Origin of the sequence: Pseudomonas sp. B37(2017) (genome assembly GCF_002112885.1) — a bacterium.
GTDB lineage: Bacteria > Pseudomonadota > Gammaproteobacteria > Pseudomonadales > Pseudomonadaceae > Aquipseudomonas > Aquipseudomonas paraglycinae.
In genome coordinates this window covers 1-112254 of record NZ_NEIX01000002.1, presented here as the reverse complement: position 1 = coordinate 112254, position 112254 = coordinate 1, and the positions used below count along the sequence as shown (strand labels likewise).

Annotated in this window: 116 protein-coding genes (1 of these 116 only partly in view); 27 read left to right on the top strand and 89 right to left on the bottom strand. The window is 60.4% G+C overall.

Annotation, left to right across the window (positions count from 1 at the left end):
• Both CAF90_RS07025 and CAF90_RS07020 read right to left on the bottom strand, forming a co-directional pair.
• A protein-coding gene (locus CAF90_RS07025) for a MarR family transcriptional regulator (protein ID WP_085605319.1) crosses the window boundary here: on the bottom strand, positions 1-66 show its 5' portion. Its footprint begins 702 nt before the window's first position; only the first 66 of its 768 coding nucleotides appear in the window; its start codon is at positions 64-66; the stop codon falls past the left edge of the window.
• 323 nt (positions 67-389) lie between these two features.
• A complete protein-coding gene (locus CAF90_RS07020) occupies positions 390-2231 on the bottom strand; it encodes a potassium transporter Kup (RefSeq protein ID WP_371915879.1) in 1842 nt (613 codons plus the stop codon).
• A gap of 348 nt (positions 2232-2579) precedes the next feature.
• Between CAF90_RS07020 and rimO the strand changes: the two genes are divergently transcribed.
• From rimO to tsaA, 6 genes are all read left to right on the top strand, one after another.
• Positions 2580-3917 carry a 30S ribosomal protein S12 methylthiotransferase RimO gene (gene rimO / locus CAF90_RS07010; protein ID WP_007954955.1) on the top strand — a complete coding sequence of 446 codons (1338 nt, stop codon included), beginning with the start codon at positions 2580-2582 and terminating at the stop codon, positions 3915-3917.
• A gap of 111 nt (positions 3918-4028) precedes the next feature.
• Complete coding sequence (locus CAF90_RS07005) at positions 4029-4502, top strand: GNAT family N-acetyltransferase (protein ID WP_085605315.1); 474 nt, start codon at positions 4029-4031, stop codon at positions 4500-4502.
• A 192-nt stretch (positions 4503-4694) separates the two neighbouring features.
• A complete protein-coding gene (locus tag CAF90_RS07000) occupies positions 4695-5405 on the top strand; it encodes an rRNA pseudouridine synthase (RefSeq protein WP_085605313.1) in 711 nt (236 codons plus the stop codon).
• Positions 5406-5478: 73 nt separating this feature from the next.
• Positions 5479-5946 (top strand): DUF1456 family protein, encoded by a 468-nt coding sequence (locus CAF90_RS06995; RefSeq protein WP_007954948.1) that lies wholly within the window; start codon positions 5479-5481, stop codon positions 5944-5946.
• A 127-nt stretch (positions 5947-6073) separates the two neighbouring features.
• Positions 6074-6844 carry an SDR family oxidoreductase gene (locus CAF90_RS06990; RefSeq protein WP_007954945.1) on the top strand — a complete coding sequence of 257 codons (771 nt, stop codon included), beginning with the start codon at positions 6074-6076 and terminating at the stop codon, positions 6842-6844.
• A gap of 59 nt (positions 6845-6903) precedes the next feature.
• Complete coding sequence (tsaA, locus tag CAF90_RS06985) at positions 6904-7602, top strand: tRNA (N6-threonylcarbamoyladenosine(37)-N6)-methyltransferase TrmO (RefSeq protein ID WP_371915878.1); 699 nt, start codon at positions 6904-6906, stop codon at positions 7600-7602.
• A 70-nt stretch (positions 7603-7672) separates the two neighbouring features.
• On the opposite strand, the gene fpr is transcribed toward tsaA, so the two are convergent.
• Complete coding sequence (gene fpr, locus CAF90_RS06980; RefSeq protein WP_007908723.1) at positions 7673-8452, bottom strand: ferredoxin-NADP reductase; 780 nt, start codon at positions 8450-8452, stop codon at positions 7673-7675.
• Positions 8453-8596: 144 nt separating this feature from the next.
• On the opposite strand from fpr, the gene CAF90_RS06975 reads away from it, so the two are divergent.
• A complete protein-coding gene (locus CAF90_RS06975; protein ID WP_007954941.1) occupies positions 8597-9523 on the top strand; it encodes a LysR family transcriptional regulator in 927 nt (308 codons plus the stop codon).
• Here CAF90_RS06975 and CAF90_RS06970 read toward each other — a convergent pair.
• The 3 genes from CAF90_RS06970 to CAF90_RS06960 all read right to left on the bottom strand — a co-directional run bounded on the left by CAF90_RS06970 (position 9520) and on the right by CAF90_RS06960 (position 11576).
• Positions 9520-9882 carry a diacylglycerol kinase gene (locus CAF90_RS06970; protein WP_003222276.1) on the bottom strand — a complete coding sequence of 121 codons (363 nt, stop codon included), beginning with the start codon at positions 9880-9882 and terminating at the stop codon, positions 9520-9522. The two genes, CAF90_RS06975 and CAF90_RS06970, sit on opposite strands and share 4 nt — an antisense overlap.
• A 75-nt stretch (positions 9883-9957) precedes the next feature.
• Positions 9958-10608 carry a response regulator transcription factor ErdR gene (erdR, locus tag CAF90_RS06965; RefSeq protein WP_007954938.1) on the bottom strand — a complete coding sequence of 217 codons (651 nt, stop codon included), beginning with the start codon at positions 10606-10608 and terminating at the stop codon, positions 9958-9960.
• A 224-nt stretch (positions 10609-10832) separates the two neighbouring features.
• Positions 10833-11576, bottom strand: a complete 744-nt coding sequence (locus CAF90_RS06960; protein ID WP_085605309.1) for a tRNA-uridine aminocarboxypropyltransferase — start codon at positions 11574-11576, stop codon at positions 10833-10835.
• A 189-nt stretch (positions 11577-11765) separates the two neighbouring features.
• Here CAF90_RS06960 and CAF90_RS06955 point away from each other — a divergent pair, with 189 nt between their 5' ends.
• Positions 11766-12191: a PA3611 family quorum-sensing-regulated virulence factor gene (locus tag CAF90_RS06955; RefSeq protein ID WP_064593873.1), complete on the top strand. Its 426-nt coding sequence runs from the start codon at positions 11766-11768 to the stop codon at positions 12189-12191.
• Here the strand turns inward: CAF90_RS06955 and CAF90_RS06950 are convergent, their stop codons facing one another.
• Positions 12192-12386 (bottom strand): hypothetical protein, encoded by a 195-nt coding sequence (locus tag CAF90_RS06950; RefSeq protein ID WP_007954932.1) that lies wholly within the window; start codon positions 12384-12386, stop codon positions 12192-12194. It abuts the gene before it with no gap.
• Positions 12387-12739: 353 nt separating this feature from the next.
• Here CAF90_RS06950 and CAF90_RS06945 point away from each other — a divergent pair, with 353 nt between their 5' ends.
• Positions 12740-13858: a TIGR00730 family Rossman fold protein gene (locus CAF90_RS06945; protein ID WP_007954931.1), complete on the top strand. Its 1119-nt coding sequence runs from the start codon at positions 12740-12742 to the stop codon at positions 13856-13858.
• Between the two features lie 81 nt (positions 13859-13939).
• Here CAF90_RS06945 and recX read toward each other — a convergent pair whose 3' ends face one another.
• From recX to CAF90_RS06710, 47 genes are all read right to left on the bottom strand, one after another.
• Positions 13940-14410 (bottom strand): recombination regulator RecX, encoded by a 471-nt coding sequence (gene recX, locus CAF90_RS06940; RefSeq protein ID WP_085605307.1) that lies wholly within the window; start codon positions 14408-14410, stop codon positions 13940-13942.
• A gap of 8 nt (positions 14411-14418) precedes the next feature.
• Positions 14419-15477, bottom strand: a complete 1059-nt coding sequence (gene recA / locus CAF90_RS06935; protein ID WP_003222269.1) for a recombinase RecA — start codon at positions 15475-15477, stop codon at positions 14419-14421.
• Between the two features lie 83 nt (positions 15478-15560).
• A complete protein-coding gene (locus tag CAF90_RS06930) occupies positions 15561-16061 on the bottom strand; it encodes a CinA family protein (RefSeq protein ID WP_085605305.1) in 501 nt (166 codons plus the stop codon).
• A gap of 68 nt (positions 16062-16129) precedes the next feature.
• Positions 16130-16660, bottom strand: a complete 531-nt coding sequence (locus tag CAF90_RS06925; RefSeq protein ID WP_085605303.1) for a lysis system i-spanin subunit Rz — start codon at positions 16658-16660, stop codon at positions 16130-16132.
• Entirely contained in the window at positions 16642-17205 is a 564-nt protein-coding gene (locus tag CAF90_RS06920; protein WP_007954927.1) for a glycoside hydrolase family 19 protein, read from the bottom strand. Before CAF90_RS06920 ends, CAF90_RS06925 begins: the two co-directional genes overlap by 19 nt.
• 56 nt (positions 17206-17261) lie before the next feature.
• Positions 17262-17498, bottom strand: coding sequence for a hypothetical protein (locus CAF90_RS06915; protein WP_085605301.1), 237 nt, complete (start codon positions 17496-17498; stop codon positions 17262-17264).
• 11 nt (positions 17499-17509) lie between these two features.
• The gene (locus tag CAF90_RS06910) at positions 17510-18712 is read right to left on the bottom strand and encodes a carbohydrate binding domain-containing protein (protein WP_085605299.1); all 1203 of its coding nucleotides are present in this window, start codon (positions 18710-18712) and stop codon (positions 17510-17512) included.
• An 18-nt stretch (positions 18713-18730) separates the two neighbouring features.
• The gene (locus CAF90_RS06905) at positions 18731-19177 is read right to left on the bottom strand and encodes a phage tail assembly chaperone (RefSeq protein WP_085605297.1); all 447 of its coding nucleotides are present in this window, start codon (positions 19175-19177) and stop codon (positions 18731-18733) included.
• Positions 19178-20077, bottom strand: a complete 900-nt coding sequence (locus CAF90_RS06900; protein WP_085605295.1) for a phage tail protein — start codon at positions 20075-20077, stop codon at positions 19178-19180.
• A gap of 22 nt (positions 20078-20099) precedes the next feature.
• Positions 20100-20666, bottom strand: a complete 567-nt coding sequence (locus tag CAF90_RS06895) for a tail fiber assembly protein (RefSeq protein ID WP_085605293.1) — start codon at positions 20664-20666, stop codon at positions 20100-20102.
• A gap of 7 nt (positions 20667-20673) precedes the next feature.
• Complete coding sequence (locus CAF90_RS06890) at positions 20674-21768, bottom strand: phage tail protein (RefSeq protein WP_085605291.1); 1095 nt, start codon at positions 21766-21768, stop codon at positions 20674-20676.
• A 55-nt stretch (positions 21769-21823) separates the two neighbouring features.
• A complete protein-coding gene (locus tag CAF90_RS06885) occupies positions 21824-22249 on the bottom strand; it encodes a phage tail assembly chaperone (RefSeq protein ID WP_085605289.1) in 426 nt (141 codons plus the stop codon).
• Between the two features lies 1 nt (position 22250).
• On the bottom strand, positions 22251-22982 hold the full coding sequence (locus tag CAF90_RS29845; RefSeq protein ID WP_085605287.1) for a hypothetical protein: 732 nt from the start codon (positions 22980-22982) through the stop codon (positions 22251-22253).
• A 70-nt stretch (positions 22983-23052) separates the two neighbouring features.
• Positions 23053-23472 carry a tail fiber assembly protein gene (locus tag CAF90_RS06875; RefSeq protein ID WP_085605284.1) on the bottom strand — a complete coding sequence of 140 codons (420 nt, stop codon included), beginning with the start codon at positions 23470-23472 and terminating at the stop codon, positions 23053-23055.
• A 17-nt stretch (positions 23473-23489) separates the two neighbouring features.
• A complete protein-coding gene (locus tag CAF90_RS06870) occupies positions 23490-24368 on the bottom strand; it encodes a hypothetical protein (RefSeq protein ID WP_085605282.1) in 879 nt (292 codons plus the stop codon).
• A gap of 11 nt (positions 24369-24379) precedes the next feature.
• Entirely contained in the window at positions 24380-24979 is a 600-nt protein-coding gene (locus tag CAF90_RS06865) for a YmfQ family protein (RefSeq protein WP_085605280.1), read from the bottom strand.
• Positions 24967-26013, bottom strand: a complete 1047-nt coding sequence (locus CAF90_RS06860; RefSeq protein ID WP_007954907.1) for a baseplate J/gp47 family protein — start codon at positions 26011-26013, stop codon at positions 24967-24969. Before CAF90_RS06860 ends, CAF90_RS06865 begins: the two co-directional genes overlap by 13 nt.
• Positions 26003-26401: a phage GP46 family protein gene (locus CAF90_RS06855; protein ID WP_007954906.1), complete on the bottom strand. Its 399-nt coding sequence runs from the start codon at positions 26399-26401 to the stop codon at positions 26003-26005. The genes CAF90_RS06860 and CAF90_RS06855 overlap by 11 nt, the downstream gene beginning before the upstream one ends.
• Positions 26401-26910 (bottom strand): phage baseplate assembly protein V, encoded by a 510-nt coding sequence (locus tag CAF90_RS06850; RefSeq protein ID WP_011332728.1) that lies wholly within the window; start codon positions 26908-26910, stop codon positions 26401-26403. The genes CAF90_RS06855 and CAF90_RS06850 overlap by 1 nt, the downstream gene beginning before the upstream one ends.
• A 27-nt stretch (positions 26911-26937) precedes the next feature.
• On the bottom strand, positions 26938-27981 hold the full coding sequence (locus CAF90_RS06845; RefSeq protein ID WP_007954902.1) for a phage baseplate assembly protein: 1044 nt from the start codon (positions 27979-27981) through the stop codon (positions 26938-26940).
• A 3-nt stretch (positions 27982-27984) separates the two neighbouring features.
• Positions 27985-29220, bottom strand: a complete 1236-nt coding sequence (locus tag CAF90_RS06840; protein WP_085605278.1) for a DNA circularization protein — start codon at positions 29218-29220, stop codon at positions 27985-27987.
• Positions 29207-31315, bottom strand: coding sequence for a hypothetical protein (locus CAF90_RS06835; protein ID WP_085605276.1), 2109 nt, complete (start codon positions 31313-31315; stop codon positions 29207-29209). The genes CAF90_RS06840 and CAF90_RS06835 overlap by 14 nt, the downstream gene beginning before the upstream one ends.
• Before the next feature lie 130 nt (positions 31316-31445).
• Positions 31446-31742, bottom strand: coding sequence for a phage tail assembly protein (locus tag CAF90_RS06830; protein ID WP_085605274.1), 297 nt, complete (start codon positions 31740-31742; stop codon positions 31446-31448).
• Entirely contained in the window at positions 31739-32086 is a 348-nt protein-coding gene (locus tag CAF90_RS06825; protein ID WP_007908779.1) for a phage tail tube protein, read from the bottom strand. Before CAF90_RS06825 ends, CAF90_RS06830 begins: the two co-directional genes overlap by 4 nt.
• A gap of 67 nt (positions 32087-32153) precedes the next feature.
• Complete coding sequence (locus CAF90_RS06820; RefSeq protein ID WP_007954896.1) at positions 32154-33650, bottom strand: phage tail sheath subtilisin-like domain-containing protein; 1497 nt, start codon at positions 33648-33650, stop codon at positions 32154-32156.
• A complete protein-coding gene (locus tag CAF90_RS06815) occupies positions 33650-33829 on the bottom strand; it encodes a DUF2635 domain-containing protein (RefSeq protein ID WP_007954893.1) in 180 nt (59 codons plus the stop codon). Before CAF90_RS06815 ends, CAF90_RS06820 begins: the two co-directional genes overlap by 1 nt.
• Positions 33826-34410, bottom strand: a complete 585-nt coding sequence (locus CAF90_RS06810) for a hypothetical protein (protein ID WP_085605272.1) — start codon at positions 34408-34410, stop codon at positions 33826-33828. Before CAF90_RS06810 ends, CAF90_RS06815 begins: the two co-directional genes overlap by 4 nt.
• A gap of 62 nt (positions 34411-34472) precedes the next feature.
• Positions 34473-35501 carry a phage tail protein gene (locus CAF90_RS06805; RefSeq protein WP_085605270.1) on the bottom strand — a complete coding sequence of 343 codons (1029 nt, stop codon included), beginning with the start codon at positions 35499-35501 and terminating at the stop codon, positions 34473-34475.
• A gap of 9 nt (positions 35502-35510) precedes the next feature.
• Entirely contained in the window at positions 35511-35723 is a 213-nt protein-coding gene (locus CAF90_RS06800) for a tail protein X (protein ID WP_085605268.1), read from the bottom strand.
• Positions 35716-36099, bottom strand: a complete 384-nt coding sequence (locus tag CAF90_RS06795; protein WP_085605266.1) for a phage tail protein — start codon at positions 36097-36099, stop codon at positions 35716-35718. The genes CAF90_RS06800 and CAF90_RS06795 overlap by 8 nt, the downstream gene beginning before the upstream one ends.
• Entirely contained in the window at positions 36096-38324 is a 2229-nt protein-coding gene (locus tag CAF90_RS06790) for a phage tail tape measure protein (protein WP_085605264.1), read from the bottom strand. The genes CAF90_RS06795 and CAF90_RS06790 overlap by 4 nt, the downstream gene beginning before the upstream one ends.
• A 128-nt stretch (positions 38325-38452) precedes the next feature.
• Complete coding sequence (locus tag CAF90_RS06785; protein WP_085605261.1) at positions 38453-39034, bottom strand: phage tail assembly protein; 582 nt, start codon at positions 39032-39034, stop codon at positions 38453-38455.
• Between the two features lie 99 nt (positions 39035-39133).
• Positions 39134-39640 (bottom strand): phage major tail tube protein, encoded by a 507-nt coding sequence (locus CAF90_RS06780; protein WP_007954868.1) that lies wholly within the window; start codon positions 39638-39640, stop codon positions 39134-39136.
• Entirely contained in the window at positions 39640-40806 is a 1167-nt protein-coding gene (locus CAF90_RS06775; RefSeq protein ID WP_085605259.1) for a phage tail protein, read from the bottom strand. The genes CAF90_RS06780 and CAF90_RS06775 overlap by 1 nt, the downstream gene beginning before the upstream one ends.
• A 2-nt stretch (positions 40807-40808) precedes the next feature.
• Entirely contained in the window at positions 40809-40994 is a 186-nt protein-coding gene (locus CAF90_RS06770; RefSeq protein WP_039771239.1) for a hypothetical protein, read from the bottom strand.
• Between the two features lie 101 nt (positions 40995-41095).
• Positions 41096-41641: a DUF4376 domain-containing protein gene (locus CAF90_RS06765; protein ID WP_085605257.1), complete on the bottom strand. Its 546-nt coding sequence runs from the start codon at positions 41639-41641 to the stop codon at positions 41096-41098.
• A 9-nt stretch (positions 41642-41650) separates the two neighbouring features.
• On the bottom strand, positions 41651-44527 hold the full coding sequence (locus CAF90_RS06760; RefSeq protein ID WP_085666538.1) for a phage tail protein: 2877 nt from the start codon (positions 44525-44527) through the stop codon (positions 41651-41653).
• Positions 44528-45163 carry a phage tail protein I gene (locus CAF90_RS06755; RefSeq protein WP_085605255.1) on the bottom strand — a complete coding sequence of 212 codons (636 nt, stop codon included), beginning with the start codon at positions 45161-45163 and terminating at the stop codon, positions 44528-44530.
• Complete coding sequence (locus CAF90_RS06750) at positions 45160-46155, bottom strand: baseplate J/gp47 family protein (protein ID WP_085605253.1); 996 nt, start codon at positions 46153-46155, stop codon at positions 45160-45162. The genes CAF90_RS06755 and CAF90_RS06750 overlap by 4 nt, the downstream gene beginning before the upstream one ends.
• A complete protein-coding gene (locus tag CAF90_RS06745; protein WP_007954853.1) occupies positions 46152-46484 on the bottom strand; it encodes a hypothetical protein in 333 nt (110 codons plus the stop codon). Before CAF90_RS06745 ends, CAF90_RS06750 begins: the two co-directional genes overlap by 4 nt.
• Before the next feature lie 14 nt (positions 46485-46498).
• Positions 46499-47107 (bottom strand): phage baseplate assembly protein V, encoded by a 609-nt coding sequence (locus CAF90_RS06740; protein ID WP_085605243.1) that lies wholly within the window; start codon positions 47105-47107, stop codon positions 46499-46501.
• A 3-nt stretch (positions 47108-47110) separates the two neighbouring features.
• Positions 47111-47632, bottom strand: coding sequence for a hypothetical protein (locus tag CAF90_RS06735; RefSeq protein WP_085605241.1), 522 nt, complete (start codon positions 47630-47632; stop codon positions 47111-47113).
• A 73-nt stretch (positions 47633-47705) separates the two neighbouring features.
• Entirely contained in the window at positions 47706-48044 is a 339-nt protein-coding gene (locus tag CAF90_RS06730; protein ID WP_085605239.1) for a phage holin family protein, read from the bottom strand.
• Positions 48045-48221: 177 nt separating this feature from the next.
• On the bottom strand, positions 48222-48626 hold the full coding sequence (locus CAF90_RS06725) for a tail fiber assembly protein (protein ID WP_085605237.1): 405 nt from the start codon (positions 48624-48626) through the stop codon (positions 48222-48224).
• Positions 48627-48761: 135 nt separating this feature from the next.
• Positions 48762-49178 carry a tail fiber assembly protein gene (locus CAF90_RS06720; protein WP_085605860.1) on the bottom strand — a complete coding sequence of 139 codons (417 nt, stop codon included), beginning with the start codon at positions 49176-49178 and terminating at the stop codon, positions 48762-48764.
• 133 nt (positions 49179-49311) lie between these two features.
• On the bottom strand, positions 49312-49734 hold the full coding sequence (locus tag CAF90_RS06715) for a tail fiber assembly protein (RefSeq protein WP_085605235.1): 423 nt from the start codon (positions 49732-49734) through the stop codon (positions 49312-49314).
• A 614-nt stretch (positions 49735-50348) separates the two neighbouring features.
• The gene (locus tag CAF90_RS06710) at positions 50349-51083 is read right to left on the bottom strand and encodes an XRE family transcriptional regulator (RefSeq protein ID WP_085605233.1); all 735 of its coding nucleotides are present in this window, start codon (positions 51081-51083) and stop codon (positions 50349-50351) included.
• 210 nt (positions 51084-51293) lie between these two features.
• Here CAF90_RS06710 and mutS point away from each other — a divergent pair, with 210 nt between their 5' ends.
• Both mutS and fdxA read left to right on the top strand, forming a co-directional pair.
• A complete protein-coding gene (gene mutS, locus CAF90_RS06705; protein WP_085605231.1) occupies positions 51294-53876 on the top strand; it encodes a DNA mismatch repair protein MutS in 2583 nt (860 codons plus the stop codon).
• Between the two features lie 163 nt (positions 53877-54039).
• Positions 54040-54363 carry a ferredoxin FdxA gene (fdxA, locus tag CAF90_RS06700; protein WP_007908827.1) on the top strand — a complete coding sequence of 108 codons (324 nt, stop codon included), beginning with the start codon at positions 54040-54042 and terminating at the stop codon, positions 54361-54363.
• A gap of 490 nt (positions 54364-54853) precedes the next feature.
• Here fdxA and rpoS read toward each other — a convergent pair whose 3' ends face one another.
• The 8 genes from rpoS to CAF90_RS06660 form a co-directional block, all read right to left on the bottom strand.
• Positions 54854-55861, bottom strand: a complete 1008-nt coding sequence (gene rpoS / locus CAF90_RS06695; protein WP_007954831.1) for an RNA polymerase sigma factor RpoS — start codon at positions 55859-55861, stop codon at positions 54854-54856.
• 106 nt (positions 55862-55967) lie between these two features.
• Complete coding sequence (locus CAF90_RS06690) at positions 55968-56849, bottom strand: peptidoglycan DD-metalloendopeptidase family protein (protein WP_085605229.1); 882 nt, start codon at positions 56847-56849, stop codon at positions 55968-55970.
• Between the two features lie 211 nt (positions 56850-57060).
• Complete coding sequence (locus tag CAF90_RS06685; protein WP_170844894.1) at positions 57061-57696, bottom strand: protein-L-isoaspartate(D-aspartate) O-methyltransferase; 636 nt, start codon at positions 57694-57696, stop codon at positions 57061-57063.
• A 41-nt stretch (positions 57697-57737) separates the two neighbouring features.
• Positions 57738-58487: a 5'/3'-nucleotidase SurE gene (gene surE / locus CAF90_RS06680; RefSeq protein ID WP_007954824.1), complete on the bottom strand. Its 750-nt coding sequence runs from the start codon at positions 58485-58487 to the stop codon at positions 57738-57740.
• Positions 58475-59533: a tRNA pseudouridine(13) synthase TruD gene (gene truD / locus CAF90_RS06675; protein ID WP_011332702.1), complete on the bottom strand. Its 1059-nt coding sequence runs from the start codon at positions 59531-59533 to the stop codon at positions 58475-58477. Before truD ends, surE begins: the two co-directional genes overlap by 13 nt.
• A complete protein-coding gene (gene ispF, locus CAF90_RS06670) occupies positions 59530-60003 on the bottom strand; it encodes a 2-C-methyl-D-erythritol 2,4-cyclodiphosphate synthase (protein WP_007954821.1) in 474 nt (157 codons plus the stop codon). The genes truD and ispF overlap by 4 nt, the downstream gene beginning before the upstream one ends.
• A 43-nt stretch (positions 60004-60046) precedes the next feature.
• Positions 60047-60892, bottom strand: a complete 846-nt coding sequence (gene fghA / locus CAF90_RS06665; RefSeq protein WP_085605227.1) for an S-formylglutathione hydrolase — start codon at positions 60890-60892, stop codon at positions 60047-60049.
• A 55-nt stretch (positions 60893-60947) separates the two neighbouring features.
• Positions 60948-62060 carry an S-(hydroxymethyl)glutathione dehydrogenase/class III alcohol dehydrogenase gene (locus tag CAF90_RS06660; protein WP_007954819.1) on the bottom strand — a complete coding sequence of 371 codons (1113 nt, stop codon included), beginning with the start codon at positions 62058-62060 and terminating at the stop codon, positions 60948-60950.
• Positions 62061-62175: 115 nt separating this feature from the next.
• Here CAF90_RS06660 and CAF90_RS06655 point away from each other — a divergent pair, with 115 nt between their 5' ends.
• Entirely contained in the window at positions 62176-63072 is an 897-nt protein-coding gene (locus tag CAF90_RS06655) for a LysR substrate-binding domain-containing protein (protein ID WP_007954817.1), read from the top strand.
• On the opposite strand, the gene ispD is transcribed toward CAF90_RS06655, so the two are convergent.
• The 23 genes from ispD to rpsB form a co-directional block, all read right to left on the bottom strand.
• A complete protein-coding gene (gene ispD, locus CAF90_RS06650) occupies positions 63069-63776 on the bottom strand; it encodes a 2-C-methyl-D-erythritol 4-phosphate cytidylyltransferase (RefSeq protein ID WP_085605225.1) in 708 nt (235 codons plus the stop codon). The genes CAF90_RS06655 and ispD overlap by 4 nt on opposite strands.
• Entirely contained in the window at positions 63773-64051 is a 279-nt protein-coding gene (gene ftsB / locus CAF90_RS06645; protein WP_003222158.1) for a cell division protein FtsB, read from the bottom strand. Before ftsB ends, ispD begins: the two co-directional genes overlap by 4 nt.
• Positions 64052-64222: 171 nt before the next feature.
• Positions 64223-65512, bottom strand: a complete 1290-nt coding sequence (gene eno / locus CAF90_RS06640; RefSeq protein WP_007954808.1) for a phosphopyruvate hydratase — start codon at positions 65510-65512, stop codon at positions 64223-64225.
• Between the two features lie 156 nt (positions 65513-65668).
• The gene (kdsA, locus tag CAF90_RS06635) at positions 65669-66514 is read right to left on the bottom strand and encodes a 3-deoxy-8-phosphooctulonate synthase (protein ID WP_007954807.1); all 846 of its coding nucleotides are present in this window, start codon (positions 66512-66514) and stop codon (positions 65669-65671) included.
• A gap of 5 nt (positions 66515-66519) precedes the next feature.
• A complete protein-coding gene (locus CAF90_RS06630) occupies positions 66520-68151 on the bottom strand; it encodes a CTP synthase (RefSeq protein ID WP_007954805.1) in 1632 nt (543 codons plus the stop codon).
• Positions 68152-68425: 274 nt separating this feature from the next.
• Complete coding sequence (tilS, locus tag CAF90_RS06625; protein WP_085605223.1) at positions 68426-69754, bottom strand: tRNA lysidine(34) synthetase TilS; 1329 nt, start codon at positions 69752-69754, stop codon at positions 68426-68428.
• 146 nt (positions 69755-69900) lie between these two features.
• Entirely contained in the window at positions 69901-70848 is a 948-nt protein-coding gene (locus tag CAF90_RS06620; protein ID WP_007954801.1) for an acetyl-CoA carboxylase carboxyltransferase subunit alpha, read from the bottom strand.
• 139 nt (positions 70849-70987) lie between these two features.
• Positions 70988-74509 carry a DNA polymerase III subunit alpha gene (gene dnaE / locus CAF90_RS06615; RefSeq protein WP_085605221.1) on the bottom strand — a complete coding sequence of 1174 codons (3522 nt, stop codon included), beginning with the start codon at positions 74507-74509 and terminating at the stop codon, positions 70988-70990.
• A 76-nt stretch (positions 74510-74585) separates the two neighbouring features.
• The gene (gene rnhB / locus CAF90_RS06610) at positions 74586-75212 is read right to left on the bottom strand and encodes a ribonuclease HII (RefSeq protein ID WP_007954798.1); all 627 of its coding nucleotides are present in this window, start codon (positions 75210-75212) and stop codon (positions 74586-74588) included.
• Positions 75213-75223: 11 nt separating this feature from the next.
• Positions 75224-76354, bottom strand: coding sequence for a lipid-A-disaccharide synthase (lpxB, locus tag CAF90_RS06605; protein ID WP_011332691.1), 1131 nt, complete (start codon positions 76352-76354; stop codon positions 75224-75226).
• A gap of 2 nt (positions 76355-76356) precedes the next feature.
• Complete coding sequence (lpxA, locus tag CAF90_RS06600) at positions 76357-77133, bottom strand: acyl-ACP--UDP-N-acetylglucosamine O-acyltransferase (RefSeq protein WP_007954792.1); 777 nt, start codon at positions 77131-77133, stop codon at positions 76357-76359.
• Positions 77130-77570, bottom strand: coding sequence for a 3-hydroxyacyl-ACP dehydratase FabZ (gene fabZ, locus CAF90_RS06595; protein ID WP_003222142.1), 441 nt, complete (start codon positions 77568-77570; stop codon positions 77130-77132). Before fabZ ends, lpxA begins: the two co-directional genes overlap by 4 nt.
• A 106-nt stretch (positions 77571-77676) precedes the next feature.
• Complete coding sequence (gene lpxD, locus CAF90_RS06590; RefSeq protein WP_085605219.1) at positions 77677-78732, bottom strand: UDP-3-O-(3-hydroxymyristoyl)glucosamine N-acyltransferase; 1056 nt, start codon at positions 78730-78732, stop codon at positions 77677-77679.
• Positions 78733-78735: 3 nt separating this feature from the next.
• Positions 78736-79239, bottom strand: coding sequence for an OmpH family outer membrane protein (locus tag CAF90_RS06585; RefSeq protein WP_003222140.1), 504 nt, complete (start codon positions 79237-79239; stop codon positions 78736-78738).
• Between the two features lie 45 nt (positions 79240-79284).
• Positions 79285-81660, bottom strand: coding sequence for an outer membrane protein assembly factor BamA (gene bamA / locus CAF90_RS06580; RefSeq protein ID WP_007954787.1), 2376 nt, complete (start codon positions 81658-81660; stop codon positions 79285-79287).
• 74 nt (positions 81661-81734) lie between these two features.
• Entirely contained in the window at positions 81735-83087 is a 1353-nt protein-coding gene (rseP, locus tag CAF90_RS06575) for a sigma E protease regulator RseP (RefSeq protein ID WP_085605217.1), read from the bottom strand.
• Between the two features lie 53 nt (positions 83088-83140).
• Positions 83141-84331 (bottom strand): 1-deoxy-D-xylulose-5-phosphate reductoisomerase, encoded by a 1191-nt coding sequence (gene ispC, locus CAF90_RS06570; protein ID WP_085605215.1) that lies wholly within the window; start codon positions 84329-84331, stop codon positions 83141-83143.
• The gene (locus CAF90_RS06565; RefSeq protein ID WP_085605213.1) at positions 84328-85134 is read right to left on the bottom strand and encodes a phosphatidate cytidylyltransferase; all 807 of its coding nucleotides are present in this window, start codon (positions 85132-85134) and stop codon (positions 84328-84330) included. The genes ispC and CAF90_RS06565 overlap by 4 nt, the downstream gene beginning before the upstream one ends.
• On the bottom strand, positions 85134-85889 hold the full coding sequence (gene uppS / locus CAF90_RS06560) for a polyprenyl diphosphate synthase (RefSeq protein WP_007954779.1): 756 nt from the start codon (positions 85887-85889) through the stop codon (positions 85134-85136). The genes CAF90_RS06565 and uppS overlap by 1 nt, the downstream gene beginning before the upstream one ends.
• A 14-nt stretch (positions 85890-85903) precedes the next feature.
• Positions 85904-86461, bottom strand: coding sequence for a ribosome recycling factor (gene frr, locus CAF90_RS06555; RefSeq protein WP_007954771.1), 558 nt, complete (start codon positions 86459-86461; stop codon positions 85904-85906).
• On the bottom strand, positions 86458-87201 hold the full coding sequence (gene pyrH, locus CAF90_RS06550) for a UMP kinase (protein WP_003222124.1): 744 nt from the start codon (positions 87199-87201) through the stop codon (positions 86458-86460). The genes frr and pyrH overlap by 4 nt, the downstream gene beginning before the upstream one ends.
• A 211-nt stretch (positions 87202-87412) precedes the next feature.
• Positions 87413-88276 carry a translation elongation factor Ts gene (gene tsf / locus CAF90_RS06545; RefSeq protein WP_011332682.1) on the bottom strand — a complete coding sequence of 288 codons (864 nt, stop codon included), beginning with the start codon at positions 88274-88276 and terminating at the stop codon, positions 87413-87415.
• Between the two features lie 190 nt (positions 88277-88466).
• Positions 88467-89204 carry a 30S ribosomal protein S2 gene (gene rpsB, locus CAF90_RS06540; protein ID WP_008052780.1) on the bottom strand — a complete coding sequence of 246 codons (738 nt, stop codon included), beginning with the start codon at positions 89202-89204 and terminating at the stop codon, positions 88467-88469.
• A gap of 374 nt (positions 89205-89578) precedes the next feature.
• On the opposite strand from rpsB, the gene map reads away from it, so the two are divergent.
• The 4 genes from map (at position 89579) to CAF90_RS06520 (ending at position 95243) form a co-directional block, all read left to right on the top strand.
• On the top strand, positions 89579-90361 hold the full coding sequence (gene map / locus CAF90_RS06535; RefSeq protein ID WP_039769663.1) for a type I methionyl aminopeptidase: 783 nt from the start codon (positions 89579-89581) through the stop codon (positions 90359-90361).
• Between the two features lie 40 nt (positions 90362-90401).
• Positions 90402-93104 carry a [protein-PII] uridylyltransferase gene (locus CAF90_RS06530; RefSeq protein WP_007954768.1) on the top strand — a complete coding sequence of 901 codons (2703 nt, stop codon included), beginning with the start codon at positions 90402-90404 and terminating at the stop codon, positions 93102-93104.
• A 43-nt stretch (positions 93105-93147) separates the two neighbouring features.
• Positions 93148-94347, top strand: coding sequence for a succinyldiaminopimelate transaminase (gene dapC, locus CAF90_RS06525; RefSeq protein WP_085605211.1), 1200 nt, complete (start codon positions 93148-93150; stop codon positions 94345-94347).
• Between the two features lie 167 nt (positions 94348-94514).
• A complete protein-coding gene (locus CAF90_RS06520) occupies positions 94515-95243 on the top strand; it encodes a peptidase M12 (protein WP_085605209.1) in 729 nt (242 codons plus the stop codon).
• An 8-nt stretch (positions 95244-95251) separates the two neighbouring features.
• Here CAF90_RS06520 and CAF90_RS06515 read toward each other — a convergent pair whose 3' ends face one another.
• Positions 95252-96883 carry a Na+/H+ antiporter gene (locus tag CAF90_RS06515; RefSeq protein WP_007954765.1) on the bottom strand — a complete coding sequence of 544 codons (1632 nt, stop codon included), beginning with the start codon at positions 96881-96883 and terminating at the stop codon, positions 95252-95254.
• A 182-nt stretch (positions 96884-97065) separates the two neighbouring features.
• On the opposite strand from CAF90_RS06515, the gene CAF90_RS06510 reads away from it, so the two are divergent.
• The 4 genes from CAF90_RS06510 (at position 97066) to CAF90_RS06495 (ending at position 100252) form a co-directional block, all read left to right on the top strand.
• Positions 97066-97428, top strand: a complete 363-nt coding sequence (locus tag CAF90_RS06510; protein ID WP_003222107.1) for an ArsC family reductase — start codon at positions 97066-97068, stop codon at positions 97426-97428.
• Positions 97429-97459: 31 nt separating this feature from the next.
• Complete coding sequence (gene dapD, locus CAF90_RS06505) at positions 97460-98494, top strand: 2,3,4,5-tetrahydropyridine-2,6-dicarboxylate N-succinyltransferase (RefSeq protein ID WP_007954762.1); 1035 nt, start codon at positions 97460-97462, stop codon at positions 98492-98494.
• Positions 98495-98642: 148 nt separating this feature from the next.
• A complete protein-coding gene (locus CAF90_RS06500) occupies positions 98643-99848 on the top strand; it encodes an aminotransferase class V-fold PLP-dependent enzyme (protein WP_085605207.1) in 1206 nt (401 codons plus the stop codon).
• A complete protein-coding gene (locus CAF90_RS06495; protein WP_085605205.1) occupies positions 99845-100252 on the top strand; it encodes a SufE family protein in 408 nt (135 codons plus the stop codon). Before CAF90_RS06500 ends, CAF90_RS06495 begins: the two co-directional genes overlap by 4 nt.
• Positions 100253-100393: 141 nt before the next feature.
• Here CAF90_RS06495 and tcdA read toward each other — a convergent pair whose 3' ends face one another.
• Positions 100394-101212, bottom strand: coding sequence for a tRNA cyclic N6-threonylcarbamoyladenosine(37) synthase TcdA (gene tcdA / locus CAF90_RS06490; protein WP_039769652.1), 819 nt, complete (start codon positions 101210-101212; stop codon positions 100394-100396).
• Between the two features lie 274 nt (positions 101213-101486).
• On the opposite strand from tcdA, the gene CAF90_RS06485 reads away from it, so the two are divergent.
• The 4 genes from CAF90_RS06485 (at position 101487) to CAF90_RS06470 (ending at position 106591) form a co-directional block, all read left to right on the top strand.
• Complete coding sequence (locus tag CAF90_RS06485) at positions 101487-104078, top strand: glycosyltransferase (RefSeq protein ID WP_085605203.1); 2592 nt, start codon at positions 101487-101489, stop codon at positions 104076-104078.
• A gap of 98 nt (positions 104079-104176) precedes the next feature.
• Entirely contained in the window at positions 104177-105328 is a 1152-nt protein-coding gene (gene dapE / locus CAF90_RS06480) for a succinyl-diaminopimelate desuccinylase (protein ID WP_085605201.1), read from the top strand.
• Positions 105328-106137 (top strand): putative RNA methyltransferase, encoded by an 810-nt coding sequence (locus CAF90_RS06475; RefSeq protein WP_085605199.1) that lies wholly within the window; start codon positions 105328-105330, stop codon positions 106135-106137. The genes dapE and CAF90_RS06475 overlap by 1 nt, the downstream gene beginning before the upstream one ends.
• Positions 106138-106213: 76 nt before the next feature.
• Positions 106214-106591, top strand: coding sequence for a hypothetical protein (locus CAF90_RS06470; RefSeq protein ID WP_085605197.1), 378 nt, complete (start codon positions 106214-106216; stop codon positions 106589-106591).
• 132 nt (positions 106592-106723) lie between these two features.
• On the opposite strand, the gene CAF90_RS06465 is transcribed toward CAF90_RS06470, so the two are convergent.
• On the bottom strand, positions 106724-106933 hold the full coding sequence (locus CAF90_RS06465) for a cold shock domain-containing protein (RefSeq protein WP_007954750.1): 210 nt from the start codon (positions 106931-106933) through the stop codon (positions 106724-106726).
• A gap of 237 nt (positions 106934-107170) precedes the next feature.
• On the opposite strand from CAF90_RS06465, the gene plsB reads away from it, so the two are divergent.
• The 3 genes from plsB to CAF90_RS06450 are packed head-to-tail and all read left to right on the top strand — an operon-like array spanning position 107171 to position 110839.
• Complete coding sequence (plsB, locus tag CAF90_RS06460; protein ID WP_085605195.1) at positions 107171-109675, top strand: glycerol-3-phosphate 1-O-acyltransferase PlsB; 2505 nt, start codon at positions 107171-107173, stop codon at positions 109673-109675.
• A gap of 51 nt (positions 109676-109726) precedes the next feature.
• Positions 109727-110125, top strand: a complete 399-nt coding sequence (locus CAF90_RS06455; protein ID WP_085605193.1) for a YbaY family lipoprotein — start codon at positions 109727-109729, stop codon at positions 110123-110125.
• Positions 110126-110149: 24 nt separating this feature from the next.
• Positions 110150-110839, top strand: a complete 690-nt coding sequence (locus CAF90_RS06450) for a DUF4197 domain-containing protein (RefSeq protein ID WP_085605191.1) — start codon at positions 110150-110152, stop codon at positions 110837-110839.
• Here the strand turns inward: CAF90_RS06450 and CAF90_RS06445 are convergent.
• On the bottom strand, positions 110836-111999 hold the full coding sequence (locus CAF90_RS06445; RefSeq protein WP_085605189.1) for a Fic family protein: 1164 nt from the start codon (positions 111997-111999) through the stop codon (positions 110836-110838). The genes CAF90_RS06450 and CAF90_RS06445 overlap by 4 nt on opposite strands.
• Positions 112000-112254 lie beyond the last annotated feature (255 nt).

Here is a 112254-nt window from a genome sequence, read left to right as displayed (position 1 = left end):
GAGGTTTTCCTCCTGAGCGTGAAGGCTGGCCATCTTGAATAAAAGCAAAATATCTTGACTCTTCATGAAGCGTAAAACTCCAAGTGTCCACATTCCATAAAACGTGGACACTTGTCTCATTCAAAATATCTGATCGTCAAGCCCTTTGTTCGGCCTCACTTGCTGTAGCGCCCGTACAAAATCCGCCGTCCCTGAAATTGCTCGTCACCTTAGTTTCGCTGACCGGTGTCGCAATATCAGATGACGTCCGCATACCTTGTAGGCAAACTCCTAATCTCGTGCTTGAGCACTTTGCCGCCCTATTACGCTGTTTTTCGACGGGATACACAGCAACGAAAAAGCCCCCGCCAGCCGTGAAGCTGACGGGGGCTTTTCAGTTGTGGCGGGACCTACATCTCCACCTGCGTCCCCAACTCAATCACCCGGTTCAGTGGGAGATTGAAGAACCGCAGGTTCCCGTTGGCATTCTTCAACATGAACGCAAACAGCGCTTCACGCCAACGGGCCATGCCTTCGAGTTTCGAGGCGATGACCGTTTCGCGGCTGAGGAAGTAGGTGGTGCGCATCGGGCTGAAGTCCAGATCATCCAGATGGCACAGCTTCAGTGCCTGCGGCACGTCCGGCTCGTCGGTAAACCCGAAGTGCAGGATCACCCGGAAGAAGCCTTCGCCGTGGGCTTCGACTTCGAAACGTCGGGATGGCGGGACGCGCGGGATGTCTTCGTAGACGACGGTCAGCAACACCACTTGCTCATGCAGAACCTGGTTGTGCAGCAGGTTGTGCAACAGCGCGTGCGGCACCGCGTCGGAACGGGCGGTGAGGAACACGGCGGTGCCCTGCACGCGGTGCGGTGGCTGGACGCGGATGCTGCTGATGAAGATCGGCAGCGGCAGTGCGCCTTCGTCGAGGCGCTCGACCAGCAGTTGCTTGCCACGTTTCCAGGTGGTCATCAGCACGAACAGCGCGATACCGGCGATCACCGGGAAGGCACCGCCCTGCACGATCTTCGGCACGTTGGCGGCGAAGTACAGGCCGTCCACCAACAGGAAGCCGAGCAGCACCGGCACCGCCAGAATCGGTGGCCATTTCCACAGCAGCAGCATCACTGCCGACACCAGGATCGTGGTCATCAACATCGTGCCAGTCACGGCCACGCCGTAGGCCGAGGCCAGCGCGCCGGAAGATTCGAAGCCGATCACCAGCAAGACCACGCCGACCATCAGCGACCAGTTCACGGCGCCGATGTAGATCTGGCCCTGCTCGTCGCTGGAGGTGTGCTGGATGTACATGCGCGGGATGTAACCGAGCTGGATCGCCTGACGGGTCAGGGAGAACGCGCCGGAAATCACCGCCTGGGAGGCGATCACCGTGGCCAGGGTCGACAGACCGACCAGCGGAATCAGCGCCCAGCTCGGGGCCAGCAGGTAGAACGGGTTGCGCGCCGCTTCCGGGTTGTCCAGCAGCAAGGCGCCCTGACCGAAGTAGTTGAGCACCAGCGCCGGCAGCACCAACAGGAACCACGCACGGGCAATCGGCTTGCGGCCGAAGTGGCCCATGTCGGCGTACAGCGCTTCGGCACCGGTCAGCGCCAGCACCACGGCGCCGAGGATCGCCACGCCCATGCCTGGATGAACGGTAAAGAACCGCACTGCCCACACAGGATTCATCGCGTGCAGCACTTCCGGGGTGTGGCTGATGCCGTAGACGCCGAGGGCGCCGAGGACCAGGAACCAGGTGACCATGATCGGCCCGAACAGAATGCCGATCCGCGCCGTGCCGTGTTTCTGGATCAGAAACAGCGCCACCAGCACCACCAGCGACAGCGGCACCACCCAATGGTCAATGCCGTCGAAGGCCAGGCCCAGACCTTCAATGGCCGAGAGCACGGAAATCGCCGGGGTGATCATGCTGTCGCCATAGAACAGCGCCGCGCCGATCAGCCCGCAGACCACCAAAAGCGTGCGCAACCGCTTGCGCCCCGCCGCTGCCCGGCGAGCCAGCGCGGTGAGCGCCATGATCCCGCCTTCGCCCTGGTTGTCGGCGCGCAGGACGAACATCATGTACTTGATTGAAACGACCCAGATCAGCGACCAGAAAATCAGCGACAGAATGCCGAGCACTCCGTCGTGATTGACGGGCACACCGTAAGCGCCGGAAAACACTTCTTTGAGGGTGTACAACGGGCTCGTGCCGATGTCGCCGTAAACTACCCCGACCGCCGCGACCAGCATGCTCAGCGGCTTGGTGGCCGAACCTTCGGCGCCCGCCGCGTGACTACTTGCCTGACCCATCCAACACTCCTGATTCCCAGACCGGCTTCTTATATGAAGCACTATGCTTTGTGTGCAGCATGCGCGTTTTTACGCCCTGTAACAGACGTTTTCTTGACTGTAAAAATTCAGTAAAGCGCAACGGCGCGAAGCATAGCGCAGCACTCGTCGTATTTCCCTGCATAAAGCTGGTCAAGAGCGCTGCTCGTCGCTAGAATTGCGCACTTTTTGATCAGAGGCGCAGTTCAAGCGCCCGTCCGTCGGCTTCTGCCATCAGGCAAGCGGCGTCACAAAACACCGAGGTTAGACATGTCCACCACTCCTGCGCCGGCCAATCCAAAGGTTGGCTTCGTTTCTCTGGGTTGCCCGAAAGCACTGGTCGACTCCGAGCGCATCCTGACCCAGCTGCGCATGGAAGGCTATGACGTGGTGTCCACCTATCAGGACGCCGACGTGGTCGTGGTCAACACCTGCGGCTTCATCGACTCGGCCAAGGCCGAATCGCTGGAAGTCATCGGCGAAGCGATCAAGGAAAACGGCAAGGTCATCGTGACCGGCTGCATGGGCGTGGAAGAAGGCAATATCCGTGACGTGCACCCGAGCGTGCTGGCCGTCACCGGTCCGCAGCAGTACGAGCAAGTGGTCAACGCGGTGCACGAAGTCGTGCCGCCGAAGCAGGATCACAACCCGCTGATCGACCTGGTGCCACCGCAAGGCATCAAGCTGACCCCGCGTCACTACGCGTACCTGAAGATTTCCGAAGGCTGCAACCACAGCTGCAGCTTCTGCATCATCCCGTCGATGCGCGGCAAACTGGTCAGCCGCCCGGTGGGCGACGTGCTCGACGAAGCCCAGCGTCTGGTCAAGTCCGGCGTGAAGGAACTGCTGGTGATTTCCCAGGACACCAGCGCCTACGGCGTTGACGTCAAATACCGCACCGGTTTCTGGAACGGCGCGCCGGTGAAAACCCGCATGACCGAACTGTGCGAAGCGCTGAGCACCCTCGGCGTCTGGGTCCGTCTGCACTACGTTTACCCGTACCCGCACGTCGACGAACTGATCCCGCTGATGGCCGCCGGCAAGATCCTGCCGTACCTGGACATCCCGTTCCAGCACGCCAGCCCGAAAGTCCTGAAGTCGATGAAACGCCCGGCGTTCGAAGACAAGACCCTGGCGCGGATCAAGAACTGGCGCGAAATCTGCCCGGACCTGATCATCCGTTCGACCTTCATCGTCGGCTTCCCCGGCGAAACCGAAGAAGACTTCCAGTACCTGCTGGACTGGCTGACCGAAGCCCAGCTCGACCGCGTCGGCTGCTTCCAGTACTCGCCGGTCGAAGGCGCACCGGCCAATGACCTGAACCTCGACATCGTTCCGGACGACGTCAAGCAGGATCGCTGGGAGCGTTTCATGGCGCACCAGCAGGCCATCAGCTCGGCGCGCCTGCAAATGCGCATCGGCCGTGAAATCGAAGTGTTGGTCGACGAAGTCGACGAGCAAGGCGCGGTCGGCCGTTGCTTCTTCGATGCCCCGGAAATCGACGGCAACGTGTTCATCGACAACGGCAGCAACCTCAAGCCGGGCGACAAGGTCTGGTGCAAGGTGACCGACGCCGACGAATACGACCTCTGGGCCGAACAGATCTAAGCGTGAAAAATACAGAAAGCCCCGCTCTCTTTTACGAGATGCGGGGCTTTTTTACGGCTATCGTTTGGGGTGGGAAGGACTCCCTCATCCATGACAAAGAGGCTATCGGGCATGCGTCACCACTCGGTCATCCACACGCCGAAACTCAGCGATTATCAGGAACTGACCCGGGTCTGGGAGGCCTCGGTCCGCGCGACTCATGATTTCCTGCCGGAATCCTACATCGAGCTGCTGAAGAATCTGGTGCTGACCCGCTACCTCGATGCGGTGATGCTGATTTGCACCCGGGACAGCCACCAGCGCATCACCGGATTTGCCGGGGTTGCGGCCGGCAAGATCGAAATGCTCTTCATCGACCCGGCCCATCGCGGTCAGGGCCTTGGCAAGAAACTGCTGAAGTACGCGATGGAACACCTGAACGCCGACGAACTGGACGTCAATGAACAGAACCCGCAGGCCCTGGGGTTTTACTTCAAGCAAGGGTTCGAAGTGATCGGCCGCTCGGAAGTCGATGGCATGGGCCAGCCGTATCCGCTGTTGCACATGCGCTTGCGGCAGAATCAGCAACGCTCGAACCATGCCTGACACACAACAAAACTACTGTGGGAGCGAGCTTGCTCGCGAATGCGGTGCAACAGCCACTGCAGAAATAGACTGAAAGGACGCCTTCGCGAGCAAGCTCGCTCCCACATTGAATTCAGCACCTGTAAATGCAATCGGGCTTAACCGGCCCCACGCAGGTACAATGCCCACCCCTTTTTTGTTACGGCCCCTGTCATGACTGACCCGATTCGCCTCTCCAAACGCCTCATCGAGCTGGTCGGTTGCTCCCGCCGGGAGGCCGAGCTGTTCATCGAGGGCGGCTGGGTCACCGTGGACGGCGAAGTCATCGACGAGCCGCAGTTCAAGGTCGGCGACCAGAAAGTCGAGCTCGACAAGGACGCCAAGGCCACCGCGCCGGAGCCGGTGACCATCCTGCTCAACGTGCCGGCGGGCATGGATGTCGACAGCGCCATGCAGTCGCTGAACGCCGACACCCTCAGCGAAGAACACCGCTACGGCAAGCGTCCGCTGCGCGGGCATTTCCTGCGCCTGACCGCCAGCGCCGACCTGCAACCCAAGGCCAGCGGCCTGCTGGTGTTCACCCAGGACTGGAAGGTGTTGCGCAAGCTCACCGCCGACGCGGCCAAGATCGAGCAGGAATACGTGGTCGAAGTCGAAGGCGACATGGTTGCCCACGGCCTGAACCGTCTGCAGCACGGACTCACTCACAAGGGCAAGGAGCTGCCGCCGGTCAAGGCCAGCTGGCAGAACGAAAACCGTCTGCGCTTCGCCATGAAAAACCCGCAGCCGGGGATCATCGCCCAGTTCTGCGAAGCGGTCGGCCTGAAGGTGATCGGCATTCGCCGCATCCGCATCGGCGGCGTGTCCATCGGCAAGGTGCCGGTCGGCCAGTGGCGCTACCTGTCCGGTAAAGAGAAATTCTAAGGCTCGCAAGCCACCCTACATTCCGGCATCGCGTCCCGCTCGGTGCCCACAGCGAACAATCAGGATTGCACACATGGTTCACAACGACGTTCTGCGCAGCGTGCGCTACATGCTCGATATCAGCGACAAGAAAGTGGTCGAGATCATCAAACTCGGCGGCCTGGACGTCACGCTTGCCGATGTCGTGACGTACCTCGACAAGAAAGAAGAAGACGAAGAAGGTTTCGTGCGCTGCCCGGACGAAGTCATCGCGCACTTCCTCGACGGTCTGGTGATCTTCAAGCGCGGCAAGGACGAAAGCCGTCCGCCGCTGCCGATCGAACTGCCGGTGACCAACAACATCATCCTGAAAAAGCTGCGCGTGGCCTTCGAGCTGAAAGAAGACGACATGCACGCGATCCTCAAGGCCGCCGAGTTCCCGGTATCCAAGCCTGAGCTGAGCGCGTTGTTCCGCAAGGTCGGCCACACCAACTACCGCCCGTGCGGCGATCAGTTGCTGCGCAATTTTCTCAAGGGCCTGACCCTGCGCGTTCGCGGTTGATCCACTTGAACACGGCGACTTCGGTCGCCGTTTTCATGCATGCCCCTCCATTCCTTGCAAAAATAGTGGCTCCGCTTTTCGCGGCCGGCGACTAGGGTGTACTGAACCCTAGCCCTCAGGATTCGCCATGCACCCGTATTTCTCCCTGCAAGGCCGCACCGCCCTGGTGACCGGCGGCACCCGTGGTATCGGCAAAATGATCGCCAAGGCCTTTGTCGAAGCCGGCGCCCGCGTGTACGTCTGCTCCCGTGACGCTGAAGCCTGTCATCAAACCGCTGAAGAACTCAGTGCTCTGGGCACGTGTCATGGCGTGGCGGCGAATCTGGCGACGGAAGAAGGCGTGAAAGAGCTGGCCGCGCGACTGGGCGAACAGATCACCCACCTGGACATTCTGGTGAATAACGCCGGCACCACCTGGGGCGCGCCGCTGGAGAGCTACCCGGTCAAGGGCTGGGAGAAAGTCATGCAGCTCAACGTGACCTCGGTGTTCAGTTGCATCCAGCAATTTCTGCCGTTGCTGCGCCAATCCGGGTCGGCGGCCAATCCGGCGCGGATCATCAACATTGGTTCGGTGGCGGGGATTTCTTCCTTTGGTGAACAGGCCTATGCCTACGGACCGAGCAAGGCTGCCCTGCATCAACTCTCACGGATTCTGGCTCGGGAACTGGTGAGCCAGCACATCAACGTCAATGTCATCGCGCCGGGGCGTTTCCCGAGCAAGATGACCCAGCACATCGGCAGCGACCAGCAGGCGCTGGCCGAAGACACTGCGCTGATCCCGATGAAACGCTGGGGTCGAGAGGAAGAGATGGCGGCGCTGGCAATCAGCCTGGCGAGTACTGCCGGGGCGTACATGACCGGGAATATCATTCCGCTGGATGGCGGGTTCAGTCTTTAGGTCGGCGACGCGGCCGGACGGGTTATCATGCCCGCCCTGCTCCGCTTCGAATGCACACCATGACTTACAGCGTCTCCCCCATCGGCTTCGTCCGCTCCTGCTTCAAGGAGAAGTTCGCCATCCCGCGCCAGCCGCAACTGGCCCCCGCCGCCCGTGGCGTGCTGGAACTGGTGGCACCGTTCGATCAGGGTGACGCGGTGCAGGGGCTCGAGCAGGTCAGTCATGTCTGGCTGCTGTTCCTGTTCCATCAGGCGCTGGAAGAAAAGCCGCGCCTCAAGGTCCGCCCTCCGCGCCTCGGTGGCAACAAGTCCATGGGCGTGTTCGCCACCCGCGCCACGCACCGGCCGAACGGCATCGGCCAGTCGGTGGTGAAGCTGGACAAGGTCGTAGCCAATCGCCTGTTCATCTCCGGCATCGACTTGCTGGATGGCACGCCGATTCTCGACATCAAACCCTACGTGCCGTACGCCGACATCATTGCTGACGCCTCCAACAGCATCGCCAGTGCCGCGCCGCACCTGATCGACGTGCAATGGACGGACACGGCGCTGCAACAGGCGCACACGCACGCTCAGCGCCTGGCCGAGCCGCTGGTCGAGCTGATCGAGCAATGCCTGGCCCAGGATCCGCGCCCGGCGTATCAGACGCCCGCGCCAGAGCGCGAATACGGCGCGCAGTTCTGGGATCTGGATGTGCGCTGGCACTACCCTGTGCCTGAGCAGATCCGCGTTCTGGAAGTCATCCCCGCCGCTGACTGAATCGCGAAAACGAAAAAGCCCGCGCTGCCTTCTCAGGCAACGCGGGCTTTTCTGTGTGCATCGTCGGGATTTACTTCTCGACGAATGCGCGCTCGATCAGGTAGTCACCCGGCTCGCGCATACGCGCCGAGATCTTCAGGCCGAAGCTGTCGAGCACTTCGCTGGTCTCGTCGAGCATGCTCGGGCTGCCGCAGATCATCGCGCGGTCGTCCTGCGGGTTGATCGGTGGCAGGCCGATGTCGCTGAACAGCTTCCCGCTGCGCATCAGGTCGGTCAGACGGCCCTGATTCTCGAACGGTTCGCGGGTCACGGTCGGGTAGTAGATCAGCTTGTCACGCAGCGCTTCGCCGAAGAACTCGTTCTGCGGCAGGTGCTCGGTGATGAATTCGCGGTAGGCGACTTCGTTGACGTAGCGAACACCGTGAACCAGGATCACTTTCTCGAAGCGCTCGTAGGTTTCCGGGTCCTGGATCACGCTCATGAACGGCGCCAGACCGGTGCCGGTGCTCAGCAGGTACAGGTGCTTGCCCGGGTTCAGGTCGTCCAGCACCAGGGTGCCGGTCGGTTTTTTCGAGATGATGATCTCGTCGCCTTCCTTCAGGTGCTGCAGCTGGGAGGTCAGCGGACCGTCCTGCACCTTGATGCTGAAGAACTCGAGATGCTCTTCCCAGTTCGGGCTGGCGATCGAGTAAGCGCGCATAAGCGGGCGGCCGTTTGGCTGTTGCAGGCCGATCATCACGAACTGACCGTTCTCGAAGCGCAGGCCCGGATCGCGGGTGCACTTGAAGCTGAACAGAGTGTCGTTCCAGTGATGAACACTGAGGACACGCTCGTGGTTCATGTTGCTCATGTACGTGGGACTCCTGGAGATTGATCTGCGCCTGCCCGGCTCGTGTTGAAGAATGCCGACGGTGCGCAATTGCATCGCATTCTAATAGCGCCGACAATATCTGTTAACTGGATTATTAAGATAAGGGTTATCGGTTATATCGATATGCGATTTACTCTTCGTCAACTGCAAGTCTTCGTCGCTGTCGCCCAGCAGGAGAGCGTGTCCCGTGCTGCGGGTCTGCTCAACCTGTCACAATCGGCCGCCAGCACTTCCATCACCGAACTGGAGCGCCAGTCCAGCTGCCAGCTGTTCGATCGCGCCGGCAAACGCCTGAGCCTCAACGCCCTCGGCAAACAGTTGTTGCCGCAAGCGGTGGCCATGCTCGATCAGGCCAAGGAAATCGAAGACCTGCTCAACGGCAAATCCGGTTTCGGCTCGCTGTCGGTGGGCGCGACCCTGACCATCGGCAATTACCTGGCGACGCTGCTGATCGGCGGTTTCATGCAGCGCCACCCCGAAAGCCAGGTGAAGCTGCACGTGCAGAACACTGCCAATATCGTGCAACAAGTGGCTCATTACGAAATTGATCTGGGTCTAATCGAAGGCGATTGCAGCCACCCGGACATCGAAGTGCAGAGCTGGGTCGAGGATGAACTGGTGGTGTTCTGCGCCCCACAGCATCCGTTGGCCAAGCGCGGCAGCGCGACCATGGAAGAGTTGACGCACGAAGCGTGGATTTTGCGGGAACAGGGTTCGGGGACGCGCCTGACCTTCGATCAGGCGATGCGGCATCACCGCAGCGCGCTGAACATCCGGCTGGAGCTGGAGCACACCGAAGCGATCAAACGCGCGGTGGAATCAGGTCTGGGGATTGGCTGTATTTCACGTCTGGCGCTGCGTGACGCCTTTCGCCGCGGCAGCCTGGTGCCGGTCGAGACGCCGGATCTGGATCTGGCGCGGCAGTTCTACTTCATCTGGCACAAACAGAAGTATCAGACCTCCGCCATGCGCGAATTCCTCGACCTGTGCCGCGCCTTTACCGCCGGGGTGCAGCGCAGCGACGAGATCGTTCTGCCGAGCATCGCTTAAAGCAGAATCACCGCCCACACCAGGGCGATCATGCTCAGTGCCACGAATTGCGCGGCACTGCCCATGTCCTTGGCGTTCTTGGACAGCGGGTGCAACTCCAGCGAGATACGGTCGATAGCCGCCTCCACCGCCGAATTCAACAGCTCGACGATCAGCGCCAGCAGGCACACGGCGATCAGCAGCGCCTGCTCGACCCGGCTGACATTGAGGAAAAACGTCAGTGGAATCAGTACCACGTTAAGCAGCACCAGTTGGCGGAAAGCCGCTTCGCCGGTGAAGGCGGCGCGCAGGCCGTCCAGCGAGTAACCGGAAGCGTTGAGGATGCGTTTCAGGCCCGTCTGGCCCTTGAAAGGTGACATAAAGTAGATAACCGACCGAAAGGAAGTGGGGAAGCTAGATCAACGAAAGTCAAAAAAGCGTGAAGACGCCAGTGCTTACTGGCTCGGAATTGACTCAAGTTGTTGCAGCAGTAAAGCTGCCTGGGTCCGGGTCCGCACGTTCAACTTGCGAAAAATCGCCGTGACGTGGGCCTTGATGGTCGCTTCGGACACACTCAGCTCGTAGGCGATCTGCTTGTTCAACAAGCCTTCGCAGACCATGGTCAACACCCGGAACTGCTGCGGCGTCAGGCTCGCAAGACCATCGCTGGCGGCTTTGGCTTCATCCGAAACGCTGACCGCTTCGAACGCCTGGGGCGGCCAGAACACGTCGCCATCCAGCACTTTGCGCACCGCTTCCTGAATCACGCTCAGGTCGCTGGACTTGGGAATGAAGCCACTGGCGCCGAATTCCCGGGACTTGACCATCACCGAGGCTTCTTCCTGGGCCGAAACCATCACCACCGGAATCTGCGGGTACTGACCGCGCAGCATCACCAGCCCGGAAAACCCGAAAGCGCCCGGCATGTTCAGGTCCAGCAGCACCAGATCCCAGTCAGCCTTTTCGGTCAGGCGGGTTTCCAGCTCGGCGATGCTCGCCACCTCCACCATGCGTACGTCCGGGCCAAGGCCCATCGTCACCGCTTGATGCAGTGCGCTACGAAAAAGAGGGTGATCATCGGCAATCAGGATGTCGTATGTGGCCATTTTTCAAATGATCCTGTTTTTGATGGCGGGCCCGCGCATTCGGGCCTCACCAAAGCAAATCCAGATACCGCCCGGCAGCGGCATCCACAGGGGCACGTTCAACGCCAATCACGAACAAAAACGGCGTTTCAAACCTTGGCCGCACCCCAATCGGCGCCAAGCATGACCAGCGAAGCCTAGGTGGTCAAGCCGCACGGCCACTGCTTTAGCAGTATGGGCCAGGATCAGGCCGGTACTGGCGCCGCGTTTCGGATATAGGGCAGCAATTCAGCGTGGGCGGGCGTCGACACGTTGACCTCCAGTTGCTGCTTGGCCCCCAGGTAATGCTGGCTGAACACATCGAAATAGGCATCCAGCGCCGACGCCGCGTCCGAATCGCCGGCCAGTTCCAGGCACAGCGCCGCCACTTCGGCGGTGCACAGGTGCTCGCTGCGGGTCGAGCGGCGCAGGCGATAGCGCGACAGCTTGTCAGGCAACAGGCTGAGGATCGGCAAACGATCGAAATACGGGCTCTTGCGGAAAATCTTCCGGGCTTCGGTCCAGGTCGCGTCCAGCAGGATGAACAGCGGACGCTTGCTGCTATCGAGATCCACGGTGTTGGTCACCCGCGAAGGCTCGACGTACTCGCCGGGGAACACCAGATACGGCTGCCATTGCGGGTCGTTCAGCAGCGCCAGCAGTTGTTCGTCGGGCTCTGTCCGCGACCAGATGAAGGCATGGTTGTCGCGCACGATGTCGGCGATCAGCCAGCCGGTATTGCTGGGTTTGAACACTTCCTTGCCGGTCATGATCAGGCAAACGCCCGAGCGTGTATCGACGGTTGGCCGCCAGGCGCACAGGCAATGGCTGATGATCACCCGGCAATCGCGGCAACGCGGAGAGCGAAAACCACGGGCCTGGATCGGCTTGATGCCTTCGTCCTCGCGCTGGTCGCGCAGGCGGGCCACGGCGTTGGGGGCATGATTCATCGCAGGCGGCACCGGCAGACAGGAAAACTCGACACGAACGACACTCGGCAGGGCAATAAAGGCCGGCAGTTTACCAGAGCGAGGGGCACAAGCCTGTACCCTCCCGACCGGCTCCCCTATAATTCGCCGCCACTGAACGCACAGTCACGTGGCTGGTCGAACCACCAGTCACTGAACCAGGAGAGTTTCATGCTGCGCCTTATCGTTCCCACCGCTGCCATTCTGCTGGCCTCGTCCTTCAGCGCTCAGGCTGCATCCCTGAGTGAGCAGAATCTGAACCGAGAGCTGCGCAATGTCGCCGCACAAAGCAGCGTCGGCACGCCACGGGCGATCAACGAAGACATTCTTGATCAGGGCTACACCGTCGAAGGCACCACGCTGGTCAATCACCTGAGCGTGCAAAAGAGCCACGCCGACAAAATGCGCGCCGATCCCAAAGCCGTGTATTTCCAGCTGGGCGCCTCGGTCTGCAACAACCCGTCGTACCGCAAGCTGATGGCCAAGGGCGCGATCATGCGCTACGACTTCACCGAAGTGAAAAGCAACAAGGCGATCGGCTCCGCCAGCTACCAGGAATCGGATTGCCCGAAAGCGGCTCCAGCGAAGAAGAAGTAATCATCGCGACGTAGCGCGCCGCTGTTCATCCTCGGCGCGCAGTTCGGCCAGCAAGGCCTGCAAGTAACGCGAGCGGCGATCCCCTCCCGCCAGGCGTCGGCAGCACTCCTCTTCGAGACTCACATGGTTGGTCTCGGCCGATGCTTTCAACAACCGATACAGCTGCGTATCGATCTCCAGAATCACTCTGGTCATGTGTCCCGCCTCCTTGCCACCCGCAAATCCTTGAATAGCGTGCACCTTGCGTACGGTCGTTGACGCAAAGTTGTCGTACGGCGCCTTTAACTTAGTAAATCAGAGCATTCAGCCCTCGACGTGGCATCGGACGAGCGGTGAAAACACTTCGCAAAACGGCAATAAGCAGTTGCCAGGAAAGACTTTGCGGCGCAATGCTCAATGAGCGAAAAATGCTTCGAGGGTCTAGATTCAACGTATTCCCGATCATTTCATTAACGGCAGGAAAGGAGCTGCCGGCTGTTTGTTTTCTTGCAGCGCGGCACTGACGCCGCACGTCAGGGCCGAAAGCTCTGTGCAGAAGGAGAAGTTGCATGCCTTACCAACCGAATGACCTGCTCAGCCGTCATTTTCAGGAAAGCGGCCACGACCTCATCAGCAAGGTCGAAGAACAACTCAACCTGGTATCACCCAACAGCCCGAATTCCCCCATCTACCGCGACATGATCCTGACCGTGCTGCGCATGGCCCAGGAAGACCATAATCGCTGGAACGCCAAGATCACCCTGCAAGCCCTGCGCGAACTGGAGCAGGCGTTTCGCACGCTTGAACAGTTCAAGGGGCGACGCAAGGTCACAGTGTTCGGTTCGGCTCGCACCCCGGTCGAACATCCCCTTTACGCCATGGCTCGGGAACTCGGAGCCTCGCTTGCCCGCTCGAACATGATGGTCATCACCGGTGCCGGCGGCGGAATCATGGCCGCCGCCCATGAAGGTGCCGGTCGCGATCACAGCCTGGGCTTCAACATCACCCTGCCCTTCGAACAACATGCCAACCCCACCGTGGACGGCACCAACAACCTGCTGCCGTTCCATTTCTTCTTCACGCGCAAGCTGTTCTTCGTCAAGGAAGCCGATGCGCTGGTCTTGTGCCCAGGAGGGTTCGGCACTCTGGATGAAGCACTGGAAGTGCTCACGCTGATCCAGACCGGCAAAAGCCCTCTGGTGCCAGTGGTTCTGCTGGACGCACCGGGCGGGACGTTCTGGCAAGGCGCGCTGGACTTCATCCGTCAGCAACTGGAGGAAAACCGCTACATCCTGCCGACCGACCTGAAGCTGATCCGCCTGGTCTACAACGTTGAAGAGGCGGTGGAGCAGATCAACCAGTTCTACGGCAACTTCCACTCCAGTCGCTGGCTCAAGCGCCAGTTTGTCATTCGCATGAACCACAAATTGAGCGACCAGGCCCTGGACCATATGCAGGAAGCCTTTGCCGATCTGTGCCTGAGCGACCAGTTCCATCAACACGCCTACGCCGGCGAAGAACACGACGAGGCTCAATTCAGCCACCTGACGCGCCTGGCATTTGCCTTCAACGCCCGGGATCACGGGCGTCTGCGGGAGCTGGTGGACTACATCAACCTGCCGGAAAACTGGGCCCAGTCAAAACCCCAGACCGCGCAACGCACCCGCGAACCGTCAAAGGTAACGTGAAGGCAAAAAAAAACGGCCCGCTATCGAAATAGCGGGCCGTTTTTTATTTTTTAGATGAAGCTGAGCTGAAGCTGGAGCGATTTAATCGTCCATCCCTCTGCCGCTGAACAAGCGGTTGATCATCTCCATCGAGAATCCCCGGTACGCCAGGAATCGACCTTGTCTGGCGCGTTCCTTGGCATCGCCGGGAAGCTGTCCGGAAAACTTCCGTCGCCACGTGTCCGTTAGCTGCTCCTGCCAGTTGATACCGCTCTCGCGCAAGGCGAGTTCTATATCGGCGCGTTGCAACCCGCGCTGGCTCAGTTCTTCGCGAATCCGCAGTGGGCCGTAACCGGAACGGGCGCGATAGGAAACAAAGCTTTCAAGATAACGGGCTTCGGAAAGCAGCCCTTCTTCCGTCAAACGGTCGAGGGCAGTTTCGATCATCTCGGGGGGAGCGCCACGCTGACGCAGTTTGCGCGTCAGCTCGACTCGACCATGCTCGCGGCGTGCGAGCAGGTCCATGGCGGTTCGCCGCACCGCGACGAGGGTATCGAGTACGGCGGTTGTCATCGGTGCAATCAGATGTCAGCGTCAGCCAGGTCGTCTTCGGTCTCTTTGACCGCAGAAGCCTTGGAGTCGGCGATCACTGCTGGCGACAGCAGTTTGTCACGCAGTTGCTTCTCGAGCTTGGCCGCGACTTCCGGGTTGTCCGCCAGGAACTTGGCCGAGTTGGCCTTGCCCTGACCGATCTTGGTGCCTTCGTAGGCATACCAGGCGCCGGACTTCTCGACGAAACCGTGCAGTACGCCCAAGTCGATCATCTCGCCGTTCAGGTAGATACCCTTGCCGTAGAGAATCTGGAACTCGGCCTGACGGAACGGCGAAGCCACCTTGTTCTTCACAACCTTGACGCGGGTTTCGCTGCCGACCACTTCGTCGCCTTCCTTCACCGCGCCAGTACGGCGGATGTCGAGACGAACCGAGGCGTAGAACTTCAGCGCGTTACCACCGGTGGTGGTTTCCGGGCTGCCGAACATCACGCCGATCTTCATGCGGATCTGGTTGATGAAGATCACCAGGCAGTTGGCGTTCTTGATGTTACCGGTGATTTTACGCAGCGCCTGGGACATCAGACGGGCTTGCAGGCCCACGTGCATGTCACCCATTTCGCCTTCGATTTCAGCCTTTGGCACCAGAGCGGCCACGGAGTCGACGATGATCACGTCAACGGCGTTGGAGCGCACCAGCATGTCGGTGATTTCCAGGGCCTGTTCGCCGGTGTCCGGCTGGGAAACCAGCAGGTCGTCAACGTTGACGCCCAGCTTGCCGGCGTACTCAGGATCGAGGGCGTGTTCGGCGTCGACGAAGGCGCAGGTCGCACCGGCTTTTTGAGCCTGGGCGATCACGGACAGCGTCAGTGTGGTTTTACCGGAAGATTCAGGACCGTAGATTTCAACGATACGGCCTTTTGGCAGGCCGCCGATGCCGAGTGCGATGTCCAGACCCAGAGAGCCGGTGGAAATGGCCGGGATCGCCTGACGGTCCTGATCGCCCATACGCATTACGGCACCCTTGCCGAATTGACGTTCGATCTGACCCAGGGCCGCAGCCAAGGCTTTCTTCTTGTTGTCGTCCATTAAAGTCCTCACGTAATCAATAAGGCCTGACGGCCAACACCTGTATAAGTAGCCAGTATTATTCCACAGCGTTCACGGATCGCCTACCCCTGATTTTCGATTTCTCGTGCCGCTAGTCGCAGCAAGCCCTCTAGCGCGGCCTTCACCGTTTGTCGGCGGACTTCGTCGCGGTTGCCGGGGAAGTGTTGAACCTCGCTGGAAACCTGGTCGCCCACGCCCCACGCCAGCCAGACGGTGCCCACCGGTTTGTTCGGCGAACCACCGTCCGGCCCGGCCACGCCGCTGACCGCCACGGCAAACCGCGCCAGGCTTTTTTCCTGGGCGCCGCGCACCATGGCCTCGACCACTTCGCGACTGACCGCGCCGACGGTGCCGAACAACTCCGTCGGTACATTTAGCTGCTGGGTTTTCTGGCGGTTGGAATAGGTCACGTAACCCGCCTCGAACCATGCCGAACTCCCCGGAATGCGGGTGATGGCTTCGGCAATCCCGCCACCGGTGCACGACTCGGCCGTCGTGACGTGGGCATTGAGCAATTGCAGACGTCGGCCAAGTTCGGCCGCCAGTTGGGTGATTTCTTTCACGGCGCGCTCCGGATCGGATGGAATGAGTACCACCGTACACGAGCCGGTTGCGCTTTCAATACACAAGCTTATTCAAAATGTGCAGGCGCCAGCGCTCTGATATAGGCCTGACAGGCCTGCAAGGCGATCAGTCCACGGTCGCCTTCGCCGGTGATGGCGACAATTCGTCGAGCATGCGCCGGGTCAAGTCGGGCGCGTACGGCTGCATGATCCACGCCGCCGGTGCCGGAGGCGGCTGGCACACCGCAGCCTTGGGCAGCGTCGCCTGCGTCGATGAGGACTGACAGGCGCAGATCAGCAGTGGCAAGACGATCGCGCAGGCGATCCTGATCACGTTGGGCATCGTTCAGTGCTCGGTAATGGGTTTGTTCACTGGCCGTGAGCCGTTGCTCCAGGGCCAGACGCTTGTCCTGCTCGGCCTGCTGCGCGGTGGCGGCAGCCGAAGTCAGTTGATTGAGGGCTTCGGCGTGCAACCGCGCCTGTTCGGCCAGTTGGCGGCCGTAGCGCCAGTCCTGAAACTGCCACGCCAGCGCCGCCGAACCTGCGGCCAGCAGCATCAGGCCGATCAGCCGCCAGACGCTCAGACCGAAGGCAGGCATAACACCGCCCTCGCCCGCCCCCAGAGTTCCAGGCGATCCTGCAAGCCGTTCAACCCGCCGTTGATCCGTCGGGTAATGCTGTTGAACTGATCCTGATCCGCCAGCGCGTTCAGGCCGTTCTGCGCCCAGAACCATGCGGCGGACTCGGCCGCCCATTGCGGTTGTTCCAGCAGTTCCGGCAGCGCCAGCAAGCGCTCGTCACCGAACAGCCCGAGGCTGCACTGGCGATAGTTGGCGCGGCCGGTAATCTGGATCAGCCCGCGCCCGCGATACTTCTGCCCGTCGCCATCGGCCTCGGGCGTATTGCCCAATCGCAAGGCCAGCGTACCGGTGTCGTACTTGCTCAGGTATTGGTTGTTGCCCAGTTCACGCACGTACTGCAATTGCCCCGATTCGTGTCCGATCTGGGCGAGAAACGCAGCCACGCGTTTAGGTGTGTCGATGCGATGGCGAGCCATGGCATCGTTGAGTGCAGAAACAAAAACGCCCGCTTGGCGGCGGGCGTTGGGCATGATGTTGAGTAGGTTGTCTTCAGTGATTTGCATGATGCTCGGTCCTCCCTGGATGCTCCGATTGAATCACGGTTGGCGACCAAAGCTGATCAGCCATTGTTTACCTCAGTTTTCAGAGTGCTGTCCGGGGAAACCTGGATCATTCGCTTGAACAAACCCAGCATGCCTTGACTGGCCGTCGCATTCGGCGGATCCAGTGGCAGTACCTGTCCCCCGGACACCAGCCACTCCTGGTACTCCACCCAGTCACGGTTGCTTGATTCCTGTGGAATGAACGCTGAATCACTCAGGCGCAGAACGCCAGACGATGTGAGCTGATAACTCATGGACTTGCCTCCTAGATTTCCGCGTCCGCGGTCCAATCGACCTGCAAGGCCTGCCCGGGAAAGCTGCCTGGGGGCGTCACGGTGGCAAGCGCAAACCCTCGCTCGCTCACACTTTGCAGGATGGTTCCTGTGCAGGCCTTCGCCAGCGATGAATGCCAGACTTGATTGCTCACCTCCCCCGGGCAATACGTCACGACCGTAGGCTGTACACGCTTGGGCACCTGCATGTCGATACACATTCCATACTGGCCGGAATTGGCTGCCGCCACTTGGGAAAAGGTGGCGATACAGGTTGCTGGACCGTTGTTCGAACGGACCGGCAGACGATTTACAAAAGATTTTTCGAAATAGCGCTGACAGAGAGTCAACTCTTCGGCCAAGGGACGGTATTCAAACGGCGTTGCAACCGGCCCCTCTTCCAACTGCATCTGTGCCAGATCGACGGTTTGCAACACGTTGAGCGGCAGATCGAACGACAAGGTCAGGCAGTCATTCACGCCGAGCATTTTTCCGGCGATGGTTGGTACCTGAAACGTTGCGCTGTATTTCTTCCACGACGTACTCAGTTGAAAGACGTCGACAACCTTCACCACACCTTCCGAGCCCCCCGCCCCGAACTGCTGGGCAATCGTGACGCGCAAAGGACGCGTCGCATCGGACCGCGCCCAGAAGCTGACCGTCGCCGTTCGCCCGGCCAGGTTCCTGACCGATTCGATGCTCTGGGAGACTCTATGCACCGTTGCCCCGGTGCCCGCAGTGGCCTGCTGCCAACGCAGGAAGAAAGCGGGTTCGCCAGTGACCTCGGTTTGACCGAGGGCAAAATCCTGGCGCGAAATGCTGACACCTGCGTTGCCGTTCCAGTCGCAGCGGAAGCGATCCGCCACATACCCACCGATGTTCGGCGCCTGATTGGTCGTGCCGCGTTGCCAGATATTGAATCCGCCATTGATCAACAGATTCTTGCGATACACCTGCACAGGAAACTGCTGCAACGGATCCGGTTTCGCCAGTTGCCGGATGGCCTGGGCCAGTTGATCGGTCTGCTCCTCATCCGGCGTCAGGCCGGCGGCCGTGATCGCATTGAGAATTTCCTGGGTCACACTGTTGCCCCAGCTGGCCGGGATCAACGATCCCGGTTTTCCGGCGATGGGGTCTTCATCGACGAACTTGCCATTCTCCAGGCCTGAGCCGGGAACGCTTTTCGGATAATCCATTTTAGTTTCCTTGGTCCACTAGAGCGCCGGGGCCAACCAGCGCGGCGCTACCGGGCGATGCTCGCTGAACGGGAAAAACGACGCCTGGGGCCAGTCGCGCAGCGCTCGCCGAAATGTTTGCAGTTCGGCGTATTGCTCGGTGGTCAGGGTGGTGCCGCCGCCGTCCTCCAGCTCATCGCGGTCACGGGCCACCAGACCGTCGGTTGCGGCCAGTTGCGCCGTGCGCCAGCGGCGTTCTGCGTCAGCCGCTACTTCGGCAGAGGGAGGCGGTGGATCGACCAACACCGGATAACCGTTGTCCGCACGCACGCCGATCACTTTTGCAGACACCGTCAGTTGTTGCAGCAGCGATTCCCAGTACGCCTGGGGAATTTCGATGACGTCATCGGGAATGTCCGACGAATTGATACCCGGTACATAAACGCCCCGGGTGCTGGCGCTGAACAGAACGTTGAACGGATTCATTCAATAGCCCTTTGCGTGATAGAGGACAGTCCAGTTAGCCGCAACATCGCCGGTGTAACTGCGGATTTTCAAAGTGCATCCCTGTTTGCTCGGGGACGGATTGCCAGTGAGAATGACCATGGCACCATCGCCCCCCGAATGAATCGCCACGATCGAGCTGAAAGCGTTGGGGAAGGAAATAGGGAAGACAACTTTGATATCGCCATTTGCATCCGAAACAGCCATGCCCCACTGATCGATGTTGCCGGTCGCATGCCGTTGATAACCGCTATTGCCGCTGGATCCGCTCAACAGCGACGAGTAACGGTTGCTCATTGTTCCGCCAATCAACCGCCATTGGTTGTCGAGCTTGATGAACTCGGCGCAATCGCCAAGCCCGAGGACGATCGGCCCGCCAGCGCCATTGGAGGCCTTGATAACATCGCTGCCGACCGTTGCGATGGTCAAAACGCCGGTGCCGGCATTGATCACCTGAAGGGTGCTGCCGTGGGCAATGTTGCTCGTGGCCGGCAACGTCGTGGAAATCGCTGTCGCACTGGAAAAGCTGGCGACTCCACCGACGTTGGCCGCGGTCAGCGCAACACTTGCTGCATACGAAGCAAACCCCGAATACTGCAGTCCGCTGCGGGTCACGAACTCGGTGGTGGCAACTGACTGATCGCTGTCGAACTGCGGTGGGGTCACGAACAACTTGTTGCCACGCAATGCGGTCAGCAACTGATCGTTGGCGGATTCAGACGGAGTGAGTCCGGCGCTCTGGATGACCTTCAATATTTCCTGCGTGACACCATTGCCCCAACTCGCGGGAATCAATGATCCCGGCTTGCCCGTGATCAGGTCTTCATCGACAAACCGGCCGTTGACCAGACCGGCACTGGGAACACTGTTTGGATAGTCCATTACATTTCTCCTTGCTTGGAAATCAGGTGTTCAACGTTGTACCGGGTACAACGGGCCAAGTAATTTCCTCGGGGAAACCGGCCTGTTTTTCGATGCGGTTCAGCTCGACGCTGTAGAGCTTCCATTCGAGCAATTGCAGTTGCTCTTCGTGGGAGGCGTCGCCGATGTCTTCGGCGTATTGCAGAGGGGCGATGCGCAGGACGGCGTCGCGCAGCAGCGTGTCGCGCTTCTCCAGAATCTGCTGGCTGACGCTGTGCAAACGGGCTTGCTCATCCAGTTGCCATGCGTTGTCGCGCCACACATGGAATTCCCCGGGCCAGGGCTGGGTTGTCAAGGTTTCGGGCAGCTCGCCCAACTCACTCCAGATCTGCTGCCCGCCACCGTCCTTGCGAAAAACCGGACCGCGCCGGTCAATCACTTCTCGCGGTACACCGTTGATCAGGGCCCAGGTACGACCAGCTTCAGGCGCGGGTAACTCGAACGACAGTTCCACCGCGTTGCCGGGCAATTGAATACCGATGCCCGGGGTCACGAAAAACTCGACAGGCCCGGACAAAACGCCCGCGCCGTCAAACAGATAATTGAACATAGGCACCTCAGATGAGTTTGATACGGCCGGGATAGGCGATATTGCGAGGGCGGGACTTGAAGGCCAGCAACAGGGTGTTGGCAGCATCTCGTTGGTAGGTCGTATTGGCAGGGAAGACAGGGCCGCCGTTGACCAGTCCGGACACGTATTGCGGCTCTTCACGAGACTCGGCACCGAAGCCGGTCAGGCTGTCCGACCACCACGCGCCCACCGCACCGGCACCATTGGCACCCATGGCATACGAGTGAATCGATCCGGCCTGAAAGGCCCCCGTGGCACGGCCGGAGTCCACGCCCCTGCCCTCGTCCAAAACCCGCAGAAACTCGCCTCGCCCTTCAGGGCCACGGAAGGTTGACGCACCATCACCCGACGTCCATTTACCTTCGTTTCCCGCACGCGCGGCCTCGGTGCCCAACATTCCGGACAGCTGGGCGTGGTCCCACAGCCAGGGCCACTCGACACGCTTCATGACCGTACCGTTGAGCGCACCGTAGCCACCAGGACTGAGCAAGGTGGTCGTCTCGAAAAACGGTCGGCCAAGGGGAATGTTGTCAAACCGACCGACTGGCCACCAGCTACCGGCGGCATCGCTGCGCAACTGCCACCAGTCGCCGCCGCCCATCAACACCAGAAACGGATAGCCGCTGGGTGACAGGTGTGTGTGAAAACGAATGCGGTCGGAACCCGACGCCTGAACGATCAATCGGTTGCCGCTGTTATCCATGCGCCGAACAATCACATCGCGCACACCCAGCGCCGCGTTTGCCGGCGGCAACGTCACCGTCACGGCACTGGATCCGCCATCGATCAGCACCAGGCCCAGCTCCGGGTCGGTCAGCGTCCTGGATGCAGTCAGCCGCGTTACCACCGAACGCATCGGACTGCCATTGCCGACAATCGATTGAATGGCTTTGAGCAACTGGCCGGTATCGGCCTCGGCGGCTGTCAGCCCAGCGCCGGTAATCACGTTGAGAATTTCCTGTGTAACGCTGTTGCCCCAGACCGCCGGAATCAAAGAGCCAGGCGTTCCCGCCACCGGGTTTTCATCGACGAACCGGCCATTGACCAGGCCGACGCTGGGGACGCTTTTTGGGTAATCCATAGTTCAATCCTTTATCTGAAGCACCGATTGCAAATGTCGAGAACGCGGTATCCGTTCACTCGGCAGCCATCCATGCCGGTTTCTTCGGTCGAGAGCGTTTGGAAGGAAATTTTTTGGCTTGCGGCCATTTGCGCAGGGCCTGCAGATAGACGAGCAGGGTCTGATAGTCGGCATCGGAAATTGTCGTGGCCTTCATCAACTCCACTTCATCCCGATGCCGGTCGCGCAGCCAGACCACTCGTTCGAACTCTTTGTCGCGCCAGGCCTTGGCGTCCCTGGCAGCCTGTTCATCCGAAACCGGAGCGAACTCCACCAGAATCGGCAAGCCATGCTCATCGTGGGATCGATCCATGCCAGCTGCCGGATTGGCGATCACCGCCTCGTAGCGTTCATCGTCAATTTCGACGGCATCGTCAGGCAGGCTTGTGTGATAACCCGCCAGGTAGGTATTGCCGGTAGCACGGCTGTAGAAACGTTTCATGTCAGTTCCCCACACTCAGGACACTGACATAACCCGTACCGCCGGAATTACTCAGTATCTGAACCTGGCTTGCGTCGAAGTAGGTCACCAGCGGAGGTGTGGTGATATCAAAAAAGGGGGCGTTTCCGCTGTGCGAGTAGCTTGCCCATGCCCCGCGACATTGGTTCCTGAACGCCAGTGGCCAGGGCTTGGATACATAAGTCTTATCGACGCCAACCGTGATCAGCACCCACTGGATCGTGAAGCCACCCAGCCAGGTCGGGAAGACGACGTAGCCGTTTTCGCCAAAGCTGTAGGACACGCCCAGCCCCAGTTTTTTCGGCGTCACAATCGTGGTGTCGTCCGAGACGGCATTGACCTGCGCCTGGGAGGCGACACGCGCCCAGCCGAAAACCGTTTCCGTCGCTTGCACCAGTTTCTTTTCAATCGCCTGAAACACTCGCAAAGGAGACATCAGCCGATTGCTGCTGGCACCCGACTCGGCTTCTTCCTTGCTGGCAAAAGATTCATTTCTGTTCTTTTCGACGAGCGTCGATATCGCCGCTTTCAGTTGAGTGTTGTCACTTTCATTCGGCGCAAGACCCGCAGCGCTGATCACATTGACAATCTCGTCCGTCACGCCATTGCCCCAATCTGCCGGAATCAGCGATCCCGGTTTACCGGTCAGCGGGTTTTCATCGATAAATTTCCCGTTTACCAGACCGGCACTGGGAACACTTTTTGGATAGTCCACGTGCGGACCTCCCGTTATTCAGAGGGATGATTTTCAGGGTTGGTTTTCAGGGATCAGGCCAGTGGCGGCCTCAGGCAGGCAGTTCGGGCCAGACTACGTGTTGCGGGTAATCCGGCTGTTTTTCGATCTTGTTCAGTGCCAGCTTGTAAGTGGCGTAAGCCTTGAACCGCTGCATGTCGTCGGCATCCAGCAAGCCTGCGATGTAGGCGTCCGCCATACCGACAGTCTGTTGGTCAGCCTCTGCCAGCAGCTCATCACGTCGTGCCAGCGCAGCCGCTCGCCGTTCGGCATCGACTTGCTGCGAGGTATTCGGCAAGGCGTGCTTGGTGACCTTGCCTTCGGTGTATCGCCAGATGCCGTCACGTTCATCGATCGTGCGCAGGAATAGTTCGTCGGAAATTTCCACCGCGCTGGCCGGAATCTGCGTGTGAATCATCGGGTCATAGCGCCCAAGGAGTTCACCCTGGGCGTCAAAATCAATAAATTTCATCGTCTTTACCTTTGATTTCAGAAGCCCATGGCAAACCAGTTCCAGCCACCGGGATCGGAGTTTGAAAATCGTTGAAACTGGCTTAACGAGAGTCTGTAAAAGGAAAAACGCAGGTCTGCGAAACTCGGGGAAATATCGCCACCGGACAGAAACAGCACGGCGTTGGGAAAGGCAATCGGATAGGTGATGGTTTCACTGAGGCCGCCGCCCCCGGCCAGACCCCATTGCAGAATCAGGCCGCTGGGAAGGCGCTGATAACCACCGGCAGTGCCCAGTGAAGCACCGAACGCCGGAGAGTATTTGAGCGCACCGTCCCCCGAGTCCAATCCCCACCCGCCGCCCAATAGGAGGCGCCTGAATGTCACGTAACTGCCGCCGACAAATGAAAGGGAGGTACCCGAGACCCCATTGGTGGTGCTCAGGGTTTCGCCCGTTCTGGCTTTCACTGTCAAACCACCGGAGCTGGCGACAAGAGATACCAGTCCACCCGCAGGAACGCTCGACCATTCAGGCAATGTGGCCGTGCTCGGTCCAGTGAAGATAGAGAGTTTGCCGACGTCCGCGGCCGTCAACGTCACTTCACCGACGTAGTTGGTTTGCCCCGCCAGACTGCCCAGTGCGCGCTGGACAAACTCCGTCGTCGCAACCTTCTGACTGGAGTCGAACTGTGCAGGCGTTTCAAAAAGTCGCTTGCCGCGCAACGCCTCCAGCAATTGCGTGTTCAACCCCTCGGTGGGCTCGATGCCCGCCGCCTTGATGACCGTCAACACTTCCTCGGTCAGCGCATTGCCCCATTCGGCAGGAATCAACGATCCCGGCGTTCCCGTGATCGGGTTTTCATCGACGAATCGGCTGTTGACCAGACCCACACCGGGCATGCTTTTCGGATAATCCATCCCGCTACTCCCTAGTCATAGTTGATGTGCACCTTGGTATGCGCCGGTGCCGCCCGATGGATCAGGCATTCCAGCGCCGAGCCCGGATTCACGCCGAAGCGCTCGCCCCAGTAGCTCGCGCCATAACGCCGACCGAGCAACAGCCGGCCGCCGGTGTTGAGCGTCCACATGAACTGCGCTTCCCAGGTGCCCCAATGCGCTGCGCCGAAACGCGAACGCCCCATGCGCGGGGCTTCGAGCTCGGTGATGGTGGCGTTGGGATAACCCTGGCTTTTGGCGATTTCCAGGTAGTAGCCGACAGCCTGGCTGCCGACCGCCAGCAGGCGGCGGCGCACGGCAAGGCGACGGTCGTCGAACAGCGGCGTAGCGCCGAGGCACGGGTCGGGCAGGTTCATCACCTGTTCCCAGTCCGGCACCAGTTCGCTGACGCCGGCCGGGTCCATCTCGTTGAGCAGATCGGCGGCACGGGCGTCGAGGCGCGCCAGTTCGACGGCGACGCCTTCCAGCACCTCCTCGAGCTCCGGCACGCGCTCCGGATCCCATGCCGGGCCACTGGGCAGCAGTGCGCGAAGCTGCGCCTGATATTGCGCAGCGGATCTTATGCCCCCCATACGCAACCTCCGAAGGTGAGCAGTTCGCTTTGACCGGCAGGCACGTCAGCGGCCGGCGCGGTCAAGGTGTGATCGTACTCACCGCCGGCGCTGCTGATGGCTTCGCGGATATGGCTGATCAGCAACGGCACACCCAGATCGGCTTCACGGTTGTGCAGGTCGCGCAGTTGCGCTTCAACGGCGGCGCGCACAGCGGTGGTGTCCGGGTTGACACTCTTGAAGCGATACACCACCGGCACTTGAATCGGTCGCTGCACCTGCACTTGCGCGGTCACAGGACGCAGCGGTTCGATGTAGTCCTGAACTTCCGCCAACTGTTCGTCGTTGGGCACCGGTTGCGGATCTTCATCACGCATGATGAACACCGTCACGGTGCCCGGCCCGAGCAGGCCACCCCGACACCAGGCTCGCGTCACGCCCGGCACTTCCAGCGCCCAGGTTTCATAGTCGCTGGCGGAACCGCCGTGGGGGATCACGCGATAGGAACGGATCACCCGCGAGCGCAACGACTCCAGGCTTTCACGTGCCACGCCACCGTTCAGTCCGGGCGCCAGCACCACAAAACTGTTGCTGACCACACCAGCGATCGGCTGCACCGGCGTCAACGCCAGCCCGGCCTCGGCGTTACCCAGACTGCCGGCATCCAGCGCGGCGATGCTGGTGCTGTTGACGCCATTGACGGTGGTGCGCGCGGCAGTGACTTTGAACGTGCGGCCATCACTCGCCTGCAGCAACGTATCGGCGTCCAGCACCGCGCCCGCCGTCGCGTTGAAGCTGACGTTGCCGGTGGCGACCTGCGCCGGTTTGCGCGGCTGGTTCAGGCGCAGCGCGGCGATGCGTTCCAGGGTCGACTCGTCGGCGGTGTCGGGCAGGATCTGCTCGGCAATCCAGTCGAGGTAGCCGTACAGACCATAAGCGGCGCCGCCGAGTGTGCGGGCCAGGACTTGCGCATCGGACTGGCGCAGCGAATCGCCGGCCAGGTCGCTTTGGGTGCGCTTGATCAGCACCGGCAGCGAAGGGGTTTCAAACGGCATAGATCACCTGCCAACTGTTATCGGGGTTGATGTCCAGGCGTTCGCCGTCGGCCAGGGTCAGGACCGTGCGCAGGTTCAGGCGCTGGGCGTCGAGGCGTTCGCTGATGATGTCGATGGCGCTGCAATGGCCGTCGTCGATCAGCCACTGCAAGGCTTCGCGGGCATAGAACTCGGCGTCCATCTGGGTCTGGCGGGTCAGCTTGACCCGGCGCAGCAGCCACAGCCGCGAGCCGATACGATCGTCGGCCACGGTGGGAAAGGTGTCGCCCCACCAGCCGAAACGCTCCTCGTCGTCGAGGGCATCGTCGTCGGCGGCGCGGCGCCAGGTGAACAGGCTGATCAGCACCGCACGGGTCAGCGCGGCGTGGAGGTTCTGACTGAAAAGCATCACTGACCTCCCGCCGGCGCGCCGGTCTGGCCACTGCCCGCCTGCACGCCAACGTGCACGTGCTTGATCTGACTGATGCCGCCGGCCACTTGATCGCCTTTGGAAACGATCTTGCCGGTCTGGTTGATCACCGGCGTCTCGAAGTTCACGGCGGTGCTGGCGCGGATGTTAAGCGTGGCGGTTTCGATGTCGATGATCCGCCCGCGCTTGAAGTGAATTTTGTCGCCCTCGTCGGTGTAGATCGCCACCTCGCCGGCCGCCAGCGATTGCAGGCGGTAACGGCGGTCGGCGACCACCAGAGCGATGGCGTGAGAACGGTCGCCGCCGAGAAACGTGACGACGCCTTCGGCACCGGCCAGCGGATGGCTGGTGAAACCGTAGGGTTCGAAGTGCTCCATGTCGTCGTTCACTTCACCGGCGGTGAGGCGCATTTGCAGCGATTGCAGTTTGGATGCCGAATTGGCGAGCACGACAGTGCCGCGCGCCAGCAGGCGTGTCAGTAGGCTCATAGGGTTTCCTTGGAGGGAGGTGCCGGCTCAGGCTTTTTTCGGTGGGGTCGGATTGGCGTCGAAGGTATGCGGCGGTGCCACTTGCAGCGTGGTCACCGAGCCTTGCGCCGACAGCGAATACGTCACTTTGGAGATCAGCATGTCGCCATCGAAACCGAGTACCGGATCCTTGACCTTCACCAGCGTGTTGTGGCGCCACAGATCGCCGTTGGACTGGCGCCAGCCCTGTACCTGATAAGTGGTGGTCAGCGCCCGCCCCATGCGCGTGGCGCTTTCCCACTGGGCTCGTTGCTGGGCCAGTTCGAACGTCAGTTGCGAGCCTTCGTTGATGATCGTGGTGCGACGACGCTTGAAGCTCAGGTCGGTCGCGCTGGATTCAACCTCGCTGACCGCTGCCCCGCTCTTCTTGTCGTTGCCCTTTTGCTGGCCGATCACCCGGTATTCGGAGAACACCTGGCTGTGATCCATCGGTGCGTTGGCCGAGAGAATGTTCTTGCCCAGCTCCAGTGCATCGCTGGCACGGCCGCCGCTGCCCGGTTTGGCCAGCACCAGCCGACCCTCGGCGTCGTCGGTGGAAAACACCCGGTACAGCGAGAGCAGACGGTCGATCGACTGAAACACCGTTTCACCTGGAACGATGGTGTGTTTGCTCAGGCGTGCGGTCTCGGGAATTTCGTTGACCACAAACTGCGTGTATTCCCCGGCCAGGGCCTGGACGATGTTCAACAGCGGCTGTTCCTGCCATTGGCCGGGAATGTTTCGCGCCGCACAATCGACCAGATCCTGGGTCTTGGAACTGCCTTCGATGCTCAGGCTGATCTGCCGCCCGTCATAGCTGATCGGGGCCTTGAACACATAACCGGTGAGCACCAGGTCCTTGCCGATCCGCACCTCGCACGGGTCGCCGGCCTTGATCCGCTGATCCACGGTCTGCCCCGGCCATTGCCAGGTGATGTCGAGTTTGAAGGTGCGGAACTGGCGCTCCAGGTCCGCGGTGATCTGCACGCTTTTCCAGCCGCCGTATTCCATGTTGTTGACGGTCAGTGTGACGCGGTTGTCAGTCTCGTTCATGGCTCACTCGCTGGAAACTTTGACTTCGTTGGGTGAGAAGCTCGGATGAGACAGACCGTTGCGCTGAATAACCTCGGTCACCCGGGTGGCGTCGCCAAACTGCTTGTAGGCCACGACCACTGCCGGAAAGGTTTCCTGGAAAGTTTTGCTGACCAGTCGCACACCGGACGAAGCCACGGCCTTGAGGTGCGCGATCAGCGCCTCCTTCACATCGGCGATGGCTTGATAGTGCTCGGGGTCGGCCTTGTCCTGAGCCTTTTGCAGCGCTTCGCTCAACTCTTTTTGCAGGGCTTGCAGATCGTCGGTGACCGGGACTTCCTGACGGCTGATCGGCTGCTTCGATTGCTGATCCAGCGAAGGCGTCGAGTTGAGTTTCACCGGCGTCGACGCCACCGGCATCGAGGCAACCCACTGCGCCACTTTGACGATCAGCGTGTCCTGCACCAGGTTGGCCATCGCTTGCGCGGCGGCGTTAGTGTCCTTGCCGGTGGTGATTTTCGGCGCATCAGCCTTGCGGATGGCTTCGAGTTGTTGGGACACGTCGGCAATCACGCCACGGTAGCCCTCCTTCGCGAATGCCTTCAGCTCCTTGATGTCGCCGAGCAAGCCCTTGAACTCCGCCGCCACGTCCTTGGGCAGTTCCTTGACGGCCCTGACCAGCTCGGTGATCTGCTTGTACTGCGCGATCAGCGGCTTGAGCTGCTCCTTGATCACGTCGTACACGCCGGTGAGGCTGTTGCGCAGATTGGCGATGCCGATCCGCGCCGCCTTGATCAGGGTCATCGCCTGTTCGAAGCGCGCCACCGCCGAACCGAGCAAACCTTCGGCCTTGATCAGCAGGACTTTTTGCGTGCTGACCGTCGCCGTCGGAAACGGCAGCGGTCGGTCCGGGTAGAACTTCAGGCTGAACGTCACCATCCCGCCATCCTGGCGGGTGTGAGTCATGTCGCACTCGCCGACCTTGACCTGCAAGCGCCCCAGCCACGGATGCACCAGTTCGCCGCTGCCCTGCTCCAGGGCCTGGAGCAGCTTGTCGCGCTGCTCCAGGCAATCGGCACCGATGATGAACGCCGTCAGATCGTGGGTCTTGGCCTGCTGGCCGAGGTCCTCGAAAAACGGCAGGTCGCGTTGCGGGTATTCGTGCAACTGCCCCTTGCGACCGACCGGGGTTTTCGCCTGGTCGATCCAGAAACCGACACCGCGAAAGGATGCCGGCAACAAACGGTCACGCCAGTTCATTGGAACCTCCCATGGAGAGCGAGCGATAGCCGATGCGCGAACTGAGCGCCAGCCCCGGTTGATTGGTTTGCGGTTGATCGGTGCGCAGCCCCGCCGGCGCATTTTCGAAGCGGACCGTCAGGCCGCCTTCGAGTTGCGTGCGGTTGTTGGCGGCGCTTTGCTGGATCAGGGCGCTGGAGGATTGCGGCAAAGAACTGGTCATTGTCGACGAGGCGGAAGCAGCCGCCGGGGACTGTCCGGTAATCGTCGCCACAACGCCGGAAAGATTGCCATTGAGCAATTCCCGGATGGGTGCGACGACACTTTGCAGTTTTGCCCACAGTTCGCTGAACCAGCCGAGGATCGGCTCCCAGGCTTGCTTGATCGACTCCATCGGCGATTGGCTGAACAGCGTGCCGAAGGCGTTCGCGACCGATAGTGCCTCTGTGGTCAACGATGCCCACAAACCGGAAAAGTAGCCTTTCAAACCGTCCCACTGCGCCACCGCCGATTCCATCGGCGAGAAGTTGAACAGGTTCTGGAACTCGCTTTTCAGCGTCAGCGCACTCGCCCGCAGCACATCCCAGAGCGCAGAAAACACCTCGCCCAGCGGTTGCCAGTTACTTTGAATCAGGCTGAACGGCGACCAGGAGAACGTTGACTTCAGTTGTTCCCAACCGGCTGAAGCCGTTGCTCTCATGTTGTCCAGCACACCGGAGAACATCCCCAGAGCCGAACCCCACACGCCGGAAAATCTGTCGGCCAGCGAGCCGTCGAACGTTGCCTTGAGCGTGGCCCAACCGGTGGTCGCGCTGGTAGCTGCACGGTTCCAGAACCCGCTGAACACCGTTTGCGTGGAATCCCAGACTTCGGCCAGTTTTGCCTTCGGCGAGGCGTACAGATTGGCCTTCAGCGCTTGCATGCCAGTCGCAGCTTTTGCTGCCGCGCTGTCCCAGAACTCGCCGAACACCGCTTGCGTTCCCCCCCAGACTTCGGCCAGTTTCGCCTTCGGCGAGGTGTACAGATTGGCCTTCAGCGCTTCCATGCCGGTCGCGGCTTTTGCTGCCGCGCTGTCCCAGAACTCACCGAATACCGTTGCCGTCGCACCCCAGACCTCGGCCAGTTTCGCCTTGGGCGAGGTGTACAGATTGGCCTTCAGTGCTTCCAGGCCGGCGACGCTACCGGCGACGGCGTCGTTCCAGTAATCCTTTACGACAGCGCCAGCCGAATCCCACAGCTCGCCCATCATCGCCCCGAACGCATTCAGGCGCGCGGTCGCGCCCTCTGCAAGACGACTCGCACCGGCAACGGCGTCAGCCTTCATTTCTTCCCACTTCTGTTTGGCCGAGGCTTGCATCGAGTCGAATTTCAGCTTCGCGCCCGATGCCATTTCGTCCCAGCCTTTTTGAACCTTGTCGATACCGCGACGGGTCGAAGCGCTGAGCGATTGCCAGGTCTCGCTGAAGAATCCGCTGATCGATCCCCAGTTGTCGGTAATCAGCCGCGCGCCAATCACGATGACTGCCACCGCTGCAGCAATGGCCGCAGCGATCAGGCCGATCGGTGACGTCAGGATCCCCAGCACCGCAACCAGCCCCATCGCACCGACCGTCACTACCGTGAACGCCACGGCCGCAGCCGCCAGTCCTTCGACAAGATACGGGTTGTTCGCGACGAACTGGCCGATCGAGGTGATCACCGGCGTCAGCGCCGTGACGATACCGTTGACGGCCGGCAATAGCGCCTGACCGATATTCAGCGAAATCTTGTCCAGCGCCTCGTTGAATTTCTCGAGGTTGGCCGAGGTTTCGCCGTGGACAACCTTGGGGACTTTCAGCCCCTTGTTCGCCCTTGCTTTTTTCGCCAGTGCATCCTGCGCTTCGATGGCCTTTTTGATGCCGTCCTGGAACGGCTTGAGCAGCCCACCTTCGGAGATGAATCCGGCGACGTCCAGCGGCTCGAGGCCGCTGTCTTCCATGCTTTTCTTGAATGCTGCGACCTTGCCGCGCAGCCCCTTCATCTCGGCCTCCATTTTCTCAGCGCCCTTGAGCACCACGAGCATGTTGACCGTGACGGGGAAGTTCTGCGGGATCAGGCTCAATTGTGTATTAGCCATCACTGCACCTGCTGCATCGCATTGATCCGTTGCGCGTGCTCCAGCGATTCGCGAAGCACATCCAGTGGCCTGGCCATCATCTGTTCGGGGTCAACCTTCCAGAACCAGGCCAGGTCATAGGCGACCGAAATCAGGTCGGTGATGGCTCCGACGCCGCACTCATGAAAAAACTCGCAACGGCCCAGCTCAGCGCGTTGAGGTCAGCCAGATCCAGCTGGTTGACCGACGACGGCGGAATGCCGGCGCACACGGCGATGTATTTGGCCGCCACGTCCATGTCGAGGCTGACCTCTTCGCTCTTGTCGATCTTGTACGGCAGCGCCTTGATCGCTCGTACCTCCTGCACCGTCGGACGGCGCAGGACGAGTTCGGTCAGGGGCTCGCCGTGAGCTTCGATCGCAACCTGAAGCTTCACGGCGCAGCTCATTGCCAGGTCCCCTTGATGCCTTCGAATTTCAGTTCGATGGTGGCGTCATCGCCTTTGGAGACGGGTTCTTCGACCAGGTAGGCACCGGCCAGTACGTAGACTTTGCCGTTGCTGAATTCGCAGGTGACGGTGATGTCGGTGCCTTCGATCAGCTTCTTCAGCGGGAAGTCGGCGGTGTGCAGCGCGGTCACCTTGAACGATGGCGCGATGTCGGTTTCCTTGTAGAAACCCGGCACGACGGTTTCGCGTTTGACGGCCATCAGCGGGGCTTCGCAGCCGCCATTGATAGTCAGTTGTGCACCGTCGACCTTGACGTAGCAGGTGCCTGCAATCAGTTGACCCATGGTGTTACTCCCTTCAAATAAAAAGCCCACGCAAGGTGGGCTGAAATCACAGTGTCAAACGAGCCGATCAGGCGACGTCGTCGTACTGCAGACGGAACTGGTTGAGCAGTGCGAACACGCGCAGACCGTTGATGTAATCCGGCGGGAAAAGCACGTTCACGCGGCTCGGGTCCTGCACGTCGCGCTCGACGATCAGGTGCTCGGCGAACAGCTCGGCGTTTTCCACGTGGCCTTCGAGTTCGAGCTTGGCGTACTGGGCGATCAGCTCGCCGCGAATGGTCGCCGGGGTGACGATCGGCTGGCCGGCGCCGAAACGGGTGCCGTCGGAGGCCAGTTTGTGGCGACCGTATTTGCTGGTGATCACGCTTTGCAGACGACGCACTATGAACGCCGACTGGTGCATGGTTTCGCTGTCCAGGTACGAGTTGTCAGCCTGGCCGTAAGCGTTCTTCTGGTAGGTGGTGATCGAGCGCTGGATGCGCACGTAGCCGCCTTCGTAGTACGCGGTGGCGATGCCGTAGTTGAGCAGCGACTGACGCTCGGTCAGGGTGAAACGCTCGCTCGCCGGAGCCGGATCGACGCCTGGCAGGCTGCCGCTCTGGGTCGGACGGCTGGCGTCGGCGGAGATGAACACCGAAGTGCGCGCAGCCAGTGCGGCAGCTTGTACCCACACCGGTTGCGGAACGCCCGGCTCCAGCGCCTGAATGGTCATGTGCTGGTCGTTGCGAGCCTGACCGGCTGCCACCAGAGTGCCGACGGTGCCGCGCTTGGCGCTGTAGACGTGACCGAACAGTTGCTTGGCCCACGACCAGCGACCGGTGCTGTCATCCATCACCGCTTGCCAGGTGTTGAGGGTGGCCAGGTCGGACCATGGCAGCGCGATGAATTCGAACGGCTCGTCGCCCAGTGCGGCAACCGCTTCAACCTGGTCAGGCACACCGACGCCGCCGGTCATGGCGGTGATGGCGGTGGTCAGGCCGGCCGGGGTTTCTTCGCCATTGCTCTTGCCCAGGCGATTGAATTGCAGGCTGATGTCGTTGCCGCTCTCGCCGGTCCATTTGGCGTTCAGAGTGACGACGCCTTCGGCGGCGGCTGCGCTCACCGGCAGATCGGCGGTGGCGTTGATTTTCTGTGCCAGAGCGGTGGCCGCCTGGGCAGCAGTGGCACCGTTGACCACGGTGGCCTGGACGCGGACGCCGCCGACATACAGATTGAGCACGCCAGCCTGAGTCGCGGTGCCGGTCAGGGTCAGCACGCCTTTGGCGATGGCGCCGGTGGCGTTGTGCAGCGGCAGGCACCAGATCTCACCGATCGGGTCGGCCTTGCGGAAGGTCTCGTACATCGAGGCCAGCATCGAACCCTGGCCGCCAATGCTCTTGGCCAGCGCCACGCTGGAGACCAGCACCAGTTTGCCGACTTCAGTCGGAGCGATGTTGTCGTTGACCTGCGCCACGATCAGGCGACGCATGGACGAGGACGCGCTATTGGCGGCCGAGTTGTCCATTTCGGCATAGAACAGCGGTACACGAATGTCCGCAGGAATGTTGCTGAATCCGATCGCCATTATTTGGCTCCCTTTTGTTTAGCTGTTGCGGTTTTGAGGGTGATATCGCCGTCGGCCAGGCGCCGGCGCCACCAGGCGCTGTCCAGCACTTCACGGCCTTCCAGTGGCAGCAGGTCGCCGGCTTCCGGGTCCGGCACGGCACGGCCGGCGGCCGGCACTACGGTGATGCGGTTGCTCATGGGGTTACGTCTCCAGAGAAAGTCATTTCCACGCGCCCGTCAGGGCCCGGGCGTTTCAGGTTGGGGTCGGCCGGGTCGATCGCATCGACCCGCACGGTGACCCCGGTAAAGGACGACAAACCGTCCAGTTCACGTTCGTGCCAACTCTCCGCAGGCTGACTTGGCAGATTGCGGCCGAGCTGGAACTCGGCAAAAAAGCGCAGCCGGTAGAACGCGCGGCTGCTGTTGATCGAGACCGTTTCGCCGCCGTCATAAACGATGGCGCTGTAGTCGTTCGCGGGTTTGAACCCCACCAGCGCGCGCCACAGTTCGGCGCGCAGGTCGTGCAACAGATCCAGCGCTTTTGTGGCGTCCGTGGCATCCAGTGCCAGGATGATTTCGAAGCGGTCGCGGATCGGTTGGCTGGGGGAGTTCTGTGCAGTGCTGACGCTGGCCACGTCGGCCAGCGGTAAAACATGGGCCGAGGGCATCGGCAGATTCGGGTCGCCTTGCAGCAGCGCCAGGTCGACACCTGTCGCGATATGGCCGGCAAGGCTTGGGCATTGCGCACGCAGCTGCGTGAGGATCGGGGAGATCTTCATGGGGAGCGTTCCAGGATGTGTGAGTGGCCACAGTGATGCGTGTGGCGGTGAGACCGGGGGGATCAGTCCTTGGCTTTTGCCTCGGGATCCCGGCCGTTGGCTTCGATCAGGCAGCGATAGCTTTCTTCGGGCTTGCCGCTGGCAGTGACCTTCTCGATCGACCAGCGACCGCGCATGAAGTCGGGCCAGGTGTCATCGAGCACCAGCAGGCCTTCGGCAACCAGCAACGGATCACCCGGGCAGGTGACCTTCAGCTTGTATTTCTCGCGCAGCATCTTGCGCACTTCGGCTTCGCCGATGGCCTTGGCTTCTTCCACACTGGCCTGTTTCTGACGAATGACCTTGTAGGGCGCCGAGCCGGTTTTCACTTCCACTTGCTTGCCGGCATTGGCGTCCCAACAGCAGACTTTGCAACCCTGATTCTGGGTGCGGGCGGTCTCTTCCAGCGTGGCGCTGATGAAGGCGTGATCGCCCGGCCGATTGTTGTGGGTCACCGACAGCCTGACGTTCGGTATCACCTGACCCGACAGGGTTTTGAGCTGCGCTGGTTTCGCCAGTACGTAGAGGTCGTTGAACGGTTTGGCCACCGCGTCGTACTTTTTCGCCAGGCGTGTGATGAAGCCCATGTCGGTTTCGTTCGACTGGTCGACATGAGCGATCCTGATCAGCGCCAGTTCGGGATCGACCCGTGGCGAGAAACCGTGCGGCTCAACCAGTTTGCGAAACAGCCCGCCAAGCGTCGTGGGGCCATGACTGGCCGTGCGCCGTTCCTTGAATCCGGTTTCGTCCTTGCCGCTGAAAGGCGCTGCAGTTGCGACCAGTGTCAGGCGCAACGGGAACAGCGTGGGTGTCAGTCGAGTGATCTTGAACTGGCCCTTTTCGACCAGCCCGGTCTCCAGATACCCCACACGCAGGCCGATGGTTCCGCCCAGGCTCGGCAAGCCTTCAAGGCCTTCCAGGTCGAGCACCAGCGTCAGTTGATCGGACTCCATCCCGGCCGCATCGATGTGTTCCCAACTGATCAGGCGCTGGTTCAGCAGGTCCTTGTGGGCGCCGTAGATTTCGATCGCCGGCGTAAATCCCTGTGCCATGCAGCCTCCTTAATCCCAGGCCAGAACCGGTTTGATTGCGGCCGGTCTGCTGTCGAGCTCCGGCAGCGTCACCCAGACACCTGCCGGCAGGATCGGGCCGTGCTCGGCCAGGGTCGGGTTGAGTGTCCAGAGGGCTTCTTCGGCGCTGTCATCGCTGCGACCGGTTTCGCGGTACAGCAAAAGATTCACCGAATCACCGGCCACGCTTCGTACCTTACGCATTGTTGAACTCCGACAATCCGATGACCCACTTGATCACCATCGCGGTGCCGTCATCGATGACCTCGCTCTGGTTTTCGTCGATGCTGTTGATCCGCCACAAACCCCAGTTGCGGCCGATGCCGTCAATCAACGGCAGCGGTACTCGCAACGCTTGCAGCGCACGCAGTTCATCGAGCCGCTCCATCGCCACGGCGTACATCGAGGTGCCGGAAATGGTCAGGGTTTCAGGCTTCTGTCCTGTCTGATGGGATCTGGGTTTGCTGTTGAGGATCTGCAACTCGGTCCAGCCACCCTCGGATTTTCGCGACAGCGTGCTGTACGCAAAATCCCGGGACAGTCCGAAGATGAAACTGCCCAGTGCCATTTGTTGTTTCATCGGGCGACTCCATCGGTCAGGGCTGCGTCACGGCGGGTGGCGAGCGGGTTGTTGGTCAACAGCGGCAGGAACTCGCCGTGGAATTGTCCGCTCAGTTGTTGCCCGATGATCGAGCGAATCTGCTCGGCAGTGTCCGGTGCCGGACAGGTGACCTGGATCAGTGGGGAGAAGGTGACTTGCTGGTTTTGACTTTGGGTGGGAGCGTTGACCAGATTTTTCGCGACATCTCCCGGCGCAGCGAGTTTGTCGGTGGGCGGGTCCGCGAATTTTTCTGATAGCCATGAGCCCGCCATTCCGCCCAAGGCACTCCCGATGCCTATGCCGACACCTGGAAAAACAAACCCGCCGATCACAGCGCCAATGGCTGCCCCTGCCAGCTCGGCTTTTGCGCTTCCCACCGCTTTTTCATCACCTTCACGCAGGCCTTTCAGGCCTGTGTAAGCGGCGTGCGCCACCACTAACGGGCCAGCGACCTTACCCACCAAAGGTTTCATCCGGGACAGCATCGGCATGATCTTGGCTCCGAAGCTCCGCACCGCAGGCAAGACCTTGGCTCCGGCGCTCCGCACCGCAGGCAAGACCCTGGCAGCCGCACGCTTGATCGAAGGCATGACCTTCATCGCTGCACCGCGCAGGCGATTGCCCAGGCTTTGACGAACCGCAGGTTTGTTGGGCTGAGCACTTTTCGCAGAAGCTTTGGCCTGCTTGCCCTGACCCGAATTGCGAGACGATCGTTTCTTTTTACGACCGCTGCCTTTGTCTTCGTCACCGGTGATCATATCGCCGATTTCGGACGGTAACCGTGCTGCGGCCAGGCGCAGAAGTCTCGTGGAGACCGCATCAAGCACTGCAGACACACCGGTTTTCAGCGCACCCGCCACGAACGGCGTGGCAGCCACTCCAAGCAGTGTCAGTGCAGCGGTGACGAACGGGAAGGTTTCGGCCGCTGCGCTCAGTCCATTGATCACCGCAGTAAGCCCGATGGCAATGCCGTCTGTCACCGGGGCCAATGCATTGCCGACTGCCGTGGACAGCCGGTTTAGACTCGCATCCAGCGCATTCCAGCGCCCCTGCGATGTATTGCCATAAGCCTCTGCGGTTTTTCCCGTCGAGCCTGCATACAGGGACTTGTCAGCAACCAGCTTGAACGCCGTTTGAACATCCTCAGGCTTCTTCAACAACTCGAGGATTGCATCATTGTTGCCAAACAGCGTTTTAATCAGCGAAGCCTGTTTCTCTTCAGGCTGTTTTTTGAGTTGTTCCAGAACCAGCTTGATCGTTTCGGGTGCATCGCCACTCATCCCGTGCGCGAGCGACTCAGGGTTCAGACCTATGTCGGCCCAGGCCGAGCGCTGCGCCGATGACGCGGATTCTCCCTTGCCCAGAACCGTCGTGAAACTCTTCAGCGCCGCTCCGGCATCGGTCTTGTTAGCGCCGCTGTTGAGGAACGCCGCCGCAAGTGCAGCCACTTGCTCGGGTGTCATCCCGGCAGCCTTGGCGCCCTCACCGGCGCTTTGAACGACGGTGCCGATGTCCGCGGCTTTGACGTTCAGGCCACTGTTGCCAAGGTAGTTGGTTGCGTCTGCCAGATCCTGGCTCTGCACCCGATCAAGCTTCAGAGTGGTGCGCCAGCCCGACAACATTTCGCCAGCCGCCTTGACATCCATCCTGAAGGCCGAGGCATTGATGGCGGCATCACGGGAGAAATCCTGTAACGCCTGCGTTTTCTGCTCGCCCTTCAGACCATCACTGATGCCGGACCGCAGCCCGGCGAGTTGCACTTGCAACAGATCCGCGCCGGTAGCCCCGCTGGGGGCAACCCGTTTATCACTGGCGATTTCCAGGTTCTTTTCCGAAAGAGCCTGAAGCGATTTCGTGCTCAGGTGCAGCACCTGATTCAATTCAACCAGCGCCGTCTCGTTGGCCATCGCCGATTGCAGTCTTTTCGGTGGCGGGCGCTGCTCGATTTCCGCCTTGAGTTTTGACTTCGGCTCACTATTGGCGGCTGGCGGCGCCGTGACGACCTTGAACAACGACTGCTGGCTGACCAGCAGTTCCCGCAGCTTGATCTGCTCCTGCGTGAGCAAGCGAATATCCACGCTCGCCAGCGCCATAGTCAGATTCAAGTCCTGCAGCGGTTTGCCAAAGCCATCGGCCACCACCAACCCGGCTGCTGCGTTGCCACTCTCATTGGCGTATGTGAGCGCAAATTTGCTCTCTGCCATGCCGCTCTACTCCTTTTTCACGCCAAGGCGAGTGATCGCTATGTCGTAGCGGCGCAACGCCTTTTCGGCGTCCCACTCCAGAATTTCCGCTTCACTTACCGGGTAAATGAGCGGCACGATATCGAGGATTACTTCGATGTCGCGTTCTGAAAGAAGGCCGCCGGCTGGTTTAAAAAATCGTCGATGCGCACCTGCAATTGCGTCCAGTCCGGCACGCTCAACAGGGCCAGATCGGGGATCATCAGGCCGGTGCAATGGGCGGTGATGAACTCGGCGCGTTCCTTGGCCGTTTTCAGTTTCTTCATCACTTTGGTGGCCCGCAGCGTCGGCATTTCCAGGCTCAGCGAAGTCACGGTGCGGCCGGTGACGGCAAGCGGCAACAGCAGTTGCACCTGATCGGGATCATCGGACTGTTCCGCGTCTTCGACCTGTTCGAGAAAGAACGACGCCGGACGGGTCGAGAATTCGTGCACGTACTGCGCGATGGTCACGTAGTCCGGGCGCTTGAGCTGGTCGAGTTCCTTGACCGACAAGCCGGTGGCCAGCAGCGCCAGTTCGAAGAACTGGTCGTCTTCATCGTCGCCTGCGCGTTCCAGCGCTTCTTTCTGGGCGGCGTAGAACAGCGGCTTGAGCTGAATCGATTCGATCTGCGAGCCGTCGTCGCCGGTAATCGGCGACAACAGTTCATGCTTGGGTGGCATCCACGACATGTATGAATTCCTTGGTGATTCTTGAGGGGTGTTGCAATCCCTTGCGGGAGCGGGGTTTACCCACTCCCACAGGGTTTTGTGATTGCCTTTGGCCGAGGCTTACGGCATCAGCACCGCACGACGGGCATCACCGAGGATGTCGACGCCGTTGAGCACGAACTTCTGGGTGCGCACGTCGATGTCGATCACCGGCACGCCGTTTTCCAGGCGGTTGTAGGTGCGGCAGGAGAGCTCCAGGTTGGTCTTAGGTTTTTCACCCATCTTCACCGCGGTTTCCTCCAGGGATTTCAGCTTGCCGCCGACGGTGTGGTAGGTGAACCAGGTGTTGCCGTCCTGATCCTGACCGCCTTCACGCACGTTCAGCAGGATGTCGTCGCCCAGCTTCACACCCAGTGCGAGCATGACTTCGGTGCCCATGCCTTGCAGGGTCAACTTGGCATTGAGCGCTTTGCCGCCCTTGGCCATTTCTTCGACGATGAAACGGCCGCCACGCATCTCTTCCACATCGAATTCGATCTTCGGCGGAGTGAATTCCTCAACGGTCGCCGACAACGGCAGGCCTTGCAGGGTGGCCGCGATGGCCTGTCTTACGCGGTTGGTAAACATTAGAGAACGTCCTCCAGGAACTGCTCGATGATTTCATCGCGGGCGTTGAGTTGATAAACCATGTGTTCGTTCGGCGCGTAGCGGCCGTAGTCGATGACCACGTACCAGGTGCCGTTCTTGTACTTCTCGACGCTGTTGAGTTCCGGGTGCAGATACACGCTGCCGCCGGGAATGGTTTCGTCGGCGACCAGGGTTTGCAGCCAGTCGTTGATACGTTTGACTTCCTGATCCATGAACGACTTGGTCAGGTTCTTGGCCATGGCTTTCTGGCCGGCCTTCACCAGCTTGCGGCTGATGGCGTCTTCCAGACCGACGTAGCTGATGAACTTGCCGGTGATCGAACGGTTGCCCAGCAGCGAGAAGCCGCCAAGGATGGTGCGGGCGTAATAGCTGACGCCGTAGCGGTTGAGCAGATCGCCTTCGGTGGAGGTGTCGAGGATGTTGTACTCAACGACCCGCGACACGTCTTCGGCGTAGGTCACCTGGTTGCCCGGGCTCTCCCATTGCTTGACCTTGGCCAGTGCGGCAATTGCCAGACTGGATGGCGCGAGGAACACGTTTTTCTTCGCGGCTTTCGAGTACACGGCCGGCATGTTGTGCACCACCAGGCAGCGGTCGAAACCGAGGTCAGCGCCGCCCAGTTCCTGGCTGTACAGCACCTGATCGGCGACCGAGGCGTCCTTGCCGTCCAGCACCACACGGGCCTTGATGCGCTTGCCGAACGAGGCGAACTCGCTGGCCACAGCCTTGGTGCCGGTAAAGCCTGGCGCGCCGATGATGGTCAGGTCTTCCGGGACGCTGCCCAGTGCCGCCAGACCGAGCTTGCGGCCGGTCACTGGCTCGACGCCGCCGATCACTGCGTTGACGGTGTCGGTCGGGGTTGCGCCCGCTTCGACGATCACCACGTACACCGGCACCTTGACCACTTTGAGGATCTGGTAGACGGCGTGGTACAGGGTGCCCTCTTCGGAGCCGGTCGGATCGAGCAGCGCGTGGGTGGTGAAGCTGTTGATGCGAAACGGTGCGTTACGCGGAATCAGCGGATCGGCTTTCGGCGCGGTGCCGACCAGACCGATGACGTTGTCACCCAGGCCACCCATGGCCTCGGGGGATTCGGTGGCATTGACGGTAATGCCGTTGTGCTCGAAGTTCAGAACCTCAGCCATAGTCAGTCAGCCTTCTTGGCAGCGGCCTTCACGGCCTTGGTGGTAGGTGTTTTCAGCTCCAGTCGACCGGCGCTGTGCAATGCGCTGGCTTCGACGTCGAGCAGATCGAGTTCCTGGCCGACGCTCGACCAGTGCCCACCGCCGGTGGGGAATGGAACGAGCACGGTGTAGGTTTGGCGGGTTGCCATTTTTCGTTTCTCCATAAACGGGAAAGCCCCTCAAAGGGAGGGGCTTGGCGGGTGTTGAATGTGTTGGGCGGACAAGCAAATGCCCCGGGGTGCGGGGCGTTTTATTGAGGGTCGGTGGTCGGTGAAACTGGCATGGAATCGGGCCAGCCTTCCTTGAGCATTTCATCGGAGTACGTGCCGTCCTCGATTGCCTGGAGCAATTCCAGTTCGCGGTCGAAACAAGCCTGCACGTGCGCCCTGACAGCTTTGGCAATCGCGAGAATCTGCTGCGCGCCGATCTCGACAAAACCCTCGAGCGTTTTGAAGTTGCAGCGGTAATCAGGATCGAGGATCGCCGAGATGCCAGCGCCATAGATCATCCCCGCGCTGTCACGGGAGGTTGCAACAGTCAGACCTTCCACAGAAACGACCGCGTCCTCCCGCTCATAGCGCTCATCGGCGACCCGTTGCGCATAATCAGGAGTTAATTGCGGGAAAGGCGTTTTGACAATTTCATCGCCTACTCGACGCCAGATGCCGTCGGCTTCCTGGGTCAACCTGATAAACAACTTGTCATCGACTTTGACTGCCGACGCGGGGATCGGGTGAACCCCCTCAATCAGGCAGGTTTGCAAGTTCGAATTCTCGCCAAACAGTGCGTATTTCATGATCTCTCCTTAACTGCCCACCGCGACCCAATGAAAGACCGTGACCCCGGGAAAGGTATGTTTTCCATAAAACGAGGTGAGACTTGACACACCGACATCCACATACCCGTTCACTGCCGCCCCTGGCGTGTAGTTCAACGTCGCGTTCAGGCTGTACATGCCATTTGGAAAAGCAATCGGGAAGGCAGTGGCGATGTCCGTACCACCATTTCCGGATACCCTGCCCCACTGAATGATCAATCCACCGAGCCAGGACGGGAAAACGATGTAACCGTTGATGGCCTTGAGGATCTGGAATCCCCAACGAAGTTTTTTCGGCGTCACGATTGTCGTGTCGTCGGTACCGGTGTCGGTCAACTCCTGGGTTGCAACCTTCGCCGTCCCTTGCTTGATTTCGGTCGCTTGCTGGGCCAGAGGAGCCAGCGCTGCGACATCAATGCTTCCCTGATTGACCGGAGCGTTCCAGGCCTTGATGCACCACATGACGGCTAGGTTGCGTGGGCGCACGGTTTTCCAGTACGAGCCGGTATTGAGTGCAGTGACACCGGTGGACGTGTAGTAGATGTCACCTTTGAAACCAGGCGCCGGATCGGCATCGATCGCTTCGGAGTTGCCAATGCCCTGAACGGCTGGCGCCTCGGCATTGTCACCCTGGATCTTCGTACCGGCCTGGTAGCTGCCGACAGTTCGCCCGGCGTCTATTCCACGTCCGTGATCCCAGCCGCGCAGAAACTCACCGCGAGACTCCGGCAAGCGGAAGTTGCCCGCGCCCTCATCGCCCTTGTTGAACTTTGTGCCGAGATACGCCGCCAGATCCGGATAGGTCGCAATGCTCTGCACACTGCCATCCAGTTCCAGATAACCGGCAGGAACGACATCCGTTGGAAACGACAGGACAGCACCGACCGGAACGGAGGACTTGAGCTGCGCGACTTCATTGGCCAACGCGGCTACGTCGATGTTTCCCTGATTGATCGGTGCGTTCCAGGCCTTGATGCACCACATGACCGCGAGGTTGCGTGGTCGAGCCTCGCTCCCTCCCGACGTGTTCATGTAGCTGGCGAAGTTGGAACTGCCTGTCTGCGTTCCATTGTCGGCAACGATACCCGCGGCGTTGGCGCCACCGGTATTGCCGAAAACGGGAATCCGGGTGTAGGTGTGGGCGTGAGCCTTGTTGTCATCCGCCTGCCAGCTACCGATCCCTCGGCCGACATCGGTCCCGCGACCATGATCCCAGCCCCGCAGGAACTCACCGCGAGACTCCGGCAACCGGAAGTTACCGGTGCCCTCATCGCCCTTGTTGAATTTTGTGCTCAGGTACGCCGCCAGATCCGGATAGGTCGCAATGCTCTGCACGCTGCCATCCAGCTCCAGAAAGCCAGGTGGAACGATCCCCGTCGGGAACGCCATGACGGCACCCACCGGAACGGCAGATCCCAGGCGTGACACTTCCTTGACCAGTGCCGCTACGTCGATGTTTCCCTGATTGACCGGAGCGTTCCAGGCTTTGATGCACCACATGACGGCGATGTTGCGGGGGCGCGCCTCTGAACCGCCTGCCGAGGAAGTAGTGACATTGGAACTCTGAAAGTCACGCCCTGGACCAGCCGCCAAATGACCATACGAGTAAATCGTACCAACGGCTGTATGCGTATGTGCCTTGTTGTCATCAACCTGCCAACTGCCAATGCCACGCCCCGCATCCACCCCACGCCCATGATCCCAACCGCGCAAAAATTCCCCGCGCGCCTCAGGCAGCCGGAAGTTCCCGACGCCCTCATCCCCCTTGTTGAACTTGCCGCCCAGATAGGCGCTCAAGTCCGGGTAGGTCGCGCTGCTCTTGACGCTGTTGTCCAGCTCCAGAAAACCCGGCGGCGGTGTATCAACGGGGAAGGCAACAATCGAACCCACCGGCAACGCCGAGGCCTTGGCAATCAGCGCCTCGACTTCAGCCTTGGTGTACGAATCCTTGATGCCGAAACCGGCCAGAGTGTCAGGGTTCGAGCCGGCCGTCGCGCGGCCATATTCGTCGACGCTCAGACTTTTGTAGGTGCCGGCAGCAATCCCGGTACGCCCCGCGAGCATCTTGAATGTCAGCGCGGTTGTGCCAAGGGTGATCGGCGCGTTGGTGGTCAGGTGCCACAGTGAATCGCCGTTGAGCGTGCCCTCTTCCACCATCACCGTCAGGCCCGGCGTGACCTTGGCGCTGACGTTGGCATCGTTGGCCCGAATCCAGTCGCCGTTGGCCACGATCCACAGGCCGTTGTCCTTGGCCAGGGTCTGGTTCGGCAGCAGCACGCGGTCACCGGCGATCACCGCCACGCCGTCGATCTGCTGCGCACCTTTCAACACCACGCTGGTGGTGGCCGCGACACGTACCGATTGTTTGCCGTCGAGTTTGCCGAGTTCTTCGGCGAGGTAACTCATGACCCAGGCGCGGGTGGCCTTGACCACGGTGTCGTCGATCAGCAGCGTCACCAGTGAGGCATTGCTGGTCTCGAAAATCGAGCGGATGTAGAACTCTTTGCCCGAGCCGGAGTTAGCCAGAACCGGCTTGAACGACTCCGGGTATTTGACGATGGCGTAGAGGATGCCGGTGTCGGTCCACAGCCCGGCTTCACGCACATACCAGCCGCCGACGTCCGGCGGGATGGTGACTTCAGCAAGCAGCCAGCTCGGATTCTTCTCGTCCTGGAACAACGCGTTGAGCGGACTGCGCCAGACTTCGCGCTTCAGCGCGGTGGCGGTTGCGGCCGGGTTGTAGACCCCGCCCTCACCACCGTCGCCGACGGAAATCTGCGTCAACTTGATCGGCGTGCCCGCTGCCTTGCAGGCGGTTTCGTAGGCAATCCCTGCGTTGGTGAGCAGGGTGTAATAGTCAGCCATTCAGGCCCCCTGAGGATAAATAGTGGATGTTTCGACGGTGTACAGCGCAGCCGCCATGAAGGCCTCGCCGGATGTCTCGAGCCCTTCAAGAAAAACCGGATAAACCGTGGTCAGCTCACCGCAGAAAGTCGCGGCGCCGATGACGTGATTGCCGAAGGCGCTGAGGCCGACCGACACCGACAGCACGTCCCGCTCGCTCTTGGCATCAGCCAGGCGCCGGTCGAGACGGGCGTCGATTTCTTCGCTGTAGGGTTGTTCGCTGAAGGCTCGCACGGAAAAACTGTAAGGCTCGCCGGGCGGGGTCTGTTCGTACCAGGCGCGGATTTCCGGCCTGAGCTGTAAACCCTTGGCGGCGTTCTCCAGCGCCCTGCGAGTGCCGGCCTGGCGCGCGGTGGGCCAGGCCAGTTCGACGGTCAGGCGCTTTTCCGCTTGTGGTGCGTCGGTGCTCCATTCGGCAACACCACGATCTGCCGCGAGATACGGCAGGAACGTGACGGGTGTCGAGGCCGGGTTCATCAGCTCGGGAAACGGCGGCGCGACGCGATCAAGCAATGCGCCGAAGCCGATGTCGAGTGCCCGTTCCAGCGCCGAGCTGTTGGCCGGCAGCAGGGTCGGACGCGGTGTCTGATCGGTCATAGCGTCTGCACCTCGACTTCGACCGCCGTGCAGTACGGCGCTTGAAACGCCGAGCACACAACGGAATCCAGAGGTTCAAGAATCTGCAATTGCACGGCGCCGGCGCTGTGCAGCGTGTAGTCGATCCAGCTCGGATCGACCCGGCCTTCCAGGCGATGGCAGCTGTCGGCGTAGGCCTGCAAGTGTTGCTGCGCGGCGACCTTGGTCAGGCCCGAATCCGGGCCGGAATTGATCTTCGCCACGACGCGGATTTTGTAGCGCTGAATCTCGGCGCCTTTGACTGTGACCTTGTCTGTCTCCGGACAAACATCGGGCCGGGCAAAGTGTTGGCGTACACCTTCGAGCAGCGTCGGGGACGGTGTACCGTCGCCCTCGCGGGCAAGCACGGTGACTTGCACTTCGCCGGGCGCGGTGCGGCGACCATTGCCATCCTTGACCTGCGCGGCGAGGCCGTCCGGATCGAAGGTGTAAGTGACGTTCACCACACCGGCATCGGTGGATTCGACTTTCACCGCCGGCCGTTCACCGAGGGTGAACACCTCACGGCGATACTGCATCCGCGAACCTGCCGCCGGCGCATGGGGCGCCAGGTAATAGCGCAGCCGGGCGTCATCGTCGCTCTCGTAAATCGCCGGTACCGGCGGGAATGCCGCCGGGTCGCCCGGATCGAGCAACTGTCGCTCCAGGCCCATGTCCGCCAGCCGTGCATCAAGGTTGCTGCCGGTGGCCCACCACGCCAGCATCTGCTTGATCCGGGCGTTGTATTTGCGTTCGTGGGTTTGCAGGCGGACGCAAAAAGCCTCAAGCGCGAGGGTCAGCAGTTCGCTTTCGTTTTCCAGACTGGTCTTGAGTTTTTCCGCGCTTTGCGGCGAGCGTGCGCCGACGTACTCGATGACGAAGGTCTTGAACTCGGCGAGCAGATCCTCGAAGGCATCGACCTTGATCAAGGAGGGTTCGGCCAATTGATTCTGGCCGGGGATCAACATGCTCATGTCACGACCTCGAAAGTCTGTTGGCGGTTTTTCCAGGTGCCGGCAAACCGCAACAGCAATCCCGCGCCCTGTCGGGTGGCGACGATCACGCCGGGCTGGAAATCGCCGATGCCGTTCTGCGGGTTGTAAAACGCCTGGGCTGCGTGGCTCTGGGCGAGCAACAGGATGTCGTCGCCCAGGTTTTGCCCCAGCAGCGTGGGGATCAGCGAACCGTATAAGGGCCGTTTTTGCCGGGTGCCCAGCGGCGTGGTCAGGGCCCGGGTCGCGCGCTGCACGAATTGCAGCCAGTCGTCGACCGTGGCCCCGCTGTCTCTATCGATTCCGATCATGGGAAGCTCTTGATTCAGGGGCTGATGACGCGGCCCTGGTGATCCACCAACGGGCCGCTGAAATGCACGCCTGAGGCGTCGATGGTCAGGCCGGCGGCGCCCAGTTGCAGGTTGATCGCTTGCGGGGTCATCGCCAGCCGTGCCGGACCGATGCTCAGCTCAAGCGATTCGCGAGAACCGTTGAAGGCGGCCGGACCGTTTTGCCAATGCAGCGTGTGCGTGGCGTCGTCGTAGCCGCTTTCGCTGCCGTCCTGATGGACGCGACGAGTCAACGTCGGCACCGTCGAGGTCGGCGGAAAGCGGTCACTGTTCAGGCCGAACAACGCCACGCTCTGCGCACCGCTTTCGCCACTGCCGTAGTTGAACAGCAGACACTGTTCACCCACCGTCGGGATCCGCGACTCACTCTGCGCGCCGGCGCTGGGGTTGAAGAACTTGATGGCGGGTGTCAGCAATCCACCGTGGCTGACCCGGCAGGTGTTACTGGCGGCATCGACTTCCTGACAGATGCCGATACGGCAATAACTCTCGGCACGCCGGTGCAGGTCTTCGATCTCCGCTTCCATTTCCGCCAGGCGTTCAATGATCGGGCCCAGCTGCATTCGCAGTAACGCGTCGAACATCGGTCAGGCCTCCAGCGAGGTGTATTGGTCGGGGTCGTCGATGTCGCTGACTTCCCAGGTGCGGGCGAATTTCGGCGTACCGAGCGGGTCGTCCAGCAGGGTCGGGCCCAGATAGAGGGTCTGGTTGAACGACAGCGTCCAGGCTTTGTTCGGCTGATCGGCGCGGATGAGCAATGACGGCATTCCATCGATGTTCATCGGCAGATCGCATTGATCGCCGGGCAAGCCCCAGCGGTTGTCGGTGATCAGGTTCTTCAGGGCCGCAATGAGATCGCACGCGGCAAATGCTGTAGCGGAAACCGCCGGAATCACTTGCAGCGACAACGTGAGCACATGAGCGATCCGTCCGTTGGCGGCGCGCTCTCCCGGTGCATTTCGCTCGATGTCGATCAGCACCCAGGCCTTGTCGCCGGGAGCCGTGAAGTCATCGTGATTGCCGACTTGCACGTTCAGCTCGGCGCTGTTGCGCAAGGCTGTCGCCATCGCCGTGAACAGCTGCGAAGGCTGCTGGATCGGTGTGGGCATGCTTGACCTCCTTTTCTGATGTCCACGCGAAGTCCCGCCGCACAAGGTGCAGCGAGGCAGGAAAGTGAAGGATTTACTGTGAGTCGCGGGGCGGGACTTCGCAGACACCGATGCGCTTGGCGGCCCAGCGTTCATACAGACCGATGGCCACGTCGGCACCGGCCATTGCTGTCAGGCAACCGATCGCGCACGCGGCCCAGATGGACATACCGGCGGCATACAGCAGCATGATCGCCGACACCCCGCAGATAACGCAGGCCCCGGAACGCAACGCCAGACGTCGGATCAACGCCCAGCCGCGGGCGCCCTCCTTGTCAGCGCGCCACATTTCGCCGGATACGCCGCCCACCAGGGCGAGCAGAATGACCAGCCAGATCGGCATGTCCGCCAACGCTTGTTGCTCGTTTGTCATGTCACGCCTCCTGGTGTGATGGATGAGTGGTGTGTGTTGGATTCAATCGTTTTCTCTTTAGGCAGGCATTCCAAAAAGCCCGGCGACAGGCCCGGGCTTTTCAGTAATGCGCTCCCGATGACTTAACTGGCTGAGCGCCTGGGACAGTCGCATCCGGTCAGTTGATATCGCAGGCTGTCAGTAAGGAGCTACTGGCCAGACAATATTTGCCGGATAACCCGGCTGCTTATCGATGTCGCTGACGGCAATCGAATACTGCTTGTGCGCCAGCAGCTGAGCCTCGTCCGCGGCCGAAGCGACGCCGAGGTCAACTTTGAACTGCAGGGAATTCAGCAGAAGCCAGTTGGCGGCAAAATTCAGCAATTGCCATTTCTGTTGCTCGGCTTCGTTACGCAGTTCTTCGTCGGACGGCGGGGTAAATGTCCAGACCTCATTAAAGGTCGCCGACCAACCCACACGAATTTCGCTGTTACCGGTGACATCAACCCAGAAGGACGTCGGCGAAGCCGGTGCGTCCGGGATGACCTCACTTTCTCTCAGCTGGGTGACTTTGCTGTATTCAACCAGTGCATAGAGATTCATGGTTTAACTCCTTGGTTTGTTGTTGATCCAGATGCGTGCGGTGATGAAACCTGGCAGGCATTCCAAAAAAAGCCCGGCAATCCGCCGGGCTATTCAGTCATGCACTGCGGTCACTTGCGAACGATCAAACGGTGTTTATGGAACTTCAGGCCAAGTGATTGCCAGCGGATAACCTGGCTGCTTGTTAACGTTGCTCATATCAACGAAAAACTGCTTATAGGCCTGCAACCCCGCGATATCGGCAGGCGTCGCCAGGCCCAGTTCAACCTTCTGCTCCAGCGCGGTCGCAACCAGAGTGGCGTTGACGCGATCAAACCGGCGGGCTCGTTCGGCGCGCAGTTGCATGGACAACTGCGATGGCTGCCCCCACATATCGCTGTCGGTAAAGGTCCAGACGCCATCGGTATTTACCGCGTTCCAGGAGTAGTCGATCTTGGGCAATGCGGTGACATCCACCCAGACCTGGCTTGCCGGAAAATCGTCGGTGATCGGATTGTTGGTTTCGAAAATGTTGTCGACCTTGCCATCCACAACACGCACGTACTTCTTCATGGTCATCATCCCTTTTGATTGCCGGTCTCCCGGCATTTCTGTTCCTGCCCAGAAGGCATTCCAAAAAGCCCGGCAACTCGCCGGGCTTTTCAGCAATGCATTCACGGAAACGGGATTTGATCGGTGCTGCGAATCAGAAAGGAGCAACCGGCCAAATGATCTGCGGAAACACTGCGTTGTTTTTCACTTCACTCAACGCAATGAAATACTGCTTGTAGGCAACCAGTGCCGCTTCCTCTGCCGGGGTGGCAACTCCCAGATCCAGCTTGTATTGCAGTGGGTTGAAATCCAGCCAGCGTGCGGCTTCGTCAAAGCGCAGTTGCATGCGACCGTTGGTGAATTGCTCCTGCTCTGCGGCCGTTGTCTCGAGATACTCTTCACCGGCAGGCCCCCACTGCATCTTCATCCCCGGTTGCACAGCATCGTTACCGGTGATGTTCCGCCATCCCGCGCTCGGTTCGGCAGCCGGGCCGGCTGGCGCTTCACCTTCAGTGTCCAGAACCTGGAGAACGACGGTGTAACCCATCGCAGTCAGTGTCAGTGCATATCGATTCATTCCAATTTCCTTATAAGCAGTTCTGAAGCGAACCCGGTTTGTGGATGTCTGTCAGTGCGAGACGACTGAACAGACTGTTTGCCGGATAGTCCGGCTGTTTTTTCCAACCTCCTCGGCCTGCTATTTTTCAGAGGAGGTTCGCGATGACATCTGGCAGGCATTCCAAAAAGCCCGGCAACTCGCCGGGCTTTTCAGTAATGCACTCCTTTGCCTTCCTTCAATCCTGTGTTTCTGAAGGAAGCTGACTTTTCGGCGCTACTGGCGCGGTACGAGTCCATTCAAATTGTTTTTCCGACCGCGGTCCCTGCCCGCCGGATAACTGCTTCTGGTGCTTTACGCTGCACACCCGGGTCAGTTGCCAACCCTCTGAACCGTTGAGGCCGGTTCATCGCTGCCTGTTCTTGTGGAACTAAAGAGCTGTTGTTGCCAGCCGCTTTGTCGAGCGGCTTGGTGGCAAGAATATGCATGGATGCATATACAGTCAATGCGTAAATGCATTTATTTATGCACAAGAAATGCGCAGATGCATGAAAGCCCCGCCCTTCAAGGGTTGGCCGGTTTTCAAAAGGCAAAAAAAAACCCGCCGAGGCGGGTTTTGTCAGAAAGGAATTAGGTTATCGGGCGTACATGCCCCACCAGAAGACATGACCGAGGATGACGATCTGCTCTTCCTGCATATCCTGGAAGCTGTAGTCCTCGTCCGGGTGTTCATCGCGATTGAAGCTGCGCAGACGGATACCGGTAGGCAGGCGATAGAGCTGCTTCACCCGCAATTGACCGTTGTGGTTGATCGCATAAAGATCGCCATCAATGATGTCGCCGATCCCGCACTTGCCGGCATTGACGCCGACCGTGGCGCCGTCGCGCAGTACCGGCAACATGCTGTTGCCCCGTACCGTCACGCATTTGGCCTGATCGAACTGCACACCGTTATGGCGCAGGCTGCGCTTGCCGAAGCGCAGGCTGGAGCGTTCGCTCTCTTCGATGACGAATCTTCCTGATCCAGCAGCCAATTCAACCTCGCGAAGAAAGGGCACCGACACCTCATCGTCATCGACGGGGGTGTCGTCGTCCCACAGGCTTATGTCCTTGAGTTCGGAATGCAACTCGTCGCGTCCGACGTTGGCGGCGGGCGCAACATCTGCGCGCCCGCGCAACTGATCGGTGCTCACGGCAAAGTACTCGGCGATCTTCGAGATGTGCTTATCCGAAGGATCGACGATCTTCCCGCTGAGAATCCGCGAGAGCGTGGATTGAGGCACGCCGGTGCGACGGTGGAGCTCCGTGGGGGAGATCCCGTGCTGGTCGAGCAGTGCTCTTAAGACGGTAGATACGTTGCGTTTTTGCATAACGCGCATAGTGCTTGAAGTTTTTAGCGAAGACAAATGCTGATTTGCATAAATCGTGCATAGTCGACCTTTTTAAGCCAGATAGCCGTCACCCGGCCGCGATGCCTGCGTACCACAGACTGCCCATGGTAATCTTGCGCCCATCGCGGAAATGCCCGGCCACTGCCGCGCTTTTGCCCCACACCTTTGAACGAGTTGCCTGACAATCCGATGAATAAAGCCGTCTCCGACCTGTCCTCCCACACTCCGATGATGCAGCAGTACTGGCGCCTGAAGAATCAGCACCCGGACCAGCTGATGTTCTACCGCATGGGCGACTTCTACGAGATCTTCTACGAAGACGCGAAGAAGGCGGCCAAGTTGCTGGACATCACCCTGACCGCGCGCGGGCAATCGGCGGGTCAGGCGATTCCGATGTGCGGGATTCCGTATCACGCGGCGGAAGGCTACCTGGCGAAGCTGGTCAAGCTCGGCGAATCGGTGGTGATCTGCGAACAGGTTGGCGACCCGGCGACCAGTAAAGGCCCGGTGGAACGTCAGGTGGTGCGGATCATCACCCCGGGCACCGTCAGCGACGAGGCGTTGCTGGATGAGCGTCGCGACAACCTGATCGCGGCGGTGCTGGGCGACGAGCGTCTGTTCGGTCTGGCCGTGCTGGACATCACCAGCGGCAACTTTACCGTGCTGGAGATCAAGGGCTGGGAGAACCTGCTGGCGGAGCTGGAGCGGGTCAACCCGGTCGAGTTGCTGATCCCGGATGACTGGCCAAAAGACTTGCCGGCAGAAAAACGCCGTGGGGTACGTCGTCGTGCACCGTGGGATTTCGAGCGCGACTCGGCGCTGAAAAGTCTCTGTCAGCAATTCTCCACCCAGGACCTGAAAGGCTTCGGCTGCGAGACCTTGACCCTGGCCATCGGCGCCGCCGGTTGCCTGCTGGCGTATGCCAAGGAAACCCAGCGCACCGCCCTGCCCCATCTGCGCAGTCTGCGTCATGAGCGGCTGGACGACACCGTGGTGCTGGACGGCGCCAGCCGCCGTAACCTGGAACTCGATACCAACCTGGCCGGCGGCCGCGACAACACCCTGCAATCGGTGGTCGACCGTTGCCAGACCGCCATGGGCAGCCGATTGCTGACCCGCTGGCTCAACCGTCCGCTGCGCGACCTGACCGTGCTGCTGGCTCGCCAGACCTCGATCACTTGCTTGCTCGACCGCTATCGCTTTGAAAACCTGCAACCGCAGCTCAAGGAAATCGGCGACATCGAGCGGATCCTGGCGCGGATCGGCCTGCGCAATGCCCGCCCTCGCGACCTTGCCCGCCTGCGCGATGCGCTCGGTGCGCTGCCTGAACTGCAAGTGGCGATGACCGATCTGGAAGCACCGCATCTGCAACGTCTGGCGACCACCACCAGCACTTACCCGGAACTGGCGGCGCTGCTGGAAAAAGCCATCATCGACAATCCGCCGGCGGTGATCCGCGACGGCGGCGTGCTGAAAACCGGTTACGACAGCGAACTCGACGAGCTGCAATCGCTGAGCGAGAACGCCGGCCAGTTCCTGATCGATCTGGAAGCCCGGGAAAAGGCCCGCACCGGCCTCGCCAACCTGAAAGTCGGCTACAACCGCATTCACGGCTACTTCATCGAGTTGCCGAGCAAGCAGGCCGAGTCGGCGCCGGCAGATTACATCCGCCGCCAGACCCTCAAGGGTGCCGAGCGCTTCATCACGCCAGAGCTGAAAGAGTTCGAAGACAAGGCGCTGTCGGCCAAGAGCCGCGCTCTGGCTCGCGAGAAAATGCTCTACGAGGCGTTGCTGGAAGATCTGATCAGCCAGTTGCCGCCGTTGCAGGACACCGCTGGCGCGCTGGCCGAACTGGACGTGCTGAGCAACCTCGCCGAACGTGCGCTGAATCTCGACCTGAATTGCCCAACGTTCGTCAGCGAACCGTGCATGCGCATCTCCCAGGGTCGTCACCCGGTGGTCGAGCAAGTGCTGACCACGCCATTCGTGGCCAACGACCTGAGCCTGGACGACAACACCCGCATGCTGGTGATCACCGGCCCGAACATGGGCGGTAAATCCACCTATATGCGCCAGACTGCACTGATTGTGTTGCTGGCACACATCGGCAGCTTCGTGCCGGCGGCCAGTTGCGAACTGTCGCTGGTGGACCGGATCTTCACCCGGATCGGCTCCAGCGACGACCTCGCCGGCGGACGCTCGACCTTCATGGTGGAAATGAGCGAAACCGCGAACATCCTGCACAACGCCACCGAGCGCAGCCTGGTGCTGATGGACGAAGTCGGTCGCGGCACCAGCACCTTCGACGGTCTGTCCCTGGCGTGGGCAGCGGCGGAGCGTCTGGCGCAGCTGCGCGCCTATACTCTGTTTGCGACGCACTATTTCGAACTGACCGTTCTGCCGGAAGCCGAACCGCTGGTGGCCAACGTGCACCTCAACGCTACCGAGCACAACGAACGCATCGTGTTCCTGCACCATGTGTTGCCGGGGCCGGCGAGCCAGAGTTATGGCCTTGCGGTCGCACAGCTGGCCGGCGTGCCGAGCGAGGTGATCGTGCGCGCTCGTGAGCACCTGAGCCGCCTGGAAGATACCGCGCTGCCGCATGAGGCGCCGAAACCGGCCGCCAAGGGCAAACCGGCGACACCGCAGCAGAGCGACATGTTTGCCAGCCTCCCGCATCCGGTGCTGGATGAGTTGGCGAAACTGGATCTGGATGACGTGACACCGCGTCGTGCACTCGAAATGCTCTATGCACTAAAGAACCGGATCTAAGCACCGACGAACCGGATATAACGCAAACGGCTTCAAGCTGTTAGAATCTCGCGCGGTTTGGGATGCTGCTGGCTAATAGCCTGGCTGGCAGACATCGCTCCCGAACCTGGCGACCCCAACCGTGAAGGGGCAACGCTGCCGCCGCCTGAGGAGAAAATTAGAAATGACCTTCGTCGTCACCGACAACTGCATCAAGTGCAAGTACACCGACTGCGTAGAAGTCTGTCCGGTGGACTGCTTTTACGAAGGCCCGAACTTCCTGGTGATTCACCCGGATGAGTGCATCGACTGCGCCCTGTGCGAACCGGAATGCCCGGCCGTCGCCATTTTCTCCGAGGACGAAGTTCCGGAAGAGATGCAGGAGTTCATTCAATTGAACGTCGAGCTGGCCGAGATCTGGCCGAACATCACCGAGAAAAAAGAATCGCTGCCGGATGCTGAAGAGTGGGATGGCGTCAAAGGCAAGATCAAAGACCTCGAACGCTGATCTGTCCCGCGTTTGAAGAAAAGGCCCCTCGCGGGCCTTTTTGCTTTTCCGGGTTTTGCTTTTCTTCAGGCAAAAAAAGGGGCGGTTTGACCCGCCCACATTTTTTCCCTATTCCCTGTGTTCCTTTTCATCGTCCTGATGAATCGCTTCCTGCGATGTCCGTTCCCCTCTTCCTTGATGGGCGTGTCTATCCGTCGACACAACCCAGATACTAGAGATTTCCCCGCCGGGGGCAACCGGCCTCCAGCGCACGAACCTGTTGTCATAAGCCCTTCACATTAAAAAAAATAACCATATAAATCATTATCTTATGAATCAGAAATGTGCGTAATCGCCTTCAGCGGCAGTGTAAAAATAACGAACACTTACGATACAGTCAGCAAAGGCTTACAACGCAAACCTACAAGCTGGGAACGTATCCCGCTTTCAGTGCGCCAACAAAAAGCCCCGAACCAGTCGGGGCTTTCTGCATAGCGGTCATGCGGGTGGCTTATTGAAACAGCGACTCGCTCGACAGGCCGTTTTTCTCGAGAATTTCACGAAGGCGCTTGAGGCCTTCCACCTGGATCTGTCTCACCCGTTCCCGGGTCAGGCCGATCTCCAGGCCTACATCTTCCAGCGTACTGCTCTCATGGCCGCGCAGGCCGAAGCGGCGCACGACCACCTCGCGTTGCTTGTCGGTCAGTTCCGAGAGCCATTGATCGATGCTCTGCGAAAGGTCGTCATCCTGCAGCAGTTCGCACGGATCGGTCGGACGGTCATCCGTCAGGGTGTCCAGCAGGGTTTTATCCGAATCCGGACCCAGCGAGACGTCGACCGAAGAAACCCGCTCGTTCAGGCCCAGCATGCGCTTGACCTCGCCCACCGGTTTTTCCAGCAGGTTGGCGATTTCTTCGGGTGAAGGTTCGTGGTCGAGCTTTTGCGTCAGCTCCCGTGCAGCCCGCAGGTACACGTTGAGCTCCTTGACCACATGGATCGGCAACCGGATGGTCCGGGTCTGATTCATGATTGCGCGTTCGATGGTCTGACGGATCCACCAGGTCGCGTAGGTCGAGAAGCGGAAGCCCCGCTCGGGATCGAACTTTTCCACCGCGCGGATCAGTCCGAGGTTGCCCTCTTCGATCAGATCCAGCAGCGACAGCCCCCGATTGACGTAACGCCGGGCGATCTTGACGACCAGCCGCAGGTTACTTTCGATCATGCGCTTGCGCCCGGCAGGATCGCCACTTTGCGACAAGCGCGCAAAATGAACTTCTTCTTCCGGGGAGAGCAGTGGGGAAAAGCCGATTTCGTTGAGGTACAGCTGCGTGGCATCGAGTGCCCGAGTGTAATCGATGTACTTGTGTTGTTTAAGTGAAGCGGAGTGTTTGGATTTGGCACGAACGGAAGGTGGAGCAGCCCCTTCATCATTCGACATCGAATCCGAATCGATGCCGGTCTCCATCAGGAGAACCTCATCGTCGATGTCAAACTCCGGCACTTCTTTACTGAGAGCCATTGTTATAGTCCTTTGGTGAGTTCGACCCCAAGCTCAAGCGACGCCTTCATCCTTGGCAACGCTGGAGCCTGTCCCCTCTACGCGACGGAACAGGCTGGTCTGCAAATCAACGTCTTGGCAGGAACTGCAGCGGATCTACAGGTTTACCTTGTCGGCGAATCTCAAAATGCAGTTTCACCCGGTCTGTACCCGTTGACCCCATTTCGGCAATTGTCTGTCCGACCTTGACCTGCTGTCCCTCCCGTACCAACAGCCGACGGTTGTGTCCGTAAGCACTGACGTAGGTTTCGCTGTGTTTGATGATGACTAATTCGCCGTAGCCCCTTAAGCCACTCCCGGCGTATACCACCGTCCCATCAGACGCAGCTAAAACAGGCTGTCCCAAATCTCCGGCGATATCAATTCCTTTATTCAAACTACCGTTTGAAGAGAATTTACCAATCAGAATGCCATTAGATGGCCATCCCCAGCCGGTCGGGGCCGGGCCCGGTGGAGGCAGCGGAGCGGGTGTTTGCTTGTTGGCGACGGACGGTACAACCGTAGTGGAAGCCGCACCGGAACCCGTGGTTGTGGTCGTTGTCGTGCCATTTGCCTGGCGCCGGATAACCGTGGTTTTGCTGGACGAAGACGCTGAGGAACCGGAGTTGGTGACGACCGCCGTCGACGTTGAACCGGTGCGGCCATCGAAGCGAATCGTCTGACCCGGATGGATCGTGTATGGCGTAGGAATATTGTTCCGGGCGGCGAGGGCTTTGTAGTCCCAGCCGTAGCGAAAAGCGATGGAAAACAAAGTATCGCCCGGACGGACTACATACTGCCCGGTCGTCACGACCGGACGCTGGGCCACCGCATTGTTGCGATCGACGACCCGAACGTTGTTCGATTTTGTGCTGGAGCAACCGACCAGCAAGGTGCTCAAGACAAGGCCAGTCACCAGGCGCTGAAAGCTCGTGTTACCCATACGCTGCGCAATGACTGTGAGACTCACCCGCCGCTCCCTTTGTGGTGGCTGAAAAATGTGGAATGCCGATTCCGGCATGAAACTTCGCAAGTATAACGGGCGCAACCGGCTTTACCTTTATAGAAGCGCTATGGCTCGGCGCACACGTTTGCTTGTAGACGATCCATCCTGTTTAAACATTCGTTGCCGCTGTAAGACAGGCGCGCTCGACAGGAATTCAGCGGCCCCGAACAAATGCTCAGGCCAGCGGACCGTTGAGCAATGGCACGAAACGCACCGCCCCGAGAACGTGTCGGGAGAAGCCGTTTTCTTCGCGCACGATCAGCATCAATTGCTGCACTTCACCGGAGCCGACCGGAATCACCATCCGCCCGCCCGGTGCCAGTTGATCAAGCAGAGCCTGAGGCACATCGGTCGCCACCGCCGTGACGATGATGCCGTTATACGGCGCCAGCGCCGGCCAGCCTTCCCAGCCATCGCCCCAACGAAACACCACGTTGCGCAAGTTGAGCTCGACCAGGCGTTCCTTGGCCCGATCCTGCAGCACCTTGATGCGCTCCACCGAGAACACCCGCTCGACCAGTTGCGACAGCACCGCCGTCTGGTAACCGGAACCCGTGCCGATCTCCAGCACCTTATCCAGCGGCCCGGCCTCCAGCAGCAGCTCGCTCATGCGCGCCACCATATAAGGCTGGGAAATGGTCTGGTTGTTGCCGATCGGCAGCGCGGTGTCTTCATAGGCACGGTGCGCCAGCGCTTCATCGACGAACAGGTGTCGCGGGGTGCGGCGGATCACTTCCAGCACGCTGGCGTTGGAAACGCCCTCTTCGTACAGACGCTGGATCAGGCGCTCACGGGTTCGTTGGGACGTCATCCCGATGCCGCTGCGCAGCCTGTCGTCTTGTTCACGAGCCATCAGTTGAGCCCCTCCAGCCAGCCGTCGAGACTTCTGAAGGCATCATTGAAGGTGCGATCGAGCTGCAACGGAGTGATGGATACGTAACCTTGCATCACGGCATGGAAATCGGTGCCCGGCCCGCCGTCTTCCGCATCACCTGCCGCTGCGATCCAGTAACCGGCCTTGCCGCGCGGGTCCACGACTTTCATCGGTGCCGCCGCACGGGCGCGATGGCCGAGACGGGTCAGTTGAATGCCGCGAATGTGATCGATCGGCAGATTCGGAATGTTCACGTTCAACACCGTGCGCGGTGGCAGATCGAGCCCGGCGTGGGCCTCGACCAGTTTGCGCGCAAAGTAGGCAGCCGTGGGCAGGTTGTCGACCTGGCGCGAAACCAGCGAGAAGGCAAACGACGGGCGCTCGAGAAAGCGGCCCTCGAGGGCGGCTGCCACCGTTCCGGAATACAGCACGTCATCACCCAGGTTGGCGCCCAGGTTGATACCCGAAACCACCATGTCCGGCTCTCGTTCGAGCAACCCGTTGAGCCCCAGATGGACGCAATCGGTCGGTGTGCCATTGAGGCTGATAAAGCCGTTGGCCAGGTATTGCGGATGCAGCGGACGGTCGAGTGTCAGCGAGCTGCTGGCACCGCTCTTGTCCTGTTCCGGGGCGATAACCACGCACTCGGTGTAATCCGCCAGCGCAGCATAAAGCGCGGCAAGACCGGGCGCAGTCACCCCATCGTCGTTAGAAATCAGAATACGCATGGGCTGTCCGTCTGCCCCACCGGCACCAGATCAACGAGTTCGCGCACCAATACGGTGGCGAAGCATCCGGCCGGGAGGACGAATTCCAGTTGCAGAATGTCAGGCTCGGGATAATGCCACGTCAACCCGCCAATGGGCAGCCGCAGGATGCGACGTTCGTGGCTCATACCGGCATTAATCAACCAATCGCGCAGATCCGCCTCGCGTGCGGCAATTCCCTGCTCCAGATCATGGACAACCCCGGCCGCCGGCGAGTCACCTTCGCCCCACTGCGGGCCGGTCGGATGCAGGTCGAGAATCGCCAGGCGCGGGTCGCTGCACTCGGCCTCACCGGCCGGGAAAAAGCTGCGGCTGTCGGTAAACGCCAGCAGATCGCCGACCTGGGCACGCTGCCAGGTGCCATCGGCGACCCGCGCCGCGAGCACCTGATTGAACAGAAAACTGCGCGCGGTCGACAGCAGGCGTGAACGCACATTGCGTTGTTCCGGCAGTGCCTTGCGCGCGGCCCACGAACGGGCATCGACGACGTTGCCGCCGTCATGGCCAAAACGCTGGGCGCCGAAGTAATTCGGGATGCCTTGTTTGGCGATCAGTTGCAGACGCTCGTCGATGGCAGCCTTGTCGCCATTGAACTGGGTCAGGCGCAGGGTGAAACCGTTGGCCGAATGCGCACCGCGCTGCAGCTTGCGCTTGTGGCGGGTGGTCTTGAGGATTTTCAGCGTGTCGTTTTCCGCCGCCGACAGATCCGGATCGGCCTTGCCCGGGAGTTGCACGCTGAACCACTGACGGGTCAGCGCCTGACGATCCTTGAGCCCGGCATAGCTCACCGTACGCAGCGGCACACCGGCGGCCTTGGCGATACGGCGCGCGGCTTCTTCAGTATTCAGGCCGCGCTTTTCCACCCAGATCCACAGGTGCTCGCCGTCACCGCTGAACGGAATGTCGAGGACTTCATCGACCTGGAAATCTTCGGCGATGGCTTTCAGTACCGCGGTGCCGAGGGCGTCACCATAGGCCCGCGGGCCGAGCAGTTGCAGTTCGTTCATGCGCGCAGCAACAAGGCAACGGAATGCACGGCGATGCCTTCTTCGCGACCGACGAAGCCAAGCTTCTCGGTAGTGGTGGCTTTCACGTTCACTTGATCCAGTTCTACTTGCAGATCCGCGGCAATCAGCGCGCGCATCGATTCGATATGAGGGGCCATCTTCGGTGCCTGGGCAACGATGGTGTTGTCGACGTTGCCGACCTTCCAGCCTTTGGCGTGGATCAGACTGACCACGTGACGCAGCAGCACTCGGCTGTCAGCACCCTTGAATTGCGGGTCGGTGTCCGGGAAATGCTTGCCGATATCACCCAGCGCAGCGGCACCGAGCAAGGCGTCACTCAAGGCATGCAGCAGGACGTCACCGTCGGAGTGAGCGAGCAGCCCGAAGCCGTGTGCGATTCGCACGCCGCCCAGAGTAATGAAATCGCCTTCAGCGAAACGGTGCACATCATAGCCGTGGCCAATACGCATAAAAAAACGCCCCGAATTTTGTCAGGGCGTGATTCTACCTGCATTAACCCTTCAGAGCGCGCGCGTGATGCTGCAAGTGGTCGTCAATGAAGCTCGCGATGAAGAAATAGCTGTGGTCGTAGCCCGGTTGCAGGCGCAACGTGAGCGGATGACCCGCTTGTTTTGCCGCTTGTTGCAGGGCTTCCGGTTTGAGTTGGGTGGCGAGGAAATCGTCGCGATCACCCTGATCGACCAGCAGTGGCAGTTTCTCGTCCGCTTCGGCGATCAGTGCACAGGCATCCCACTCGCGCCACTTCGAACGGTCTTCGCCCAGATAGCGGGTGAATGCCTTCTGGCCCCACGGGCAGTCGATCGGATTGTTGATTGGCGAAAACGCCGAAACCGACTGGTAACGACCCGGATTGCGCAACGCACAGACCAGCGCACCGTGACCGCCCATGGAATGGCCGCTGATGCTGCGCTTGTCCGACGCCGGGAAATGCGCTTCAACCAGTGAAGGCAATTCCTGCACGACATAGTCATGCATCCGATAGTGCCGCGACCACGGTTCCTGCGTGGCATTCAGATAAAACCCGGCACCGAGGCCGAAATCCCAGGCGCCATCAGGATCGCCCGGGACATCCGGACCACGGGGGCTGGTGTCCGGCGCCACGATGATCAGGCCGAGCTCTGCCGCCATGCGCATCGCGCCGGCCTTCTGCATGAAGTTCTCGTCCGTGCAGGTCAGGCCCGACAGCCAGTACAGCACCGGCAACTTGCCGCCCTGCTCTGCCTGCGGCGGCAGATACACGGCAAACACCATGTCGCAACCCAGCACTTCGGAACGATGGCGATAGCGCTTGTGCCAACCGCCGAAACTTTTCTGACAGGAGATGTTTTCCAGACTCATGTAGGACTCCTACGCAGCCACGGCTGCACATCGGCAGCCGTGGCATCGCGATTGATCAGAAATGAATGACGGTGCGAATGCTCTTGCCTTCGTGCATCAGGTCGAAGGCTTTGTTGATGTCTTCCAGGCCCATGGTGTGAGTGATGAAAGTATCCAGCGGGATTTCGCCGCTTTGCGCCATGTCGACGTAGCTTGGCAATTCGGTACGGCCACGCACGCCACCGAACGCCGAACCACGCCAGACGCGGCCGGTGACCAACTGGAACGGACGGGTAGCGATTTCCTGGCCGGCACCGGCCACACCGATGATGACCGACTCGCCCCAGCCTTTATGGCAGCACTCGAGGGCTGCGCGCATCAGTTGCACGTTGCCGATGCATTCGAAGGAGAAATCGACGCCGCCATCGGTCATGTCGACGATCACTTCCTGGATCGGACGATCGAAGTCTTTCGGGTTCACGCAGTCGGTCGCACCCAGTTGCTTGGCGATTTCGAACTTGGCCGGGTTGATGTCGATGGCGATGATGCGCGAGGCCTTGGCTTTCACCGCGCCAATCACGGCAGACAGACCGATGCCGCCGAGACCGAAGATGGCCACGGTGTCACCTGGTTTGACCTTGGCGGTGTTGATCACTGCGCCGATACCGGTAGTCACGCCGCAACCGAGCAGGCAGACCTTTTCCAGCGGCGCATCCTTGGAGATCTTGGCCACGGAGATTTCCGGCAGCACGGTGTACTCGGAGAACGTCGAAGTACCCATGTAGTGGAAAATCGTTTGTCCCTTGTAGGAAAAGCGCGAAGTACCGTCCGGCATCAGGCCCTTGCCCTGAGTGGCGCGAATGGCCTGACACAGGTTGGTCTTGCCCGACTTACAGAATTTGCACTGGCCACATTCCGGGGTGTACAGCGGAATCACGTGGTCGCCGACGGCCACCGAGGTCACGCCTTCGCCGATCGCTTCGACGATGGCGCCGCCTTCATGGCCGAGGATCGACGGGAAGATACCTTCCGGGTCAGCGCCGGACAGGGTGTAAGCGTCAGTGTGGCAAACCCCGGAAGCCACCACGCGCAGCAACACTTCACCGGCCTTGGGCATGGCGACATCGACTTCTACGATTTCCAGCGGCTTCTTGGCCTCGAAGGCAACGGCGGCGCGCGACTTGATCATGCTGACTCTCCAGTGAATCCATTGAATAAAAACCAGACAGGGAGTGTAGTCCAGCGCTGCTTGATGAATAATCCGGACAAAAGCAAAACATTATTGCCATACAGGGATAATCCCGATGTCTGAAAACCGCTGGGAAGGTATCGACGAGTTCGTCGCCGTTGCCGAATGCAGCCAGTTCACTGCCGCTGCCGAACGCCTGGGCGTTTCTTCCTCGCACATCAGTCGACAAATCGTACGACTGGAAGAGCGTTTGCAAACGCGACTGCTGTATCGCAGCACCCGGCGCGTCACGCTTACCGAAGCCGGCCAGACCTTCCTGCAACATTGCCAGCGTCTGCAGGATGGTCGCGAAGAAGCGTTGCGCGCAGTCGGCGACCTGACCAGCGAACCCAAAGGCATGCTGCGCATGACCTGCGCCGTGGCGTATGGCGAACGCTTCATCGTGCCGCTGGTGACCCGGTTCATGGGGCATTACCCGCAACTGCGCATCGATATTGAACTGACTAACCGGCAACTCGATCTTGTGCATGAAGGCCTGGACCTGGCGATTCGTCTTGGGCGCCTTCAGGATTCCCGTTTGGTGGCGACTCGCCTGGCACCGCGGCGCATGTATCTGTGTGCATCGCCTTCCTACCTTGAACGGTACGGACGCCCACACAGTTTGTCGGAACTGGGACGACACAATTGCCTGATCGGCAGTTCGGACATCTGGCAGCTTGAACAAAACGGGCGGGAATTTTCCCAGCGGGTACAGGGAAACTGGCGCTGCAACAGTGGGCAAGCGGTGCTCGATGCGGCACTACAAGGTGTCGGCTTGTGTCAGTTGCCGGACTATTACGTGCTGGAGCATCTGCACAGCGGTGCGTTGATTTCTTTGCTGGAGGCGCATCAACCGCCGAATACGGCGGTGTGGGCGCTGTATCCGCAGCAACGGCACTTGTCGCCGAAGGTGCGCAAACTGGTGGATTTTCTCAAGGAAGGTTTGGCCGAACGGCCGGAGTACCGGATTTAACGACGATTGGTCCAGCGCTGACGCAACCATTCGAGGTCTTCGGGGCGGGTGACTTTCAGGTTATCCGCACGGCCTTCGATCAGGCGCGGCGCCATGCCGGCCCACTCCATCGCCGAGGCTTCATCGGTGATCACTGCATCCGCCACCAGACTGTCGGCCAAAGCCCGGTGCAGCGCACCGAGGCGGAACATCTGCGGCGTATAGGCTTGCCAGATCACACTGCGATCGACGGTTTCCACCACCCGACCGTGCTTGTCGACCCGTTTCAAGGTGTCCTTCGCTGGCACGGCCAACAGGCCGCCGACCGGATCGTTCGCCAGCTCAGCGAGCAATTTGTCGAGATCGTCACGGCTCAGATTGGGCCGTGCCGCATCGTGCACCAGCACCCAGTCCTCGTCGTCGGCACCTTGGGCATGCAGATGAAGCAAGGCGTTGAGCACCGAGCCGGAACGTTCGGCACCACCGTCAACACGCTGAATTCGCGGATCGCTGGCGCTGGCCAGGTTCGGCCAATAGGGATCATCGACGGCAAGACTGACCACCAGGCCCTTCAGGCTCGGGTGATCGAGGAAACAGCCGAGGCTGTGTTCGAGAATTGTGCGCCCGCCCAGTTGCAGGTATTGCTTGGGACGGTCCGCGGCCATACGGGCACCGACGCCCGCGGCAGGAATCACGGCCCAGAAGGCCGGCAGGGAATCGATCATTGGGCCAACTGGTAAAGGGTTTCGCCGTCCTTGACCATGCCCAGTTCGTGACGAGCCCGCTCTTCAACGGTCTCCATGCCTTTCTTCAACTCGCTGACCTCGGCGTCCATCACCCGGTTGCGCTCCAGCAGGGCTTCGTTCTCGGCGTGTTGATCAGCAATCTGCTGATTCAGTTCGGCGACTTGCGCCAGACTGCCATTGCCCACCCACAGGCGGTACTGCAGACCGGCCAGCAGCAAGAGCAAAACGAGAAACAACCAGTAAGGACTGCGCATCGAATATCAGGTATCCAGTGAAAAAAGACAGCCACGCCAAAACTTTGAAGCATCTGATAGCACGAAGCCTGGAATATCCAGGCTTGTGCATATAAGGCATCAGATTAGTGGCAAATCCATCGCTGTCACGACTTTTCCGACACAATCCGGTGTCTTTCTATCATTTACTGCTCAGCCGCGAAACTCGCTGCGACCGTTGTACTTGGCCTTGCCATTCAACTGCTCTTCGATACGCAGCAGTTGGTTGTACTTGGAAACGCGGTCGGAACGGCACAGCGAACCGGTCTTGATCTGGCCAGCCGAAGTACCCACAGCCAGGTCGGCAATGGTCGAATCTTCGGTTTCGCCCGAACGGTGCGAGATCACGGCGGTGTAACCGGCAGCCTTGGCCATCTGGATGGCTTCCAGGGTTTCAGTCAGGGTGCCGATCTGGTTGAACTTGATCAGGATCGAGTTGGCGATCTTTTTATCGATGCCTTCTTTCAGAATCTTGGTGTTGGTCACGAACAGGTCGTCGCCTACCAGTTGGGTCTTCTCGCCGATCTTGTCGGTGAGGATCTTCCAGCCAGCCCAGTCGGACTCGTCCAGACCGTCTTCGATCGAGATGATCGGGTAACGCTCGGTCAGACCTTTCAGGTAGTCGGCGAAACCTTCAGCGGTGAACACCTGGCCTTCGCCGGACAGGTTGTACTTGCCGTCTTCGAAGAACTCGCTGGCCGCGCAGTCCAGAGCCAGGGTCACGTCGGTGCCCAGCTTGTAACCGGCGTTGGCAACAGCTTCGGAGATCACTTTCAGTGCGTCTTCGTTGGAAGCCAGGTTCGGCGCGAAACCGCCTTCGTCACCAACAGCAGTGCTCAGGCCACGGGCCTTCAGCACAGCTTTCAGGTGATGGAAAATCTCGGTGCCCATGCGCAGACCTTCCGAGAAAGACTTGGCGCCAACCGGCTGAACCATGAATTCCTGGATGTCGACGTTGTTGTCGGCGTGTTCGCCACCGTTGATGATGTTCATCATCGGAACCGGCATCGAGTACACACCCGGGGTGCCGTTCAGGTTGGCGATATGAGCGTACAGCGGCAGGTCCTGATCCTGTGCAGCTGCCTTGGCCGCAGCCAGGGACACGGCGAGGATGGCGTTGGCGCCCAGGGTCGCTTTGTTTTCGGTACCGTCCAGCTTGATCATCGCGTGATCCAGCGCTTTCTGGTCGCTTGGGTCGGTGCCCAGCAGCAGATCGCGGATCGGACCGTTGATGTTGGCTACCGCCTTGAGCACGCCCTTGCCCAAGTAACGGCTCTTGTCGCCATCACGCAGCTCGAGCGCTTCACGCGAGCCAGTGGATGCACCGGACGGCGCGCAAGCGCTGCCGATGATGCCGTTGTCGAGAAGCACGTCCGCTTCCACGGTGGGATTGCCACGGGAGTCGAGAACTTCACGACCTTTGATGTCGACGATTTTTGCCATTGTTGTAAACACTCCAAAGTTGACGAAAACGACGCAGCTAGAGGAAATCTTTTTACCGTCGGCAAGTGGTGTGCAGCGGGCAGCTTGCAGACGACAACGCTCATACCCGAGGGCATGAGCGACAAATCGTGCGGTACTTTACCGGAGAATTGAGGTTTACGCGGTTTCTACCGTCGGAAAACTCTTCACCAGTTCGTCCAGGGCTTTGAGCTGGGCCAGGAATGGCTCCAGTTTGTCCAGACGCAAGGCGCAAGGGCCGTCGCATTTGGCGTTGTCCGGATCCGGGTGCGCTTCGAGGAACAGGCCCGCCAGCGACTGGCTCATGCCAGCCTTGGCCAGGTCGGTGACCTGGGCGCGGCGACCGCCGGCGGAGTCGGAACGACCGCCAGGCATTTGCAGCGAATGGGTCACGTCGAAGAATACCGGGTACTCGAACTGCTTCATGATGCCGAAGCCGAGCATGTCGACCACGAGGTTGTTGTAGCCGAAGCTCGAACCGCGCTCGCAGAGGATCAACTGATCGTTACCCGCTTCCACGCACTTGTTCAGGATGTGTTTCATTTCCTGAGGCGCGAGGAACTGGGCTTTCTTGATGTTGATCACAGCGTTGGTCTTGGCCATCGCGACGACCAGATCGGTCTGGCGCGACAGGAAGGCCGGCAGCTGGATGATGTCGCAGACCTCAGCGACGACCGCGGCCTGGTCAGGCTCGTGGACGTCGGTGATGATCGGCACGCCGAAGGCTTGTTTGATGTCCTGGAAGATGCGCATGCCCTCTTCCAGGCCAGGACCGCGATAGGAGGTCACAGAAGAACGGTTGGCCTTGTCGAAGCTGGCCTTGAAAACGTAAGGGATGCCGAGCTTTTCGGTGACCTTCACGTACTCTTCGCAAACCTGCATGGCCATGTCACGGCTTTCCAGCACGTTCATGCCGCCGAACAGCACCATGGGTTTGTCGTTGGCAATCTCGATGTCGCCGACGCGGATGATCTTCTGTGCCATCGGGGTTACGCCTTCTTCTGGTGTTGAGCCAATGCCGCTTTGACGAAGCCGCTGAACAGCGGATGGCCATCGCGTGGCGTCGAGGTGAACTCTGGGTGGAACTGGCAAGCGACGAACCATGGATGATCCGGGGCTTCGACCACTTCAACCAGCGCAGCATCGGAAGAGCGACCGGAGATTTTCAGGCCGGCTTCGATGATTTGCGGCAGCAGGTTGTTGTTCACTTCGTAACGGTGACGGTGACGCTCGACAATCACATCCTTGCCGTAGCAGTCGTGCACCTTGGAGCCGGCTTCGAGCAGGCATTCCTGAGCGCCGAGGCGCATGGTGCCGCCCAGATCAGACGCTTCGGTACGGGTTTCGACTGCACCGGTAGCGTCTTCCCACTCGGTGATCAGACCGACAACCGGATGGCCGCTGGCACGATCGAACTCGGTGGAGTTGGCGTCTTTCCAGCCCAGCACGTTACGGGCGAACTCGATGACCGCCACTTGCATGCCCAGGCAGATGCCCAGGTACGGAACCTTGTTTTCGCGAGCGTACTGAACGGCAGTGATCTTGCCTTCCACGCCACGCAGACCGAAGCCGCCCGGTACGAGGATCGCGTCGACACCTTCCAGCAGCGCAGTGCCCTGGTTCTCGATGTCTTCGGAATCGATGTAGCGCAGGTTGACTTTGGTACGGTTGGTGATGCCGGCGTGACTCATCGCTTCGATCAGCGACTTGTAGGCGTCCAGCAGCTCCATGTACTTGCCGACCATCGCGATGGTGACTTCGTGCTCCGGGTTCAGCTTGGCATCAACGACCTTTTCCCACTCGGACAGGTCGGCGCCATTGCATTGCAGGCCGAAACGCTCGACGACGAAATCGTCCAGACCCTGAGCGTGCAGCACGGCCGGGATCTTGTAGATGGTGTCGACGTCTTCCAGGGAGATCACCGCACGCTCTTCAACGTTGGTGAACAGCGCGATCTTGCGACGCGACGACACATCCACCGGATGGTCGGAGCGGCAGATCAGCACGTCTGGCTGCAGACCGATCGAACGCAGTTCCTTCACGGAGTGCTGGGTCGGCTTGGTCTTGGTCTCGCCCGCAGTGGCGATGTACGGAACCAGGGTCAGGTGCATCAGCATCGCGCGCTTGGAACCGACTTCCACACGCAGCTGGCGGATGGCTTCGAGGAACGGTTGCGACTCGATGTCGCCAACGGTACCGCCGATTTCCACCAGGGCCACGTCGGCATCGCCGGCACCCTTGATGATGCGACGCTTGATTTCGTCGGTGATGTGCGGAATCACCTGGATGGTTGCACCCAGGTAGTCACCACGGCGCTCTTTGCGCAGCACGTGCTCGTAGACACGGCCGGTGGTGAAGTTGTTGTTCTGGGTCATGGTCGTGCGGATGAACCGCTCGTAATGGCCCAGGTCCAGGTCGGTCTCGGCGCCGTCGTGGGTGACGAACACTTCACCGTGCTGGAACGGGCTCATGGTGCCCGGGTCGACGTTGATGTACGGATCCAGCTTCAGCATGGTGACCTTAAGCCCCCGCGCCTCCAGGATGGCCGCCAATGAAGCCGATGCAATGCCTTTCCCCAAAGAAGAAACAACACCGCCCGTGACGAATATGTAGCGCGTCATGAAAAACCCTAGAAGTCTGCGTTAAAGCGGTCCGAGCCGCCGGGGAAAGCGAAGGAAGGCCGAAGCCCCCGATCACCTGCATTAATCACAGTGCACCTTTCAAAAAAACCGCCGCGTTGGGACAGACCGGAAGTGAAAACACCGGTACGTTGCTCGCTACACATTTTTTGGAATCGCCCAGCAAAGACTGCTTGGTAATCGGCAACTCCTGCAATTCAGGCGAATCCACAGAAGTTGTATCAAGAAGGGAGCGTAGTCTACCGGAATGCCCCCTTCATCTCAAACCTTGATCTTCGTCCAAAGGCTGCCAATGCAATCGCCAGCCTTCCAGCGCATTGCCGTCGAGCCCCGGCAGGTTCGCCACGGCGAGCAATTCTTCACCGCGAAACAGCAGCGGCAATCTGCCACGCACGAAGCCCGGCACCGCGCGCTCATTGAGCAGGCGCTTGAGATCGCGATGGCCGCGATCCGCCAGATGCATCACCTCGCCGCCCTGCCGGTAGCGGATGTGCAGCGGCCCGGCGGGAGTCTGACCGCTGAACATGACACGTCCGTTATCGGGCAAGCGTAGCGCTGACGACAGGTCATGCCAGTCGCCGCTGACCACCGGTGCGCGTAACCATTGCCCGCTGAGCCACCACAAGCGACCGGCGCTTCGATGCAACTCGCCATCCGCCAGACGCCAGACAGGAGAGGCATCGTTGCCGGCATCACGCAGATCCGCCCAACCCGACCAATGGTCGGTATCCGGCAGTCGGGTCAAAGGTTCAAGCCAGTGACTGAGCGCGTTTCGCTGACGGGCATCAGATAAGCCCGCAATCGCCGCGAACTCCAGTGAGGGCAATCCCGACCACTCGAACTCGCCGGGCAAGTTCGCTGTAGTCAGATCGATTTGCGCCAGCTCATCGAGCAAGCCTTGCGCCTCACGCAAATGCGCCGCACTGCGAGCCATGCTGGCGTGCGCCTGCGGCCAGCGACCGGTCAGCAGCGGCATGACCTGATGGCGCAGATAGTTGCGTGAGAACTGCCGATCCTGATTCGACGGGTCCTCGACCGAACGCAGGCCATGGCTCTGCGCATAGGCTTCCAGCTCCGCACGCGTGACGTCGAGCAACGGCCGCACCAGACTGCCCTGCCCCAGTGCTCGCATAACCGGCATTCCAGACAATCCACGCACGCCGGCGCCACGCAGCAGACGAAACAACAGCGTTTCAGCCTGATCGTCACGGTGCTGACCGGTCAACAGCACATCATTGGACTGAGTCGCTGCACTGAACGCTGCATAACGCGCATCCCGCGCCGCCCGCTCGACACTCGCCCCCGGCTGCACCTGTACACGTACCACTTGCAACGGCACCGCCAGCTCATCGCAAATAGCCTGACAATGCGCCGGCCACGCGTCGGCCGCAGCTTGAAGGCCGTGATGAACATGGATGGCGCTTAGCGCCGGAATGGATCGGGTTTTGGCGAGACTGGCCAGAAGGTGCAGCAGAACGGTGGAATCGAGCCCACCGGAGAAGGCGATGCGCCAATGGGAAGCACCGAGCCAGGGCTTGAGATTGCGCAGAAGCCTGGAAGGCAAATCAATCGAGGGCTGACCCATTTTTCTACCTTTTCACAAACCAAATGTGGGAGCGGGCTTGCTCGCGAAAGCGGTGAAACAGCCAACACAGTCGTTGAATGTTACATCGCATTCGCGGGCAAGCCCGCTCCCACAGTGTTTTGCATCGTTGGCCGAAACGGCTCGACTTAGAGACCGTAGCTCATCAGACGATCGTAACGACGCTTGAGCAGCGCTTCGTTGTCGAACTTCTTCAACATCGCCAGTTGCGAGCTCAGCTCGGCGCGGATCGATGCAGCGGCAGCGGCCGGATCACGGTGGGCGCCGCCCAGAGGCTCGCCGATCACCTTGTCGACGATACCCAGGCCTTTCAGACGCTCGGCGGTGATGCCCATCGCTTCAGCAGCATCCGGCGCCTTCTCTGCGGTTTTCCACAGAATCGAAGCGCAACCTTCCGGCGAAATCACCGCGTAGGTGGAGTACTGCAGCATGTTCAGCTGGTCGCACACGCCAATCGCCAGTGCACCGCCGGAACCACCTTCACCAATCACGGTGGCGATGATCGGGGTTTTCAGGCGAGCCATGACGCGCAGGTTCCAGGCAATCGCCTCGCTCTGGTTGCGCTCTTCAGCGTCGATGCCAGGGTAGGCACCCGGGGTGTCGATGAAGGTCAGGATCGGCATCTTGAAGCGCTCGGCCATTTCCATCAGGCGGCAAGCCTTGCGGTAGCCTTCCGGACGCGGCATGCCGAAGTTGCGGCGTACCTTTTCACGCACTTCACGACCCTTCTGGTGACCGATCACCATCACTGGCTGGTCTTCCAGACGTGCCACGCCGCCCACAATGGCCGCGTCGTCGGAGAAGTGACGGTCACCGTGCAGTTCGTCGAACTCGGTGAAGATGTGGTCGATGTAGTCCAGGGTGTAAGGACGTTTCGGGTGACGCGCCAGACGTGCGATCTGCCAGCTGGTCAGCTTGCCGAAGATGTCTTCGGTCAGCGTCTTGCTCTTGTCCTGCAGGCGGGAGATCTCATCGCCGATATTCAGCGAATTGTCATTACCGACCAAGCGCAACTCTTCGATCTTGGCTTGCAGGTCGGCGATCGGCTGTTCGAAATCTAGAAAATTCGGGTTCATAGGCGTCCGTCTTGGGTCGTGTCCCAAATGAGCTTGGGCCGGCCGGTTGTCTATTCGCGCCCTACCTTAAGGGAGAGGCGCGCTGAGGTCGAGATTAAAAATTCAGGTTGTGGGCAGGCGCTTTGATGGCACCTGCCGGTCAACGGTATTGGAGGAAGACGTTGTCTCGCCCGAACTGGTCACGCAGGGCTTGAATCAAGGTATCCGCCGGGTCGATCCGCCAGGTCTCGCCGAACTGCAGCAAGGTCTTCGCATCGGGGCTGGTGTATTCCATGGTGATCGGGCACGCCCCGCGATGACGCTTGAGCAAATCCCCCAACCAGCGTAGCTGATCGCCTTTCAGGTCCTGGGTCTGCAACTTCAGGCGCAGGCTCTCGGCCAGGTTGGTGCGCGCATCTTCCATGCTCATCACCCGCTTGACCCGCAGGCGCAGGCCGCCGGAGAAGTCATCGTTGCTGACCTCGCCTTCGACCACCACCATCGCATCGGTCTGAAGCAGCGATTGCGCGGAGTGGAACGCATCGGCGAACAGCGACGCCTCGATCCGCCCGGAGCGGTCGTCGAGGGTGATGAAGCCCATCTTGTCGCCCTTTTTGTTCTTCATCACCCGCAGGGCGATGATCATCCCCGCCACGGTCTGGGTGTCCCGGGCCGGTTTCAGGTCGATGATGCGCTGACGGGCGAAACGGCGGATTTCACCTTCGTACTCGTCAATCGGGTGACCGGTCAGGTACAGGCCCAAGGTGTCTTTTTCACCTTTGAGCCGCTCCTTGAGGGTCAGCTCTTTCGCCTTGCGGTGGATTGCATAAACGTCCGCGTCTTCCTCGACGAACAGCCCACCGAACAGGTCGGCGTGACCGCTGTCACGGGTGCGCGCGGTCTGCTCGGCCGACTTGATCGCCTCTTCCATCGCCGCCAGCAGCACGGCGCGGTTGCGGTCGATGTTGGCCTGATAGGCCTTTTGCTCGTCATGGAAGTACGGGCCGAGGCGATCCAGCGCGCCGCTGCGGATCAGACCGTCCAGCGTGCGCTTGTTGATGCGTTTGAGGTCGACCCGGGCGCAGAAGTCGAACAAATCCTTGAACGGACCGGCCTGACGGGCTTCGGTGATTGCTTCCACCGGGCCTTCGCCGACGCCTTTGATCGCACCCAGGCCATACACGATGCGGCCTTCGTCGTTCACCGTAAACTTGAACTCCGAAGTGTTCACGTCCGGCGCATCGAGGCGCAGCTTCATCGTGCGCACTTCCTCGATCAAGGTCACGACCTTGTCGGTGTTGTGCATGTCCGCCGACAGTACCGCGGCCATGAATGGCGCCGGGTAGTGAGCCTTCAGCCAGGCAGTCTGGTACGACACCAGGCCGTAGGCGGCGGAGTGGGATTTGTTGAAGCCGTAACCGGCGAATTTCTCTACCAGGTCAAAAATGTTACCGGCCAGATCCGCGTCGATATTGTTCGACGCGCAACCCTCAATGAAACCGCCGCGCTGCTTGGCCATTTCCTCGGGTTTCTTCTTGCCCATCGCCCGACGCAGCATGTCCGCACCACCGAGGGTGTAACCGGCCATGACCTGGGCGATCTGCATCACCTGTTCCTGATACAGGATGATGCCGTAGGTCGGCGCCAGCACCGGCTGCAAACCTTCGTACTGGTAATCCGGGTGCGGATACGCAAGTTCTGCGCGACCGTGCTTACGGTTGATGAAGTCATCCACCATGCCGGACTGCAGCGGGCCCGGACGGAACAGGGCTACCAGTGCGATCAAGTCTTCGAGGCAGTCGGGCTTGAGCTTTTTGATCAGCTCTTTCATGCCACGGGATTCAAGCTGGAACACCGCAGTGGTTTCAGCTTTTTGCAGCAGCTGATAGGTCGGCTTGTCATCCAGCGGGATGAACGCGATGTCCAGCGGCGGCTCGTTGACCTTCGCGCGGTCGCGGTTGATGGTTTTCAGCGCCCAGTCGATGATCGTCAGGGTCCGCAGGCCGAGGAAGTCGAACTTCACCAGACCGGCCGCCTCAACGTCGTCCTTGTCGAACTGGGTCACCAGACCGTCGCCGGCCTCGTCGCAATAGATCGGCGAGAAGTCGGTCAGCTTGGTCGGCGCGATGACTACACCACCGGCGTGTTTACCGACGTTACGCACCACGCCTTCGAGCTTGCGCGCCATCTCCCAGATTTCCGCCGCTTCTTCATCGACCTTGATGAAGTCGCGCAGGATTTCTTCCTGCTCGTAGGCTTTTTCCAAAGTCATGCCGACTTCGAACGGAATCATCTTCGACAGGCGATCCGCCAGGCCGAACGACTTGCCCTGGGCCCGAGCCACGTCGCGAACCACAGCCTTCGCCGCCATGGAACCGAAGGTGATGATCTGGCTTACGGCGTTACGGCCGTATTTTTCGGCCACGTAATCGATTACCCGGTCGCGACCGTCCATGCAGAAGTCGACGTCGAAGTCGGGCATCGATACCCGTTCCGGGTTAAGGAAACGTTCGAACAGCAGGTCATATTCCAGCGGGTCGAGGTCGGTGATCTTCTGCACATAGGCCACCAGCGATCCGGCACCCGACCCCCGGCCAGGGCCAACCGGCACACCGTTGTTCTTGGCCCACTGGATAAAGTCCATCACGATCAGGAAGTAACCGGGGAACCCCATCTGGATGATGATATCCAGCTCGAAATTCAGCCGGTCGACGTAGACCTGACGCTTGGCCTCGTAGTCTTCGGTGGTGTCCTTGGGCAGCAGCACGCTGAGGCGATCTTCCAGACCGTCGAACGACACCTTGCGGAAATACTCGTCGATGGTCATGCCATCGGGAATCGGATAGTCGGGCAGGAAGTGCTTGCCCAGCTTCACGTCGATGTTGCAGCGCTTGGCGATCTCGACGGTGTTCTCGATCGCATCCGGCAGGTCGCTGAACAGCTCGGCCATTTCTTCGGCGCTTTTCAGGTACTGCTGATCGCTGTAGTTCTTCGAACGCCGCGGATCGTCGAGGGCCCGGCCCTCACCGATGCAGACGCGGGTTTCGTGAGCGGCGAAGTCTTCCTGCTTGATGAAGCGCACATCGTTGGTGGCGACCAGTGGTGCGCCAAGCTTGTCGGCCAGGGCCACGGCGCCGTGCAGCTGTTCTTCGTCATTCGGACGGTTGGTGCGCTGGACTTCCAGATAGAAACGATCCGGGAACACCGCCATCCATTCGCGCGCCAGGGTTTCGGCCTCGGCAGGGTTGCCGCCGATCATGGCCATACCGATCTCGCCTTCTTTGGCGGCGGACAGCATGATCAGGCCCTCGTTGGCCTCGGCGACCCATTCACGCTCGATGATGATCATGCCGTTGCGCTGACCTTCGATGAAGCCACGGGAAATCAGCTCGGTCAGGTTGCGATAGCCCTGGGCATTCATGACCAGCAGGCTGAGGCGGCTCAACGGACCATCCGGGTCCTTGTTCGACAGCCACAGGTCGGCGCCGCAGATCGGCTTGATCCCCGCGCCCATGGTGTTTTTATAGAATTTGACCAGCGAACACATGTTGTTCTGGTCGGTCACCGCAACGGCCGGCATGCCCATGCCGGTCAGGGCCTTGACCAGCGGCTTGATCCGCACCAGCCCGTCGACCAGGGAGTATTCAGTGTGCAGGCGTAGATGAACGAATGAAGCCGGCATAGTGATCCTGTCCAGTTACATAGAGACAACAAGGCCCGGATTGTACCGGGCCCCGAACAAAACATCAGCCTCGCCGCTAAACCTGCGCGAGACCTTCCAGCGCTTCATAAGCCTGCCGAACCGGGGCAAAGGAACGCCGGTGAATCGGCGTCGGCCCGAGACGCACCAGCGCTTCCAGATGAACGGGCGTCGGGTAGCCTTTGTGGCCGCCGATGCCGTAACCCGGGTAGATCAATTCGAACGCCGCCATCTCGCGGTCGCGGCTGACCTTGGCCAGAATCGAGGCCGCTGCAATGGCCGGGACCTTGCTGTCGCCCTTGACCACCGCTTCGGAACGCATCGGCAGTTTCGGGCAGCGGTTGCCGTCGATCATCGCCAGTTTCGGCTGGATGTGCAGGCCAGCGACGGCGCGCTGCATCGCCAGCATGGTGGCGTGAAGGATGTTCAATTCGTCGATTTCTTCGACTTCGGCGCGGGCGATGCACCAGCTGAGCGCCTTCTCGCAGATTTCGTCGTAGAGCTTTTCGCGCTTGGCTTCGGTGAGTTTCTTCGAGTCGTTGAGACCGAGAATCGGCCGGTTCGGATCGAGGATCACCGCTGCGGTGACGACCGCGCCGCACAACGGGCCGCGCCCGACTTCATCGACACCGGCCACCAGTTCTTCGACTTCGGCGACCAGGGTGAAATCCAGGCCCATCTGCATGCTTGTCTTGCTCATCGTGTTTGCCCGATCAGGTTCAGAACGGCGTCAGCCGCCTGATTGGAAGCGTCCAGGCGCAGAGTGCGATGAATTTCGTCGAAACCGCGGGTCTGTTCTTCGCCACCGTCGATCAACGGCGACAAGGTCTGGGCGAGCGCCTCGACCGTGGCATCATCCTGCAACAATTCCGGGACCAGCAATCGCTGGGCCAACAGGTTCGGCAGGGACACGTACGGGCTCTTGACCATGCGTTTGAGAATCCAGAACGTCAGCGGAGCAAGACGATAGGCCACGACCATCGGACGCTTGTACAGCAGCGCTTCCAGGGTCGCCGTACCCGACGCGATCAGAACCGCGTTGCACGCCGCCAGGGCCAGATGGGATTTGCCATCGAGCAGAGTCACCGGCAGGTCGCGGCCGGCCAGCAGCTCTTCGAGCTGGGCACGGCGCTCGGGGTTGGCGCACGGTATGACGAAACGCACGCCCGGGCGCATGGCCCGCAGGCGTTGGGCGGTATCAAGGAACAGCGCACCCAGACGACTGACTTCGCCGCCCCGGCTGCCGGGCATCAAAGCCACCAGCGGGCCGTCCGGCAGACCGAGTTCGGCCCGCGCAGCGGCGCGATCGGCCTCCAGTGGAATGGTGTCGGCCAGCGTGTGGCCGACGAACCGCACCGGTACGCCCTTCTCTTCGTAGAATCTGGCTTCGAACGGCAACAGCGTGAGCATCAGGTCGCAGCCTTCGCGGATCTTCAGCACCCGCTTCTGCCGCCATGCCCACACCGAAGGGCTGACGTAGTGCACGGTCTTGATCCCGGCCTGACGCAGCTTGAGTTCGATATTGAGGTTGAAATCCGGCGCATCGATGCCGATGAAGACATCCGGCTTTTCAGCGATAAGCGTGGCGATCAGGTCCTTGCGGCGCTTGAGCAATTCACGCAACCGACCGAGAACTTCCACCAGCCCCATGACCGACAGACGCTCCATCGGAAAATAGGAGGTCAGGCCTTCGGCCTGCATCAGCGGGCCGCCGACACCAATGAACTCCACCGCAGGATGCTGTGCCTTGAGGGCACGCATCAGACCGGCGCCCAGAATGTCACCGGAAGCCTCCCCCGCCACCAGCGCAATACGCAGATTGGCCATGGTCAGCGGGTGATGCCGCGGGTCGACGACTGGATGGAGTCACGGAACATCGCGACTTCCGGGAACTGTGCAGACGGCTCGGCCAGTTCGGCCAGCGCCTGTTCGACGGTGAGGCCCTGGCGATACACCGTTTTGTACGCACGGCGCAGGGCGTGAATGGCGTCTTCGCTGAAACCGCGACGGCGCATGCCCTCGAAGTTCATGCTGCGCGCTTCGGCCGGGTTGCCGAATACGGTGACGAACGCCGGAACGTCCTTGCCGATCGCCGTGCCCATGCCGGAAAAGCTGTGGGCGCCAATGTGGCAATACTGATGCACCAGGGTGAAACCGGACAGGATCGCCCAGTCATCAACGTGCACATGGCCGGCCAACGCAGTGTTGTTGACCAGGATGCAGTGGTTGCCGATGACGCTGTCATGTCCGATGTGGGCATAGGCCATGATCAGGTTGTGATCACCCAGGGTCGTTTCGGAACGATCCTGAACGGTGCCACGGTGAATCGTCACGCCTTCGCGGATGACGTTGTGGTCACCGATCACCAGGCGGGTTTCTTCTCCCTTGTATTTCAGGTCCGGCGTATCTTCGCCTACCGAGGAAAACTGGTAGATGCGGTTGTGCTTGCCGATACGGGTCGGACCTTTGAGGATCACGTGTGGCCCGATGACCGTACCCTCGCCGATTTCCACACCTGCACCGATGATCGACCACGGGCCGACCTCGACGCCATCAGCCAGGACGGCCGACGGATCGATGATTGCGCGAGGGTCAATCAAACTCATAGCTTGCGTTCCGCACAGATGATTTCAGCCGAGCAGACCGGTTTGCCATCGACCGAAGCCTGGCATTCGAACTTCCAGATCTGACGCTTGCAGCTGATGAACTTGGCTTCGAGGATCAACTGATCACCCGGCAGCACCGGCTGGCGGAAGCGCAGCTTGTCGGAGCCGACGAAGTAGTAAAGCGTGCCGTCGGCCGGTTTCACGTCAAGCATCTTGAAACCGAGGATCCCGGCAGCCTGAGCCATGGCTTCGATGATCAGCACGCCCGGCATGATCGGATGCGCAGGGAAGTGACCATTGAAGAACGGTTCGTTGATGCTGACATTCTTGTAGGCGCGAATGCGCTTGCCTTCAGTATCCAGCTCCACTACCCGGTCCACCAGCAGGAACGGGTAACGGTGAGGCAGGTATTCGCGAATCTCGTTGATGTCCATCATTTCGGGGGGAAGCCTATGTAAAGATTGGGAGCGCGACTGACGCGCACTCCTCTAGCAAATCAAGGAGGCAGTCCAGAGGCTGTGCACACTTGATATGGAAATGGTATCAGCCTTCAGATGAAGCATTACCGTCGGGGGTCACTTCCCCGGACCGCTTTTCCAGCTGTTTCAAACGTCGCGCGATGTCATCGAGCTGACGAATACGGGCCGCGCTTTTGCGCCATTCGGCCGCAGGTTGCATGGCTGTGCCGGAAGAATAGGCACCCGGCTCGGTAATCGAGTGGGTCACCATGGTCATCCCGGTCAGGAATACGTTGTCGCAAATATCGATGTGCCCGACCAGGCCAACACCCCCGGCGAGCATGCAGTGCTTGCCAATCTTGGTGCTGCCGGAAATCCCCACGCACGCTGCCATGGCGGTATGGTCACCGACCTGCACGTTGTGGGCGATCTGAATCTGGTTGTCGAGCTTCACGCCGTTACCGATCACGGTATCGGCCAACGCACCGCGGTCGATGGCGGTATTCACGCCAATCTCCACATCGTCGCCGATGGTCACGCCACCGATCTGGGCAATTTTCTGCCAGATGCCCTTCTCGTTGGCAAAGCCGAAGCCTTCACCGCCGAGCACGGCCCCGGACTGGATCACCACACGCTTGCCGATCCGCACATCGTGATACAGCGTGACCCGCGGGGCCAGCCAGCCGCCCTCGCCAATTTCACTGCGCTCACCGACGACGCAATGCGCGCCAAGTGTCACGCCTGCACCGATTCGGGCACCGGCTTCGATCACCACGAAGGGACCAACACTGGCACTCGGATCGACCACGGCATCCTCGGCGATCACCGCCGTCGGATGAACGCCGGCAGTTGCCTTGGGCTTCGGATCGAACAGATGGGAAATGCGTGCGTAAGCCAGGTAAGGATCCGGCACCACCAGCGCATCACCGGCATAACCTTCCGCGTCGGCAGCCTTGAGCAACAGGGCTGCAGCTTGCGAGCCTGCCAGATATTTACGGTATTGGGGGTTTGCCAGAAAGCTCAACTGAGCTGGGCCAGCCTCCTGCAAGGTGGCTAGCCCAGTAATTTGCTTCTCGGGGTCGCCACTCAGGGTGGCGCCGAGGAACTCGGCCAACTGGCCGAGCTTGATGGTCACGGTCATGGGTTACTTCAGCTGATTCATGCGCTCGATAACCTGGCGCGTGATGTCGTACTGAGGTTTGACATCGATCACTGCGCCACGCTCGAACACCAGGTCAAAACCACCTTTCTTGATGACTTCTTCCACTGCGCTATCCAGTTTCGGCTTCAGTTGCTTCAGCATTTCGCGGTCGGCAACAGCCTTGGCTTCGTTCAGCTCCTTGGACTGGAACTGGAAGTCACGAGCCTTTTGCTTGAACTCAAGCTCCAGACGCTCGCGCTCGCCTTGCTGCATCTTGTCGCCACCGGCCATCAGACGATCCTGAATGCCCTTGGCGCTGCTTTCCAGGGTCTTGAGTTTGGTCAGTTGCGGGCCGAACTTCTTCTCGGCATCCACGGCGTACTTCTTGGCCGCGTCGGATTCCAGCAGAGCCATCTGATAGTTCAGAACGGCGATTTTCATGTCGGCAAATGCCGGGCCTGCCACCAGTACGGAGGCCAGGAGAACCAATTGAGTCAACTTACGCACGATGCACTCCTACAAAATCCATTGTCGTTATCTTGGGTCAGACGCTTAGAACGTCTGGCCGAGGGAGAATTGGAACACTTGAGTTTCAGCGTCATCCGGTTTCTTGATCGGCATCGCCAGTGCAAAACTCAGCGGGCCCAGTGCGGTAACCCAGGTCACGCCGACACCGACGGAGCTGGCCATGTTGCTGAGGCTGATGTCGTTGCACTGAGTGTTCGATTTAGTACCGTTGGCGTTCGTAGTATCGGAACACTTGGAGTCGAATACGTTACCGACATCCCAGAATACCGAAGTACGCAGGGAACGCTGATCCTTGACGAACGGCAGCGGGAACAGAACCTCGACACCGCCCTGGATCAGGACGTTACCACCGAACGGCAGCGGATCCTGGTCCGGGTCAGCCAATGTGCCCGGGTTGGTGCCTCGGCTCGGCGTACTGCGCGGGCCCAGGGTGCTGTCCTTGAAGCCACGAACCGAGTTGAAACCACCAGCATAGTAGTTTTCATAGAACGGCAAGCCGTCGGTCGAACCGTAACCGTCGCCATAACCCAGTTCGGTGTGCAGGCGCAGGGTGTAGTTTTCGCTGATCGGCTGGAACAGCTGACCACGGTAATCAAGTTTGTAGAACGACAGATCGCTGCCTGGAACGGTGGTTTCCAGCGTCAGGCTCTGGGAGCGACCACGGGTCGGCAATACACCCTTGTTCAAGGTGGACTCGGACCAGCCGGCCGAGGCCTTGAAGTTCAGGTACTTGTCGCCTTCTTTGTTAACGAAGTCGAAAATCTCGTCAACGGTGTAGGTACCGGTCTTGATCTCATCCTGTTGAACGGACAGGCCGAAGGTCAGACGCGAAGTCTCGCTGATCGGGTAGCCCACATTCACGCCGGCGCCCAGGCTGTCTACCGCATAGCTCGCTACGTCGACGTCGAGGTCTTTGTAGTCGGTGGTGCGGTAGAAGGCGTTGTAACCCAGGCTCACGCCATCGGCGGTCCAGTAGGGGTCAACGTAACCGAAGTTGTAGCGGCTCTGGTATTCGCTGCGGGTCAGGCCGACGCTGACGCGGTTACCGGTACCGAGGAAGTTGTTCTGGGTGATCGAACCACCGAGGATCAGACCGGCACTCTGGGCGAAACCGACGCTGGCGGTGATCGAACCGGAAGCCTGCTCTTCAACGCTGTAGTTCACGTCAACCTGGTCATCGACACCTGGCACGGCCGGAGTCTCGACGTTGACTTCCTTGAAGAAGCCCAGACGCTCCAGACGGGTCTTGGACTGGTCGATCAGGTAGGTCGAAGCCCAGCCACCTTCCATCTGACGCATTTCACGACGCAGCACTTCGTCCTCGGACTTGGTGTTGCCACGGAAGTTGATGCGGTTGACGTAGGCACGCTTGCCCGGATCGACAGCAAACAGGATATCGACGGTGTGATCTTCGTCGTGCGGTTGTGGCACGCCGTTGACGTTGGCGAAGGTGTAACCCTCGTTACCCAGACGACGGGTGATCAGCTCGGAGGTGGTGGTCATCAGCTTGCGCGAGAACACCTGGCCTTTCTGCACCAGCAACAGGGACTTGACCTGATCTTCAGGAACCTTCAGGTCACCGCTGAGCTTGACGTCACGAACGGTGTACTTCTCGCCTTCGTTGACGTTGACGGTGATGTAGACGTGCTTCTTGTCCGGGGTGATGGACACCTGGGTCGAAGCGATATCCATGTTGATATAGCCGCGGTCCAGGTAGTAGGAACGCAGACGCTCCAGGTCACCGGACAGTTTTTCACGGGCGTACTTGTCGTCGTTCTTGAAGAACGACAGCCAGTTGGTGGTTTTCAGTTCGAACAGGTCGGTCAGGTCTTCCTCGGGGAAAACCGTGTTGCCAACCACGTTGATGTGCTGAATGGCAGCGACGGTGCCTTCGTTGATCTTCACTTTCAGGCCGACACGGTTGCGCGGCTGCGAGACCACTTCGGTATCGACGGTAGCCGAGTAACGACCTTGTGCAACGTATTGACGTTGCAGCTCGTTACGCACGCCCTCGAGGGTCGCGCGCTGGAAGATCTCGCCTTCGGCCAGACCGGATTGCTTGAGGCCTTTCATCAGGTCTTCGGTGGAGATCGCCTTGTTGCCTTCGATCTCGATGCTCGCGACCGAGGGACGTTCGACGACAGTGATCACCAGAACGTTGCCTTCGCGGCCCAGCTGGATATCTTGAAAGAAACCGGTTTTGAACAACGCACGAGTGGATTCCACCAGGCGACGATCATCCGCCTGCTCGCCGACGTTCAACGGCAAGGCACCAAAGACGCTACCCGCGGAGACCCGCTGGAGGCCATTGACGCGAATATCAGAGATAGTGAAGGACTCGGCGTGAACTTCGGCGATCATCAATACGGTGAGAACCGCAGTTAGCAGCAGACGTTTCATGAAGTCCTTTCTTATTCCAACTGGCAATAAACAAACTGCCGCAAAATGCGGCAGATTCGCAATTCAGCGAAGCGTTACAGACGACCCAGATCGTTGACCAGAGCAAGCAACATCACCCCGACCACCAAACTGATACCGATCTGTATCCCCCAACCTTGCACCCGATCCGACAAGGGACGACCACGCGCCCACTCGATCAGATAAAACAACAAATGCCCCCCATCCAGTACAGGAATGGGCAGCAAATTCAGAACCCCCAGGCTAATACTCAGATAAGCAAGGAAATTCAGGAAATCAGCGACGCCCGACTGGGCAGAAGCGCCCGCCACTTTAGCAATGGTTATCGGTCCACTCAAGTTTTTTACCGAGAGCTCGCCGAAGAGCATTTTCTTCAGTGAATCCAGCGTCAGGACGCTCATGGTCCAGGTGCGACGGGCACCCTCGCCAATTGCCGCCAAAGGCCCGTAACTGACCTCGCGGATCATTTCCGGCGGCCAGTCGACAGCCTTCACACCCGCCCCCAGGTAACCGCTTGGAGACTTTTTATCGCCACGCGCGGCCAGTGTCACAGGGACGTCGATTTGAACACCGTCGCGCTCGACGCGCAGCACGATTTTGGTATCAGGACGCGTACGAACGGTGTCGACTACTTGCTGCCAGTCATCCAGCGCCTTGCCATCCAGCGTCAGCAGACGATCGCCGGTTTTCAGCCCGGCTGCCTGGGCCGGACCTTTCGGGTCGAGTTCGGCCAGCACCGGCGGCAATGCCGGGCGCCAAGGGCGAATGCCGAGAGAGCGAATCGGATCCGGCTCGTCAGCCCCCTTGAGCCATTTATGGAGTGCCAGTTCACGAGGCGTATCCGCCGTAGAGCCCTGCTCGCGCACCAGTACCTGCAAGGAACCGCTTTCCCCGAGACGTCGCACCAGTTGCAGGTTGACCGCAGCCCAGCCCGAGGTCGGCTCGCCATCGATCGCGACGATCTCCTGACCGGCGCTCAGCCCAGCCGTTGCGGCGATGCTGCCGGACTCCACCGAACCGATGACCGGGCGAATCTGCTCGCTGCCGAGCATGGCCAGCACCCAGAAGAACACCAGCGCGAGCAGAAAGTTGGCCACAGGGCCGGCCGCTACAATGGCGATACGCTGACGAACAGACTTGCGATTGAATGACTGATGGCGCTGATCGGCCGGTACTTCGCCTTCGCGCTCATCGAGCATCTTGACGTAACCACCCAGCGGAATGGCCGCGACCACGAACTCGGTACCCTGCTTGTCATGCCAGCGTAGCAGCGGCATGCCGAAGCCCACGGAGAAACGCAGAACCTTGACGCCACAGCGACGCGCGACCCAGAAATGGCCGAATTCGTGAAAGGTGACCAGCACACCCAGAGCGATCAGGGTGCCGGCAATCATATAGAGCGCGCTCATCTACTTTCTCCGCAATCCTGTCCAGTGCCGCGTGAAGCCATGTGTTGCAAGACCTATCGGCCGTGACGACTCAACCACTGTCCGGCCAATGTCCGGGCAGTCGCGTCAGCGGTGAACACCGCATCGAGATTGTCCAGGGCCACCACAGGCTCGAGGTTCAAGACTTCCTCGATGATACTCGCGATTTCCAGGTAGCGAACCCGTCCGTCGAGAAACGCGGCAACCGCCACTTCATTCGCCGCATTGAGCATGGCCGGGGCGCTATTTCCCGCCTCAGCCGCCTGGCGCGCCAGACGCAGACACGGAAAGCGCTCTTCGTCGGGGGCTTCGAAATCCAGGCGCGCAACAGCGAACAGATCCAGCGGCGCCACGCCCGAATCGATGCGCTCAGGCCAGGCCAGAGCATTGGCAATCGGCGTACGCATGTCGGGATTGCCCAACTGCGCCAGCACCGAGCCGTCCACGTAATCGACCAGCGAATGAATCACGCTTTGTGGATGGATCACCACTTCGACTTGCGAAGGCTTGGCATCGAACAACCAGCAGGCCTCGATCAACTCGAGCCCCTTGTTCATCATGCTGGCCGAATCGACCGAGATCTTGCGGCCCATCGACCAGTTCGGGTGTGCACACGCCTGGTCAGGTGAAACATGCGCCAGTTCGGCCATCGGCGTCTGCCGGAAAGGGCCGCCAGAGGCTGTCAGCAAAATCCGGCGGACCCCAACCTTGCTCAACCCGCGAGCAAAGTCTTGCGGCATGCACTGGAAAATCGCGTTGTGCTCACTGTCGATCGGCAGCAGGACCGAACCACTCTTGCGCACGGCCTGCATGAACAAGGCGCCGGACATGACCAGCGCTTCCTTGTTGGCCAGAAGAATCTTCTTGCCCGCCTCGACAGCCGCGAGGGTCGGACGCAGACCGGCGGCGCCGACGATGGCGGCCATGACAGCATCCACCTCGGGCGCAGCAGCGACCTGACACAAGCCTTCCTCGCCAACCAGCACCTGCGTCGACAGGCCTGCCGCACGCAAATCGTCCTGCAGATTGCGGGCAGCGCCGGCTTCCGGCACTACCGCAAATTTCGGGAGATGGCGAACACACAGGGCAAACAGTTCGCTCAGACGGGTAAAACCGCTCAGGGCGAAAGCCTGATAACGCTCCGGATGCCGGGCGATGACATCCAGGGTGCTCAGACCGATCGAACCGGTCGCCCCCAGGACGGTAATCTGTTGTGGGCGACTCACGACGCCGCCATCCACAACAGCACCGCAAAGACCGGAATCGCCGCCGTCAGGCTGTCGATGCGATCCAGCACGCCACCGTGGCCGGGCAGCAGATTACTGCTGTCCTTGATGCCGGACTGACGCTTGAACATGCTTTCGGTCAGATCGCCCACCACCGAGATGAAGACAATCACCGCAGCGCCGATCAATCCTTTGAAAAGTTGCGCCACCGTCCAGTCACGGAACAGCGCGACCAGGGTGGTGATGACCAGACTCAGCGCCAGACCGCCATACACGCCTTCCCAGCTTTTGCCGGGACTGACTTGCGGCGCCAGCTTGCGCTTGCCGAACGCGCGGCCGGAGAAATACGCCCCGATATCAGCACCCCAGACCAGCACCATCACGGCCATGATCAGCCAGTTGCCGAGCGGGTATTGCTTGATCTGCACCAGCCCTTGCCAGGCGGGCAACAGAATCAGCAAACCGATCACCAGCTTGCTGGCGGCACTGGACCAACGCTCGCTGGAACGCGGGTACGTCAACACCAGCCACGTCGCCAGTGCCCACCAGATCACCGAAGCGCCCAGCACCCAAGGCGCCAGCCCCGGCAGGATGTACATGACGAACAGCATCAGCGCGACCACTGCCGCGTAGCCGACACGAAATGCCTGCGCGGTGAAGCCAGCCAGACGCGCCCATTCCCAGCCCCCCAGACTCACGACCAGCCCGATGAACAGGGCAAAACCTGAGCCTTCGAGCAGGAAAAAACCGCCCAGGGCGATCGGCAGCAGAATCAGTGCAGTGATGATGCGTTGTTTAAGCATTAAACCCGGGCTCCAGCTTCAACCTGCTCACTCGTTTTACCGAAGCGACGCTGGCGCAAAGCGAAATCGGCCAGCGCATTGCGCATGGCTTCGTGTTTGAAGTCCGGCCAGAACAGGTCGGAGAAGTACAACTCGGCGTAAGCCAGCTGCCACAAAAGGAAATTGCTGATGCGGTGCTCGCCACCGGTGCGGATGCACAAGTCGGGCAACGGCAGATCACCGGTGACCAGACAGGTCTGCAGCAGATCCGGCGTGATGTCTTCCGGCCGCAGATGACCGGCCTGAACCTCGCGCGCCAGACGCTGCGCCGCTTGCGCAATGTCCCACTGACCACCGTAGTTGGCGGCGATCTGCAGGATGAAACGGTTGGCACCGGCGGTCATCGCTTCGGCCTCACGCATGGCTGCCTGAAGCTCCGGATGGAACCGCGTACGGTCACCGATGATGCGCAGACTGATGTTGTTGTCGTTCAGGCGCTTGGCCTCGCGACGCAACGCCTTGAAGAACAGATCCATCAAGGCGCTGACCTCATCGGCCGGGCGCTGCCAGTTTTCACTGGAAAAAGCGAACAGGGTGAGCACCTCGACCTTGGCCTCGGCACACACCTCAATCACCGCCCGTACAGCATCCACGCCCGCTTTATGCCCGGCGACACCCGGCATGAAGCGTTTTTTCGCCCAGCGATTATTGCCATCCATGATGATCGCGACATGGCGCGGCACCGCGGACGGCGCAGTCTGCTTGGTCTTGTCCATTTAAAACTCGACCCTTATACGGCCATCAGGTCTTTTTCTTTCTCGTCCGTGGCCTTGGTGATCTGGGCCTCGGATTCTTTGGTCAGCTTATCGATATCAGCGATGGCACGACGCTCTTCGTCTTCGCTGATTTCCTTGTCCTTGACCAGTTTCTTGAGCTCGCCCAAGGCATCACGACGAATATTGCGCACGGCAACACGCGCGTCTTCAGCAGCGCTACGCGCCTGCTTGGTGAAGCCTTTACGCGTTTCCTCGGTGAGGGCCGGCATAGGGATCAACAGCAACTCACCCAGGTTGGTCGGGTTGAGGTTCAGACCAGCGCTCTGGATTGCCTTGTCGACGGCAGCGAGCATGTTGCGCTCGAACGCCACGACCTGCAGGGTGCGCGAGTCTTTCACGGTGACGTTGGCAACGCCGCTCAGCGGGGTGTCGGTGCCGTAGTAAGGCACCATGACACTGCCGAGGATGCTCGGGTGAGCCTTGCCAGTACGAATCTGGCCGAACGCGTGGTTCAGAGACTCCAGGGATTTCTGCATACGCGCTTGGGCGTCTTTCTTGATTTCGTTGATCATTGTTGGCCTTCCTCGATCAAAGTCCCTTCTGCGCCGCCGTGCACAATGTTCAGCAGGGCACCGGGCTTGTTCATGTTAAATACGCGCAGCGGCATCTTGTGATCGCGGCACAGGCAGATAGCCGTCAGATCCATTACACCCAGCTTGCGATCCAGTACTTCATCGTATGTCAGATGATCGAACTTCTCGGCATGCGGGTCTTTGAACGGGTCAGCGGTGTAGACGCCATCGACCTTGGTCGCCTTGAGCACGACATCAGCGTCGATTTCAATGGCGCGCAGGCAGGCTGCCGAATCCGTGGTAAAGAACGGATTGCCGGTACCGGCCGCGAAGATCACCACGTCCTTGGAGTTCAGGTGGCGCATGGCCTTGCGACGGTCATAGTGATCGGTCACACCGACCATGGAGATGGCCGACATCACGATGGCCGAGATATTGGCACGTTCCAGCGCGTCGCGCATGGCCAGGGCGTTCATCACAGTGGCCAGCATGCCCATGTGGTCGCCCGTGACCCGATCCATACCGGCCTTGCTCAGCGCTTCACCGCGGAACAGGTTGCCACCACCGATCACCAGACCGACCTGGACGCCGATGCCGACCAGCTGGCCGACTTCCAGCGCCATGCGATCCAGCACCTTCGGATCGATCCCGAACTCTTCCGAGCCCATCAGGGCCTCGCCGCTAAGCTTGAGTAGAATGCGTTTATAGCGAGCCTGATAACCACTGCCCTGCTGAGCCATTGCGAATCTCTCCTGCGGCGTATTTTAAAAATTCTTTGCGAGCTGTTTACAGCTGGCGTTCACTCTAGCTTGGCGCTGCTTCAGCGCCATCGGAACATGGCTTTGTAAGTCAGTTCCAAGGGGAAACCAATTAAAAATTGGTAACCCTATCTGAAAAGAGGCTGCGCGCGTGAGCGGGCAGCCTCTTTCGGGCGACAGTTGAAAAACCGTCTTATTGCTTGGCGGCAGCCAGCTGGGCAGCAACTTCTTCAGCGAAGTTGTCGACCGGCTTCTCGATGCCTTCGCCTACTTTGAAGTAGGTGAAGGAAACGATTTCAGCGCCGCCTTTCTTGGCCAGCTCGCCAACCTTGATTTCAGGGTTCTTGACGAACGCCTGCTCAACCAGGCTTGCTTCTGCCAGGAACTTGCTGATACGGCCTTTGACCATGTTCTCAACAATGTTTTCTGGCTTGCCTTTGATTTTTTCTTCGTTCAGCTGCAGGAACACAGCTTTTTCACGCTCGATCGCTTCATCGGAGACTTGCGAAGGCAGCAGGAACTCAGGGTTGCTTGCAGCAACGTGCATTGCGATGTCTTTGGCCAGCTCGACGTCGCCGCCTTTCAGGACAACAGCAACACCGATTTTGTTGCCGTGCAGGTAGGTGCCGACTACGTCGCCTTCTACGCGCACCAGGCGACGGATGTTGACGTTCTCGCCTACTTTGGCAACCAGTGCTTCGCGAGCGGCTTCTTGAGCAGCGATCAGCGGAGCTGCGTCGGTCAGCTTGTCAGCGAATGCTTTGTCAACGCTGGCAGCAACGAAGTTTTTGAAGTCGTCCTGCAGAGCCAGGAAGTCGGTCTGCGAGTTGACTTCGATCAGAACGGCAGCCTTGCCGTCGTCCTTGATGGCGATAGCGCCTTCAGCGGCAACGTTGCCAGCTTTCTTGGCAGCCTTGATCGCGCCCGAAGCACGCATGTCATCAATGGCTTTTTCGATGTCGCCGCCAGCCTTTTCCAGGGCTTTCTTGCAATCCATCATGCCTTCGCCGGTACGCTCGCGCAGTTCTTTGACCAACGCTGCAGTAATTGCTGCCATTTTCAAATTCCTCTTGGATAGGTTTTCAACCATTCCACCCGATCGAACGGGCGTTCAATTCTTCCCGAGCCACCTTGTAGCCGCTGCACGTTACAGATGCTGTAGCTGCGCTGCCGACAAATGGTTTTCGAGGTGGCAAAAAGGGGGCCAAGCCCCCTTTTTGCTTACTGAGTCAACGCCAGGGCGTCAATTACTCAGCTGCAGCCTGAGTTTCTTCAGCTGCGAATTCTACAGTACCGCCAGCAACGTTGTTGCGACCGCGGATGACTGCGTCAGCCATCGAACCCATGTACAGCTGGATAGCGCGGATTGCGTCATCGTTGCCTGGGATGATGTAGTCAACGCCTTCCGGGCTGCTGTTGGTATCGACAACGCCGATGACCGGGATGCCCAGCTTGTTGGCTTCGGTGATCGCGATGCGCTCGTGGTCAACGTCGATCACGAACAGTGCGTCTGGCAGACCGCCCATGTCCTTGATGCCGCCCAGGGAGCGATCCAGCTTCTCAAGATCGCGAGTGCGCATCAGCGCTTCTTTCTTGGTCAGCTTGGCGAAAGTACCGTCTTCGGCTTGTACTTCAAGGTCACGCAGACGCTTGATGGAAGCACGAATGGTCTTGAAGTTGGTCAGCATGCCGCCCAACCAGCGGTGATCGACGTACGGCGAACCGCAACGTGCTGCTTCTTCAGCAACGATCTTGCCAGCGGAACGCTTGGTGCCGACGAACAGAATCTTGTTTTTGCCCTGGGCCAGACGCTCTACGAAAGTCAGAGCTTCGTTGAACATTGGCAGGGTTTTTTCAAGGTTGATGATGTGAATCTTGTTACGCGCGCCGAAAATGTATTTACCCATTTTCGGATTCCAGTAACGGGTTTGGTGACCGAAGTGCACACCGGCCTTCAGCATATCGCGCATGTTGACTTGGGACATGATAGTTCCTTGATAAGTCGGGTTGGGCCTCCACGTATCCCAATGACCAACCATTGATCCGAGGATCAACGGCACCCAGGCCATCGTGTCGACACGTGTGTGGGTTAATGCTCTCGGGGCTATCCCCGGAAAGCGGCGCATTTTATACCACAGGGACGACGCAAACGGAACCCGGAATCTGCAATCGCGTCAGGGACATGCGCGCCAGCCCCTTGGAATCGGGACAATGCACCGCATTGTATAGAGAGAAGCGATGCACGCAGGCGCGGATTTGCGCCTTTGGTCTGTTAGAATCGCGTTTTTCGGGGCCGCCATATCAACAGCCGCGCCCCTGTTCGTATCAGCAAGCGCCGCCGAGCGCAGAGAGAGCCTGTATGACCGTCACCCTCAAAACCCCCGAGGACATCGCTGGCATGCGTGTCGCCGGCAAACTGGCCGCCGATGTGCTGGAAATGATTGCCGAGCACGTCAAGCCGGGCGTGACCACCGATGAGCTGAACCAGATCTGCCACGACTATATCGTCAACGTGCAGCAGGCCATCCCTGCCCCGCTCAACTACAAGGGCTACCCGAAGTCGATCTGCACCTCGATCAACCACGTGGTCTGCCACGGTATCCCGAACGACAAGCCGCTGAAAAACGGCGACACCCTGAACATCGACGTCACCGTGATCAAGGACGGTTACCACGGCGACACCAGCCGCATGTTCCACGTCGGTACCGTGCCGGTCTGGGCCGAGCGCCTGTCGCAGGTCACCCAGGAATGCATGTACAAGGCGATCGAAATCGTCAAACCCGGCTGCCGCCTCGGCGACATCGGCGAAATCATCCAGAAGCACGCTGAAAAGAACGGCTTCTCGGTGGTGCGCGAGTTCTGCGGTCACGGCATCGGCAAAGTGTTCCACGAAGAGCCGCAGATCCTGCACTACGGCCGCGCCGGCACCGGCATGGAACTGAAGGCCGGCATGACCTTCACCATCGAGCCGATGATCAACCAGGGCAAGGCCGACACCAAAGTACTGGGCGACGGCTGGACCGCGATCACTAAGGATCGCAAGCTGTCGGCACAGTGGGAACACACTTTGCTTGTCACAGACACCGGCTACGAGATTTTCACCCTGCGCAGCGACGACACCATCCCGCGCATCTCGGCCTGATCCAGACACCGTTCCCAGCCTATAGAAGGAAAGCCAATCGATGCCGCAGGTGGATCCCGAACTCTTCGACCGCGGTCAGTTCCAGGCTGAACTGGCCCTGAAAGCGAGTCCCATCGCGGCGTTCAAGAAGGCGATCCGCCAGGCCCGCGAGGTGCTCGATGCACGTTTTCGGGCCGGTCGCGACATCCGGCGACTGATCGAAGACCGGGCATGGTTCGTCGACAACATCCTGCAAAAAGCCTGGGACCAGTTCGACTGGAGCGAAGACGCCGACATCGCGCTGGTCGCGGTCGGCGGCTACGGTCGCGGCGAATTGCACCCCTATTCCGACATCGACCTTCTGATCCTGCTGGACAGCGCCGACCACGAAATTTTCCGCGATTCCATCGAGCGCTTTCTGACGCTGCTGTGGGATATCGGCCTGGAAGTCGGTCAGAGCGTTCGCTCGGTCGACGAATGCGCCGAAGAGGCCCGCGCCGACCTGACGGTGGTCACCAATCTGATGGAAAGCCGCACCATCTGCGGCCCCGAGCGCCTGCGCCAGCGCATGCTCGACGTCACCAGCACCGCACACATGTGGCCGAGCAAGGATTTCTTCCTGGCCAAGCGCGCCGAGCAGAAGGCCCGCCACCACAAGTACAACGACACCGAATACAACCTGGAACCCAACGTCAAAGGCTCGCCGGGCGGACTACGGGATATTCAGACGATTCTGTGGGTGGCCCGTCGTCAGTACGGCACCCTGAACCTGCGCGCCCTGGCCGGCGAAGGATTCTTGGTCGAGAGCGAAAACGCCCTGCTGGCCTCCTCCCAGGAATTCCTCTGGAAGGTGCGTTACGCCCTACACATGCTGGCCGGTCGCTCCGAAGACCGCTTGCTGTTCGATCACCAGCGCACCATTGCCGGGCTGCTGGGTTTTGAAGGCGACGACGCCAAACAGGCTGTCGAAAACTTCATGCAGCAGTATTTCCGGGTGGTGATGAGCATCGCCCAGCTCAGCGACCTGATCATCCAGCACTTCGAGGAAGTCATCCTCGCGCCGGAAGACGAAGCGCCGCCGCAGCCGATCAACTCGCGTTTCCAACTGCACGACGGTTACATCGAGGCACGCAACGACAACGTATTCCGCCGCACGCCGTTCGCCATGCTCGAGATCTTCGTGCTGATGGCCCAGCAGCCGGAAATCAAAGGTGTGCGTGCCGACACCATTCGTCTGCTGCGGGAAAACCGTCACCTGATCGACGACAACTTCCGCAACGACATCCGCAATACCAGCCTGTTCATCGAACTGTTCAAGTGCAAGATCGGCATCCACCGCAACCTGCGGCGGATGAACCGCTACGGCATTCTCGGGCGCTACCTGCCGGAGTTCGGCTTTATCGTCGGGCAGATGCAGCACGACCTGTTCCACATCTATACGGTCGATGCGCACACGCTGAATCTGATCAAACACCTGCGCAAGTTGCAGTACACCCAGGTGTCGGAGAAATTCCCGCTGGCCGCCAAGCTCATGGCCAAACTGCCCAAGCCTGAACTCATCTATATGGCGGGCCTGTATCACGACATCGGCAAGGGCCGGCATGGCGATCACTCGGAGATCGGCGCGGTCGATGCCGAGGCGTTCTGCCAGCGTCACCAACTGCCGGTGTGGGACAGCCGCCTGATCGTGTGGCTGGTGCAGAACCACCTGGTAATGTCGACCACTGCCCAACGCAAGGACCTGTCCGACCCGCAGGTGATTCATGACTTTGCGCTGGCGGTCGGTGACGAAACCCGTCTCGACTACCTGTACGTGCTGACCGTGGCCGACATCAACGCGACCAACCCGACCTTGTGGAACTCGTGGCGCGCCAGCCTGTTGCGCCAGCTCTACACCGAGACCAAGCGCGCCCTGCGCCGTGGCCTGGAGAATCCGGTGGATCGCGAAGAGCAGATCCGCCAGACCCAGAGTGCGGCGCTGGACATCCTGGTACGCGGCGGCACCGATCCGGATGACGTCGAGCAATTGTGGGCGCAACTGGGCGACGACTACTTCCTGCGCCACACCGCCGGCGACGTGGCCTGGCACACCGACGCGATCCTCCAGCAACCGGCCGACGGCGGTCCGCTGGTGCTGATCAAGGAAACCACCCAGCGCGAATTCGAGGGCGGCACGCAGATCTTCATCTACGCGCCGGACCAGCACGACTTCTTCGCCGTGACCGTGGCCGCGATGGACCAGCTCAACCTGAACATTCACGACGCCCGGGTCATCACGTCCAGCAGCCAGTTCACCCTCGACACCTACATCGTGCTCGACACCGATGGCGACTCGATCGGCGACAATCCGGTCCGCGTCAAACAGATTCGCGACGGCCTGACCGAAGCCCTGCGCAACCCGGCCGACTACCCGACGATCATCCAGCGTCGGGTGCCGCGCCAGCTCAAGCATTTCGCGTTCGCCCCGCAGGTGACGATCCACAACGACGCCCAGCGCCCGGTAACGGTGCTGGAGCTCACGGCACCGGATCGCCCGGGCCTGCTGGCACGGGTCGGCGGGATTTTCCTCGAGTTCGATCTGTCGCTGCAGAACGCCAAGATCGCCACCCTGGGCGAGCGGGTGGAAGACGTGTTCTTCATCACCGACGCCCACAATCAACCGCTGTCCGACCCGCTGCTGTGCAGCCGTTTGCAGGATGCCATCGTCGAACAGCTGAGCGTCAATCAGGAACCCGATATCAAACTGTCGCGCATCAGCATTTGATTGCGCGCCCGGATTCAACCGCTTTGCACGAGATCCCGCACCGATGAACAACGCTCTGTCCCAGCTTCAGCCCTACCCGTTCGAAAAGCTCCGCGCCCTGCTCGGCAGCGTAACGCCAAACCCGGACAAGCGCCCGATCGCGCTGTCCATCGGCGAACCGAAGCATCGCTCGCCGAGTTTTGTCGCCGAGGCTTTGGCGAACAATCTGGATCAGATGGCGGTGTACCCGACCACCCTCGGCATTCCGGCCCTGCGCGAAGCCATCGCCGCCTGGTGCGAGCGTCGCTTCAGCGTGCCGGGCGGCTGGATCGACCCGGCGCGCAACGTGCTGCCGGTCAACGGCACCCGTGAAGCGCTGTTCGCCTTCACCCAGACCGTGGTCAACCGTGGCGATGACGCGCTGGTCGTCAGCCCGAACCCGTTCTATCAGATCTACGAAGGCGCAGCGTTCCTCGCCGGCGCCAAGCCGCACTACCTGCCATGCCTGGACGAGAACGGCTTCAACCCGGATTTCGACGCCGTTTCGCCGGACATCTGGAAACGCTGCCAGATCCTGTTCCTGTGCTCGCCGGGCAACCCGACCGGCGCGCTGATTCCGGTCGACGTGCTGAAAAAGCTGATCGCCCTGGCCGACGAATACGACTTCGTGATCGCCGCCGACGAGTGCTACAGCGAACTGTACTTCGACGAACAGACTCCGCCGCCGGGCCTGCTCAGCGCCTGCGCCGAACTGGGTCGCAAGGACTTCAAGCGTTGCGTGGTGTTCCACAGCCTGTCCAAGCGCTCGAACCTGCCGGGCCTGCGCTCCGGTTTCGTTGCCGGCGACGCCGACATCCTCAAGGGCTTCCTGCTGTACCGCACCTACCACGGCTGCGCGATGCCGGTTCAGACCCAATTGGCCAGCGTCGCCGCGTGGAATGACGAAGTGCACGTACGCGCCAACCGTGCGCTGTATCGCGAGAAGTTCGATGCCGTGCTGGCGATCCTCAGCCCGGTGATGGACGTGCAGCGTCCGGATGGCAGCTTCTACCTGTGGCCGAATGTGCAAGGCGACGATGCCGCGTTCTGCCGCGATCTGTTTGCCGAAGAACACGTGACCGTGGTGCCGGGTTCGTACCTGTCCCGCGACGTCGATGGCGTCAACCCGGGCGCCGGGCGCGTGCGCATGGCACTGGTTGCGCCGCTGGCGGAATGCGTCGAGGCTGCCGAACGCATCCGCGATTTCGTTTTGCGCCACAAGTAATGCCTGAACGCCCGTGCCGGGCAATCCGGCACGGGCGATCAAATATCACGTAACAGTTCCCCTCCTTTTCTACCCCACTCCCCTGCCCGCCAGACGTTAGTCTTGAGCGGCACCGTTCGCTGCGCCTCACTAAAAACCGACCTTTGACTTCATGGAAGAAGTGAAAAATGACAGAACTGCTCGATTGCCAACTCAACCAATGGCCCGACGATCAGGCGGCGTATATAGCCGCCATCAACGAAAATCCGGCCAATGCCGGCACCGCGACCGGCACTCGCCGCAAGCGCTCCGTCGTCAACTACTCAAAATTGTGGGCCAATGGCCGCACACTGAAGATCGCCTTTCTGGATGCGCCCGATACCGATCACAAAAAGAAGATCATCGACGCCGCCAGCCAGTGGTTGCCGTACATCAACCTCACGTTTGAATTCGTCGATGACCTGCTGGGCGACATCCGCATCGCCACTAAAAACAACGACAACAGTTCGATGCTCGGCACCGATGCGCTGCTGATTCATCCGGACTATCCGACCATGAACCTGGGCGTAAAGCCGGATCACCAGGACTTCGAAGTGATCGTGATGCACGAGTTCGGGCATGCACTGGGCGCGCTGCATGAACATCAGCACCCACAGGCAAAGATTCCGTGGGATAAACCCAAGGTGTATGAGTTCTACAAAAATCGCGAGATGAACCCGCTGACCGAGGAGCAGGTCGACAGAAACCTGTTCGCCTCCTTCGACACGCTGGACGCGATCTACACCTCCTACGATCGCAGGTCGATCATGCACCACCCCGTGGCCAACACTTTGACGGTGGGCAACTGGGAAGTGCCGATCAACCGCACGATCAGCAAGAAAGACAAACGCCTGATGAGATTGCTCTACCCCGGTTAACGCTTTGCCTATTTGACCTGCCCCAGGTTGGCCTCACTCAAGTCGAGCTCACCCAAAACTTCCCTCAGCACGTCATCACCGATCTGGTGCTGACGGCTGAGGCTGTACAACTCGAGGCGTTGCGCGCGCAGTGCCTTGAGCCGCAGACGGCGCTCGAGCAGATCCATCTGGAACGCCAGCGCCTGGGCTTCGGCCGAATCGTTGAAGACCTCAAGCTGATGACGATATTCAGACATGATCCGCGCCTTGAGCTCCGCTGCCAGTGCGGCTTGCGCGGCGTCCTGCGGGTTGACCTCTTCGGTTTCCAGCGCATGAATCGCTGCTTCCGCGGTCTTGCGCCAGGCGTCGCGCACTTCCTGCCGGCGTTTGTCGTCCGGGCTCTTTTCGATGCCGCGCAACAGCAACGGCAGCGCAATACAGGCCGCCACCAGCGACAACAGGATCACCCCGGCGGCGATGAAGATCAGCAGATCGCGCTCGGGGAACGCCTCGCTGCCCATCAGCATCGGCACCGACATCACGCCCGCCAGGGTCACCGCACCGCGTACGCCACCGACAGTCAGCAGCCAGCAGGAACGGGCGGTCGGTACTTGCGTCAGATCACCCTTGCCCCGCAGACGGCGCAATAGCACCGACAGACGCCAGATGCTCTGTACCCAGATGAAACGCAACAGCACCAGCGCCAGGAAGATCGCCACCACATCGAGACAGCGATAGAACAGGGTCGGCCATAACGAGGTCTCGTGGCTGACCACCGCCTTGATAATGTCCGGCAGTTGCAGACCGAGCAGCAGGAAGATCAAGCCATTGAAGGCGAATTCCAGCAACGACCACACACTGCGGTTGAGCAAACGCGTGCTGGTCTGGCGCGGCAGCAGGTCGAGCCAGCTCTGCATCATCCCCGCTGCCACTGCCGAAAGAATGCCCGAGGCGCCAAGCCGTTCGGCCAGCACGTAAGCGGCAAACGGCAGCAACAACATGAACACCACGTGGGTCGCCGGATCGTCCCAGCCCCGGGCAATCATCCAGGCGCGTAACCGGCCGACCAGCCAGCTCAGCGCCACACCCACCGCCAGTCCGCCGACCGCCACCAGCACGAATGTCAGGCTGGCATTGGCCAGTGAAAATGCACCGGTGATCGCCGCGACCAGCGCGAACTTGAACGTCACCAGGCCTGACGCATCGTTCATCAACGCCTCGCCCTGCAACATATGCATCAGCGGCGTCGGCAAACGGTTTTGCGCGATGGCCGAAACCGCCACGGCGTCGGTCGGCGACAGCACCGCCGCCAGCGCAAAGGCCACCGGCAATGGAATTGTCGGCAGCAGCCAATGAATGAAGTAACCGGCACCGACCACGGTAAACAGCACCAACCCGACCGCGAGCGTCAGCACCGGCCCGCGCAGGCGCCACAATTCGCGCTTGGGCATGCGCCAGCCATCGGAAAACAGCAGCGGCGGCAGGAACAGAAACAGGAACAGTTCGGGATCGAGGGCCACGTGCAGGCCGAGGGTCGGCCAGGCCAGCAAGGCGCCAGCGGCGATCTGTACCAGCGGCAATGGCAGCGGAATCACCCGTCCCACCAGGCGCGAGACACTGACCAGCATCAGCAGGATCAGGACGGTATAAGCAGTTTGCATAAAGCGGAAATCCCGGACAATCGACAGCGTTGAACTGCCATATTAGCCGCTTAGGCTGTGGCTGACCGTTGCACCTATGTCGCAGGCGCCCACAGCAATAGCAACCTCGGCGCCGCGAAACCGTCTGGTCATGGCATAATCCGACACCATTTTTTTCCAGCACCTGTAAAGGGGGCAATTCCTTGACCGTTTCAAGCAAAACGTTGCACCTTTTCGGCATCAAAGCCTGCGACACCATGAAAAAGGCGCGCACCTGGCTCGATGAACACGCTGTCAGCTATGACTTCCACGATTACAAGACCGCCGGCATTGACCGCGAGCACCTGACCCAATGGTGCGACGAGCATGGCTGGCAAACGGTGTTGAACCGCGCAGGTACGACCTTTCGCAAACTCGACGACGAACGCAAAGCCGATCTCGACCAGTCGAAAGCCATCGAACTGATGCTCGCTCAACCCTCGATGATCAAGCGCCCGGTGCTCGATCTCGGTGACCGAACCCTGATTGGCTTCAAGCCAGATATCTACGCGGCCGCCCTCAAGTAAGCAGCCCGTCACTTTTTGTAGAGGTATTCACATGTCCAACTCCCTGTTCAGTATTGCCTTCGGCGTCGGCACCCAGAACCGTCAAGGCGCATGGCTGGAAGTGTTCTACGCCCAGCCGCTGTTGAATCCTTCGGCCGAATTGGTTGCCGCTGTTGCACCGATCCTCGGCTACACCGAAGGCAACCAGGCCATCACCTTCACCACCGCACAAGCTGCGCAACTGGCTGAAGCCGTGAAAGGCATCGACGCGGTACAAGGCAAGTTGCTGACCCGTCTGGCCGAAAGCCACAAGCCACTGGTCGCCACCCTGCTGGCCGAAGACGCTCAGCTGACCTCGACTCCTGAGGCTTATCTGAAGCTGCATCTGCTGTCCCATCGTCTGGTCAAGCCGCACGGCGTGAGCCTGGCCGGGATCTTCCCGCTGCTGCCAAACGTGGCCTGGACCAGCCAGGGCGCGATCGACCTGAGCGAACTGGCCGAGCTGCAACTCGAAGCCCGTCTGCGCGGCGAGCTGCTGGAAGTGTTCTCGGTGGACAAGTTCCCGAAAATGACCGACTACGTGGTACCGGCCGGCGTGCGTATCGCTGACGCTGCACGTCTGCGCCTGGGCGCCTACGTGGGCGAAGGCACCACCGTGATGCACGAAGGTTTCATCAACTTCAACGCCGGCACCGAAGGCCCGGGCATGATCGAAGGCCGCGTATCCGCTGGCGTATTCGTCGGCAAGGGTTCGGACCTGGGCGGCGGTTGCTCGACCATGGGCACCCTGTCGGGCGGCGGCAACATCGTGATCAAGGTCGGCGAAGGCTGCCTGATCGGCGCCAACGCCGGTATCGGTATCCCGTTGGGCGACCGTAACACCGTCGAGTCGGGCCTGTACGTGACCGCCGGCACCAAGGTGGCGCTGCTGGACGAGCACAACAACCTGGTCAAAGTGGTCAAGGCCCGTGAGCTGGCAGGTCAGACTGACCTGCTGTTCCGTCGCAATTCGGAAACCGGCGCTGTGGAATGCAAAACCCACAAATCGGCGATCGAACTGAACGAAGCGCTGCACGCTCACAACTAAGCGCCGCTGTGACCTCCTGTGGGAGCGGGCTTGCTCGCGAAGACGGTGTGTCAGTCACCCTTGATTTCGACTGACACGACGCTTTCGCGAGCAAGCCCGCTCCCACAAGGTTCGGTTTACACCCGCCCAAGTTCACAGGGCTGAACAGATGATGATTCCCTCCCCCTGGCGCGCCGATTTCCCGGCCATCGCCGCCCTGCAACGGCAAGACCAGACTTACCTGGACAACGCCGCCACCACGCAAAAACCCCAGGCCCTGCTCGACGCGCTGGCGCATTACTACGCCAATGGCGCGGCCAACGTGCATCGTGCGCAGCATCTGCCCGGCGCCCACGCCACGCAGGCGTTCGAGGACAGCCGCCTGAAGGTTGCCCAGTGGCTGAATGCCGGTGACAGCGGGCAGATCATCTTCACCCACGGCGCCACCAGTGCGCTGAATCTCCTGGCGTATGGCCTGGAACATCTTTTCCATCCGGGCGATGAAATTGTCATCAGCGCCCTGGAGCATCACGCCAACCTGCTGCCGTGGCAGCAACTGGCGCAACGTCGCGACCTGAAGCTGGTGATCCTGCCGCTGGACGATGACGGCGTGATCGACCTCGCCGCCGCCGTTCACCTGATCGGCCCGCGCACCCGTTTGCTGGCAGTCAGTCAGTTGTCCAACGTGCTTGGGGCCTGGCAACCGTTGCCGGCGCTGCTGGCGATGGCCAAGGCGCACAACGCGCTGACCGTGGTCGATGGCGCTCAAGGCGTGGTTCACGGCCGGCATGACGTGCAGGCGCTAGGTTGCGACTTTTACGTTTTTTCCAGCCACAAGCTGTACGGCCCCGATGGCCTTGGCGTGCTGTTCGGGCGCAACGCAGCGCTGGAGCAACTTCGCCCGTGGCAGTTCGGCGGCGAGATGGTGCTGGAAGCCAATTATCACGACGCGCGTTTTCGCCCGGCGCCACTGGGCTTCGAGGCCGGAACGCCGCCGATTGCCAGCGTGATCGGCCTCGGTGCGACTCTCGACTACCTCGCGGGTCTGGATCAGGACGCGGTGTCCGCCCACGAAGCTGCGCTGCACGATTATTTGTTGCGCGGCCTCGCGGCCCGCAACGGCATCCGTCTGCTGGGCAAGCCGCAACTGGCGCTGGCCAGTTTTGTCGTCGAAGGCGTGCACAACGCCGATCTGGCGCACTTGCTGACCGAACAGGGCATCGCCGTACGTGCCGGGCATCACTGCGCGATGCCACTGCTCAAGCGTTTCGAACTGGCCGGGGCGATCCGTGTGTCGCTGGCGCTGTACAACGATTCCGAGGATCTGGAGCGCTTCTTTGAAGCGCTGGATCAGGCGCTGGAGTTGTTGCGATGAGCCTGCCGGTCGAAGCCGCCGAGGCGCTGCAAACGTTTCAGAACGCCGCCGGTTGGGAACAGCGGGCGCGACTGTTGATGCTGTTTGGTGATCGCCTGCCACCGTTGAGCGATGCAGACAAGTGCGAGGCCAATCGGGTGCACGGCTGTGAGAGTCAGGTATGGCTGGTCGGTGAATTGCGCGACGGTCACTGGCAGTTCGCGGCCAGCAGCGATGCGCGGATGATTCGCGGGTTGGTGGCGTTGCTGTTGTTGCGGGTCAACGGTTTGACCGCCGGCGAATTGCAGTTGGTTGATCTGCCGGACTGGTTCAATCAGCTGGGACTGTCGCGGCAGTTGTCGCCTTCGCGCAGCAATGGCTTGAATGCCGTGCTGCAGCGGATGCGTGAACTCGCCCCTAACTGATCGTTTAATGATCGTTCCCACGCTCTGCGTGGGAATGCCTCAACGGACGCTCCGCGTTCGGCTCTTGATTTGGGACGCAGAGCGTCCCGGGCTGCATTCCCACGCGGAGCGTGGGAACGATCGATCACGCAGCCCTGGGCTTCAGGCCTGCGGCTTGACCCGATCCGCCGGGCGCCGAACGCCCGCTACAATCTTGTCCACGGCCTTGGTCGCCGCGACCATGCCGAACGTCGCCGTCACCATCATCACCGCGCCAAACCCGCCGGCGCAGTCCAGCTTCACACCGTCGCCGACAAAACTCTTCTGCAGGCAAATGCTGCCGTCCGGTTTCGGATAGCGCAGCTGTTCCGTGGAGAACACGCACGGCACGCTGTAATGGCGGGTCACGGTGCGCGAGAAACCGTAGTCGCGACGCAGCGTCGAGCGCACTTTCGAAGCCAGAGGATCGTTGAACGTACGGTTGAGGTCGCAAACCTGAATCAGCGTCGGATCGATCTGCCCGCCCGCCCCACCGGTGGTGATGATCTGGATCTTGCGCCGTTTGCACCAGGCAATCAGCGCGGCCTTGGCGTTGACCGCGTCGATGCAGTCGATCACGCAGTCGATGTTCGGCGTGATGTATTCGGCCATGGTGTCGCGGGTGACGAAGTCCGCCACGGCGTGCACCTTGCAGTCCGGGTTGATCCCGCGCAGACGCTCGGCCATCACCTCGACCTTGGGCTTGCCGACGGTGCTGTCCAGCGCATGCAGCTGCCGGTTGGCGTTGCTGACGCAGACGTCGTCGAGGTCGAACAGCGAAATCTCGCCCACCCCGCAACGGGCCATGGCTTCCGCCGCCCAGGAACCGACGCCGCCGACGCCGACAATCGCCACATGGGCTGCACGCAGGCGCTCAAGGCCCTCGATGCCATACAAACGGGCGATGCCTGCAAACCGCGGATCTTCTGTACTCATGACCATTACCCTAAAAACCGGCGCGCATTATAGGGCCGTCGGCGGCCAAGAGCATCTTTGCGCTATGAACGGCGGACGCGCCTGCTTTAATTAAAGCTGCACGTAACAAAGATTTGTCTTACACGCTGAAACGAAAGAACTTAAGTCAGGTTGGATTGCCCAACGTCCAGCATTTCCCTGTCTCTTGTAGGACTCGGCGAACTGCCGGTGTAGGATGCGCGCCCTCCTGGCGTCAACCAGCCGACCCTTCGTTCCACAGCCTTTGGAACCCGACACAGCTATGTCATCGCGTAAATTTGGACTCAACCTGGTGGTGGTTCTGGCAATCGCCGCCCTGTTCACCGGTTTCTGGGCGCTGATCAACCGCCCCGTCTCCGCGCCGAACTGGCCGGAGCAGATCTCCGGTTTCTCCTATTCACCGTTCCAGCAGGGACAGTTCCCACAGAAGGATCAGTATCCGTCCGACGATGAAATGCGCCGCGACCTGGAGATCATGAGCAAGCTGACGGACAACATCCGCATCTACTCGGTCGACGGTTCCCTGCAGGACATCCCGAAACTGGCTGAAGAGTTCGGCCTGCGCGTGACACTGGGGATCTGGATCAGCCCGGACCAGGAACGCAACGAGCGGGAAATCACCCGCGCCATCGAACTGGCCAACACCTCGCGCAGCGTGGTTCGAGTGGTTGTCGGCAACGAAGCGATCTTCCGCAAGGAAATCACCGCCCAGGAACTCAGCGCGCTGCTCGACCGCGTGCGCGCGGCCGTAAAAGTGCCGGTGACCACCTCCGAACAGTGGCACGTCTGGGAAGAGCACCCGGAGCTGGCCAAGCACGTCGACCTGATCGCCGCCCACGTTCTGCCCTACTGGGAATTCATTCCGGTGGACAAGGCCGGGCAATTCGTTTTCGACCGCGCCCGCGACCTGAAAAAGATGTTCCCGAAAAAGCCGCTGCTGCTGTCCGAAGTGGGCTGGCCGAGCAACGGTCGCATGCGCGGTGGCGCCGATGCGTCGCCGGCGGATCAGGCGATCTACCTGCGCACGCTGGTCAACAAACTCAATCGCCAGGGCTTCAACTACTTCGTGATCGAAGCGTTTGACCAGCCATGGAAGGCCAGTGACGAAGGTTCGGTCGGCGCTTACTGGGGCGTGTTCAACGCCGCGCGCCAGCAGAAATTCAACTTCGAAGGCCCGGTGGTGGCGATCCCGCAATGGCGCGTGCTGGCCATCGGCTCGGTGGTGCTGGCGCTGTTGTCGCTGACCCTGCTGATGATCGACGGCTCTGCCCTGCGTCAGCGCGGCCGTACCTTCCTGACCTTTATCGCATTCCTGTGCGGTTCGGTGCTGGTGTGGATCGGTTACGACTACAGCCAGCAATACAGCACGTGGTTCAGCCTGACGGTGGGCTTCCTGCTGGCGCTCGGTGCGCTCGGGGTGTTCATCGTGCTGCTGACCGAGGCCCACGAACTGGCCGAAGCGGTGTGGATTCACAAGCGTCGCCGTGAATTCCTGCCGGTGGTCGGCGATTCGGACTACCGCCCGAAAGTCTCGATCCACGTGCCCTGCTACAACGAGCCGCCGGAGATGGTCAAACAGACCCTCAACGCCCTAGCCAACCTCGACTATCCGGACTTCGAAGTCCTGATCATCGACAACAACACCAAGGACCCGGCGGTCTGGGAACCGGTGCGCGACTACTGCGAAACCCTCGGCCCGCGCTTCAAGTTCTTCCACGTCTCGCCCCTGGCCGGTTTCAAGGGCGGCGCGCTGAACTACCTGATTCCGCACACCGCCAAGGACGCCGAAGTGATCGCGGTGATCGACTCCGACTACTGCGTGCACCCGAACTGGCTCAAGCACATGGTGCCGCACTTCGCCGACCCGAAAATCGCCGTGGTGCAGTCGCCGCAGGATTACCGCGACCAGAACGAGAGCACCTTCAAGAAGCTCTGCTACGCCGAATACAAAGGCTTCTTCCATATCGGCATGGTCACCCGCAACGACCGCGACGCGATCATCCAGCACGGCACCATGACCATGACCCGTCGCTCGGTTCTGGAAGAACTGGGCTGGGCCGACTGGTGCATCTGTGAAGACGCCGAACTCGGTCTGCGGGTGTTCGAGAAAGGCCTGTCGGCGGCGTATTACCACGACAGTTACGGCAAGGGTCTGATGCCGGACACCTTCATCGACTTCAAGAAGCAGCGTTTCCGCTGGGCCTACGGTGCGATCCAGATCATCAAGCGCCACACCCGCAGCCTGCTGCGCGGCAAGGACACCGAGCTGACGCGCGGCCAGCGTTACCACTTCCTCGCGGGCTGGCTTCCGTGGGTCGCGGACGGCATGAACATTTTCTTCACCGTCGGCGCGCTGTTGTGGTCGGCGGCGATGATCATCGTGCCGCAACGGGTCGATCCGCCGCTGCTGATCTTCGCGATCCCGCCGCTGGCGCTGTTCGTGTTCAAGGTCGGCAAGATCATCTTCCTCTACCGTCGCGCCGTGGGCGTGAACCTCAAGGATGCGTTCTGCGCGGCACTGGCCGGACTGGCGTTGTCGCACACCATCGCCAAAGCGGTGCTGTACGGCTTCTTCACCAGCAGCATTCCGTTCTTCCGCACCCCGAAAAACGCCGACAACCATGGCTTCTGGGTGGCGATTTCCGAGGCAAGGGAAGAGCTGTTCATCATGCTGCTGTTGTGGGGCGCGGCGCTGGGGATCTTCCTGGTGCAGGGCATTCCGAGCAACGACATGCGCTTCTGGGTGGCCATGCTGCTGGTGCAGTCGCTGCCGTACGTGGCGGCGCTGATCATGGCGTTCCTGTCGTCGCTGCCAAAACCATCGGCGGCGCCTGAACCGGCACCGGTGGTCTAAATCCTTCCGGATGCACTAAACGGCGGCCAATGGTCGCCGTTTTGCTTTAAGATAACCGCCATTTTGCGCGCCTTGCCCCCCAGCTTTCGGAGTTTTCCATGACGGCCCACGCCGACCTTTCGCCGACCCTCCAACTCGCCATCGACCTGATCCGCCGTCCGTCCGTGACGCCGGTCGACGCCGATTGCCAGAAGCAGATGATGCAGCGCCTGGGCGATGCCGGTTTCCAGCTGGAACCGATGCGCATCGAAGATGTGGATAACTTCTGGGCGACTCACGGCAAAGACGACGGCCCGGTGCTGTGCTTCGCCGGCCACACCGACGTGGTGCCGACCGGCCCGGTGACTGCCTGGCAGATCGACCCGTTCAACGCGGTGATCGACGAACACGGCATGCTCTGCGGCCGTGGCGCTGCGGACATGAAAGGCAGCCTGGCCTCGATGACCGTTGCGGCCGAGCGCTTTGTCGCCGACTACCCGGATCACAAAGGCAAGGTTGCGTTCCTGATCACCAGCGACGAAGAAGGCCCAGCGCATCACGGCACCAAGGCAGTGGTCGAGCGTCTGGCAGCCCGTAACGAGCGTCTGGACTGGTGCATCGTCGGCGAACCGTCGAGCACCACGCTGGTGGGCGACGTGGTGAAAAACGGTCGTCGCGGCTCCCTCGGCGCCAAACTGACCGTGCGCGGCGTGCAGGGCCACGTGGCCTATCCGCACCTGGCGAAGAACCCGATCCACCTCGCTGCCCCGGCTCTGGCCGAACTGGCCGCCGAGCATTGGGATCACGGTAACGACTTCTTCCCGCCGACCAGCTTCCAGATTTCCAACGTCAACTCCGGCACCGGCGCGACCAACGTGATTCCGGGTGATCTGGTGGCGTTGTTCAACTTCCGCTTCTCCACCGAATCGACCGTTGAAGGTCTGCAGAAACGCGTCGCCGACATCCTCGACAAGCACGGCCTGGACTGGCACATCGACTGGGCGCTGTCCGGTCTGCCGTTCCTCACCGAGCCGGGCGCACTGCTCGACGCGGTGTCGTCGAGCATCAAGCAGATCACCGGCCGCGAGACCAAGGCGTCCACCAGCGGCGGCACCTCCGATGGCCGTTTCATCGCGACTATGGGTACGCAAGTGGTTGAACTGGGCCCGGTCAACGCGACCATCCACCAGGTCAACGAGCGCGTGCTGGCGGCCGATCTCGACGTGCTGACCGAGATCTACTACCAGACCCTGATCAAGTTGCTCGCCTGATGCTCGCGTGCCCGATCTGCAGTGAACCGCTGACCGCGGTGGACAACGGCGTGGTCTGCCCTGCCGGCCACCGCTTTGACCGCGCGCGCCAGGGTTACCTGAACCTGCTGCCGGTGCAGCACAAGAACAGCCGCGATCCCGGCGACAACCAGGCCATGGTCGAGGCCCGCCGCGACTTTCTGAACGCCGGGCATTACGCGCCGGTGGCCAAGCGTCTGGCGGAGCTGGCGGCGGGTTATGCGCCGGCGCGCTGGGTCGATATCGGTTGCGGCGAGGGTTACTACACCGCGCAGATCGCCGAAGCTTTGCCCGATGCTGACGGTTACGCGCTGGATATCTCGAAGGAAGCGGTCAAACGCGCCTGCAAACGCAATCCGGCACTGACCTGGTTGATTGCCAGCATGGCCCGCGTGCCACTGGCTTCCGGTAGCTGCCAGTTTCTGGCCAGTGTCTTCAGTCCGCTGGACTGGGAAGAAGCCAAGCGTCTGCTCAGCGTCGGCGGCGGTCTGATGAAAGTCGGCCCGACCAGCGGCCATCTGATGGAACTGCGCGAGCGCCTGTACGACGAAGTGCGCGAATACACCGACGACAAGCATTTGGCCCTGGTGCCGGAAGGCATGGCGCTGGCGCACAGTGAAACCCTGGAATTCAAATTGACGCTGGACAAGCCCGAGGATCGCGCCAACCTGCTGGCGATGACGCCCCACGGCTGGCGCGCCAGTGCCGAGCGCCGCGCGGCGGTGATCGAACAGCCCGAGCCGTTCGTGACCACTGTCTCGATGCGCTACGATTATTTCGTTCTTCAATAACTTTTGGTCTCGGGCAAACGACCCGGGGCCGGCTAAATCCGCGAATGGATTTTTCAGACCCGCAGTGAGGACATCCATGCGCCAACCGGACATCGAGATTTACCTGAAAGACGCCGACGTCGACCACAAGGCCATTTCCGCCTGGCTGGGCGCCGCCCTCGGCCCGTGCAGCGACTGGGTACAGAAAGGCCAGACCTACAAGTGCAAGGCCGGCAACATCCCGGTGACCTGGCTGCCGAAAGCCGTGGGCAAGTGGAACAGCCTTTACCTGGAAAGCGATGCGACCCCATGGGACGACGACATCGCCTGCGCCCGCGCAGCCTTTGCCGCGCTGAACGTCGAAGTGCGCTGCGCGCCGGGGACATGGGTCGAGGAAGAAGGTGAAGAGACGGCGGATCGCTGGATTCGCATCAGCGAAGACGGTGAAGAAGAGATCACCTGGAAAACTGCGTAAAAATCAGCAACACAATGCCAATGTTGATCGTTCCCACGCTCCGCGTGGGAATGCAGCCCGGGGCGCTCCGCGTCCCAAAGCGGACGCAGAGCGTCCATTGAGGCATTCCCACGCAGAGCGTGGGAACGATCATTACAGGCCTACAACGTCTTCAGCCTGCAAGCCCTTCTGCCCTTCCACCACCGCGTATTCAACCTGCTGACCCTCGGTCAGCGAACGGTGGCCTTCGCCGCGGATCGCGCGGTAGTGCACGAACACGTCCACCCCGTCTTCGCGCTGAATGAAGCCGTAGCCCTTGGCGTCGTTGAACCACTTCACGTTGCCGGTTTCACGTGTTGCCATCTGTTCATACTCCTTTTTTATTATTGAACAGGCTTTTCGCAGGAAAGCCTTTGAGGAACGTCAGCCTGCGTCCGACGTCCATAAAAGGGCCCCGGCGACAGATCGCCGAGTATATGACAGGCGGCAAAACTCTCAACAGGAGATTACTTCGCCGCTTTTTTGCCGATTTTCCATGAATCCGGCACACTATCGACCGCCCGAGCAAACGCTCGGTTTATCCACTCACGCAGAAGCCGTATGACCCGTTCCCCGTTCCGCCGTCTTGTGTTTGGCACCTTGCGCCGACTGTTGTATCTCTGGGTTCGCTCCGAGACGATCAACCAGTCGTCGTTCACCCTCAACCTCGACCGCAGTCGTCCGGTGTTCTACGTCCTGCAAAATCCATCGCTGACTGATCTGGCGGTGGTCGACACCGAGTGCACCAAGGCCGGCCTGCCGCGCCCGGTGCTGCCGGTATCCGTGGGTTCGCTGATCGAACCGGCGGCGTTCTTCTACCTGACGCCGGACCCGGACTGGCTCGGTCGCCAGGACAAGCGCGGTGCGCCGCCGACCCTGACCCGACTGGTCAGCGCCCTGAGCCAGAACGCTGCCGAAGACGCGCAGATCATTCCGGTCAGCGTGTTCTGGGGCCAGTCGCCGGACAGCGAAAACAGCCCGTGGAAACTGCTGTTCGCCGACAGCTGGGCCGTCACCGGGCGTCTGCGTCGCCTGCTGAGCATCATGATTCTGGGGCGCAAGACCCGCGTGCAATTCTCCGCACCGATCCACCTGCGCGAACTGATCGAACACAACAAGGGCCACGAACGCACCGTGCGCATGGCCCAGCGGATCCTGCGGGTGCACTTCCGCAATCTGAAAGCTGCGGTGATCGGCCCGGACATTTCCCACCGCCGCAACCTGGTCAAAGGCCTGCTCAACCAACCGCTGGTCAAGCAAGCGATCCTCGACGAAGCCGAGCGCGAAAACATCTCCCCGGAAAAAGCCAAGGCCCAGGCCCTGCGCTACGGCAACGAGATCGCTTCGGACTACACCTATACCGCGATCCGTTTTCTGGAAGTGGTGCTGAGCTGGTTCTGGAACAAGATCTACGACGGGATCAAGGTCAACCACATCGAAGGCGTGCAGAAGGTTGCCCAGGGTCACGAAGTGATCTACGTGCCGTGCCACCGCAGCCACATCGACTACCTGCTGCTGTCGTACTTGCTGTTCCGCAACGGCCTGACCCCACCGCACATCGCCGCCGGGATCAACCTCAACATGCCGGTAATCGGCAGCCTGCTGCGCCGTGGCGGTGCGTTCTTCATGCGCCGTACGTTCAAGGGCAATCCGCTGTACACCTCGGTGTTCAACGAATACCTGCACACCCTGTTCACCAAAGGCTTCCCGGTCGAGTACTTCGTCGAGGGCGGGCGCTCGCGTACCGGGCGCATGCTGCAACCGAAAACCGGGATGCTGGCGATCACCATGCGCAGCTTCCTGCGTTCGTCGCGGATGCCGATCGTATTCGTGCCGGTGTACATCGGTTACGAGCGCGTGCTCGAAGGCCGCACCTACCTCGGCGAACTGCGTGGCGCGAGCAAGAAGAAAGAATCGATCTTCGACATCTTCAAAGTCATCGGCGCGCTCAAGCAGCGCTTCGGCCAGGTGGCGGTGAACTTCGGCGAGCCGATCAAACTCGCGGAATTCCTCGACAGCGAACAGCCGGACTGGCGCCAGCAGGAACTCGGCCCGCAGTACAAACCGGCCTGGCTCAACGAAACCACCAACCGCCTCGGCGAGAGGGTCGCGCAGCATCTCAACGAAGCGGCGGCGATCAACCCGGTCAACCTGGTGGCGCTGGCGCTGCTGTCGACCACCCGGCTGGCACTCGACGATCGAGCCATGGCGCGGGTCCTCGATCTGTATCTGGCGCTGCTGCGCAAGGTTCCGTACTCACCGCACACCACCTTGCCGGAAGGCGATGGTCGGGCGCTGATCGAGCACGTGAAGGACATGGATTTGCTGTCCGAGCAGAACGATGCGCTGGGCAAGATTCTGTATCTCGACGAGCAGAACGCCGTCCTGATGACCTACTACCGCAACAACGTGCTGCACATCTTCGCCCTGCCGGCGCTGCTGGCGAGCTTCTTCCAGAGTGCATCGCGCATGAGCCGCGAACAGATCCTGCGCTACACCCGCGCGCTGTATCCGTACCTGCAATCGGAGCTGTTCATCCGCTGGACCCTGGATGAACTGGATGCGGTGATCGATCAGTGGCTGGACGCGTTCGTCGAACAAGGCCTGCTGCGTTTCGAGAAAGACGTGTACCTGCGCCCGGCGCCGAGCTCGCGGCATTTCGTGCTGCTGACACTGCTGTCGAAGAGCATCGCCCAGACCCTGCAACGCTTCTATATGACCGTGTCGTTGCTGCTCAACGCAGGCCAGAACACCATCAGCGCCGAAGAGCTCGAAGACCTGTGCACGGTCATGGCCCAGCGCCTGTCGATCCTGCATGGCCTCAACGCCCCGGAATTCTTCGACAAGAGCCTGTTCCGCCACTTCATCCAGACCATGCTCGATCTGGACGTGCTGCGTCGCGACGAAGCCGGCAAGTTGAGCTATCACGAACTGCTCGGCGAACTGGCCGAGGGTGCGGCCAAACGGGTGTTGCCGGCGGAGATTCGCCTGTCGATCCGTCAGGTGGCCCTGCATCGCAGCGAAGATGCGGCCGATCAGGTCGCCGCCCCTGTGCAAAGCGACTAAATTCCTACAGGCGCCAGGCTTCTTCTGGCGCCGTCGATACGGAGATCTCCGATGAAAAAACTTTCCCTTCTTGCCGCCGCCACCCTGCTCAGCGCTTGCCAGTCGACCTCTCCGGCCGGCAAGGTCAGCCTCGACGGCGAAGTGTTCTACCTGCAACGCATCGCCCTGCCGCCAAGTGCGACCTTGAGCGTAAGCCTGCAGGACGTTTCGCTGGCCGACGCGCCGGCCGTGGTACTCGACGAACAGAAAGGCCCGGTCAAAGGCCAGGTGCCGCTGCCGTTCCACTTGAGCTACGATCCGGCCCAGGTCAAACCCGGCCACCGCTACTCGGTCAGCGCACGCATCGAAGTCAACGGCGAGCTGATGTTCATCACCACCGAAAACCACGCCGTGCAGCTCGATGGCAAGGATCCGCAGCCGCTGAAGATCCGCGTCGACGCCGCCCGCTAACTCTCTCCGAACAAGGAAGCCGCCATGCTCCGCCCTACCCTTCGCTTCGCCGGCCTGTGCGCGGGCCTGATGATCTCCGCCAACGCATTGGCCCTGTCCCTCAGCGACCTGTCGCAAGGCGACGCCACCGGCGGCCTCAAGGATGCCCTGACCCAGGGCGCGCAACTGGCCGTCAAACAACTCGGCACCCCGGGCGGCTTCAGCAACAACCCGGACGTGAAGATCGAACTGCCGGGCAAACTCGGCAAAGTCGCCGGCAAGATGAAAGCCTTCGGCATGGGCGCCCAGGTCGACGAACTGGAAACCGCCATGAACAAGGCCGCGGAAACCGCCGTCACCCAGGCCCAGCCGATCCTCGTCGACGCCGTCAAGAAAATGAGCGTGGAAGACGCCAAAGGCATCCTCAGCGGCGGCAACGACTCGGCCACCCAATACCTGGACAAATCCAGCCGCGAACAGATCCGCACAAAATTCCTGCCCATCGTCAAACAGGCAACCGACAAAGTCGGCGTAGCCCAGAAATACAACGCTTTCGCAGGCCAGGCCGCGACCTTCGGCGTGGTGGATGCGAAGAGCGCCAACATCGAAAGCTACGTGACCGAACAAGCGCTCAATGGCCTGTTCGAAATGATCGGCATACAGGAAGAAACCATCCGCAAGAACCCGGCCGCTGCGGCGACGAGTCTGGCGAAAAAGGTGTTCGGTACGCTCTAAGCCGACACGATACGGGAGTGAGCTGTCTCACTCCCGTTATTCAATCCGTTCCGCCGTCCAATATCGCTGTACGCCACACTCTTGCGATACACATCGGTAAACCCCTCCACCGCCCGCAGAATCACCGAACACTGAAACTCGATGAAGTACGTCAGATCGAGCTCATCGGCTTCGCTGTGCAAATACGACCGCCCGTACTTCACCGGCGCGTTGCGCAGTAAAAGACTGATCGCGATATAGCGAAACGCCGAAAACTCGTGTTTGAACATGAACCAGTAAAACAGCGCCCTGGCGACCCGCCCGTTACCGTCACGAAACGGATGTTCGTAACCCAGGGCAAAGTGCAGCGTGATCGCCTTGATCAGCGGATGCAGGTAGTTTTTTTGCCGAGGTGAACCCTGTGGTTGATTGATCCACTGCGAGAGCAAATCCAGTCGCCTCACCAATCCGGCGGCAGGCGGTGGCGTGTGTACGGTATTCCCTTCGCCGTCCTGCACCACCACTTCATCGTTGGTCCTGAAAAGCCCAGGGTCATACTGCTCGTCATCAATGCCTTCGACACCGACTCGATGGATCGCCGCAATCAACTCCACGCTCAATGGCTCGTAACGTTTTTCCCAGGCGAAATTCATCATCCGGTAATTACCCATGACCATCCGCTCATCCGGCGTACGCGGCTGACGCCGTTGCTTGAGCATGTCCTTGGCAACACGAGTGGTGGTCGCGGCGCCCTCCAGCTGACTGCTGCTGATCGCCTCATCCTCGATCAGATCGTTAAGCAAATAACTGAAATGCGCCCGCTCGCCTATCTGGCTGGTCATGTACTCCAGAGACGCCGTCGTGGTTTGCCGATCAACCACTGAAAGGGCCTTCTGCGCGGTGGGCGTCGGCACAAACTTCCCCCACTGCGCCGGCTCCCCCAGCGGCAGAAGATGAATGTACTGAGCGACCCGCGCCTTCTTAACCAACGCCCAACACAAACGCGCATCCAGCCCGCTGGCCCAGCGATACCGCAAATCCTCAAAAGGCAGATACCGCCCCTGGTCATCCAGCGGCTTGAGCAACGCAAGATAATCCGCCAGACGCTGCTTGTGAGGCGCGCGCATCAACAACTCAAAGACCGGATCGGCCCGACCCTTCAATACCGGCGGTTTCTTCATCAAAGCTGACTCAAACAAGGCTGAAAAACAGCCTCGAGTACAGCACCGCCAACACAGCGACTCAATATCGGAGCCGTCTGAAAAACATGTAGGAAGCGACGCAGGGTCCTACACCATTGTTTTGCTCAGCTGTCAGGCCGCCTTCGCTAGCAAGCTCGCTTGTATGTTTAGACTTGAAGGGGTGGGCGGGACTAAAAGCTCGATTCCGACTCTAGCCAGTACGGACCGTGGGAGACTTCTCGTCCCGCCCTTTCT

Bases quoted from the DNA above. Each gene is read 5' to 3' on its own strand.
- CAF90_RS07020 (WP_371915879.1), bottom strand. From the start codon at position 2,231: ATGCTGGTCGCGGCGGTCGGGGTAGTTTACGGCGACATCGGCACGAGC.
- rimO (WP_007954955.1), top strand. From the start codon at position 2,580: ATGTCCACCACTCCTGCGCCGGCCAATCCAAAGGTTGGCTTCGTTTCT.
- CAF90_RS07005 (WP_085605315.1), top strand. From the start codon at position 4,029: ATGCGTCACCACTCGGTCATCCACACGCCGAAACTCAGCGATTATCAG.
- CAF90_RS07000 (WP_085605313.1), top strand. From the start codon at position 4,695: ATGACTGACCCGATTCGCCTCTCCAAACGCCTCATCGAGCTGGTCGGT.
- CAF90_RS06995 (WP_007954948.1), top strand. From the start codon at position 5,479: ATGGTTCACAACGACGTTCTGCGCAGCGTGCGCTACATGCTCGATATC.
- CAF90_RS06990 (WP_007954945.1), top strand. From the start codon at position 6,074: ATGCACCCGTATTTCTCCCTGCAAGGCCGCACCGCCCTGGTGACCGGC.
- tsaA (WP_371915878.1), top strand. From the start codon at position 6,904: ATGACTTACAGCGTCTCCCCCATCGGCTTCGTCCGCTCCTGCTTCAAG.
- fpr (WP_007908723.1), bottom strand. From the start codon at position 8,452: ATGAGCAACATGAACCACGAGCGTGTCCTCAGTGTTCATCACTGGAAC.
- CAF90_RS06975 (WP_007954941.1), top strand. From the start codon at position 8,597: ATGCGATTTACTCTTCGTCAACTGCAAGTCTTCGTCGCTGTCGCCCAG.
- CAF90_RS06970 (WP_003222276.1), bottom strand. From the start codon at position 9,882: ATGTCACCTTTCAAGGGCCAGACGGGCCTGAAACGCATCCTCAACGCT.
- erdR (WP_007954938.1), bottom strand. From the start codon at position 10,608: ATGGCCACATACGACATCCTGATTGCCGATGATCACCCTCTTTTTCGT.
- CAF90_RS06960 (WP_085605309.1), bottom strand. From the start codon at position 11,576: ATGAATCATGCCCCCAACGCCGTGGCCCGCCTGCGCGACCAGCGCGAG.
- CAF90_RS06955 (WP_064593873.1), top strand. From the start codon at position 11,766: ATGCTGCGCCTTATCGTTCCCACCGCTGCCATTCTGCTGGCCTCGTCC.
- CAF90_RS06950 (WP_007954932.1), bottom strand. From the start codon at position 12,386: ATGACCAGAGTGATTCTGGAGATCGATACGCAGCTGTATCGGTTGTTG.
- CAF90_RS06945 (WP_007954931.1), top strand. From the start codon at position 12,740: ATGCCTTACCAACCGAATGACCTGCTCAGCCGTCATTTTCAGGAAAGC.
- recX (WP_085605307.1), bottom strand. From the start codon at position 14,410: ATGACAACCGCCGTACTCGATACCCTCGTCGCGGTGCGGCGAACCGCC.
- recA (WP_003222269.1), bottom strand. From the start codon at position 15,477: ATGGACGACAACAAGAAGAAAGCCTTGGCTGCGGCCCTGGGTCAGATC.
- CAF90_RS06925 (WP_085605303.1), bottom strand. From the start codon at position 16,660: ATGCCTGCCTTCGGTCTGAGCGTCTGGCGGCTGATCGGCCTGATGCTG.
- CAF90_RS06920 (WP_007954927.1), bottom strand. From the start codon at position 17,205: ATGCAAATCACTGAAGACAACCTACTCAACATCATGCCCAACGCCCGC.
- CAF90_RS06915 (WP_085605301.1), bottom strand. From the start codon at position 17,498: ATGAGTTATCAGCTCACATCGTCTGGCGTTCTGCGCCTGAGTGATTCA.
- CAF90_RS06910 (WP_085605299.1), bottom strand. From the start codon at position 18,712: ATGGATTATCCGAAAAGCGTTCCCGGCTCAGGCCTGGAGAATGGCAAG.
- CAF90_RS06905 (WP_085605297.1), bottom strand. From the start codon at position 19,177: ATGAATCCGTTCAACGTTCTGTTCAGCGCCAGCACCCGGGGCGTTTAT.
- CAF90_RS06900 (WP_085605295.1), bottom strand. From the start codon at position 20,077: ATGGACTATCCAAACAGTGTTCCCAGTGCCGGTCTGGTCAACGGCCGG.
- CAF90_RS06895 (WP_085605293.1), bottom strand. From the start codon at position 20,666: ATGTTCAATTATCTGTTTGACGGCGCGGGCGTTTTGTCCGGGCCTGTC.
- CAF90_RS06890 (WP_085605291.1), bottom strand. From the start codon at position 21,768: ATGGATTACCCAAAAAGCGTCCCCAGCGTCGGCCTGGTCAATGGCCGG.
- CAF90_RS06885 (WP_085605289.1), bottom strand. From the start codon at position 22,249: ATGAAACGTTTCTACAGCCGTGCTACCGGCAATACCTACCTGGCGGGT.
- CAF90_RS06875 (WP_085605284.1), bottom strand. From the start codon at position 23,472: ATGAAATTTATTGATTTTGACGCCCAGGGTGAACTCCTTGGGCGCTAT.
- CAF90_RS06870 (WP_085605282.1), bottom strand. From the start codon at position 24,368: ATGGATTATCCGAAAAGCATGCCCGGTGTGGGTCTGGTCAACAGCCGA.
- CAF90_RS06865 (WP_085605280.1), bottom strand. From the start codon at position 24,979: ATGGGGGGCATAAGATCCGCTGCGCAATATCAGGCGCAGCTTCGCGCA.
- CAF90_RS06860 (WP_007954907.1), bottom strand. From the start codon at position 26,013: ATGCCGTTTGAAACCCCTTCGCTGCCGGTGCTGATCAAGCGCACCCAA.
- CAF90_RS06855 (WP_007954906.1), bottom strand. From the start codon at position 26,401: ATGCTTTTCAGTCAGAACCTCCACGCCGCGCTGACCCGTGCGGTGCTG.
- CAF90_RS06850 (WP_011332728.1), bottom strand. From the start codon at position 26,910: ATGAGCCTACTGACACGCCTGCTGGCGCGCGGCACTGTCGTGCTCGCC.
- CAF90_RS06845 (WP_007954902.1), bottom strand. From the start codon at position 27,981: ATGAACGAGACTGACAACCGCGTCACACTGACCGTCAACAACATGGAA.
- CAF90_RS06840 (WP_085605278.1), bottom strand. From the start codon at position 29,220: ATGAACTGGCGTGACCGTTTGTTGCCGGCATCCTTTCGCGGTGTCGGT.
- CAF90_RS06835 (WP_085605276.1), bottom strand. From the start codon at position 31,315: ATGGCTAATACACAATTGAGCCTGATCCCGCAGAACTTCCCCGTCACG.
- CAF90_RS06830 (WP_085605274.1), bottom strand. From the start codon at position 31,742: ATGAGCTGCGCCGTGAAGCTTCAGGTTGCGATCGAAGCTCACGGCGAG.
- CAF90_RS06825 (WP_007908779.1), bottom strand. From the start codon at position 32,086: ATGGGTCAACTGATTGCAGGCACCTGCTACGTCAAGGTCGACGGTGCA.
- CAF90_RS06820 (WP_007954896.1), bottom strand. From the start codon at position 33,650: ATGGCGATCGGATTCAGCAACATTCCTGCGGACATTCGTGTACCGCTG.
- CAF90_RS06815 (WP_007954893.1), bottom strand. From the start codon at position 33,829: ATGAGCAACCGCATCACCGTAGTGCCGGCCGCCGGCCGTGCCGTGCCG.
- CAF90_RS06810 (WP_085605272.1), bottom strand. From the start codon at position 34,410: ATGAAGATCTCCCCGATCCTCACGCAGCTGCGTGCGCAATGCCCAAGC.
- CAF90_RS06805 (WP_085605270.1), bottom strand. From the start codon at position 35,501: ATGGCACAGGGATTTACGCCGGCGATCGAAATCTACGGCGCCCACAAG.
- CAF90_RS06800 (WP_085605268.1), bottom strand. From the start codon at position 35,723: ATGCGTAAGGTACGAAGCGTGGCCGGTGATTCGGTGAATCTTTTGCTG.
- CAF90_RS06795 (WP_085605266.1), bottom strand. From the start codon at position 36,099: ATGAAACAACAAATGGCACTGGGCAGTTTCATCTTCGGACTGTCCCGG.
- CAF90_RS06790 (WP_085605264.1), bottom strand. From the start codon at position 38,324: ATGGCAGAGAGCAAATTTGCGCTCACATACGCCAATGAGAGTGGCAAC.
- CAF90_RS06785 (WP_085605261.1), bottom strand. From the start codon at position 39,034: ATGTCGTGGATGCCACCCAAGCATGAACTGTTGTCGCCGATTACCGGC.
- CAF90_RS06780 (WP_007954868.1), bottom strand. From the start codon at position 39,640: ATGTTTACCAACCGCGTAAGACAGGCCATCGCGGCCACCCTGCAAGGC.
- CAF90_RS06775 (WP_085605259.1), bottom strand. From the start codon at position 40,806: ATGGCTGAGGTTCTGAACTTCGAGCACAACGGCATTACCGTCAATGCC.
- CAF90_RS06770 (WP_039771239.1), bottom strand. From the start codon at position 40,994: ATGGCAACCCGCCAAACCTACACCGTGCTCGTTCCATTCCCCACCGGC.
- CAF90_RS06765 (WP_085605257.1), bottom strand. From the start codon at position 41,641: ATGAAATACGCACTGTTTGGCGAGAATTCGAACTTGCAAACCTGCCTG.
- CAF90_RS06760 (WP_085666538.1), bottom strand. From the start codon at position 44,527: ATGGCTGACTATTACACCCTGCTCACCAACGCAGGGATTGCCTACGAA.
- CAF90_RS06755 (WP_085605255.1), bottom strand. From the start codon at position 45,163: ATGACCGATCAGACACCGCGTCCGACCCTGCTGCCGGCCAACAGCTCG.
- CAF90_RS06750 (WP_085605253.1), bottom strand. From the start codon at position 46,155: ATGAGCATGTTGATCCCCGGCCAGAATCAATTGGCCGAACCCTCCTTG.
- CAF90_RS06745 (WP_007954853.1), bottom strand. From the start codon at position 46,484: ATGATCGGAATCGATAGAGACAGCGGGGCCACGGTCGACGACTGGCTG.
- CAF90_RS06740 (WP_085605243.1), bottom strand. From the start codon at position 47,107: ATGTTCGACGCGTTACTGCGAATGCAGCTGGGCCCGATCATTGAACGC.
- CAF90_RS06735 (WP_085605241.1), bottom strand. From the start codon at position 47,632: ATGCCCACACCGATCCAGCAGCCTTCGCAGCTGTTCACGGCGATGGCG.
- CAF90_RS06730 (WP_085605239.1), bottom strand. From the start codon at position 48,044: ATGACAAACGAGCAACAAGCGTTGGCGGACATGCCGATCTGGCTGGTC.
- CAF90_RS06725 (WP_085605237.1), bottom strand. From the start codon at position 48,626: ATGAATCTCTATGCACTGGTTGAATACAGCAAAGTCACCCAGCTGAGA.
- CAF90_RS06720 (WP_085605860.1), bottom strand. From the start codon at position 49,178: ATGAAGAAGTACGTGCGTGTTGTGGATGGCAAGGTCGACAACATTTTC.
- CAF90_RS06715 (WP_085605235.1), bottom strand. From the start codon at position 49,734: ATGAATCGATATGCACTGACACTGACTGCGATGGGTTACACCGTCGTT.
- CAF90_RS06710 (WP_085605233.1), bottom strand. From the start codon at position 51,083: ATGCAAAAACGCAACGTATCTACCGTCTTAAGAGCACTGCTCGACCAG.
- mutS (WP_085605231.1), top strand. From the start codon at position 51,294: ATGAATAAAGCCGTCTCCGACCTGTCCTCCCACACTCCGATGATGCAG.
- fdxA (WP_007908827.1), top strand. From the start codon at position 54,040: ATGACCTTCGTCGTCACCGACAACTGCATCAAGTGCAAGTACACCGAC.
- rpoS (WP_007954831.1), bottom strand. From the start codon at position 55,861: ATGGCTCTCAGTAAAGAAGTGCCGGAGTTTGACATCGACGATGAGGTT.
- CAF90_RS06685 (WP_170844894.1), bottom strand. From the start codon at position 57,696: ATGACGTCCCAACGAACCCGTGAGCGCCTGATCCAGCGTCTGTACGAA.
- surE (WP_007954824.1), bottom strand. From the start codon at position 58,487: ATGCGTATTCTGATTTCTAACGACGATGGGGTGACTGCGCCCGGTCTT.
- truD (WP_011332702.1), bottom strand. From the start codon at position 59,533: ATGAACGAACTGCAACTGCTCGGCCCGCGGGCCTATGGTGACGCCCTC.
- ispF (WP_007954821.1), bottom strand. From the start codon at position 60,003: ATGCGTATTGGCCACGGCTATGATGTGCACCGTTTCGCTGAAGGCGAT.
- fghA (WP_085605227.1), bottom strand. From the start codon at position 60,892: ATGAGTCTGGAAAACATCTCCTGTCAGAAAAGTTTCGGCGGTTGGCAC.
- CAF90_RS06660 (WP_007954819.1), bottom strand. From the start codon at position 62,060: ATGATCAAGTCGCGCGCCGCCGTTGCCTTCGAGGCCAAGAAGCCGCTG.
- CAF90_RS06655 (WP_007954817.1), top strand. From the start codon at position 62,176: ATGTCTGAAAACCGCTGGGAAGGTATCGACGAGTTCGTCGCCGTTGCC.
- ispD (WP_085605225.1), bottom strand. From the start codon at position 63,776: ATGATCGATTCCCTGCCGGCCTTCTGGGCCGTGATTCCTGCCGCGGGC.
- ftsB (WP_003222158.1), bottom strand. From the start codon at position 64,051: ATGCGCAGTCCTTACTGGTTGTTTCTCGTTTTGCTCTTGCTGCTGGCC.
- eno (WP_007954808.1), bottom strand. From the start codon at position 65,512: ATGGCAAAAATCGTCGACATCAAAGGTCGTGAAGTTCTCGACTCCCGT.
- kdsA (WP_007954807.1), bottom strand. From the start codon at position 66,514: ATGGCACAGAAGATCATCCGCGTCGGCGACATCGAGATTGCCAACGAC.
- CAF90_RS06630 (WP_007954805.1), bottom strand. From the start codon at position 68,151: ATGACGCGCTACATATTCGTCACGGGCGGTGTTGTTTCTTCTTTGGGG.
- tilS (WP_085605223.1), bottom strand. From the start codon at position 69,754: ATGGGTCAGCCCTCGATTGATTTGCCTTCCAGGCTTCTGCGCAATCTC.
- CAF90_RS06620 (WP_007954801.1), bottom strand. From the start codon at position 70,848: ATGAACCCGAATTTTCTAGATTTCGAACAGCCGATCGCCGACCTGCAA.
- dnaE (WP_085605221.1), bottom strand. From the start codon at position 74,509: ATGCCGGCTTCATTCGTTCATCTACGCCTGCACACTGAATACTCCCTG.
- rnhB (WP_007954798.1), bottom strand. From the start codon at position 75,212: ATGCAGATGGGCCTGGATTTCACCCTGGTCGCCGAAGTCGAAGAACTG.
- lpxB (WP_011332691.1), bottom strand. From the start codon at position 76,354: ATGGCCAATCTGCGTATTGCGCTGGTGGCGGGGGAGGCTTCCGGTGAC.
- lpxA (WP_007954792.1), bottom strand. From the start codon at position 77,133: ATGAGTTTGATTGACCCTCGCGCAATCATCGATCCGTCGGCCGTCCTG.
- fabZ (WP_003222142.1), bottom strand. From the start codon at position 77,570: ATGATGGACATCAACGAGATTCGCGAATACCTGCCTCACCGTTACCCG.
- lpxD (WP_085605219.1), bottom strand. From the start codon at position 78,732: ATGACCGTGACCATCAAGCTCGGCCAGTTGGCCGAGTTCCTCGGCGCC.
- bamA (WP_007954787.1), bottom strand. From the start codon at position 81,660: ATGAAACGTCTGCTGCTAACTGCGGTTCTCACCGTATTGATGATCGCC.
- rseP (WP_085605217.1), bottom strand. From the start codon at position 83,087: ATGAGCGCGCTCTATATGATTGCCGGCACCCTGATCGCTCTGGGTGTG.
- CAF90_RS06565 (WP_085605213.1), bottom strand. From the start codon at position 85,134: ATGCTTAAACAACGCATCATCACTGCACTGATTCTGCTGCCGATCGCC.
- uppS (WP_007954779.1), bottom strand. From the start codon at position 85,889: ATGGACAAGACCAAGCAGACTGCGCCGTCCGCGGTGCCGCGCCATGTC.
- frr (WP_007954771.1), bottom strand. From the start codon at position 86,461: ATGATCAACGAAATCAAGAAAGACGCCCAAGCGCGTATGCAGAAATCC.
- pyrH (WP_003222124.1), bottom strand. From the start codon at position 87,201: ATGGCTCAGCAGGGCAGTGGTTATCAGGCTCGCTATAAACGCATTCTA.
- tsf (WP_011332682.1), bottom strand. From the start codon at position 88,276: ATGGCAGCAATTACTGCAGCGTTGGTCAAAGAACTGCGCGAGCGTACC.
- rpsB (WP_008052780.1), bottom strand. From the start codon at position 89,204: ATGTCCCAAGTCAACATGCGCGATATGCTGAAGGCCGGTGTGCACTTC.
- map (WP_039769663.1), top strand. From the start codon at position 89,579: ATGACCGTCACCCTCAAAACCCCCGAGGACATCGCTGGCATGCGTGTC.
- CAF90_RS06530 (WP_007954768.1), top strand. From the start codon at position 90,402: ATGCCGCAGGTGGATCCCGAACTCTTCGACCGCGGTCAGTTCCAGGCT.
- dapC (WP_085605211.1), top strand. From the start codon at position 93,148: ATGAACAACGCTCTGTCCCAGCTTCAGCCCTACCCGTTCGAAAAGCTC.
- CAF90_RS06520 (WP_085605209.1), top strand. From the start codon at position 94,515: ATGACAGAACTGCTCGATTGCCAACTCAACCAATGGCCCGACGATCAG.
- CAF90_RS06515 (WP_007954765.1), bottom strand. From the start codon at position 96,883: ATGCAAACTGCTTATACCGTCCTGATCCTGCTGATGCTGGTCAGTGTC.
- dapD (WP_007954762.1), top strand. From the start codon at position 97,460: ATGTCCAACTCCCTGTTCAGTATTGCCTTCGGCGTCGGCACCCAGAAC.
- CAF90_RS06500 (WP_085605207.1), top strand. From the start codon at position 98,643: ATGATGATTCCCTCCCCCTGGCGCGCCGATTTCCCGGCCATCGCCGCC.
- CAF90_RS06495 (WP_085605205.1), top strand. From the start codon at position 99,845: ATGAGCCTGCCGGTCGAAGCCGCCGAGGCGCTGCAAACGTTTCAGAAC.
- tcdA (WP_039769652.1), bottom strand. From the start codon at position 101,212: ATGGTCATGAGTACAGAAGATCCGCGGTTTGCAGGCATCGCCCGTTTG.
- CAF90_RS06485 (WP_085605203.1), top strand. From the start codon at position 101,487: ATGTCATCGCGTAAATTTGGACTCAACCTGGTGGTGGTTCTGGCAATC.
- dapE (WP_085605201.1), top strand. From the start codon at position 104,177: ATGACGGCCCACGCCGACCTTTCGCCGACCCTCCAACTCGCCATCGAC.
- CAF90_RS06475 (WP_085605199.1), top strand. From the start codon at position 105,328: ATGCTCGCGTGCCCGATCTGCAGTGAACCGCTGACCGCGGTGGACAAC.
- CAF90_RS06470 (WP_085605197.1), top strand. From the start codon at position 106,214: ATGCGCCAACCGGACATCGAGATTTACCTGAAAGACGCCGACGTCGAC.
- CAF90_RS06465 (WP_007954750.1), bottom strand. From the start codon at position 106,933: ATGGCAACACGTGAAACCGGCAACGTGAAGTGGTTCAACGACGCCAAG.
- plsB (WP_085605195.1), top strand. From the start codon at position 107,171: ATGACCCGTTCCCCGTTCCGCCGTCTTGTGTTTGGCACCTTGCGCCGA.
- CAF90_RS06455 (WP_085605193.1), top strand. From the start codon at position 109,727: ATGAAAAAACTTTCCCTTCTTGCCGCCGCCACCCTGCTCAGCGCTTGC.
- CAF90_RS06450 (WP_085605191.1), top strand. From the start codon at position 110,150: ATGCTCCGCCCTACCCTTCGCTTCGCCGGCCTGTGCGCGGGCCTGATG.
- CAF90_RS06445 (WP_085605189.1), bottom strand. From the start codon at position 111,999: ATGAAGAAACCGCCGGTATTGAAGGGTCGGGCCGATCCGGTCTTTGAG.